Raw genomic sequence first — 115,343 nt, 5'->3', positions numbered from 1 at the left:
GGACGCGCGATGCGGTGCGTGCACGCCGAGCCGCGTCGTGCACCTCGCCACGCAGGTCGCGGTCGGAAGCTCCGGCTCCCTCTGTGGCCGGTGAGTCCTGAGACGTCGAGACAACACTCATGCCTCCAGCCTATCGGCCCTGCACATCACGGGCCTACCGCAGCCCGTACGGGCGCGGGCGAGCGAATCGGGCATAACGGACCAAGCGACCGGTTTCTCCGGTCCGGCGATCCGACGCACCAACCAATGTCTGTTAGCGTCGGTCGCCGCCGGACTTCCGGCATCGGCCGCCACACGGGAAACGAGAAGATGCGTGCATCCGGTACGTGCCCCGGGGTGACGGCACCTGCGCTGAGGGGCGCACTCACATGACTTCACCTCACGACACTCCGCGCGACGAGACGGTCACCGCCGCCGACATCGAGGCGTCGCCCGACGTGACGCTGACCGACTCGTCATCGGTCAAGCGGGCCGTCAAGGCGACGATGCTCGGCAACGCCATGGAGTGGTTCGACTTCGGCGTCTACGCGTATCTTGCGACGACGATCGGCAAGGTCTTCTTCCCCGACGCCAGCGGCACCGCCCAGTTGCTGTCGACGTTCGCGATCTTCGCTGCGGCGTTCATCGTCCGTCCACTCGGCGGGCTGTTCTTCGGCCCCTTGGGCGACCGCATCGGCCGCAAGAAGGTCCTCGCGACCACGATCATCATGATGGCGGGCAGCACGTTCGCAATCGGCCTCGTGCCCAGTTACGGCTCGATCGGCATCGCCGCGCCGATCCTGCTGGTCGTCTTCCGACTGATCCAGGGCTTCTCCACGGGCGGTGAGTACGGCGGCGCGAGCACCTTCGTCGCCGAGTACGCGCCCGACAAGCGTCGCGGATTCTTCGCGAGCTTCCTGGAATTCGGCACGCTCGCAGGCTATGCCGCCGCGGCGGGCATCGTGACGCTGATCCAGGCGGTGGCGAGCGAGGAGACGGTCGTCGACTGGGCGTGGCGCATCCCGTTCCTCATCGCAGGTCCGCTGGGCCTGATCGGCCTGTACCTGCGACTGCGACTCGAGGAGACGCCGGCTTTCCAGCAGCTCGAGAAGGCCGAGGAGCGCTCGCGCACAGCCGAATCGGCCGGCACCAAGCTGCACCGCACGCTGATCCAGAACTGGCGCCCGCTGATCCTGTGCATCCTGCTGGTCGCGACGTACAACATCGCGCACTACGGACTGCTGAGCTACATGCCCACCTATCTCAACGACACGCTCGGCTACGACGAGTCGCACGGACTGATCCTGATGATCGTCGTGATGCTCGTGATGATGGGCGGCATCACCTTCGTGGGCCGACTGTCCGACGGTGTCGGCCGCAAGCCGCTGCTGCTGATCGGCTTCGCCGGCTTCTTCCTCCTGTCGATGCCGGCCTACCTGCTGATCGGCGTCGGCAGCTACATCACCGTCTTCCTGGGGCTGGCGATCCTCGGCGGGCTCCTGCTGCTGTTCGTCGGCGTGTTCCCGTCGGTGCTGCCCGCCCTGTTCGCCACGGGCATCCGCTACGGCGGGCTCGCAATCGGATACAACATCGCCGTGTCGGTCTTCGGTGGCACCACTCCCCTGGTGCTCACCGCGCTCGAGAGCGCGACGGACAGCAAGCTCGTGGCGCCCGCGTACATGATGGTCGCGTCCGTGGTCGGCGGCATCGCGGTGCTCCTGATCAACGAGACCGCACGACGCCCGCTCGAAGGCTCGCCACCTGCCGTCGAGACCGAGGGCGAGGCACGTCGGATCATCCTCGAACACCGTGAGTCTCCCGGCACGCCTGCCCGGAACTCGGCCGACACGGCAACCGGCCACGACGACGCATCCGACGACACGACCCGCACCAGCTGACCGACCCCGTGAGCGTGAACGACCCCGTGAGCGTTCTCGGCGTGCCTGGACTCGCAGAGTACGCACAGTGAGATCGAGCGTTCCGGGGCACTAGGCTCGAGGAGTGGATCCCGCGCGTGTGACGGTCGTCGGCAGCGTCAACATGGACGTGCGCGTGCGCACGCCTCACCTGCCGCAACCCGGAGAAACCGTGCTGGGCACAGACTTCGCGACCGGGCCCGGCGGCAAGGGAGCCAACCAGGCCGTGGCCGCCGCGCGGGCAGGTGCGATCGTGTCGTTCGTCGGTGCGGTGGGCACCGACGCCTTCGGCGACTCGCTGCGCGAGCACCTCGTACACGCCGGAGTCTCGGGAGACACGATCCGCACTGCGCCCGGTCCGAGCGGCGTCGCGGTGATCACCGTGGACACGGACGGCCAGAACAGCATCGTCGTCGCGCCGGGCGCCAATCACTCCCTCGTCGCGCTCACGGATTCCGAACGCGACGCGATCGCACGTGCCGACATCCTGCTGTGCCAGCTGGAGATCCCCATCCCCACCGTGCTCGAGGCGGCGCGCGTGGCACGCGCGCACGGCACCGTCGTCATGCTCAATCCCTCACCGGTCGCCGCCCTGCCCCGGGAACTGCTCGACCTCGTCGACGTCGCGGTGGTGAACGAAACCGAAGCGGCCGCGCTCGCGCACCCGCTCGCCGACACACCGGCGGTGGTGACCACTCGGGGAGGTCGCGGCGCGCACGTACGGCTGCGCGACGGGACCGGCCGCACGGTGAGACCGCCGCAGGTGGACGTGGTCGATACCACCGGCGCCGGGGACGCGTTCGCAGGCGCACTCGCGGCAACCTGGCAACGACGGCCCGACACCCTCGAATTCGCGTGTGCCGCGGGCGCATTGGCCACCACTGCTCTCGGGGCGTCGACGGCGCCCGATGCGGCGGCCGTCGACGCGGCCCTCGCGGCCGCCACACGCGACTGACGAACCCGGTGCCGACACGGCACCGGGCGGTGCCGTGTCGGCACCGCCCGGTGTGTCGAATCGATCAGTCGCGACCCGACGAAGCCAGATCGGCCGCGCAGCGCGTGCGCAGCTGCGCGATGCACGCGAACCGATCACGGCCGAGTGCGCGGGCACCCTCGACATCGCCCGCACCTCGGAGTTCTGATTCGCGTATCGCGAGGCTTCTGATGGTCGCTTCGAGTTCGCCGACGTCCATCGATTCCGCCACCTGCGCCACCGGCGACTCGGGGGCTCTGCGTCGCCACGGCAGGTACCGGGCGAAGGGACGGTCCAGCGGAACGCTCCAGATGTGGATCACCGCCGCCGCGGTCGAGATACCGAGTATCACGAGCGCGACCGTGGTACTCACCGCGCGCTCGCCCCGGTCCGTCCTTCCTCATTCGGTGGAGCCTCGACGCGGGCGCCGACGTAGGTCCGGTTGCTGCAGGCACAGGTCGGGTACACGGTCACAAGATTCCCTTCCGTTCGCGAAGACGCGCGGGCACACCGTGGCCGGCGGGGCCGGACCAGCGGACTCGCTGCGAGTGCGGGGCCCATTAGACCACTCGACCGAACCGGACGCGACTCGCGATCCGCTGCGATTGCCCGCCATCGGGTGCTCGACGGCAGGCCAGAGTGCGCTTTGGTACCTTCTCGCAGAGAGTGCGGTGGCCGTCGCAGACAGCCGGCGCAGAGAGTGCGGAGGCACCCGGCGGGGCGGGTTTCGACCGTGTCTTTCGAGAGCACACGGCTCTCGAGGAAGGACGAAGCGTTGGCGCAGCAGGCTCGCGCGATCGAGACCCGGGCAGAGATCATCCGCAGCGCCGCCGCGGTCTTCGAGCAGACCGGCTACGACGGCGCGAGCCTCGGTGAGATCGTGACCCGCGCCGGAATCACCAAGGGAGCCCTCTACTTCCACTTCCGGTCCAAGGACGAGCTGGCTCAGGTCGTGGTCGCCGAGCAGCACGCGATCTCGATCGCCTCGGTCGACGCGATCGCCGCCACCGACTCGTCCGCGCTCGAGCAGATCGTGATGCTGTGTCACGAGATGGGCCGCCAGATGGTCGAGGACGCGATCGTCCGCGCGGGCATCCGCCTCACCCTCGAGCTCAGCGCCACGGTCGGCCCGGCCGAGCCGTATCTGGACTGGATATCGAGCTGCGAGATCCTCACGCTGCGGGCGATCGACGAGGGCGATCTCCTGCCCACCGTCTCGCCCCCGATGCTCGGTCGGTTCGTCATCGGGGCGTACACCGGTGTGCAACTCGTCTCCAATGTGCTCACCCAGCGCACCGACCTCGAGCAGCGTCTGGACGAGATGTGGCAGATCGTGCTGCCGGGGCTCATGCCGCCCGCCCGACGCCACAAGCTTCCCGCGATCCGCGCGGCTCGCTGGCGCCCCGTCGAGCGCTGACCCGCTCCGGCACGACAGTGTCGGCGGCGTCCGGCAGGATGGATCGATGATCACCGACACCGACCTGCGAACACACGCCGAAGCCCTCCTGCGGCAGCTCGCCGGCGAGCACGCACGGCTGCGCGAGGATCAGTGGACCGCGATCGAAGCACTCGTGGTCCAGCGTCGGCGCGCGCTCGTGGTGCAACGCACCGGTTGGGGCAAATCGGCCGTGTACTTCGTCGCCGCGAAACTCCTGCGCAACGCCGGCTACGGCCCGACCGTCATCGTGTCGCCGCTGCTGGCACTGATGCGCAACCAGGTGGAGTCGGCGGCACGCGCGGGGGTTCGCGCGGCCACGGTCAACTCGGGCAATGTCACCGAGTGGGATGCGATCACGCAGGCGGTCGCGGCGGGAGACGTCGACGTGCTGCTGGTGAGCCCCGAACGACTCAACAATCCCGATTTCCGCGACAACGTCCTGCCGTCGCTCGCGTCGGGGGCAGGCATGGTGGTCGTGGACGAGGCGCACTGCGTGTCGGACTGGGGTCACGACTTCCGTCCCGACTACCGGCGCATCCGCACGCTGCTGGCCGACCTCGGCGACGACGTGCCCGTTCTCGCGACGACGGCCACCGCCAACGACCGTGTCGTCGCCGATGTGTCGGCTCAGCTCGGCGTCGGCTCCGACGACAGTCGCACCGTGGTGTTGCGCGGCGGCCTCGAACGCGAGTCGCTGCACCTGTCGGTTGTCCGCATCCCCGATCCCGCCGCCCGCACCGCGTGGCTCGCGCAGCATCTCGGCGAGCTCCCCGGCTCCGGCATCGTCTACACGCTCACCGTGTCGGCCGCCGAAGACCTCGCCGACCTGCTGTCCGCGTCCGGCCACCGGGTAGCCGCCTACACCGGCCGCACCGACACTGCCGAACGCGAGACGCTCGAACGCGCACTACTCGACAACGAGGTCAAGGCACTCGTCGCGACGTCGGCGCTCGGTATGGGCTTCGACAAGCCCGATCTCGGCTTCGTCGTCCACATCGGGGCGCCGTCGTCGCCGATCTCCTACTACCAGCAGGTCGGCCGTGCGGGCCGCGCCACCGAGCACGCCGAAGTCGTGTTGCTTCCGGGTCCGGAGGACCGCCGCATCTGGGAGTACTTCGCGTCCGTCGCGTTCCCACCGGAGCCCGTCGTGCGCCGCGTGCTGGATGCGCTGCGCACCGACGCACCGCAGTCGACGGCCGCCCTCGAACCGCTCGTCGACCTCAACCGCAATCGCCTGGAGATGGTCCTCAAGGTGCTCGACGTCGACGGCGCGGCGAGGCGTGTGCGCGGCGGCTGGCTCGGCACGGGCGCACCGTGGACATACGACGAGGAACGGTACGGGCGCCTGGACGCCGCCCGCGCGGCCGAACAGCAGGCGATGCTGTCGTATGCGGACCTGACCACCTGCCGCATGCGCTTCCTGCGCGAGCAACTCGACGACCCGGAGCTGCCCGCGGACAGCGCGGTGGGTTGCGGTCGCTGCGACAACTGCACCGGCGACCACCACCCCACCGACGTCGACGCCACCGAACTCGAGCGCACCCGTGCCCGCCTCGAACGCCCAGGAGTGCTCCTCGCGCCCCGCAAGCAGTGGCCGACGGGCCTGGCCAAGCTGGGGGTCGAGCTGTCCGGCAAGATCACCGACGGCCCGCAGCCGGGCCGCGCGCTGGGCCGGCTCACCGACCTCGGGTGGGGTCGACGCCTGCGCGACGTCCTCGATGCACCGGACGCGCCGGTCCCCGACGGCCTCGTGCGCGCGTGCATCGACGTGCTCGCGGCATGGGACTGGCACCGACGTCCCGATTCGGTTCTCGCCCTCGACTCCCCCACTCATCCCGTACTCACCGCGACTCTCGCACAGCGGCTTGCGGAGGTCGGTCGACTACGTGACCTGGGAGTTCTTCGCCGCAATCCGGAGCATCCGCCGGTCACCGCCGCCAACTCGGCCTTCCGTGTCGCGGGTCTGGTCGGCGCGTTCGAGCCCCCTGCGCCCACCGAGGGGACAGTGCTCGTCGTGGATGCCGTCACGGACACCGGGTGGACCTTCACGACCGTTGCGCGCGAGCTCCGCCGCGCGGGCGCGGACGGCGTCCTGCCGTTCGCCCTCGCCGCCGTCCGGTGAGGCGCCCGCGATGCACCGCATCGTCGCCGAAAAGTCGCGTCACGTTACGTGATTGTGACGGGCCTCACAAACACCGTCTCACCTGGGGCGCTCCCGGGGTTCCGGTGTCCGATTTCGGGTGGCCTCATGAAATCGGCCGGGATGCTTGTTACGTTCGAGTTTCCGATGAGGCCAGGAAAAGAAAGCACGATCCCGACCACCGCGCCGGACGCGGTGTTGTTTCGTTGTCCACAGATCGCTGACGGAGTCCGGCTCTGGGAGATCGCCAAGAACACCGACGTACTCGACCTCAACTCGAGCTACGCATACGTGTTGTGGTGTCGCGATTTCGCGACTACCTCGATCGTCGCGACAGTCGACGATCGCCCGGTCGGATTCGTCACCGGGTACCGGCGTCAGGACGCGCCGAACACCGTGATGGTGTGGCAGGTTGCCGTCGACGCCGACCAGCGCGGCAAGCGCATCGCAGGACGCATGCTCCATGCACTGCTCGATCGCCTTGCGCCGGAAGGGGTCGACCGACTCGAAACCACGATCAGCCCCGACAACACGGCGTCCATCGCCCTGTTCACCGGTGTCGCACGCGATCGGAATACGTCGATCACGAAACAAGAGCTGTTCTCGCCCAACGATTTTCCTGACAGCCACGAAGCAGAAGATCTGTACACGATCGGGTGAATCCCACCCACGGAGGAATACAGTCATGCCTGAAGCTGACAAAACCGCAATTTTCGAGCATCTCGAGTCCGAAGTCCGCAGCTACAGCCGCGGATGGCCCGCGACCTTCACCACCGCGTCGGGCTCCTGGATCCGCGACGAGAACGGTCGCGAGTACCTCGACTTCTTCGCGGGCGCAGGCGCTCTGAACTACGGGCACAACAACCCGATTCTCAAGAAGGCTCTCGTCGACTACATCGTCGGCGACGGGATCACGCACGGCCTCGACATGAACACGGTCGCCAAGCGTGAACTGCTCGAGACCATCCAGCACAACATCCTCGAGCCCCGCAACCTCGACTACAAGGTGCAGTTCCCCGGCCCGACGGGCACGAACGCCGTCGAGGCCGCACTCAAGCTGGCCCGCAAGGTGACCGGCCGCGAGTCGATCATCAACTTCACCAATGCATTCCACGGCATGACGCTCGGTGCATTGTCGGTCACCGGCAACTCGATGAAGCGCGCGGGCGCCGGTGTTCCACTCGTCCACGCCACCCCGATGCCGTTCGACAACTACTTCGGCGGCGTCACCGAGGACTTCCAGTGGTTCGAGCGCGTGCTCGACGACTCCGGCAGTGGCCTGAACCGTCCCGCGGCCGTCATCGTCGAGACCGTCCAGGGCGAAGGCGGCGTCAATGTCGCACGCGCCGAATGGCTTCGGGCGCTCGCCGACCTGTGTGCACGTCGCGAGATCCTGCTGATCGTCGACGACGTCCAGATGGGCTGCGGCCGCACCGGTCCGTTCTTCTCCTTCGAGATCGCCGGCATCCAGCCCGACATCGTCACCCTGTCGAAGTCGATCGGCGGATACGGCCTTCCGATGGCGCTGACGATGTTCAAGCGTGAGCTCGACGTGTGGGGCCCGGGCGAGCACAACGGCACCTTCCGTGGCAACAACCCCGCATTCGTCACGGCCACCGCCGCGATCCAGGAGTACTGGGGCGCAGGCAGCACGCTGCCCGAGGAGACCCTCGCGAAGGGCGAGACGATCTCGAACGCCTTCACCAAGCTCGCCGACAAGTTCGACGGCGTCAGCACGCGCGGCCGCGGCCTGGTGCAGGGCCTGGTGTTCGACGACGCCGAGAACGCGGGCAAGGTCTGCAAACTCGCGTTCGACGAGGGCCTGCTCGCCGAGACGTCGGGTCCGTCGGACGAAGTGGTGAAACTGCTTCCGCCGCTGACGGTCACGAACGACGAGCTCGACCAGGGCCTGCGCATTCTCACCAGCGCAACCGAAAAGGTCTGCAGCTGATCACTTTTCGCACACGATCGAGCGCGGCGGCCGGCCGTTGGGCCGGCCGCCGCCGTGTGTGGCAGTGCCGGACACCGGCCTGCGTATGCAGCGATACGCTGCCCCGTTAGTAGAGAAAGGCATCACCGGACATGATCGTTCGTACGACCGACGAAATCACCGATACCGATCGCGACATCACGAGCGAGGACGGCAACTGGCGCAGCAAGCGCATCGTCCTCGGTGGCGACAAGGTCGGCTTCTCCTTCCACGAGACCACCATCAAAGCCGGCTCGGTCAACATCTTCCACTACGCGAACCACGTCGAGGCCGTGTGGCTCGTCGAGGGCACCGGCAAACTGACCGACCTCACCAACGACAAGGTCTACGACCTGGCTCCGGGCACGATGTACCTGCTCAACGGCCACGAGAAGCACAAGGTCGAGCCGGACACCCAGATGCGCATGCTGTGCGTGTTCAACCCGCCGGTCACGGGCCGCGAGGTGCACGACGAGAACGGCGTCTACCCCCTGATCGAGTCGCCGGCGTAGCCTCGCACTCGTGGCAGAACGCGATGCCGCGCTGGTCGCGGTGGGCCCCGTCCCGGATGCACAGCTCGAAGAAGCTGTACTCCGGGGCGGGGCTTCGTTGTCTCCGCTCGATTCTGCACGCGCCCTCGTGTGGCGCGGCGGGCCGGACGGTTTTCCCGACCCGCTCCCCCGGCACGTCGAATGGGTGCAGTTGCCCTCGGCCGGGGTCGAGCGTTGGTTCGCAGCGGGGCTCATCCCCCAGGACACGCATGCGACGTGGACGTCGGCGGCGGGCGTGTATGCACCACAGGTGGCCGAGCACGCACTCACCCTCCTGCTCGCGGGTGTCCGGGCCTTGCCGACCCACTTCGCGGCGACGTCATGGAACTCCGATCCCGCCGTCGTCGACAGCGTGCACACCCTTCGAGGCAGTACGGTCGGCATCGTCGGCGCGGGCGGCATCGGCCGCGCCCTGATTCCGTTGCTGGCGGCCCTCGGCGCCGACGTCGTGGCAGTCAATCGATCCGGTTCGCCGGTTCCCGGCGCACTGGAGACGCTGCCCACGTCCCGCATCGACGAACTCTGGCCGCGCGTCGACCACGTGGTGGTGGCCGCTCCCGCCACCACCGCGACGCACCACATCGTGAACGCGCACGCGCTGGACTCCCTGAAGCCCACCTCGTGGGTCGTCAACATCGCCCGCGGTCCCCTCGTCGACACGAACGCACTGGTCGACGCGCTCGCCGCAGGCACCATCGGCGGCGCCGGTCTCGACGTCACCGACCCCGAGCCGCTGCCCGACGACCACCCGCTGTGGTCGCTGCCCAACGCGATCGTCACCCCGCACGTCGCGAATCCGCCCGCGATGCACAGCCGCGCCTACGCCGACTTCGTCGCGCGCAATGTCGCGCACTTCGTGCACGGCGACGAACTCAGCGCTCGCATCGACCCTGTCGCTGGATACTGACGCCCTGTCGCCCACGTCGGTATCGTGGAGATCGTGTTCGACGAGCTGGTGCGGTTGCTGCGCGGGCGTCGTGTGTGCGTGCTCACCGGAGCAGGCATCTCCACGGCATCCGGCATCCCCGATTACCGCGGCCCGGACTCTCCCCCACGCAACCCCATGACATACCAGCAGTTCGTCGGCGACCCCGCATTCCGGCGCCGGTACTGGGCGCGCAATCATCTCGGCTGGCGGCACATGGACGCAGCGCAGCCCAACGACGGTCATCGCGCGCTGGCCGAACTCGAATCGGCGGGCGTCGTCACCGCCGTCGTCACCCAGAACGTCGACCTGCTGCACACCAAGGCGCGCAGCCGCAGGGTGATCGATCTGCACGGGACGTACGCACAGGTGCGCTGCCTGGAATGCGACGTGCGGATGTCGCGACTCACTCTCGCCGATCTGCTCGAGGACGCGAACCCCGGTTTCGCACAGGAGGTTCGGGGTGAGGGTGCGATCGAGGTGGCACCCGACGCAGATGCCGTCGTGCCCGACTCGGTGCCGTTCCGCATGATCGACTGCCCGGCCTGCGGTGGCATGCTCAAACCCGACATCGTGTACTTCGGCGAGTCGGTACCGAAGCCGCGTGTCGAGGCCGCCTACGCCGCCGTCGACGACGCCGACGCGCTCCTCGTGGTGGGCTCGTCCCTCACGGTGATGTCGGGGCTGCGCTTCGTCCGACGCGCACACCGCGACGGCAAGCCGATCGCGATCGTCAATCGCGGTGCCACGCGCGGCGACGCGCTCGCCACGCTCACCCTGCATGCGGACTGCTCGGACGCACTGCGCGCGCTCGCGGACGGCACTTCAGGCGTGGTCGCCGCCGGCGCCGCCTGACACGTCCACGCGCGTCGCGGCGAGCACGATTGCCACGGTGCGGTCGATCTCCTCGTCGCTCGCCTTACGCCCCATCATCAACGGTGCGAGAAAGAGCGGCGCGACGAGCGCGTTGACGATCGCCTCCGAGGTGTGTTCGGCGTTGGCGTCCCCCCGGGCCACGGCACGCTCGACCATGCCCCGCCACGCCGCCTGCACGGGCCCGTACTGCTCGAGCACGATGCGGCCGAAGTCCGGGTGACGGCGGCTCGCCATGACGGCTGCCGTGGCGACCTCGACGGGGTCGGCGGCATAGGTCGCTATGCGGTGCGCGAACTCGTGGACGTCGCTGTGCCAGCTGCCGGTGTCGGGCACGGCGACGCTCCGCACGTGCCGTGACAGTCCTTCGACGAGCACGTCGTCGTGCGTGGGCCACCATCGGTAGATCGTCTTGCGGCTCACGCCCGCGCGTTCGGCCAGTTCGACCGTCGTGAATGCGATGCGCCCCTCGGCGAGGAATGCCAGACAGGCGTCGCCCACTGCGCGGCGCACCTCCTCGCTGCGCCCGCCTGTGCGGACGCGCTCGCGCGACGTCGCGGCAGGAGCGGTGGGATCGGCTTCGCCGTGCGTGCGCGCGTCGGCCGCTGGGTTGTTCACGTCGATGTTCCCTTCGAAATCCGGACTTAACGACACACACTGTTGACTTTAGTGGTGGCACCGCTTCATGATGTGCGTCACGTCACACAACTCATTCACCGATGAACCCACTGTGCCAGAGCGTCACACGCGCCTACCGCGCGAGAGCAAAGCCGGACGGTGGCGAACGAAGGAGATCCCCGTGCACGATCAGTCCCGTTTCGACGTCGCCGTCCTCGGCGCAGGCCCGCTGGGCGCCGCCACCGCGCGCCACCTCGCGGACCAGGGCGCGTCGGTCGTCGTCGTCGGGCCGGACGAGCCCGCCCGATTCGACGACCACCAGGGCGTGTGGGCCGGCTACTACGACCAGGGCCGCCTGGCACACGTACTCGAGGTTCCGCTGGTCACGACGCTGCTCGCAACTCGCTCGATCCGACGCTTCGACGACCTGTCGGCCCGTTCGGGCGTCGTGTTCACCAAACCCACCGAGTCGCTCACCGTGCTTCCGGACACGTCCGGCCGTCGCGACGAACCCGAATGGTTCGACCGCGGTCGGCTGCTCCGCAATGCCGAGGATCTCGGCGTGCCGGTCGAATCCCTCGACGAGGACGACCTGCGGCGCGAGTACCCGCACCTGCGGTTCGCGCCCGGCCACGTGGGTCTCCTGCAGCGCGACGCCCTCATCCTCAATCCGCGCGAACTCGTCCGCGCCGAGTTGACGGCCGCGGTCGCGGGAGGGGCCACCCTCGTGCGCGACGAGATCACCGACCTCACCGAGACGTCCGACGCCGTCTCGATCACGTCGAAGTCGGGTAGTTCGTGGGTCGCCGACTATGCGGTGCTGGCCACCGGTGCGGCCACCAACGCGGTGGGCCTGCTGGACCGGCCGATTCCGATGACGACCTACGGCGCGACCGTCGTACTCGTCGAGGTGCCCGATCCCGACGAGGTCGACATGCCCGCGATGATGTACATGCGGGTGACGGGCGGCGAGGGCGACTTCGGCGGCATCGTGATGTCTCCCCTGCGTTATCCCGACGGCCGTTGGTACGTCAAGGTTTCCGGCAGCAGCCTGCTCGCCAATCCGCTCGACAACACGAGTGACATCGCGGCGTGGGTGCGTACGGGTGGCCGCGCACGAGATATCGACGAGACCCGCGCGCTGCTGGGTGAACTGATGCCAGGACAGACGTTCGGTGAGGCGCACACACGTCCGTGCATGGTGTGCGAAACTCCCACGGGCCTGCCCTATCTCGACCGCGCGTCCGAGCGCGTCACGGTCGTGATCGAAGGCGAGCGCGGCGCCATGGCCGCCGACGAGATCGGTCGCCTCGCCGCCGAGTACACGCTCACCGGGCGCTGGCGCGACGGCCTTCCGCACGAGGTCTTCCGATTCGCAGACTCGTCCGCGGCCGTCCCCACGAGCCCGGAAATCCAGGAAGCCCTCCTCGGATCCTGACCCGGCACACTGCCCCACCGCTCGATCTCTCCTGCACCGCTCGACAGATCCCTTCCCCCCCACCAGGTTTCTCCGAAAGGCCTGATCATGGATTCTGTTCTTCACGGCGGCAGCACCGCTCCACCCGTCGACACGCGCGAGCGTGACGGCGGATGGAGCCCGCGCCTGCTCGTCTCCTTCGTCTCGATGGTGCTCGTGCTCGAGATGCTCTCGTGCAGCTATCTGATGGTATCGATCGCGCTGCCGGAGTTGTCGGCGCACTTCCATACCAACCAGGGCGTCTGGCTCGTCACCGCATTCCTGCTCGTCGGTTCGGTCGCGTCCCCGTTGCTCGGCAAGCTCGCCGACACCTACGGCAAACGCCTGCTGCTGCTGTGGTGTGTCGGCCTGTCCGCCGTCGGCGCGCTGATCTCGGCGCTGGCACCGAACTTCGCGATCCTGCTGATGGGCTGGTCACTCACCGGTCTGCTCAGCCCGTGCCTGTTCCTCGTGTACTCGCTCATCCGCGACGTGTACCCGCCCCGGACGATCGCGATGGCCGTGAGCCTGTCCACGACCGGTATGGGCTTGATCGCAGTGCCGTCGCCGTTCCTGACCGGCTGGCTCGTCGACAACTTCGGTTTCCGCAGCATCTTCTGGTTCTTCGTGATCACGCTCTCCCTCCTCACCGTACTGATCCGCTTCACCACCGAGGAGTCCCCGGTCAGGCTGCGTTCGCGCATCGACCTCGTCGGCGCGCTCCTGCTCGGCCTCGGCCTCGCCGGCGTCCTGATCGGTGTGAGCCTCGGCCCGAACTGGGGCTGGACGGCGCCTTCGACCCTCGCGTACATCGTCGGCGGCCTCGCGTTCCTCGTCGCATGGTGGTTCCAGGCCAAGCGCACCCGCGATCCCCTGATCGATCTGGCACTGCTGAAGATGAGGCCCGTCGCGATGACCGCGATCAGCTCCGGGATGTGCTGGGCGGTGATCGCCGCGTTCACCGTCCTGCTGCCGATGATGGCGATGACACCCGGCGAGATGGGGCTCGGTTACGGTTTCGGCGTCGATGCCACCGGGTACGCGGCTTTCCAAGCGCCACAGGCGATCACCACATTCGTCGGCGGGATCCTGGTCGGCGCGATCGTCGGCCGCGTGGCAGCGAAGAAGCTCATGGTCGTGGGCCTCGTGGGTATGACGGTCGGCTGCCTCGCACTCGCCGTCTCACACGATTCCCGAATCCCGGTCATCCTGTTCGCTGCCGTCATCGGTTTCGGCGGCGGCATGGGGTACGCGGCGACACCCAACCTGTTGATCGCCGCGGTCAAGCCGGAGCTGCAAGCCACGACGGGCGCCATCGCGTCGACCACGGGCAATCTCTTCCCGGCGATCCTGCCGGTCATCGTGTTCGCGGTACTCAACTCGCACATCGCGGTCACGGTAGAGGGATCAACCCTCTACTCGGAGACGGGAATCATGCTCGGCTTCCTCGTGACCGCGGGCGTCGCCCTCGTCGGACTTGTTGCAGCACTGGCAATTCCGAACCGATTCACTCAGGTCGCCGCGCCCACCCGCTGACCGTCGGGGCGGCACCACCCGCCCGGAGGCCCGTCCGCTACTGCGCGACGCCTCCGGGCGCGGTCGCCGCCACATCCGCCGCAGCGATGCGCCGGGCGACGAGCGGGACGAGGTCGTCGGCATGCACGAGGGGGCGACGCAACTCGGCGGGCAGATCGCGCGTCGAGCGCCCCATCATCTCCGCCACCTCCGCCGCGTCGTAGGCGACGACGCCACGCGCGACCGTCGTGCCGTCCGGGCCGTGCATCGCCACGACGTCGCCGCCGTGGAACTCCCCGGTGACGGCCACGACACCCGCAGGCAGCAACGAGCGACGCCGTGCGACCACCGCGTCGACTGCACCCGCGTCGAGGTGCAGGATGCCCTGCTCGTCCGCCGCGTGCCGCACCCAGAACTTGCGCGACGACAGCCTCGTCGGCCGAGCCGCGAACACGGTGCCCACGTCGCCGACCGACAGCGCCCGCGCCGCGTCCGACGCCGCTGCCAGCAGCACCGGAACCCCGGCGTCCGCCGCGAGCCGCGCCGCCGACAGCTTCGACGCCATACCGCCGGTGCCGAGTGCGCCACCCTCGCCTGCGACGACGCCGTCGAGATCCTCGGGGCTGGCCACCTCGGGGATGAAACGTGCCGCGCCCTTACGCGGGTCACCGTCGTACAGCCCGTCGACGTCCGACAGCAGCATCAGCGCGTCCGCACCCACCAGGTGCGCGACCAGCGCGGCGAGCCGATCATTGTCGCCGAACCGCAGTTCGGTGGTGGCGACGGTGTCGTTCTCGTTGACCACGGCGACCGCATGCAGCGAGCGAAGCCGGTCGAGAGTGCGCTGCGCATTGCGGTGGTTGGTGCGCTTCGCGATGTCGTCGGCAGTGAGAAGCACCTGCCCGACCGTGCGGCCGTAGCGGTGGAAGGACGTACCCCACGCGTGTGCGAGCGCCAACTGCCCGACGCTCGCGGCAGCCTGCTTCGTCGCCAGATCGCGTGGCCTGCTGGACAATCCGAGCGGAGCGAGACCAGCGCCCACAGCGCCGGAAGACACGACGACGACGTCCGAGCCCGCGCGCATCCGAGTCTCGATCGCATCCACCAACAGATCGAGCCGCCCGGTGTCGAGCCCGTCGACGAGGCTCGTGAGAGCGGACGAACCGATCTTGACGACGATGCTGTGCGCGGAGGCGATGGTCTGCCGAGTGTCACTCATCCCGTCCGTCCCGGTCACTCGTCGTCGTCCTCGAGCCCGCGACGCACCCGGCGCGCGTGCTTGCGTTCGGCCGCGCCCACGCGGTCGACCTGATCGAGCCGCATGTCGGTGCCTCGGCCGGTACGCACGACGTCGACACCCGCGGCGGTCTGCGGCTCCCACTCGAAGCTGACGTCGCCGATCGTGACCGGTGCGCCCGGCACGGCACCCTGCTTGACCAGTTCGTCCTCGACGCCGAGTCGCGCGAGCCGATCGGCGAGATATCCGACGGCTTCGTCGTTGTCGAACTGCGTCTGCGCGACCCACCGTTCGGGCCTGCGGCCACGGACGATGAATCCGCCGGGCTCGTCCGGATCGGTGACGACGGTGAACCCGCTCTCGTCCCGAGCGACCGGACGGATGACCTGCCGGGCGGGCTCGGCCTTCGGATGGGCCTCGCGGTACTCCCGGACCAGCCGCGCCAATGCGAACGTCAACGGGCGCAGGCCTGTTCGCGCGACCGCGGAGATCGCGAACACGGGCCAACCACGCGCCTCGAACTCGGGCGTGACCATCTCGGCGAGTTCTTCCGCCTCGGGAACGTCGACCTTGTTGAGGATGACGATGCGCGGCCGCTCGGCGAGATCACCCAGACCCGCATCGCCTGCGAGAGCGGGCGTGTACGCCGCGAGTTCCGCTTCGAGCGCGTCGACGTCCGAGATCGGGTCTCGCCCCGGTTCGAGAGTCGCGCAGTCGACGACATGCGCGAGCACCGCGCACCGTTCGAGATGCCGGAGAAAGTCGAGCCCGAGACCACGCCCCTCGCTCGCGCCCGGGATGAGACCGGGGACGTCGGCGATCGTGAAGGTGGTGTCTCCGCTCGACACGACACCGAGATTCGGCGTGAGCGTGGTGAACGGGTAGTCGGCGATCTTGGGCTTGGCGGCGGACAACACCGACACGAGGGACGACTTGCCCGCCGACGGGAAACCGACCAGCCCGACGTCGGCGACGGACTTGAGCTCGAGGACCAGCTCACGCGTCTGGCCGTCTTCGCCGAGCAGCGCGAAGCCCGGCGCCTTGCGTGCCCGCGACGCGAGCGCAGCATTGCCGAGTCCGCCGCGGCCACCCTCCGCGGCCTCGAATCGACTACCCACCCCGACGAGGTCCGCGAGCACGGTGCCCTCGCGATCGAGGACGACGGTGCCGTCGGGCACACGCAACACGAGATCGTCGCCGTTGGCTCCGTTGCGGTTGCCGCCCATCCCCTGCGTACCGTTGGTGGCCTTCGCGTGCTGATGAAAGTGGAAATCGAGGAGAGTGTGGACGTTCTCGTCCACCTCGAGGACGACGTCGCCGCCGCGGCCGCCGTTGCCGCCGTCCGGCCCGCCCAGCGGCTTGAACTTCTCGCGGTGCACCGACGCGCAGCCGTTGCCGCCCTTACCTGCACTCACGTTGAGTGTCACGCGGTCGATGAAGCGGGCCATCGGAGTCCTTCCTGGGGACGAGGGCGCGGGGCGCGTGCGTGCGCTACCTGCGACGACCTCGTCGAATGTGCGAAACAGCCGCATGTACGAAATCGACTGTACAAAAAACGACAGGGGCGGACCGGGTACTCACCCGGTCCGCCCCTGTCGGAGCTGAACGCGCCCTGACGGGCGGCGACAACTGATTCGAGCGCGCCCTCGCGGGCGGCGACATCGACTGCGGATCGGGCTTACGCCGACGCCGGGACGATGTTGACGGTCTTGCGACCACGCTTGGAGCCGAACTCGACCGCACCGGCAGCGAGAGCGAACAGCGTGTCGTCGCCACCACGGCCGACGTTGACGCCCGGGTGGAAGTGCGTGCCGCGCTGACGGACGAGGATCTCGCCTGCCAGGACCTCCTGGCCACCGAAGCGCTTGACGCCGAGGTACTGGGGATTCGAGTCGCGACCGTTGCGCGAGCTGGATGCACCCTTCTTGTGTGCCATGACCAACCCTCCTCAGGGTGAAAAGCGTGATGAAAGTCGACGGCGTCGGATTCGACGCCGACAGAATTACTTGATGCCGGTGACCTTGAGGACGGTCAGCTTCTGCCGGTGGCCCTGACGCTTGTGGTAGCCGGTCTTGTTCTTGAACTTGTGGATGCGGATCTTCGGACCCTTGGTGTGCTCGACGACCTCGCCGGTGACGGTGATCTTCGCCAGCTTGTCCGCATCGGTGGTCAGCTCGGACCCGTCGACGACGAGAACCGGATCAAGCGAGACAGCCGTTCCGGGCTCACCGTCGATCTTCTCGACCTTGACGAGGTCACCAACAGCGACCTTGTACTGCTTTCCGCCGGTCTTGACGATCGCGTACGTTGCCATCGGAGGGCTACCCCTTGCTTCTTTTCGAACTTGCTCGCGCCGGAAGCGCGACTGGTCTGGTGTGGCGGCTCGTGCGGAGGATTCGCGCGCAGTCTCACCTGCGGGCGGCACAGCGGAACCCGAACGCCGACGAGCGACTGCTCAAGGTTACAGGACGGCGGCCCCACGAACCAAACCGCCGTCCACTGCGCCACTACTCCGCGTCGACCGGCGGACCGGCGGGTCGTGCCGCGGCGCGGCGACGGCGCGGTCGGCTGACGACCTCGACTTCCACCTCGGGCGCCGCAGCCGTGTCCGGGCGCGCGCCGTCGGCGGAGCCCGCGGGGACGACGACGACCGTGCCCGCGGCCTCACCCGTCGGCGCCGCCGCACGCGACACGCGCCGGGCACGCCGTCGTGGCTTGGACTCGGCAGGCTCCGTTGCGGCCGTGTCCGCCGCGGCCCGGGGCGCGACAGGCTCGGATGCCGCTTCGGCCTTCTGCGTCTGCGCGGCCGGCAGTTCCGAATCCGTGTCGACACCGTTCGTGGCAGCACTCGCCACGATCGTGACCTGCTCGGCAGGCGTCGGGGCGTCGTCGTCCGCTGCGGAAGGCGCCACCGTCTCGGTGACCTCGACCGCGGCCGTCTCCGGCACCTCGACGGTGACCTCCGCGTCCGGTGCGACGTCGACCGCGACTGTGGTCTCGGCGCTCTCGTCGTGCTGGTGGTGGTTCGCCATCGCGAGAGCCACCGGATGGGCCCGCTTGACCGACGCGTCCTTCTCCGCCGTGCCCTTGTCCGCCGTGTCCTTCTCCGCCTCGGGAGCGTGCTTGTCGCCCGACCGGTCCTTGCCCTTCTTGCGCCGCGACTCGCGCTGCGGGCGGCCTTCGTCGGCCTGCTTGCCCTGCACGGGTTCCGAGTGGACGACGATGCCACGGCCGTTGCAGTGCTCGCACTGGGTCGAGAATGCCTCGACCAGACCGGTACCCAGCTTCTTGCGCGTCATCTGGACCAGGCCGAGCGACGTGACCTCGGACACCTGGTGCCGGGTGCGGTCGCGGCCGAGCGCCTCGGTGAGACGACGCAACACGAGATCGCGATTCGATTCGAGGACCATGTCGATGAAATCGACGACGATCATGCCGCCGATGTCGCGCAGACGCATCTGCCGCACGATCTCCTCGGCCGCCTCGAGATTGTTGCGCGTGACGGTCTCCTCGAGATTGCCACCCGACCCCGTGAACTTCCCGGTGTTGACGTCGACGACCGTCATCGCCTCGGTGCGGTCGATCACCAGGGTGCCGCCGGACGGAAGCCACACCTTGCGGTCGAGCGCCTTCGCGAGCTGCTCGTCGATGCGGTACGCAGCGAAGACGTCTCCCCTGCCGTCGTCCGTGTACTGCTCCACGCGGGGCAGCAGATCCGACGCGACCGATTCGATGTACGACCGTACGGTGTCCCACGCGGCGGCGCCGTGCACGACGAGCTTCGAGAAGTCCTCGTTGAACAGATCGCGGATGACCTTGACCAGCGGGTCGGGCTCTTCGTACAGCGTCACCGGGTTGCCCGAACGCTTCGCCTCGGCCTCCGCCGACTGCTGCCGGATCGTCTCCCACTGCGCCTGCAGTCGCTCGACGTCGCGCGCGATCTCCTCGGCGCTCACTCCCTCGGCCGCCGTGCGGATGATGACGCCCGCGTCGGCCGGGACGACCTCGCGCAGGATCTCCTTGAGACGCTTGCGCTCGGTGTCCGGCAGTTTGCGGCTGATGCCGGTGGACGTGCCGCCCGGTACGTACACCAGGAAACGGCCCGCGAGGCTCACCTGCGTGGTGAGCCGAGCGCCCTTGTGGCCGACCGGATCCTTGCTGACCTGCACGAGCACCTGATCGCCCGGCTTGAGAGCCTGCTCGATCTTGCGCGAATTGCCGCCGAGACCGGCCGCCTCCCAGTTGACCTCGCCTGCGTACAGCACGCCGTTGCGGCCGCGGCCGATGTCGACGAACGCTGCCTCCATGCTCGGCAGCACGTTCTGGACTCGGCCGAGGTAGACGTTGCCGACCATCGACGCGGTGGTCGAGGTGGTGACGAAGTGCTCGACGAGGATGTCGTCCTCGAGCACGCCCACCTGTGTGGCCGCGTGGGCGCTCGACACGACCGAGCGGTCGCGCACGACCATCACGCGGTCGACCGCCTCGCGACGCGCGAGGAATTCCGACTCGGTGAGGATCGGCGGACGCCTGCGACCGGCGTCGCGTCCGTCGCGGCGTCGCTGACGCTTCGCTTCGAGTCGGGTCGAACCCGAGATGCCCTGCACCTCGTCCTTGGCCTTCGACTTGCTGCGCGGCTCACGCTCGTGAACGACAGTGTTCGGCGGATCGTCGTCGGACGACGCGTCGGCTCCGTCCGATCCGCTCTTGCGGCGGCGACGACGACGGCGACGACGACTGGCCGACCCGTCTCCCGACTCGTCGTCGGTATCGGACTTCGACGCGGTGTCCGCCTTCGTGTCGGACGCCGAGTCGGCGCTCGCCGACTTCCCAGCCTCGTCGGCTGCCTCGCCCTCGGGGCTCTCGTCGCCCGGTGCGCCGCGCTTGTCGCCCGACTTCCCGGCGCCGCCGTCGTTCTTGGTGCCGCCGCCCTTCTTGGTGTCGCCGTCGTTCTTGGTAGCGCTGTCGTGTGTGTCGTCGCTCGACTCGTCCGTCGTGTCGTCGCGCTCCGTCTGCTCGCCACGCCCGCGACCGCGACCGCGACGCCCCCGGCGCCGTCGACGCGGCTGCTCGTCGGCATCCGCCTCGGACTCGGCGTCGGTGCCGCTTGCGGCGTCGGTGCTGTCGGCGGGCTCGGCAGCCGCGTCGCGGGGTTCCTGCTCGGTGCTCTCGGCGCGGCTACGCCTGCGCTCGCGGGCCGCCTCCGGATCGGGCTGCAGGAACAGCGGCGCCTGGCTGACGACGGGGGTGGGTGCCGGCTCGGGCACGACGCCGAGGTCGAGCATGGGTGCCTCGGACTCGGCCACGTCGGGAGCCGCCGCAGCATCCGGTACCTCGGCGGCGTCCGATGCCTCGGTCGCACCCGCGGCTTCGGGCTCGGCGGCGGGCACTGCCTCCTCGGGTTCCGGCTGCGCCTGCTCGGGTTCCGGTTGGGCCTGCTCGGCTTCCGGCTGCTCCGCGACGGGCTCGGCGGGGAACAGAGCACCCCTCACCTGCTCGGCCACCTCGCGCGTGATGCTCGACTGCGCACTGCGCAGTTCGGCGCCGAGCGCAGTGGCCTCGGCGAGGACCTGCTTGCTGGTGACCCCCAACAGCTTCGCGAGAGCGTGCACTCGCATCTTCTCGGGCAGCTGCGGATCTGATTGTGCGGGCGGCGACTGATCGGCCACGTAAGTCTCCTCGGACCCCCGGGCGCGTCCAGTCCGTCGGGACTGTGACGCGGCCACACAGGGGCGCATGTGTGTACTCGCACTCGTCGAATGCGAGATTGTCTGGTCTCGCGCCACGCGGCACATGGTGTCCGTTTCACCACATGCTCGTGCAGTGCCTGGCGGATGGCTCGCGCCCACCCGGGCGCCGCGCTCGCGTGCCTCCGGACGCACCAGCGGGACCTTCCCGATGGAGCGGGGCGACGACGACGGGCTCGGTGGCCGATGCCATCCGGTCGGCCGATCAGCGTGCGACACGCCGAAGGCCCGACCGCCTCCAGTATCCCACACGGTCGCCCGCGCACGTACCAACGGCGCGGCAACACCGCGGGGCCGACGCTCGCATCACGCCGCGGCCGGTGACCGGACTACCCGGCACGTGCTGGTCGACGGCGTGCGTGACACATCGGAACCCACGAGACGCGAACCATCGGGAACAACGAGAACGGCGTCCCCGCTCACCGCGGGGACGCCGAGGGGGTGGGAAATCAGCCTGCGAGTTTCGGGAACCACAACGCGATCTCGCGCTCGGCGGACTCCACCGAGTCGGAGCCGTGCACGAGGTTCTCCTGCGTCTCGAGGCCGAGGTCGCCGCGAATCGTGCCGGGAATCGCCTTCTCGACCGGGTCGGTGCCGCCCGCGAGCTGACGGAATGCCGCCACCGCGCGAGGCCCCTCGACCACCGCGGCGACGAGCGGGCCCGACGTGATGAACTCGAGCAGGCTCGCGTAGAAGGGGCGTCCCTCGTGCTCGGCGTAATGCTGCTCGGCGACCGATTGCTCGGCCACGCGCAGTTCGAGCGCGGAGATCGTGAGACCTTTCCGCTCGATCCGCGCCAGAATCTCTCCCACATTTCCGCGGGCAACGGCGTCGGGCTTGATCAGTACCAGGGTGCGCTCTGTCACGGGGCGTCAGCCTAACGGTCGCTGCTGCTGGCTCGGCAGCTGGCCCCGCGCCATGCGCTGCTGGAGGTCCCGGCGCAGATAGATCAGGTACGCCCAGACGATTCCGAAGATCACCCCGACCGCACCGATCGAGAGGTCGACGAAGAACCCGAGCAGCAAGATCACCTGCAACGCGATGTTGAACTTCATCGACCAGGAACGGCCCTGTACGCCCGCGCCCAGCACCATCAGCACCGCGGACCCGATGATCAGGCCACCGGACAGCCACGTGATGCCACCGCCGAGCTGCGCGACGATCGGCAGCGCGAGCAGGATCACGATCGCTTCCAGCACGAGCGTGCCCGCACACACCCCCCGAAAGCCCTTCCAGGGATCGTTGGCCGGCGGAGTCGGCGGGGGATCATTGGCCGGCGGCGGCGTCGCCGGAGGTGTGTTCTCGTCGCTCACGCGGGGTCCTTTCCGAAAAGCGTGCGGGCCGCACCGGCGGTGACGACCGAGCCGGTGACGACGACGCCCGCGCCCGACACGGATTCGCCGGGATCGGCGACATCCTCGGCGATGGCGATGGCGGTCTCGATCGCGTCCGCCAGCGTCGCCGCGACGACGACACGTTCGTCGCCGAACCGCGCGACGGCATGGCCTGCGAGTTCGTCGACATCCATCGCGCGGGGCGATCCGTTGTTCGTCACGACGATCTCGTCGAGCACCGGTTCGAGTGCCTCGAGGATGCCGTCGACATCCTTGTCCCCCATGATCGACACGACACCGACCAGCTTGCGGAAGTCGAACTCCGCGGTGAGCGCCTCGGCCAGGGCACGGGCACCCTGCGGATTGTGCGCGGCGTCGAGAAACACCGTGGGTGCGGCGCGCACACGCTCGAGCCGCCCGGGGTTGACGACGGTCGCGAAGCCTTCGCGAATCGCGTCCTGTTCGAGTTGGCGGTCGGCACCCGCACCGAAGAACGCCTCGACCGCGGCGAGCGCGAGGGACGCATTCCGGGCCTGGTGTTCGCCGTGCAGCGGAAGGAAGATCTCGCTGTAGACACCACCGAGCCCCTGCAACTCGAGTTGCTGGCCGCCCACCGCGATCTGGCGCGTGAGCACCGAGAACTCGGAACCTTCGCGCGCCACGGCTGCGTCGACCTCGACCGCGCGACGCAACAGCACGTCCATGACCTCGGGCTCCTGCTGCGCGAGGATCGCGACGGCGTCGCGGGGCACGAGACCGTCCTGCGGCGGCTGCTTGACGATGCCCGCCTTCTCGCCTGCGATGCTCGCGAGGTCGGTGCCGAGATACTCGGCGTGGTCGAGCCCGATCGGGGTGACGACGGCGACCTGGCTGTCGATGACATTGGTGGCATCCCACCGGCCACCGAGGCCCACCTCCACGACCGCGACGTCGACCGGAGTCTCGGCGAACGCCGCGAAGGCCATCGCCGTGAGCACCTCGAACTTGCTCATCGCGGGGCCGCCCGCGGCCTCGGACTGCTGATCGATCATCTGCACGTACGGCTCGATCTCGCGGAAGGTGTCGACATATCGGCGCGGTGAGAGGGGGTGCCCGTCGATGCCGATGCGTTCGGTCGCGAGTTGCAGGTGGGGGCTCGTGGTGCGGCCGGTGCGGCGATGCAGCGCGCGCAGCAACGAGTCGATCATGCGGGTGACGGACGTCTTGCCGTTGGTGCCGGCGACATGGATCGACGGATACGCATTCTGCGGTGACCCGAGCAGGTCCATGAGCGCGGAGATGCGCGTGAGGGACGGCTCGATCTTCGTCTCGGGCCACCGCTTGTCGAGATCCGCCTCGACGAGCGCGAGCTCGGCGAGGTCGACCGGATCGATCTCGTGCGCGCCGTCGCCGCCGGAACCGCGCCCCGGCCGTGACGGATTCTGCGCGTCGCTCACGCCTGCCCCAGCTCCTTCAGTCGCGCCGTGATCCGGTCGATCTCCTCGCGTGCGACGGTCTGCCGCGTACGGATCTTCGCGACCACCGCGTCGGGTGCCTTCGCCAGGAAGGCCTCGTTGCCGAGCTTGCCGGTGGTACCTGCAAGCTCTTTCTCGGCGACGGCGAGATCCTTGCGCAGACGCGCGATCTCGGCGCCGAGGTCGACCGTGCCCGAGGTGTCGAGTTCGACCGTGACGGTCGCCTGGCTGAGCCGGACCTCGACCGACACCGACGGCGCGAAGTCCGCCTCGGGTTCGGTGAGCCGCACGAGTGAGCGCACCGCGCCGAGTTGGCCGTCGAGATCGGCGGCGTCCACACCGACGAGCCGGGCGGGCACCTTCTGCGACGGCTTGAGACCCTGATCGCTGCGGAAGCGGCGGACCTCGGTGACGAGCCGCTGCATGTCGTCGATGCGCTGAGCAGCGACCGGGTCGGCGCCGATCCCGCTCGGCTGCGGCCACGACGCGACGACCACCGACTCGCCGCCGGTGAGGGCCTTCCACAGGCTTTCGGTGACGAACGGGACCACCGGATGCAGCAGGCGCAGCAGCGAGTCGAGAACGGTGCCGAGCACGGTGCGAGTCGTGGGAGCGGCATCGCCCGACACCTGGACCTTGGCGATCTCCAGGTACCAGTCGCACACCTCGTCCCACGCGAAGTGGTAGAGCGCCTCGCACGCCTTGGAGAACTCGTACCGGTCGAACGCGGCGTCGACGTCGGCGCGGACCGTCTCGAGCCGGTCGAGGATCCAGCGGTCGGCGTCGGTGAGCTGGTCGCGGGCCGGCAGTTCGCCGGGCGCGGCGCCGTTCATGAGCGCGAACTTGGTGGCATTGAACAGCTTGTTGGCGAAATTGCGCGACGACTGCGCGTGGTCTTCGCCGACCGAGAGGTCGGCACCCGGGTTGGCGCCACGGGCCAGGGTGAAGCGGAGCGCGTCGGCGCCGAACCGGTCGACCCAGTCGAGCGGGTCGATGCCGTTGCCACGCGACTTCGACATCTTCTTGCCGTGTTGATCGCGCACGAGCCCGTGCAGGAACACGTCCCGGAAAGGCACCTGCTTGCCGGTGTCGGGCGTCTTGCCCGCGGTGATCGCGGCATCCTCGGCGACGTACGTGCCGAACATCATCATGCGCGCGACCCAGAAGAACAGGATGTCGTAGCCCGTGACGAGAACGCTTGTGGGGTAGAACTTCTCGAGCTCGGCCGTGGCGTCCGGCCAGCCCATCGTGGAGAAGGGCCACAGTCCCGACGAGAACCACGTGTCGAGGACGTCGGGGTCCTGCTCCCAGCCCTCGGGCGGGGTCTGGTCGGGGCCGAAGCACTCGACCTCGCCGTCCGGTCCGTACCAGATCGGAATGCGATGGCCCCACCACAGCTGGCGCGAGATCGTCCAGTCGTGCATGTCGTCGACCCACGAGAACCAGCGCGGCTCCTGGCTCGTGGGGTGGATGACGGTGTCCCCGGAACGCACGGCATCGCCTGCCTTCTTCGCGAGCTCGTCCACCTTGACCCACCACTGCAGCGACAGCCGCGGCTCGATCGGTTCGCCGCTGCGTTCGGAGTGGCCGACGCTGTGCAGGTAGGGGCGCTTCTCGGCGACGACGCGGCCCAGCGCGGCGAGTTCCTCGCGGACCGCGACCCGAGCCTCGAATCGGTCCATGCCGTCGAAACGCGTACCCGTGCCTTCGATGTGGCCCGTCTTGTCCATGATGTTGGGCATCGGCAGGTTGTGACGCAGCCCCATCTCGAAGTCGTTGGGATCGTGCGCGGGCGTGATCTTGACCGCGCCGGTGCCGAACTCGGGGTCGACGTAGTCGTCGGCGACGATCGGGATCTGCCTGCCGGTGATCGGATGTTCGAGGGTGGTGCCCACGAGGTCGCGGTAACGCTCGTCGTCGGGGTGCACCGCCACCGCGGTGTCACCCAGCATCGTCTCGACACGTGTGGTGGCGACGATCACGTGCGGCTCGGCGTCGTCGAGCGAACCGTAGCGCAGCGACACGAGCTCGCCTTCGACCTCCTCGAACTTGACCTCGATGTCCGAGATCGCGGTCTGCAGCACCGGCGACCAGTTGACGAGGCGCTCGGCACGGTAGATCAGGCCGTCGTCGTACAGGCGCTTGAAGATCGTCTGCACCGCGCGCGAGAGCCCGTCGTCCATCGTGAAGCGGTCGCGACTCCAGTCGACGCCGTCGCCGATGCGCTTCATCTGGCCCTGGATCTTGCCGCCCGACTCGCGCTTCCACTCCCACACCTTCTCGACGAAGGCGTCGCGGCCGAGGTCTTCCTTCGAGATGCCCTGCGCGGCGAGCTGCTTCTCGACGATGGTCTGCGTCGCGATGCCCGCGTGGTCCATGCCGGGCAGCCACAGCACCTCGAAGCCCTGCATCCGCTTGCGCCGCGTGAGCGCGTCCATCAGCGTGTGGTCGAGCGCGTGGCCCATGTGCAGGCTGCCGGTCACATTCGGCGGCGGCAGCACGATCGAGTAGCCCGGCTTGTCGCTCGTCGCGTCGGCCGTGAAGTACCCGGCATCCACCCAGCCCTGGTACAGATCGGCCTCTACGGCGCTGGGATCCCAGCTCTTGGGCAGGTCGACGGGGTTGCGCGGGTTCTCGGGAGCTGCACTGGTCACCCCTCGAGTCTAGGCGTAGCCGGGTACACGGTTCGTACGGGGCAAGCACGGCGAGCGCCCATGACGAGGTCGCCCCGCCACGGGGTCGAAGCGCACGCACGTGCCGGTTTGCCCGCGTCTCGTCCCCCACGCCCGGTTCGGCCCATATGCATAGTGTGGTAACGGACACGCTGGAGCAGCACGAGTGCCGGTCACGCGAACGCACCGGACTGCAGGCGCACCGATCACCGAGGACCCGCGGGAGCGACATGAGCAATCTCGATGCCAGACCCGACGAGACGGACCTCGCGGGCCTCGACCCCGCCGTCGCCGCGCGCGAAGCCTGCGACGCGACGCCCGAACCGCCCGAACTCGTGGAACCGCGCGAGGTGCCGCTCGGCGGGCCACGCGCGATGACGGTTCGTCGCACCCTTCCGCACCGACGGCGTCCGCTCGTGGGTGCCTGGTGCTTCGTCGACCATTACGGGCCCGACGACGTCGCGGGCACCGGCGGGATGCGTGTGGCCGGGCACCCGCACACCGGCTTGCAGACCGCATCGTGGTTGTTCCGCGGCGAAATCGAGCACCGGGACACGACCGGCGTCCACGCGACGGTCCGGCCGGGCGAGCTCAACCTGATGACCGCCGGATCCGGCATCGCGCACTCGGAGTTCTCGACCGCCGACACGAGCGTGCTGCACGGCGTGCAGTTGTGGATCGCGCTGCCCGACCGGTCGCGCTTCACCGCTCCGGGCTTCGAGCACTACGCGCCCGAGGCCGTGGATGTCGACGGGGTCCGTGTGCTGGTGTTCCTCGGGTCGTTTCTGGGACACGGTTCGCCGGTCACGACGCACACCCCCTTGCTCGGCGCCGAGGTGGCGTCCGACGGTGGGCGATTCTCGGCCCCGATCGACCCCGCCTTCGAGCACGGCGTGCTCGTCGACCAGGGCACCGCCTCGATCGAGGGCACCACCGCGCGCCCCGGCGATCTCGTCTACCTGTCGCCGGGCCGCGCGCGGCTCGCCGTGGACTGCGAGGGACCCGTGCGCATGCTGGTGCTCGGCGGCACTCCGCTCGGCGAACGCATCGTGATGTGGTGGAACTTCATCGGACGCACACACGACGAGATCGCCGAGTACCGCGCGCAATGGCAGCATGCACGAGCGGGTCAGGCCTCGCGGTTCGGCGACTTCCCGGACGCGTGGACCGAGACGCTGCCCGCTCCCGCTCTGCCGAATGCGCGTCTCACTCCTCGGGGATGACCGACACACCGGGGTCGTGATCGACACCGAGGACGTCGGGCATCGCGGCAGGCTCGCCCAGGACGTGTTCGGAAAGGAACGCCTCGACCACCTGGTACCAGACGCGGGCGTGTTCCGGACGCAGCACCCAGTGGTTCTCCGACGGGAAGCTGAGAAAGCGGTGCACCGTTTCGCCCTGGTCGTCGGCGGGCAGTCCGGACTCCGACAGCAGCTCGTACCACAGCCGCAGCGCCTCCCCGACGGGAACGCGATAGTCCTTGTCGCCGTGGATCACGAGCATCGGCGTCGCGATGTCGGCAACGAACAGGTGCGGCGAGTTCTCGACGGCCATCTCGGGGGTCATCTCACGGTTCCAGTACCACGCGGCATCGGTCGTGGGTCCGAACTGGTCGAGCGCCCACAGCCCCGCGTGCGTGACGATCGCACGGAATCGGTTGGTGTGACCGGCAACCCAGTTCGCCATGTACCCCCCGAAGGACCCGCCCATCGCGCCGGTGCGCGCCGCGTCGATCTCGGGTCTCGCGACGGCCGCGTCGGTGAGCGCCATCAGGTCGGTGAACGGCTCCCGGCCCCAGCGGCCCCACCCGCGCTGCACGAACTCCTGACCGTAGCCCGTCGACAGCGCGGGATCGGGCAACAGCACCGCGTACCCCTGTGCGACGAGCAGCCACGGGTTCCAGCGCCACGACCACACATTCCACGACGACAGGGGCCCGCCGTGGATCCACAACAGCAGCGGCACGGGGGCATGCGGTTCGGCCCCCGTGGGGACGGCCATCCACGCCCGCAGCGGAACCCCGTCGTCGGACTCGGTCTCGACTTCGACGAGCGTGCCCGGGAGTTCGGGCAATCGCTCGGAGTCGACGGCCGCGGCGGGCGTCGCGAGCACGGTGACCGCCCCGGACGCCAGGTCGATGCGCACGGGATGTGGTGGCGCGGCATACGACGAGCGCAGGGCGAACACCGTGGCACCGTCGGGCGCGACCCGCACATCGGTGTAGGCGAAGTCGTCGTCGGTCACCCGGCGCGGCACCGAGTCACCCTCGCGCAGAACGAAGATCGGCGCCCTGCCGTGATCGTCCGCGGTGAGCACGAGCCCCGAACCGTCGGCGAGCCACGCGACCGACGTCGGCCACCGGTCCCAGGCGGGCACGAGACGCTCGACCGAGCCACTCGCAGCGTCGCAGCGGTGCAGAGTGACACGCGGCGCGCGCTCTGCCGTCGCCACCGACTCGCGGAGGAAGGCGACGGTGCGCCCGTCCGGCGCCACCACGGGAGCCGACAGATCGGCGTCCGGATCGTCGACGAGCGTGGTGCGGTGTCCGGACTCGATGTCGATGCGCGCGAGTGTCGTCCGTCGCGCCGCGAGCGGTGCGGGCACCGTCCACGTCGTGACGGCGTAGCTGCCGTCGGGGGCGATGACGTACTCGGCGTCGCGCAGCGCGTCGCCCGCGTCGGGTGCCAGATCGACGGTGGCGTCCGCGTCCGGCACGAGCTCGGCGCCACCGGTACCCGCGACGAGATGCGGCCGCTCGGGGCCGAGCTCGTGATCCCAGTGCCGCACCGGGTAACCGGTGTGCAGAACCGCGGACATGTCGCGGCGTTCGCGGTCGCCGCGGATACGCGCGTCGTCGTCGACGGTGCGGCCGAACATCGCGACCGACACCGCGAACGTGGGCGCGCTGTGCGCCGTCGCGACACCACGAACTGCACCGCCGCGCGTGACGACGACATGTGCCTCTCCCCCGCGTGCGGGCAACCGCCACAGGCTCGTGGGCGGAGTGGCGTCGGTGGATTCCCTGGCGCCGGTGCCGGACGCCACGGCCCGCGCCGCCGTGAACAGCAGGTCCCCGTCGTGCGTGAACGCGGCTCCGGTCTCCCCCGTCAGCCCCCACGTCAACCGGCGCGGCGGCCGGGCGCCCGTCGCGTCGATCTCCCACAACGCGTCGACGAACGACGTGCCCTTGCCGTCGAGTGTCGCTGCGGTGACGACGAGACGTCTGCCGTCGGGCGACATCGTGAGGCCGGACACACGCACGAGTCGTACGTAGTCGTCGAACTCGTCGAACGGGGTCCCCTCGTGCATCCCTGGAATCGCTGTCACATCTGTTGTCGTATCACGAGGCGCCGGTAGGGCGAGGATCCCACGCTCACATCCCGCTCACCGAGGGTCGCGCCACATCGCGTACGCGACGACGGCCGGCTTGCCGTTCCGTGCGGGTACCACGTCGATCTCGCCGTGTGGCGCGAATCCGAACCGCTCGTAGTAGGGCACGTTCGCGATATTGCTCGATTCGAGATACGCGGGCATTCCCTCCCCGTCGGCGACCGCGAGCCGGGACGTGAGCAGCGCCTTGCCGAATCCGCCGCCGCGCGCCGCGCCTGCCGTACCGATCATCGACAGGTACCAGTGCGGCTCGGCGGGGTGGGCCCGCTCGAACGCCCGGTCGATGCGGGCGCCTGCCACCGCCCGCGCTCCCAGCGCATGGATGTGCTGCGGCAACATACGCCACCCGGCCCACGCCGACTGACGCCATCGGCCCGGCGGATCCCACACCGCGGCACCACCGATCGTCCCGTCCCCGTCGACCGCGATGTCGACGCCGCCGCCCGCGAAATGATGGTGGCGGACCTCGGTCGCGAACAGCCGCCCGAGACGGCGCGTCCGGGTGACCGGGTCCGGCAACATCGCCGCCATCACCGGATCCGACTCGAACGCCTCCGCCAGCACTGCCGCGACCGCGGGGATCTCGTCGTGCGTTGCGGGACGTGTCTCGGGTGCCATGGGCCAGACCCTAACCGAGCAGCACGACCTTCTCGCCGGAAAGGTTCTCTGCGCGAACGCGGAAAATGGTTCTCTGCGCGAACACCACTGCCGCTTCTACGATGAGGACGGCAGCTTCACCACACGCGTCATGCGCGCCCCGTCCGTGGCGCCGCGAGCAGGGAGTGCATCATGGGCCGAGTCACCACCCGCCGGCCGATCGTGCGGGTCACGGGTGACCAGTCGAGCCGACGACCCGATTCGCTCGCGGTCGAGGAACCACTCGAGATCCGCGTCGGCGGTGTCGCGCTCACCGTCACGATGCGCACCCCCGGAGCCGATTTCGATCTGGTGCACGGTTTCCTGCTGGCGGAGGGCGTGATCAGGCACCGCGACGAGATCGCGGCTCTGCGGTACTGCGACGGCAAGGACGACGACGGCGTCAACACCTACAACGTGGTCGACGTCGCGCTCGCGCCGGGCGTCACGCCCCCTTCCGCGACCGACCGCAGTTTCCTGATGTCGTCGGCATGCGGGGTGTGCGGCAAGACGTCACTCGACGACGTCCGCACCCGCAACGTGCATCGGCCGGCAGACGACGCGGTCATCGTCGCCGCGTCGGCGCTCTCGGACATGCCCGACACTTTGCGGGCCCGTCAGCGCGCCTTCGACACGACCGGCGGCCTGCACGCAGCAGGACTGTTCGGACCCGACGGCACCGTGTTCGCAGTGCGCGAGGACGTCGGGCGGCACAACGCCGTCGACAAGGTGCTGGGGTGGGCGGTGCGCGAGAACCTGGTGCCGCTGCGCGAGACGGTGCTCATCGTGTCGGGCCGCGCGTCGTTCGAGCTCGTGCAGAAGTCGGTGACGGCGGGCGTGCCCGTACTGGGCGCGGTGTCCGCGCCGTCGTCACTCGCGGTGGACGTCGCAGCCGACAACGGCACGACGCTCGTGGGCTTCCTGCGCGGCAACGCCATGAACGTCTACACCGGCGCCGACCGGATCAAGATCGACTGACCGACCGTCACCACCAGGTGCCGAGGGTGCCGGAGCTGATCGCCGACAACACGTAGACCACCACGATGACCGGATACATCACGGCATCCATCATCATCCTCCGATCGTCTCGACAGCAGAACGGGAGCGCCCTTCGAAGTCCCGTGTCGCCTCGGCCGGGAGCAGCTCCTCTTCCATGGGTACCGCGTCGGGGTCACGATTACACGCGGCACCAGGTCACGATTACGCGCACTCGCGCGGCGACGAGGTCAGCGCGCGGTGCGGCACAGATAATCGATCGCGAGCGCGTAGCCCGTGACACCCAGGCCGGCGATCACGCCCGTCGCGACCGGTGAGACGTACGAGTGGGCGCGGAACGGCTCGCGCGCGTGCACATTGCTGATGTGGACCTCCACCACCGGCACGTCGAGCATCGCGAGCGCGTCACGCAATGCGACCGACGTGTGCGTGTACGCCGCGGGATTGAGCACCAGGCCCGACGCGTGCTCGCGCGCCTCCTGCACCCAGTCGACGAGGACACCTTCGTGGTTCGACTGCCGCACGTCGACAGAGCGGTCGAACCGGGCCGCGGAGGTGCGGCACAGCGACACGACGTCGTCGAAGGTGTCCCGACCGTAGATGTCGGGTTCGCGGGTGCCGAGCAGGTTCAGATTGGGGCCGTTGAGCACGTAGATCGGGCCCGCTGTGGTCACGCTGCACCTCCGCACGAGTGGGTGTGCCGCCGTTCACGAGGGCGACCGCCCCACGATAGCGGCAGTGTGCGCGGCGGGGACGACGCCCTATGCGGACTTGTCGCGACGCTCGCGTTCGGGCTTGCGCGGCACGATGGTCGGCAGCACGTTGTCGTTGACCGTCTCGGCGGTGACGACGACCTTCTCGACGTCGTCGCGGCTCGGGATGTCGTACATGACCGGTAGCAGCACTTCTTCCATGATCGCGCGCAGACCACGGGCACCGGTGCCCCGCAGGATCGCCTGATCGGCGATCGCGCCGAGCGCGTCGTCGGTGAACTCGAGCTCGACATTGTCCATCTCGAACAGCCGCGTGTACTGCTTGACCAGCGCGTTGCGTGGCTCCGACAGGATCTTCACCAGCGAGTCCTTGTCGAGGTTCGTGACCGACGCGATCATCGGCAGACGGCCGATGAACTCGGGGATGAGCCCGAACTTGATCAGATCCTCGGGCATGACCTCGGCGAAATGATCCTGTGTGTCGATCTCGGCCTTCGACCGCACCTCGGCACCGAAGCCGAGACCACGCTTGCCGACGCGGTCGGACACGATCTTCTCGAGCCCCGCGAACGCACCCGCCACGATGAACAGCACATTGGTGGTGTCGATCTGGATGAACTCCTGGTGGGGGTGCTTGCGACCGCCCTGCGGGGGCACGCTCGCCTGCGTCCCCTCGAGGATCTTCAGCAGCGCCTGCTGCACACCCTCGCCCGACACGTCGCGCGTGATCGACGGGTTCTCGCTCTTGCGGGCGATCTTGTCGACCTCGTCGATGTAGATGATGCCGGTCTCCGCGCGCTTGACGTCGTAGTCGGCCGCCTGGATGAGCTTGAGCAGGATGTTCTCGACGTCCTCGCCCACATAGCCGGCCTCGGTGAGAGCCGTGGCGTCGGCGATCGCGAAGGGCACGTTGAGCATCTTGGCGAGCGTCTGCGCGAGGTACGTCTTGCCGCAGCCGGTGGGTCCGAGCATCAGGATGTTCGACTTCGCGAGCTCGACCGCTTCGCCGCGGGTGTCACGCGCCTTGTCGCCTGCCTGGATGCGCTTGTAGTGGTTGTACACAGCGACCGCGAGCGTGCGCTTCGCGGGGTCCTGGCCGATGACGTAGTTCTCGAGGAACTCGCGGATCTCCTTCGGCTTGGGCAGCTCGTCGAGCTTGACCTCGCTGGTCTCGGCGAGCTCCTCCTCGATGATCTCGTTGCAGAGGTCGATGCACTCGTCGCAGATGTAGACCCCGGGGCCTGCGATGAGCTTTTTGACCTGCTTCTGACTCTTGCCGCAGAAAGAGCACTTCAACAGATCCCCGCCGTCACCGATGCGTGCCATCTCGTCAGGTCCCTACTTCCTTCGTCTGCGTGCAGGGTGTCGTGCCGACCGGAGTGACCGGTCTGGGGGCCGGCCGCCGTGATCCACGATCGGCAGTCAATCGACCGTACCCGGATATCACCGGCGGGGGCGACTGCTTACCGGCCTTTGCCCGGGGTGTGTCGCCGCAATCGCGTCCGACGACGCGCCCGCCCCGGCGCACCCTCCACCATAGGCGGCGTCCGGCCGGGGCGGGATCGAGCTCACTTCTGGGCGCTGAGCTTGCGGTACTCGAGGACGTCGTCGATGATGCCGTACTCGACCGCTTCCGCCGCGGTGAGAATCTTGTCGCGGTCGGTGTCGCGGCGGATCACGTCGGGATCCTTGCCGGTGTGCTTCGCGAGCGTGGTCTCCATGAGACGGCGCATCCGCTCGATCTCCGCCGCCTGGATCTCGAGGTCGGACACCTGCCCCTGGATGCCGCCCGTGGCCGGCTGGTGGATGAGCACACGCGCGTTGGGCAGCGCGAGCCGCTTACCGGGGGTACCCGCAGCGAGCAGCACGGCCGCGGCCGACGCGGCCTGGCCGAGGCACACCGTCGTGATGTCGGCGCGCACGTACTGCATCGTGTCGTAGATCGCCATGAGCGACGTGAACGAGCCGCCGGGCGAGTTGATGTACATCGTGATGTCGCGGTCGGGATCGAGCGACTCGAGCACGAGCAGCTGTGCCATGACGTCGTTCGCCGACGCGTCGTCGACCTGGACGCCGAGGAAGATGATGCGTTCCTCGAACAGCTTGTTGTACGGGTTCGATTCCTTGACGCCGTAGCTCGAGTGCTCGATGAACGACGGAAGGATGTAGCGCGACTGCGCGCCGCCGGGTGCCTGGCCGCCGAGTGCGTCGGGCGTGCGGTCGCCGAACATGTTGGTCATCTGGTCTCCAATGAGTGGAAGTCGATTTCGGGCAGGATCAGCCGGCGTCTCCGCGGCGCGGGGCACGCGAGATGACGTGGTCGACGAACCCGTATTCGAGGGCCTGCTGCGCGGTGAACCAGCGGTCGCGGTCCGAGTCGATGGTGATCTGCTCGACCGTCTGCCCGGTGTGCTCGGCGATCAACTCGGCCATCTCCCGCTTGGTGTGCGCGAACTGCTCCGCCATGATCGCGACGTCGGCCGCCGTGCCGCCGATGCCCGCGGACGGCTGGTGCATCATGATCCGCGCGTGCGGCAGCGCGTAGCGCTTGCCCCGTGCTCCCGCCGACAGCAGGAACTGCCCCATCGACGCCGCGAGGCCCATGCCGTACGTCGCGACGTCGCACTCGGCGAACTGCATCGTGTCGTAGATGGCCATGCCCGCGGTGACCGAGCCGCCCGGCGAGTTGATGTAGAGCGAGATGTCTCGTGTGGGGTCCTCGGCCGACAGCAGCAGGATCTGCGCGCACAGCTTGTTCGCGATGTCGTCGTCGACCTGGGTGCCGAGGAAGATGATCCGCTCGCGCAGGAGGCGTTCGTAGACCGAGTCGCTGAGGTTCAAGCCTGCGGTGGCCGAAGTCATGGCGGGACTCTGCGGAGTCTCCAAGTGAGTCGAAGTCACGGTACCTGCCTTCTGGTGTGGATCGTTGTTTGCTGACACTGACACTAACGAAGTGGGGCGGCACCGGAGTCCCGGTGCCGCCCCACTTCGCTCATAGCGGAAAGCCCATGTCGGAGAAGGGGTATGAAAACACCCCTTGACCTGCCTTATTCCTTCGCTTCGCCCTCAGCGGAATCGGCGCCGGACTCGTCGGCATTCTCCTGCTCGGCCGCACCGAACATCTCCGCGGTGTCGATCGCGTTGCCGTCGGTGTCGGTGACGGTCGTCTCCTCGACGACCTCGGCGAGCGCCTTGCCGCGACGTACGTCGGCGAAGATCGCGCCGAGCTGGCCCGCCTGCTGAATCTGCTGAATGAACTGCTCGGGCGACATCCCGTAGCGCTGCGCCTGGAACAGGATGCGCTCGGTGAGCTCTTCCTGGCCCACCGACACCTCCTTCTGCTCGGCGATCTCGTCGAGGAGGAGCTGGGTCTTGACCGAACGCTCGGCGTTCTCCTTGGCCTCCTTGTCGAACTCCTCGCGGCTCGAGCCCTGCTGCTCGAGCATCTCGGCAAGGGCCTCCTCGCTGTGGTCGAGACCGTGGATCGCATCGTGCAGCGCGCTGTCGACCTCGGCCTTGACGGCGCCCTCGGGCAACGGAACCTCGACCGTGTCGAGAAGCGACTCGAGCACCTTGTCGCGGATCTGACCGGCCTGCTCGACCTTGCGGACACGGCCCACGCGCTCACGCAGGTCGGCGAGCAACTCGTCGAGAGTGTCGAATTCGCTCGCGAGCTGTGCGAACTCGTCGTCGGCCTCGGGAAGCTCACGCTCCTTGACGCTCTGCACGGTGACGGTGACGACGGCGTCCTTGCCTGCGAACTCGCCCGCGACCAGCTTGGTGGTGAACTCCTTCGAGCCCCCCGCCTCGACACCGACGATCGCCTCGTCGAGGCCCTCGATGAGCTGACCCGAACCGACCTCGTGCGAGAGCCCCTCGGTGGTGGCGTCCTCGACAGGCTGGCCGTCGACGGTGGCCGCCAGGTCGATCGACACGAAGTCGCCGTCCTGGACGGGGCGGTCGACGCCGGTGAGGGTGCCGAAACGCTGACGCAGCGACAGCAGCTGCTCGTCGACGGCCTCGTCGGTGATCTCGACGGGATCGACGGTGACCGCGATCGACGAGAAGTCGGGAAGCGTGATCTCGGGGCGGACGTCGACCTCGGCTGCGAACTCGAGGACGTCGCCGTCCTCGATCTTCGTGATCTCGACCTCGGGCTGCCCGATCGGCTGCACGTCGGAGGTGCTGACGGCGTCGCTGTAGCGCGCGGGTATCGCGTCGTTGACGACCTGCTCGAGCACGGCGCCGCGACCGACACGTGCCTCGAGGAGCTTCGCGGGGGCCTTGCCCGGACGGAAGCCGGGGAGACGAATCTGCTGCGCGAGCGCCTTGTAGGCCTTGTCGAAATCAGGCTTGAGCTCCTCGAAGGGCACCTCAACGTTGATACGGACTCGCGTCGGGCTCAGCCGCTCGACGGTGCTCTTCACGGAATGCTCCTTCGTTGGATTTCTTGCTTCTTCACGTCGTGCATCGAAGGGTGGTACCGCATCACGCGAATGCGTGACGCAGCGTCCTTCTGGTCGGGATGACAGGATTCGAACCTGCGACCCTCCGCTCCCAAAGCGGATGCGCTACCAAGCTGCGCCACATCCCGCTGACCGAGAAAAGTTCCCGTCGACCGCACGGGAACCCGAAGGGGAATCCTACGGCCCCCCGATTAGGAAATCCAAAGTCGGGTCCGCTACAGTCTGTGACGCACACGGCGGAGATGGCGATCCCACCAGATGCCGTATGCGCGGGGATGTAGCTCAATGGTAGAGCCCCAGTCTTCCAAACTGGCTACGCGGGTTCGATTCCCGTCATCCCCTCCACCACGTCGGCGCAGCCTCCACGGCGCGTGACGCACCACAAGGCCCGCTCACCTGGCAATTCAGGTCGGCGGGCCGTTCTGCGTCCACCCCGTTCTCACGCCCCACCGACCCGGAGTCGGCTCCGCACAATGCTGCACGACCGTCCCGGACGACGCGCGCGGCACATCGGTACTGTGGACAGTGTCCGTTTTGCCGACCTCTCGGCCGCTGGAGGCATCCTGTGGAACTTTTGCTGATCGTCGTCGTACTCGCGGCCGTCGTCGTGGTGGTGATGCGCAGCCAGGCCACCAAGGCGGGCAACACTCAGCGCAGCCTCGACGACGCGAAGGCCGATGCCCGCCAGGCCATCGAGCGGCTCGGTGGCCAGGTGTTCAACCTCGTCGGCTCGGACACGGCGTCCAAGCAGGCCCTCGCCGATGCGTCCGAGCGGTACACCGCTGCCGGCTCGCAGATCGAGCAGGCCAACTCGCCCGCGCAAGCACGCCTCGCGAAGCAGACCGCGCTCGAAGGCCTCTACTACATTCGCGCGGCGCGCACCGCGATGGGCATGGACCCCGGTCCCGAGGTGCCCAGCATCGACGGCCAGCAGGCCGCGGGCCGCGTCACCGAGGACCGTGAGGTCGAGTTCGAAGGCCGCCAGGTCGCGGCATCGCCGAACCCGTCGTCGCGCACCCCCAACTACTACCCGGGCGGCCGTGTCGCGGGTCGGCCCGTCCCCGCCGGTTGGTACTCGGAGCCGTGGTGGAAGCCCGCACTCGTCGCAGGTGCCTGGGGCCTCGGTTCGATGTTCCTGTTCTCCGCGATGTTCTCGGGCATGGCGGGCGTGCCGTACGACGCACAGGCGTTCGAGAGCGGCGCCGGCGACGGCAGTGACGCGGGTGGCGACGGCGGCGACGCCGGTGGCGACGACATGGGCGGCGACGCAGGCGGCGGCGACGACTTCGGCGGCATGGACGACGGCGGCGGCGGCTTCGACATGGGCGGCATGGACTTCGACTTCTGACGTCTCCACGCCCCGACCGATCGGGGAAACCACACGAACGAGGACGCCCGACAGTCAGCGCTGCTGACAGTTCGGGCACCAGAACAGGTTGCGGCCCTTCATCTCGGCGTGGGCCACGAGCCCGCCGCAGACCCGGCACGGCTCCCCAGCCCGCCGGTACACGTAGGTGCGCGGACGGTCGGCGGCGTAGGACGGCGCACCGTGGTCGTGTTCGGGGCGCACCACGTGCATACGCCCGCGTTCGACACCGACCTTCATGAGCACCACGAGGTCGGCCCAGACGGCGTCCCATTCGTCGCGTGTGAGCGCGCGCCCCGGCAGCTCGGGATGCAGGTTGTGCCGGAACAGCACTTCCGCGCGGTAGACATTGCCGACGCCCGCGAGCACCGCCTGGTCCATGAGCAGCGCACCGAGAGGAGCCGACGAGCGCGAGATGCGTGCCCACGCGCGGTCCGGATCGGCGTCGTCACGCAGTGGATCGGGCCCGAGCCGCGCTTCGAGCGCGTCGACCTCGGGTGGGGTGAGGATCTCGCAGCGTGTCGGCCCGCGCAGGTCCGTGCCGACAGCGTCGCCCACCATCCGCATACGCACCTGCCCGACGGGGTCGGGCATCGGTGTGGGGGACTCGGTGAACGCGCCGTACAAGCCGAGATGCACGTGCACGGTCACGGCGCCGTCGTAGTGGTGCAGCAGGTGCTTCCCCCACGCGTCGGCGTCGACGAGTACGCGCCCGTCGACGACCGCGGCACCGTCCGCGAAGCGGCCCTGCGGGCTCGATACGGCAACAGGCTCGCCCGCGAACCGTTTCCGGTGCAGCCGGGCGAGCCTGTGCAGGGTGTGGCCCTCGGGCACGAGGGTCAGGACTCCGGAAGCGCAGGCGGCACGCCGGTCTTCTCGTACTCACCGAGGATGTCGATGCGACGCTGGTGCCGAGGCTCTTCCGACCAGCGCGCGGACACGAACGCGTCGACGATCTCGAGCGTCTGCTCGAGCGTGTGCATGCGGCCGCCGATGCCGATCATCTGGGCGTTGTTGTGTTCGCGCGCGAGCGTCGCGGTCTCGACGCTCCACGCGAGCGCACAACGGATGCCCGCAACCTTGTTCGCGGCGATCTGTTCGCCGTTGCCGCTGCCACCCAGGACGATCCCGAGGCTGCCTTCGTCGGCGAGCACGCGACGCGCGGTCTCGATGCAGAAGGCCGGGTAGTCGTCGGCCGCGTCGTACGTGAGGGCGCCGCAGTCGACGGTCTCGTGACCGTTCGCCTGCAGGTGCTCGATGATCTGGGTCTTCCGTTCGAAACCGGCGTGGTCGCCGCCGAGGTATACGCGCATGCCTCGATTGTTGCAGGTGTCGGGCACCGGCAGGCCGCAGGGCGGGCCGTAGCGGCCGCGCCCCGCGGCCGGTGCGGCCCGCTCAGTCGAACTCGGGGTCTTCCGTGCGAGTGCGCTTGAGCTCGAAGAAGTGCGGGTAGGACGCGAGTGCGACGGTTCCGTCCCATATCTTCCCCGCGTCCTCGCCGCGCGGAATCCGCGACAGCACCGGGCCGAAGAACGCCACGCCGTTGACGTGGATCGTCGGCGTTCCGACGTCGTCGCCGACCTTGTCCATGCCCTCGTGGTGGCTGCGCCGCAGTTCGGCGTCGAACTCGTCCGAGTCGGCGGCCTCGGCGAGTTCGAGCGGGAGCCCCACCTCGCCGAGTGCCTTGACGACGACGTCGGCGAAATCCTTGTTGCCACGGTCGTGGATTTCGGTGCCCATCGCCGTGTAGAGCGGCGAGAGGATCTCGTCGCCGCGTTCTCCGGCGGCGGCGACCGCCACCCGCACCGGCCCCCACGCCTTGGTCATCATCTCGCGGTACTCGTCGGGCAGGTCCCGGCCTTCGTTGAGCACCGCGAGGCTCATGACGTGGAAGGCGACGTCGATGTCGCGCACCTTCTCCGCTTCGAGAATCCATCGCGACGTGATCCAGCACCACGGGCACAACGGGTCGAACCAGAAGTCCACCCGGTCCCGGGCGCCCGTGCTCGACGTGCTCTCTTGTGAACTCACCTGTCACTCCTCGATTCGAGCGATCACCGGCACGCGGCATGTGCACGCGCGCTCGTCCAGTGTCCATCTGCCGCAACTTCCCGTCTCGCCGACTCCCCCGCAGTACCGTCGAATCAGCGGTGGCCGTTCGCGGCGCATCGACCTCTCAGCGGCACCGACTTCGGGGAGCGAGCGCGATGACATCCGATTCCACGTTCGTGATCGTCGGCGGTGGTCTCGCGGGCGCGAAGCTCGCCGAGGCGCTACGACAGAACGACTTCGACGGCGACATAGTGTTGTGCTGCGGCGAGGAGCATCTGCCGTACGAGCGACCGCCGTTGTCCAAGGAGCACATGACGGGCACGAAGCGGCTCGCCGACTTCACGCCGTTCGACGCGGACTGGTACCGCGACAACCGGATCGACGTGCGCCCGGGCACCGTGATCGGCGGCATCGACCTCGCGGCACACACCGTGGCGCTGCCCGACGACAGCACCCTCCGCTACGACAAACTCGCGCTCGCCACGGGGTCGCGACCGCGGCGGCTGTCGCTCCCGGGCGCACAGGCCGCGGGGGTCCACCATCTCCGGACGATCGACCAGTCCGACGCGCTGATCGGCGTGCTGTCCGCCGGGACTCGGCTGGTCGTCGTGGGGGGCGGCTGGATCGGCCTCGAGGTCGCGTCCTCCGCGCGCCAGCTCGGCGCCGAGGTGGCGGTCCTCGAAGCGGCAGCGCAGCCGCTGCTGGGTGCGCTGGGGGCCGAGATGGGCGCCGTGTTCGCCGACGTCCACCGTGAACACGGGGTCGACCTGCGGCTCGGGACCGAGATCTCGTCGATCACCGTCGAGGACGGTCGCGCGAACGGTGTCGTGCTCGCCGACGGCAGCACCCTGGCCGCGGACTACGTGCTCGTCGCGGTCGGTGCGGTCGCGGACATCGAGATCGCGCAGGCCGCGGGCCTCGACGTCGGCGACGGCGGGGTACTCGTCGACGCGTCGCTGGCCGCCTCCGACCCGGACGTGGTCGCGGTCGGCGACATCGCAGCGCAGGACCACCCGCTGCTGGGCGCCCGCGTGCGCGTCGAGCATTGGGCCAATGCACTCAACCAGCCTGCGGTGGCGGCACGCACGATGCTCGGTCTCGCCGCGGCCTACGACCGCACCCCGTACTTCTTCACCGATCAGTACGACCTCGGCATGGAGTATCGCGGTTTCGTACCGCGCACCGGCTACGACGCGGTGATCGTGCGCGGCGACACCGGCGGCGCCCGGGAGTTCCTCACCTTCTGGCTCGACGCCGACGACGTCGTGCTCGCCGCGATGAACGTCAACGTGTGGGACGCGGGCGCCGACCTCGACTCCCTCGTGCGCGACCCCTCACCCGTGTCGCGTACGCGCCTCGCCGATCCCGCGGTGCCGCTGTCCGACGTCCGAGCGTAGGCCCGGTGGCGCCGGCTGTGGTGACGGCACTCGCGTGCCGGACACTCGCTGGTCGTGATGGGATGGCAACGGCTTCGTCGCGAGAGCTGTGCGTGCGCGACGGGGCGGCCGCTCACCGCGCACCGTAGGTGCCGAGCGGCCCCGATCATCCACCCCGACCATCAGGAGACCTCCGTGGCCCCACCGAACCTCACCCGCGACCAGGCCGCCGAGCGCGCGGCGCTGCTGTCGAATCTCGAGTACGGGATCGAGCTCGACCTCACCGACGGTCGGGGTGCGCCGGGTGAGAGGACCTTCCGGTCGTCGACGACGATCCGATTCGACGCGCAGCCCGGGTCGTCGACGTTCGTCGACATCATGGCCGCAACGATCCACACCGCGAGCCTCAACGGCGCCCCACTCGACGTGAGCGCGTACGACGAGTCGACGGGCATCGCACTCCCCACGCTCGCCGAACACAACGAACTCGTCGTCGACGCGGACTGCGTGTACTCGCACACCGGCGAGGGCCTGCACCGCTTCGTCGACCCCACCGACGACGCCGTCTACCTCTACAGCCAGTTCGAGACCGCCGATGCCAAGCGCATGTTCGCGTGCTTCGACCAGCCCGACCTCAAGGCCAGGTACACGATCACGGTCACCGCACCGACCGACTGGAAGGTCGTCTCGAACTCCGCGGTCGTCGAGACGGTCGCGCCCGAGCCGGGTGTGCACCGCTTCCGCACGACGCCGCTGATGAGCACCTATCTCGTCGCGCTGATCGCCGGCCCGTACGCCGAATGGAACGACGTGTACACCGACGAGCACGGCACGATCCCGCTCGGCATCTTCTGCCGCGCGTCGCTCGCCGAGCACATGGACGCCGAGCGCCTGTTCACGGAGACGAAGCAGGGTTTCGGCTTCTACCACCGCAACTTCGGTGTGCCCTACGCCTTCGGCAAGTACGACCAACTGTTCGTCCCGGAGTTCAACGCGGGCGCGATGGAGAACGCCGGTGCCGTCACCTTCCTCGAGGACTACGTCTTCCGGTCGAAGGTGACGCGCTATCTGTACGAGCGCCGCGCCGAGACGGTCCTGCACGAGATGGCGCACATGTGGTTCGGCGATCTGGTCACGATGCGGTGGTGGGACGACCTGTGGCTCAACGAGTCGTTCGCGACGTTCGCGTCGGTGCTGTGCCAGACGGAGGCCACCGAGTACACGGGCGCATGGACGACGTTCGCGAACGTCGAGAAGTCGTGGGCCTACCGCCAGGACCAGTTGCCGTCGACCCATCCGATCGCGGCGGACATCCCCGATCTCGCGGCCGTCGAGGTGAACTTCGACGGCATCACGTACGCGAAGGGCGCCAGCGTGCTCAAGCAGCTCGTCGCGTACGTCGGTGTCGAGGCGTTCCTCGCGGGCCTGCGCGCCTACTTCGCGCAGCACGCGTTCGGCAACGCCACCTTCGACGACCTCCTGTCCGCGCTCGAGAAGTCTTCGGGCCGTGACCTTTCCGCGTGGGGCGCGCAGTGGCTGAAGACCACGGGACTCAACATCCTGCGCCCCGACTTCGACGTCGACGCCGACGGGAAGTTCACCCGCTTCGCAATCACCCAGGAAGGTGCGGCACCGGGTGCGGGCGAGTTCCGGGTGCACCGTCTCGCCGTCGGCGTGTACGACGATCAGGACGGCAAGCTCGTCCGCACGCACCGTGTCGAACTCGACCTCGACGCGGCCGCGAGCACCGACGTCCCCGAGCTCGTGGGGGCCGCACGCGGCACGCTGATCCTCGTCAACGACGACGACCTCACGTACTGCTCGATCCGGCTCGATCCGGAGTCCCTCGACACCGCGATCTCGCGCATCGGCGACATCGCCGAATCGCTTCCGCGCACGCTCGTGTGGTCGGCCGCGTGGGAGATGACCCGCCAGGCCGAGCTCAAGGCGCGCGACTTCGTGGAGCTCGTCCAGCGCGGCATCGCTGCCGAGACCGAGGTGGGCGTCGTCCAGCGCACGCTGTTGCAGGCACAGACCGCACTCGGCAGCTACGCCGAGCCGGGCTGGGCCGACGAACAGGGCTGGCCCGGGTTCGCGAACCGCCTCCTCGAACTGGCTCGCGAGGCGGAGGCCGGCTCCGACCATCAGCTCGCATTCGTGAACGCCCTCACCTCGTCGCAGCTGTCGGCATGGCATCTCGAGGTGTTGCGCGAACTGCTCGACGCCGATCCCGCGACGGTCGGGCTCGCCGGGCTGACCGTCGACACCGACCTGCGCTGGCGCATCGTCACCGCGCTCGCCGGTGCGGGCGAGATCGACGCCGACGGTCTCGAGACGCCGTTCGTCGACGCCGAGGCCGAGCGGGACAACACCGCGGCGGGTGCCCGGCACGCGGCGGCCGCGCGCGCGTCACGGCCGCAACGCGCGGTCAAGGACCAGGTGTGGGAGACCGTCGTGCACGACGACTCGGTACCCAACATCACGGCGCGGTCGATCATCGGCGGTTTCGTCGCGCCGGGACAGGACGAGCTGCTCGCGCCGTTCGTCGACCGCTACTTCGCCGACATCACGGGCGTGTGGGAACGCAGGTCGAGCGAGGTGGCGCAGACCGTCGTGATCGGCCTGTACCCGTCGTGGGCGATCACCGACGACGCCGTCGCAGCGGCCGACCGATTCCTCGACGGCGACGTGCCACCCGCGCTGCGCCGGCTGGTTCTCGAGGGCCGCGCAGGCATCGTGCGCTCGCTGGCGGCACGCACGTTCGACGCGAGCTGAGCACCCGCGCACGGGCCGTCAGTCGGGCAGGATCGGCACCGACAGCAGCGGCCCGCGGCCGACGAGGGTGCCGCGCGTGACCGCCGCGGCGCCGAACCTCGACCGCACGTCGTCGAGCGTGCGGTCGAGGTGACGCGCAGGCGTCTCGTCGAACGGCAGCTCGAGCTGCTCGACTCGCTGGTCGAGACCTGTGAGCGAGACGCCGATGAGGGTGAGCCCGTCGACGACGGCACGGGGATGGACATCGCGCAACAGTGTGCGCGCCGTCGCGAGCAGCTCGTCGGTGTCGGTGGTCGAGTGGGCGAGGGTGTGCGAGCGCGTAGCCCGTGTGTAGTCGCCGAATCGCACGCGCAACACCACCGTGCGGCATCGCCTGCCGCTGCGGCGCAGCCGTGCGGCGGTCCGTTCGACGAGCTGCGCGAGGTCCGCGTCGAGCTCGTCGAGGGTGCGGCGGTGCCGGCCCAGTGCGTGTTGCGCGCCGATCGAGCGCCGGCTGCGGCCGGTGTCGACACGACGTGGGTCGCGGGCCCACGCGAGGGCGTGCAGGTGACGCGCCGCCGCCCGGCCCAGGGTGAACGCGAGCCGGTCCTCGGGCACGTGTGCGAGTTCGCCGACCGTGCGGACACCGAGGCCGCGAAGCTTGCCCGACGTGACCGCACCGACGCCCCACAGCCTCTCGACCGGCAGCGGATGCAGGAAGTCGAGCTCACGCTCGGGGTCGACGACCAGCAATCCGTCCGGCTTCGCGACCGCGCTCGCCACCTTCGCGAGGAATTTGGTGCGCGCGATGCCGACCGTGATCGGCAGCCCCACCTCGGTCGCGACATCGGCACGCAGGCGTCGCGCGACGGCCTCGGGCGTGCCGGACACGCGTGCGAGGCCGCCGACGTCCAGGAAGGCCTCGTCGATCGAGATTCCCTCGACGAGCGGCGTGGTGCGGCGGAAGATGTCGAACACCGCCCGGCTGGCCTCGGCGTAGGCGGCCATGCGCGGCCGCACCACCACCGCCTGCGGGCACAGCCGCAGTGCGTGTGCCCCGCTCGACGCGGTGCGCACCCCGTACGCCTTCGCCTCGTAGCTGGCCGCGAGCACGACTCCCCCGCCGACCACGACGGGCCGCCCGCGCAAGGACGGGTCGTCGCGCTGCTCGACCGACGCATAGAAGGCGTCGAGATCGGCGTGAAGGATCGAGGCGTGCGAGTCGGACACGAACATATGTTCGCATCCGATGCCGACACACTCCGGAAATGCCGAACGGGCGGTGTCCGGGCATCGGCCGAGTGGCCGACCCGGACACCGCCCGTTCGAGGCAGTCCGAGGCCGAGATCAGCTCTTCGTGATCGCCCCGGTCATCACGCGCAGTGCGCTCACGAGACCGTCGATCAGATCGCCCTCACGGAAGGACGACACCGCCGCGGTGACGCCGAGTTGGGCGACACGGTCGGTGACGCGACCCGCCACGGCGCGACCGCTCCGGATCTCGACGACCCGCTGGTTCGGCAGCACCGCGATCAGCACCGAACGCTCGACGTCCGGTGTGGTGGCGAACAGCTCGTCGACCGCGGCGGCGGGATCGCCCTCGAGGTCGCCGACGAAGATGTTGAACCGCACCATCGTGGCCCGCGTCGCGTCGGTGAGCGCATCGTCGAGACGAACCAGCTGGTCGGTCGTGAACGGAAGGTCGTCGCCGAACGGCTCGCCCGCGCGGTGTACGGCGGAGATCCGCCCGCTCGACGTCACCACGCTGCCGATCGGCAGATCGCGCTGGGCCACCACTGCGTGGCCTCCGTGATCACCACTTGCCACTTGCCGAACCTCCAATCAGGTCAGCCGGGGCCGCGTCGACAGCATGGTGCCCGCCGTGGTGCGCGTGCGTGACGGGTTCGTCGACGGCGCTCCACAGCACCGGTGCATGCGTCCAGGACTGCGTCAGGCGGTACGGCTTGGGAACGGGGCCGGCGGTCTTCCTGCCCGTGAAAGACAATCCGGCGATGACTGCGGTGATCAGCAACGGGATCCCCACGTAAATCAGCACTGTCTCGAGAATGCTCACACCCGAAACGGTAGCCCAGAAGCGTCCGCGCGGAGGCGTCAGGTCGGCAATTCGACACGGACACGCAGGACGGGAGCGTCAGGCTGCGCCCTCGCCGAGGTACTGCATCCACGACGGGTGGAGTTCCTTGGTGGACGACAACAGCCGCCAGTGCGGCCCGGACGGGGGAACGAGTGGGCCGCGCAACGTCCAGCCGAGCTCGCCGAGCATCTTGTCGGCCTTGCGGTGGTTGCACGGCGCGCAGCACGCGACGCAGTTCTCCCACGAGTGGGTGCCGCCCCGGCTGCGCGGGACCACATGGTCGATGGTTTCGGCCTTGGCGCCGCAGTAGGCACAGCGGAAGCCGTCACGATGCATCAGGCCGGCCCGCGTGAGCGGGACCCGCGCCCGGTAGGGCACCCGCACGTAGTCGCGAAGTCGGATCACGGCGGGAACAGCGAGCGAGAACTCGGCGGAGTGGACGACGGGCGCGTCGGCGTCCTCGTGCACGGTGTCGGCCTTGCCGCACGCCATGAGCACGACGGCCCGGCGCGCGGGCAGTGCGGTGAGCGGCTCGTAGGTGGCATTGAGCAGCAGGACGCGCCGAGAGAACCACAACGGCGCGAGTGTGGTGGCCGAGCCCGAGCAGCCACCGGCGGTCTGCGCCACCGCACCCTGCACCGAAGCACCGCGCACCACGTCATCCCGGATCGGAACAGCCCCTGACGCGCGCCCGGCGGGCGGGCCGGCGTCAGCGGGCACGAGTTGTCGATGAGTGCGCGAAGCGTGTCGATTCTTCATACGACCTCCGGTGATCGCCACCAAGTGCACCACGATTCTCGGCGGCACGCACGTGCATTCTCGTGTGTCCTCCCCCCGCTCGGGCGGGCGACACCGTGCGTGCGTTCACCGCGTCGACCACCGCTGGTCGCCGCGCCGACGACGCGCGGTGGGCACTCGGCGCCCCGAGCGGGCAGAATGGGCAGTGCCATGACTGATGTACAGCAGACCTTCTACGAGGCCGTCGGCGGAGCCGAGACGTTCCGCGCACTCGTCGCACGCTTCTACCAGGAGGTGGCCGCCGACGAGATCCTGCGCCCGTTGTATCCGGAAGAGGATCTCGGTCCCGCCGAGCGCCGGATGCGGATGTTCCTCGAGCAGTACTGGGGCGGTCCGCACACGTACTCGGACGAACGCGGCCACCCGCGCCTGCGCATGCGACATCAGCCGTTCAAGATCGGGCCGCTCGAACGCGACGCGTGGCTGCGGTGCATGCACACGGCCATCGCGTCGATCGATTCCGAGACCCTCGACGACGCGCACCGCAGAGCGCTCGTCGACTACATGGAGATGGCCGCGGCGTCGATGGTGAATTCGCCCATCTGACGGGGTGAATCGGCCGCCCGAGTCGTGAGGTGCCGGATCGTTTGGCACGATACCGAACTATGAGTGGGTCGAATCGTGAGTGGTCGAGCAGTGAGCGAGCCGAATCGTGAGTGAGCCACGCCACCCGGACCTCCCCTCCGGGCCCGCTCCCTGGTGGCGCGAGGCGGTGTTCTACCAGATCTATCCACGGTCGTTCGCCGACGCGAACGGCGACGGCGTCGGCGATCTGGACGGCATCCGCGACAAGCTCGGTTATCTCGAACTGCTCGGCGTCGACGCGCTGTGGCTGAGCCCGGTCATGCGCTCGCCGATGGCCGACCACGGCTACGACGTGTCCGATCCACGAGACATCGACCCGCTGTTCGGCGATCTCGCCGCGATGGACGCGCTCGTGTCCGCGGCGCACGAGCGGCACATGAAGGTCACGATGGACCTCGTCCCCAACCACACGAGTGTCGAGCACGCGTGGTTCGCCGAAGCACTCGCCGCGCCGCCCGGCAGCGCGGCACGCGACCGCTACCACTTCCGCGACGGCATCGGCGACGACGGCAGCGAGCCGCCGAACAACTGGCCGAGCGTGTTCGGCGGTCCGGCGTGGACGCGGGTCACCGAACCGGACGGCACGCCCGGCCAGTGGTATCTGCATCTGTTCGCGCCCGAACAGCCGGATCTGAACTGGGAGAACGCCGACGTCGTCGCCGACCTGGAGAAGACCTTACGATTCTGGCTCGACCGCGGGATCGACGGCTTCCGCATCGACGTCGCACACGGGATGGCCAAACCCGAAGGTCTGCCGGACCACGACTGGGGCGAGCAGGGCCTGCTCACGGATACCGATGCCGATCCACGCTTCGACAACCCCGCGGTCCACGGGATCCACCGCGGCATCCGCAAGGTCCTCGACGCGTACCCGGACACGATGGCGGTCGGCGAGATCTGGGTTCGCGACAACGAACGCTTCGGCGAGTACATCCGCCCCGACGAATTGCACCTCGGTTTCAACTTCCGGCTCGCGGAGGCGGCATTCTCCGCCGACGAGGTCCGCGAGGCGATCGAGAACTCCCTCACCGCGGTGGCGCAGGTCGGCGGCACACCTACCTGGACGCTGTCCAATCACGACGTCGTCCGCGAGGTCACCCGCTACGGCGACGGCGAGACGGGACGGGCACGCGCCCGCGCGATGCTGCTGGTCGAGCTCGCCCTTCCGGGCGCCGTGTTCCTCTACAACGGATCCGAACTGGGCCTTCCGGGCGTCGATCTGCCCGACGACGCGCTGCAGGATCCGGTGTGGGAGCGGTCGGGGCACACCGAACGCGGCCGCGACGCATCGCGTGTGCCGATCCCGTGGGAAGGCGCGCAGCCGCCCTTCGGCTTCTCGCCGCCGGGCACCGAGACGTGGCTGCCGATGCCTGCCGAGTGGTCGGCGCTCACCGTCGAGGCCCAACTCGAGGACATGACGTCGATGCTCTCGCTGTACCGCACGGCGCTCGAACTGCGGGCACTGCGCCCGGAGTTCGCAGGCGACGAGATCGACTGGTACGGCAGTCCGCCCGGGTGCTTCGCATTCCGACGACGAGGCGGCGGGCTGATCTGCGTCCTCAACACCACCGACGCAGCCACGTCGCTGCCGCCCGGCGAGGTGCTGTTGTCGAGCGCCCCGCTCGCCGACGGCATGTTGCAGGCGAACGCGGCAGCGTGGCTCATCTGACGACTCAACCGACCGGGGTGAGGCTGAGCCCGGTGTCGCGCCTGCGATACACCGAGCCGTAGCGGGCGTCGACGCGCGTCCACGCACGCGACGCCCGAATGCGGACCACCTCGGTCGGCCTCGAGTCGTCGGCGCGCACGCGCGGCACGAATCCCATCGCCGACAGCGCGAAGACCATGCGCATGTCGACACCCACCGAGTCGGCGGACTCCTCGGCCGGATCCCGTCGCTCGACGGTGAGGACTTCCTGGTCGAGCAACGACGTCGGTGGACCGTGCTCGCCGTGTTCCTCCGCGAGTTCGACACCGCTGCGCGCGAGCTCGTCGAACACGTGCGCCGGCACGTCGTCGAGGTGGTCGAAACCGTCCGCGGGCGGTAGCGAGCCGCGCCACGACGAGTCGAGCGCGAACCCGGGATCGATCGGCCCGGTCCCGGCCTGCGCCGCGTGGAGCAGGTGATCGGCGCCTGCCACGATGTCGTCGGGAACGAGTTCGCCGCCGAAACTGCGCGCCGCGAGGACGTCGAAGCCCGTCGCGAACCACGCAGCGAACGAGCCGGGGCCGCGCGTCTTGAGCCGCACGACGGCGGCCTCGTCGAGACGCAGCGCCCGCGTCAGGAATGCGGCGAAGTCGGCGCGCTCGTCGGGATCGGGGATCGTCAGTCGCCGTTCATCCACGCTGCCAGCTCACAAGGTAGTCGCGCTCGGCGTCGGTGAGCCGGCGCAGTCGCTGCGTGTCGATGTCGAAGGCCGCGATCTGCGTCGACGCGACGATCGCGGGCGCCGACGCGGGCGCGGCCTTGGGCCGCACCTCGTACACGATCGTGAAGTCGACGGCGCGCACCTTCTCGATCCACATGAGCACGTCCAGCGGGGTGTCGCTGTGCCGCAACTGGCCGCGGTAGCGCACGTGCAGGTCGGCGACCACCGCTCCTTCGCGCAGGGACACGGTGGGACGGCCGTCGTCGAACAGCCACGGGATGCGCGCTTCCTCCAGGAGCGTGACCATCCGGGCGTGGTTGATGTGGTGGAAGACGTCCATGTCGGACCATCGCACCTCCACTTCGGCGTGAAAGCCGTCCGTACCCGTTCCTTCGCTCGCCACGTCCTACTCGACCTCCGATCGGGGTGCTACTCACGCACCATGCTGCGTACCTGTCGCGCCGCCACCGAGAGCGTCGCGAGGTCCAGCGTCCCAGACGCGAAGATCTCGGTGAGCGCGGACCTCGCCCGGTCGATCTTGCGCCGGTTGCGCGACTCCCAGTCCTCGATCTTCTGCGCGGCCGTCTCGTGCGACTCGGTGCCCGCCAGCATCTCCCGCGTCAGCTGACGCACCGAACCGTACAGGTCGTCGCGCAGTGCGAGCCGCGCGAGGGAATGCCACCGGTCGCCGCGCGGCAGCTGCGACACGTGCCTGAGCAGCACACCGACACCGAAGTGCGCATCGAGCGCGAAGTACAGGTCGGCGACCTCGTGCAGGTCCCTCTCGGCGATCTCCGCGAGGTCCGCGATGTCGAGGAAGGCGAACCGGTACAGCTGCCGGTACACCTCGTGCGCGAGGTCCTCCGGCGCCCCCGCGTCGACGGCGGGGCGCGCGAACTCGACGACCGCGTCACGGTGCACTTCACGCAGACATTCGTCGAGCAGCGGCGTGAGCACCGCTACCGGACCGGCATAGCGGGTGACCTCGGCGCCGACGGCGACGGGCTGCGGCCGGTGGCCGAGGAACCAGCGGGAGGCACGGTCGAGCAACCGCCCGGTCTCGAGCACGAGTGCACCCTCCGCGGCCGCGGGCATGCGTCGTGCGCGCACGCGCGCCCGTAGGCCGGCGATATCGAACACGCTCGTGACCACTGTGTGCGCGCGTACCGCGTCCGTGCCGCTCGCGCCGACGTCTTCGGCGAGCCGGAACGCATAGGTGATGCCGCCGGTGTCGATCGTGTCGTTCGCGAGCATCGTCGCGACGATCTGCCTGCGCAGCGGGTGCCGCGCGATCTGCGGGGCGAACCGGTCACGCAGCGGCGTCGGGAAGTACCGCGGCACCGTGGCCGCGAAGGTGTCGCTGTCGGGCAACTCGGTGGCCAGCAGGTCCCGTTCGAGGGCGAGCTTGACGTGCGCCATCAGGGTTGCGAGTTCGGGGGACGTGAGCTCGCCGCCGCTCGCCGAGCGACGCGCGAGTTCGTCGTCGTCCGGCAGGACATCCAGTTCCCGGTCGACCTCGCCGGATTCGACGAGTGCATCGATCTGCCTGCGCTGCACGTCGATCCGCTCGGCGGCGTTCGCCCTCGACAGGCCGAGCAGCTCGTTCTGCGACCGGTTGTCGTCGAGCACGAGCACCGCGACCTCGTCGCTCATGCTCGCCAGCAACGGATTCCGCTCGCCGGGTGCGAGAGCGCCTGCGCCGACCGCGGAGTCGAGCAGGATCTTGATGTTGACCTCGTGATCCGAGCTGTCGACGCCCGCCGAGTTGTCGACCGCGTCGGTGTTGATGCGCCCGCCTGCGCGGGCATACTCGACGCGTCCGCGCGGCGTGACGCCCAGGTTGCCCCCCTCGCCGATCACCGAGGCCCGCACCTCGACGGCGTCGACGCGCACCGCGTCGTTGCTCTTGTCCCCCACGTCCGCATGCGTCTCGTCGCTCCCCTTGACGTACGTGCCGATGCCGCCGTTCCACAGCAGTTGGACCGGCGCACGCAGCACCGCGCGCACGAGGTCGGGAGGCGACAACGCGACGACGTCCTCGGCCAGTCCGAGGGCAGCCCGTGCGGCCGGCGCGATCGGGATCGATTTCACGGTGCGCGGCCATACCCCGCCGCCGTCGCTCAGGACGGCGCGGTCGTAGTCGTCCCATGACGACCGCGGCAGCCGGAACAGCCGCTGCCGTTCGGCGAACGACGTGGCGGAGTCGGGATCGGGGTCGAGAAACACGTGGCGGTGGTCGAACGCGGCGACGAGGCGGATGTGTTCGCTGAGCAGCATGCCGTTGCCGAACACGTCGCCGCTCATGTCGCCGATGCCGACGACGGTGAAGTCCTCGCGCGCGGGGTCTACTCCCATCTCCCGGAAATGGCGCTGCACACTGACCCACGCGCCGCGTGCCGTGATCCCGAGCGCCTTGTGGTCGTAGCCGGTCGAGCCACCCGACGCGAATGCGTCCCCGAGCCAGTAACCGTACTGCGCTGCAACCGAGTTCGCGAGGTCCGAGAAGCCGGCAGTGCCCTTGTCCGCGGCCACCACCAGGTAGGTGTCGTCACCGTCCCGGCGGAGCACACGGCCGGGCGGACGGACCGTGTTGGTGGCCAGGTCGATGTCGTCGGTGATGTCGAGCAGGCCGCAGACGAAAGTTCGGTACGCCGCGACACCGGCATCGCGGACGGTCGCACGATCGTGCTCGGCGTCCCCCGTCGCCGGGGGCGAGTGCTTCACGACGAAACCGCCTTTCGCGCCACTCGGCACGATGACCGCGTTCTTGACCGCCTGTGCCTTCGCGAGTCCGAGGATCTCGGTGCGGAAGTCCTCGCGCCGGTCGGACCACCGCAGCCCTCCGCGTGCGACGTCGCCGAACCGTAGGTGCACACCCTCGACCGTGGGCGAGTACACGAAGATTTCGAACTTCGGCCGCGGGAACGGCAGTTCGTCGATCCGGTGTGGGTCGAGCTTGAGCGACAGGTAGTCGAGCGGTCGGCCGTCGGTGTCGCACCGGAAGTAGTTGGTGCGCAAAGTGGCCCGCACCAGTCCCAGCAGAGCACGCAGCACACGGTCCGCGTCGAGGCTCACGACCTCGCCGATCTCGACACTCAGCGCCGTCTCGAGTTCGGCGACGCGCTCGTCGCCCGGGCCGTCGGGATCGAACTGCGCTTCGAACAGAGCCGCAAGCATGCGGGTCGTGTCCGGGTGGGCGACCAGGATCCCCTCGATGTGGTACTGACTGTACGGAAAGGCCGCCTGCCGCAGGTACTTCGCGTACGCGCGCAGCACCGTCGCCTGACGCCACGCGAGACCGGCGCACAGCACGAGCTCGTTGAACCGGTCGGCCTCCGCACGCCCCTCCCACACCGCCGCGAAGGTGGCGGTGAACGCATCGACCCGGGCCGAGTCACCGTCGAGGACGCCGCGTGGCACGTCGAGCCCGAAATCATAGATACGGCAGGGCAATCCATCCGGCCGCACGAGCGAGTACGGTCGTTCGTCGCGCACGTCGACGCCGAGGCTCTGCAGTACCGGTAACACCTGCCCGAGCGAGACCGGCCCGCCACCGACGAACAAGCTGAAATGCCAGTCGTCGGCCCCGGTCTCGCACGCAAGGCGCACGTCGATCGCGCCGTCGGTCAGTGCGGCCACCCGCGAGATGTCCTCGAGTGCACGTTCGGCCTCGAAGTCCTCCTTGTAGGCATCGGGCAGTGCTTGCGCGTACTCCGCGACGAGACTGCCGTCGACACCCGTCCGCGTCGCGACCGCGTCCGCCAGCCGGTCGGCCCAGTTGCGGCTGATGTCGGTGAGCTGCTGTTCGAGTGCGGCGCGCGCGGCGGGCGACAGGTGCGGCGGTTCGGACACCGCACCGTCCGTCTTACGCACCGTGACGTGCAGCATCGCCAGCGCACCCTCGGTGACGCGCACCGTGTAGTCGACCGTGCCGCCGCCGAACGCGTCGGACAACGCGCGCAGCATCGCGAGGCGTACGGGCGTGGTGTACCGGTCACGCGGCAGATACACGAGACACGACACGAAGCGCCCGAACCGGTCCTCGCGTACGAACAGCCGCACCTGGCGGCGCAGCCCGACGCTGCGCACCGCACCGACCGTCTCGAGCAGCGTGTCGGTGTTGCTCGAGAACAACTCCGTGGTGGGCAGGTCCTCGAGCGTCGCGAGGATCGCCTGCCCCGAGTACGAACCCAGATCGTGCCCCGCCCGCGCGATGACCTTCCGCACGCGCCTGCCCACGAGCGGGATGTCGAGGACGTTCTCGTGCAGGGCCGACACCGTGAACACACCGAGGAACCGGTGTTCGCCGACCGCAGTGCCGTGTGCGTCGAAGATCGACACGCCCACGAAGTACGGGTACGTGACGCGGTGCACGGTCGCGGGCGTCGACCCCTGGGTCAGCACCATCAACCGGTGGTCGCGTTCGCGCGACGCGGTGCGCAGTTCGATCGCGCGGTCCTCGAAGCGATCACGGCGCAACAGCCCGAGCCCGCTGCCGGGCACGACCGCCAGACTGCGCCTGCCGTCCGCCGCGCGCTCGCCGAACTCGAGCCGGCTGTACCCGAGCACCGCATAGTTGTCCTCGGCCATCCAGCGCAGCAGCTCGGCACAGTCGGTGCGGTCGTCGTCGGTGATCTCGCTCGGCAGCGTCGCGTGGGACACCTCGTCGGCGACCGTGAGTTCGAGTTCCCGCATCGACGCGGTGTCGTGCACCACGGCGCGCACGTCCTGGACGACGCCCACCACCTCGTGCGCCAGACGCTCGAGCGCGGCGGACGCGGTCTGCGGCTCGAGCTGGAAGTGGGTCCACGACTCGGCGACCGGGGGCGGCTCGTGAGGATCGGGCGACTCGCCCGCGAACACGATGTTCGCGAGAGTGCCGCGCACGTCGCGCTGCACCGACAGGATGGGATGGACGAGCTCGGCAACCGAGATACCCAGACGCTCGAGCAGCGCGATGAGCGATTCGACGAGGAACGGCATGTCCTCGACGACGACCTGCAATGCAGGACCGAGGCCGCTGGGATCGCCGGTGCCCGACACGCGAACGCGGATCTCGTCGGATCGTCGCTCCCGCCCCAGTTCGAGATGCTCGGCGAGGACGGTGTCGGCCGATCCGTTCACGGGATTGTCGCTGTCGCCCTGGTCGATGTGACGAAAGTAGTTGCGGGCCAATATCTCCGCACGCGGCCTGAGCGTCGGGGGCAGTCCCCGGACCCAGCGGTGCGGTCGTGCGGTCTCGGTCATCGGCCCTCCAACGTCGATCGCCGCGGCTACTCCCTGCGAGAGTAGCCGCGGCGATCGGCTGAAGGTGGCGACGACGCGGTGAGTCGCCGTGTGTCAGGCCGCCTCGACCAGATGTCCGCGGAGCACGTGCAGCTCCTCGTCCGACAACGGACGCTTGCCCTGGGTGCGTAGATCGAACGCGACGAGGACACCGTCTCCGCTGCCGCACACGGCGCCGTCACGATCCTTGATCACGTGGTGCAGCGTGTACGACGACGTGCCGACGTGGAGAACGGTGATCTCGATCGCGAGGGGGCCCGACGAGTCGGTGATGGGGCGCAGGAATTCGAGGTCCATCCTGCGGACCACGAAGGGTCCGCCCGCGCCCGCGGTGCCGAGCTGGCCCGCCATGTACTCCAGGAACTGCACGCGCGCTTCCTGCATGTACTCGAGGAACATCGTGTTGTTGACGTGACCGAGACGGTCGGAGTCACCCCAACGAACCTGGACCGTGGCTGTGAACGGAGCCACGAAGGGCTTCTGTGACACGTGAATCAGTCCCTCGTGAGCTTCCGGTGCGTGACGCGGTGCGGCCGCGCGGCGTCGGGGCCGAGGCGCTCGACCTTGTTGGCTTCGTAGCCCTCGAAGTTGCCCTCGTACCAGTACCAGGACGCTTCGTTGTCCCCGTGATCGCCTTCCCACGCGAGGATGTGCGTGCACGTGCGGTCGAGGAACCAGCGGTCGTGGGAAATCACGACGGCGCAGCCCGGGAACTGCTCGAGAGCGTTCTCGAGGGAACCGAGGGTCTCGACGTCGAGGTCGTTGGTGGGCTCGTCGAGCAGGATCAGGTTGCCGCCCTGCTTGAGAGTCATCGCCAGGTTGAGCCGGTTGCGCTCGCCGCCCGACAGCACGCCCGCGGGCTTCTGCTGGTCGCCGCCCTTGAAGCCGAACGAGCTGATGTACGCACGCGACGGCATCTCGGTCTGACCGACCTGGATGAAGTCGAGACCGTCCGACACGACCTCCCACACCGTCTTGTCGGGGTCGATGCCCGCGCGGTTCTGGTCGACATAGCTGAGCTTGACCGTCTGACCGACCTTGACCTCGCCCGCGTCGGGCTCCTCGAGACCGACGATGGTCTTGAACAGCGTGGTCTTGCCGACACCGTTGGGGCCGATGACGCCGACGATGCCGTTGCGCGGCAAGGTGAACGACAGGTCCTTGATGAGCAGGCGGCCGTCGAAGCCCTTGTCGAGGTGCGAGACCTCGACGACGACGTCGCCGAGGCGCGGCGGCGCGGGGATCTGGATCTCTTCGAAGTCGAGCTTGCGCGACTTCGCGGCTTCGGCCGCCATCTCGTCGTAGCGGTCCAGACGCGCCTTGTTCTTGGCCTGGCGGGCCTTCGCGCCCGAACGGACCCACGCGAGCTCGTCCTTGAGCCGCTTCTGCAGCTTCTGGTCCTTCTTGCCCTGAACCTCGAGACGCGCGGCCTTCTGCTCCAGGTAGGTCGAGTAGTTGCCTTCGTAGCCGTGCAGCCGGCCGCGGTCGACCTCACAGATCCACTGCGCGACGTGATCGAGGAAGTACCGGTCGTGTGTCACGGCGAGGACGGCACCCGGGTAGGCCTCGAGATGCTGCTCGAGCCACTGCACGCTCTCGGCGTCGAGGTGGTTGGTGGGCTCGTCGAGCAGCAGCAGGTCGGGCTTGCTCAACAGAAGCTTGCACAGCGCCACGCGGCGCTTCTCGCCACCCGACAGGTGGGTGACCATCTCCTCCGGCGGCGGGCAGCGCAGCGCGTCCATCGCCTGCTCGAGCTGCGAGTCGATCTCCCACGCGTCGGCGTGGTCGAGCTTCTCCTGCAGCTCACCCATCTCCTCCATGAGTTCGTCGGAGTAGTCGGTAGCCATCTGCTCGGCGATCTCGTTGTACCGCTTGAGCTGCACCATGACCTCGCCCATGCCGTCCTCGACGTTTTCGCGGACGGTCTTGGTCTCGTCCAACTGCGGTTCCTGCTCGAGGATGCCGACGGTCGAACCCGGCGCGAGGAACGCCTCGCCGTTGCCGGGCTGGTCGAGGCCGGCCATGATGCGCAGGATGCTGGACTTGCCCGCGCCGTTCGGGCCGACGACGCCGATCTTGGCGCCCGGGTAGAAGCTCATCGTGACGTCGTCGAGGATGACCTTGTCGCCGTGCGCCTTGCGCACCTTCTTCATCGTGTAAATGAACTCGGGCACTCTCGGAGTCTCCTAGTCAGGGCTTGGGGCTGGCGTTGCCGGCGGGATGACGAACTACCAGGTCACGACGGACACCGGCAGTGCACGACAGGAACCGACCCCCGCGTGCGGCGAACACCGCGCGGGGGCCTCCAGCCGTGCTCGACCGATTGTCCAGCGGCAGTCGTCGGTCCGGTCTCGGGACGAGTCTACCCGCGCGGCCCCTGCACGCTCACGCGGCGTCGGCGGGCGCCGACGCCGCCTCGGGCCCCTGCTGGTCGTCCGCACTGTTGCCATCCGCACCGGCCGGCTCGACGCGTGTGCGCGGCCGCCGATCGAGCGTGGCCGCGCACCGGCCCAGGTCGGGGCCGACGGCCACCGCGCGCATCTCCAGGTCCGCACGCGGCGTGCCGTCCTTCGCGGTGTACTCGTTGGTGCGCAGGTCGCCGTGCGCCAGCACCGGATCGCCCTTCATGATCGACGCGCCGACCCCCTTCACGAGACGCCGCCAGCACGTGACCGTCAGGTACAGCGTGCCGCCGTCCACCCATTCCTCCGACGCGAAGTCACGCCGGCGCACAGTGCTCGCCATGCGGAAGCTGAGCACTTCCTCACCGCTCGCGGTGTGCCTCTTGACCGGATTCGTCACGACCGTCCCCACGACGGTGGTGTACGTCTCGTACATGTCGGTTCCCCCAGTTCGTGCCGTCGATGCGCCGGACGCTCTCCGACGTCCCCGACAGCGTCGCGCGTGCGACGACACGTACGGAAGCAGCGACGCGCAACTGGGGATACGCGAGGCGCCCTGGGGAAGACCCCCTCGATCCCGCATGCCCTGTCACACCCTCGTGCTAGCTGCCCGCTTCGCGGTCACGGCATCTCAGCGGCCCGCTTCGCGGTCACGGCATCTCAGCGGCCCGCTTCGCGGTCACGGCGCGCCAACTCGGCGAACATCGCATTGTGCGCCGCGAGTTCGGCGTCGTCGTCGCGCTCGGCCGCGCGGTCGGTGCGTCGAGCAGTGCGCGCGTCGCTGCGCGACCACTGCACGACGAGCGCGAGCATCACGATGACCAGCGGAATCTCGCCGGTAGCCCACGCGATCGAGCCTCCGAGCTTCTGATCGTCGAGCAGATCGCCGTTCCAGCCGAGGCCCAGCGAACGGTAGAACCACTCCCCCATCACCGTCGTCATACTCATGAGCGCGATACCGAAGAACGCGTGGAACGGCAGCGATCCGAACACCATTGCGAGCTTGGTGACCGGCTGGAGCGGCCTCGGCGACGGATCGACACCGATCGCGACCCAGTAGAACAGGTAGCCGCTCGCGAGGAAGTGGAAGTTCATCAGCACGTGGGCAGTGTGCGAATCGAGCGTCGCGCCGAAGACTCCGCCCAGGTACAGCGCGTAGAAACCGCCGACGAAGAGCACCGCCGCGACGATCGGGTGCGTGAGGAACCGCGAGTACCTGCTGTGCAGGGCGATCAGGATCCACTCGCGAAGCCCCGGCGCACCGTCCTTGCCCGCAGGTGAGAGGCTGCGCAGCGCGAGTGTGACCGGTGCGCCCAGCACCAGCAGTACGGGAGCGAGCATCGACAGGGCCATGTGCCCGGCCATGTGCACGCTGAACACCGCCGACGCGTACCGGCCGACTCCCGAGGACGTCGTGACGAGCAACACGAGGCACCCGAGCACCCACGAGACGGTGCGGCCGATCGGCCACGAGTCGCCACGACGGTGGAGCTTCACCACCGAGACGACGTACACGGCGGCCATCACGAGCGCCGCAGTGCCGAACAGCAGGTCGAACCGCCATTCCGTCACCATCCGCGCGAACGTCGGCGGTCCGGACAGGTTGTAGCCGAGTTCGACTTCGGTGAGCGTCGGCGGCGCCGACGGCGCGGGCGGCGGGGTGCGGCCGAGACCGACCGCCAGACCGATGGTCGCGGCGAACAGGATCACCTCGGCGCTCGCGAACCGGACCAACGCCGACCTGCTGGTGGGATCGGCCGCGAGGGCGGGCAGCGCGCTGCGGCGCTGCGCCCAACCGAACACACCGAGCAGGACGAGAGCGACGGCCTTCGCGACCACGAGACGTCCGTAGGTGGTGCCGAACAGGTCGCCGAGAGGCACGCGCACCAGCGCGTTGATCACGCCGCTCGCGCCCATCACGACGAAGCACCAGAGCGCGACCGTCGAGAACCTGCGCGCCGCGAGGTCGGTGAACGCGCCGCGACGACGGGCGTGCGCGAGCAGTGCGAACAGGCCACCCGCCCAGAGCGACGCGGCGACGAGGTGCAGGATCAGGCTGTTCGTTGCGATGTCGTGTGCTCCGCCCGACGACGAATGCCCGGACAGCGCGAGCGGCATGAGCCCCAGGACAGCGACGGCGAGCACGAGCGGGGTCCACCACCACCGCAGCGCGAGCCGCGCAGCAATCGCGACGACGACCGCGATGATCGCCGTCCACCGCCATGCGCTCGCGGTTTCGACCTCGCCGATCGCCGAGAACAGGTTCGACGGCTGCACGGCCGTCGAGAACGGCTGGCCGGACGTGTCCGACAGGGTGAGCGGCACGAGCACGGCCGAGCACGCCGCCCACACGATCGCCGCGTGCGATGCGGTGCGGGTGGCGCGGTAACCGTCGACGTCGAGCACACCCGACTTCTGCGGCGGCACGAAGAACGCGGCGAGCAGCAGTGACCCGATCGCGACGACCGCCGCGATCTCGGCGATCGCCCGCACCGCGGGCAGCCCGTAGGTGGTGACGGGGCCAGGATCGGGGATGCCGAGCAGAACGAGCGCTTCGGATGCCGACAGTGCGACGACGAGCGCCGCGACCAGACCCGCGATCGCCCCCGCGACGACGAAGACGCCGCCGGTACCCGCGCGCGGACCGGACGCCGTGTCGGTGTCCGCGGTCACGTCGGGACGGTCGAGGTCACGTGTAGCCATGACTACCAGGGTAAGGCGTTGCCTGCACTGTCTACGACGCGGCGTCGGAGGCCATGGGCGCTGTGGTGCCCCCGGCAGGATTCGAACCTGCGACCGAGAGATTAGAAGGCTCTTGCTCTATCCCCTGAGCTACGGAGGCGCGGTGCAGATCTTACCCGGTCGACGTCGGCGCCCTCACCGCCCGGGTGTCCGCGTCGTCGCACAGGTTTCCGCCTCGACACACCGCGTGCGGGCTGCCCGAAAACCGCGTGTCGACGCCGAAAGCGCTGTGGCCTGTGCGGCGGAACGTGTGGATCAGTCGCGAGCCGCGTCGCGTAGTGGCGTGTGTTCCTCGCCCGCCGCCTCGTCCGCGTCGGGTCCGAGGCCGTCGCCGGCTGCGGGATCGTCGTCGCGGGCGCGCCGGGCGGCCTCGCGCATCTCGATGCCGTCGGAGATCCAGTCGCCCACCTCGCGGGTGACGTCGCGGACGGCCCCCGTGACGATGGTCGCGATACGGCCGACGTGCGTGGCGGCGGACTCCGTGATCTCCTGCACGGTGTCCTTGCGTCGTTCGAACTTGCCGACCATGGCGAACACCTCTCAGGCTGCGGTTTTCCGTCGTTCGACGATAACATCGGGCGTCGGCTTCGACGGAAACACGAAATCCGGCAGTGCAAGTTCGAAGATCTTGCCCCACACCGAGCTCACCTGTTTCGTCAACCCTCCCGTGTTGTACGGCAGCCCGTGCCGTGCGCACAGCTCGCGCACCTCCGGCGCCATCCGGGGGTAACGGTAGGCGGGCAGATCCGGGAACAGGTGGTGCTCGATCTGGTGCGACAGGTTGCCCGACAGGACGTGGAACAGCGGGCTGCCGCTGATGTTCGCGCTGCCGAGCATCTGCCGCACGTACCACTCACCGCGCGTCTCGTCGGCCGTCTCGTCCTCGGTGAACGTCTGCACACCGGACGGGAAGTGGCCGCAGAAGATGATCGAGTACGCCCACACGTTGCGCACGAGGTTGGCCGTCACATTGCCGAGCAGAGTCGGGACGAACAGCGGACCGGTCAGCGCCGGAAAGACGACGTAGTCCTTGAGGACCTGCCTACCTGCCTTGCGCCACCAACCTTTGACCAGCGGCTTGACGTCGGACCAGCGGCGCTTGCCCTGGACGACGTTCTCGGCCTCGAGGTCGTGCAGCATGACGCCCCACTCGAACAGCATCATGAGCGCGAACGCCCACACCGGGTTGCCGAGGTAGTAGGGATTCCACTTCTGCCCCTGGTCCATCCGCAGGATGCCGTATCCGATGTCGCGATCGCGGCCCAGAATGTTGGTGTACGTGTGGTGCATGTAATTGTGCGAGTGCTTCCACTGGTCGGCGGGGCACACGGTGTCCCACTCGAAGACCCGCGAGTTGAAATCGGGCTCGCGCATCCAGTCGTACTGGCCGTGCATCACGTTGTGCCCGATCTCCATGTTGTCGAGAATCTTCGACAGACTCAGCGCCGCGACACCACCGAGCCATGCGGGCGGGAAGAAGCCGAGGAACAACAAGCCACGGCCGACTACTTCGAGGCCACGCTGTGTCTTGACGATGCGGTAGATGTACTCGCGGTCCTCGGCGCCGAGTTCGGCGACCATGCGGTCGCGCAGCGCGTCGAGTTCACGTCCGATCTCCTCGACCTGCTCGTGCGTCAGCACCACGGGCTCGCCGGACATGTGGCCGTCGGGCCGCAGAGCGGGCAACGGCGCCGGCTGCGGCTCACGACCGGAACGGCCGAGGAAGGGCAGGAACGAGAGGGATAGTCCGAACATGTCGTCCTCCGTGTCGTCGAGAGGTGCAGGGTTGTCGAGAGGGGCAGATGTCGAGATCGGCCGGGCGGGCAGGGGTTGGACGTCGAGTGTCAGACGTCGAGTTCGACGTCTCCCACCGGAACCGAGATGCACAGTTGGACGGGGCGATCCGGTTCCGCGTCGATCTCGCCGGTGCGCACATTCCGCGTGCTGCCGGTCTTCTTGGTCGCAGTGCACGAGAAGCAGATGCCCATGCGGCAGCCGAACTCGGGACTCAGCCCCGCGGCCTCGGCCTGCTCGAGGATCGTGTTCCCGTTGTTGTCGGCCCGTACGCCGCTGCGCGCGAAGCACACCTGACCGTCGGCGTCCGGATCGGCGGCCGGTGCTTGCGCGGCGAATTCCTCGGTGTGCACGCGATGTTCGAGGCCGAGTTCACGGTAGTAGGCCCGCACCGCTTCGGTGAGCGCGTGCGGCCCGCAGATGTAGGTCTCGGCCTCACGATGTCCCGGCGCGACGGCGTCGAGGTGTGCGCCGTCGAACCTGCCGTGGACCCGGGTGCCGCCAGGCGCTGAACCGTCCTGATCCGTGTCGCCCTGGTAGCCGTACACGATGTGCACATTCGCGCGCGCACCGAGCTCGGCGAGCTCCCGGCGGTACGGGATATCGTCGGATCCCGCGCAATAGTGCACGAATGTAACGTTTCCGTCGTAGTTCTCGTCGACGAGTGTGCGCACCATCGACATCATCGGAGTGATGCCGCTGCCGCCGCTGAGCAACACGATCTCACGGGGCCGCGGGCGGGGCAGGACGAACACCCCGTCTGCCGCCGACAGATCGAGCACCTGACCGACCGCGGCGTTGTCGCGAAGATGACGCGACACGAAGCCGTCGACGTGTGCCTTGACGGTCAGCTCGAGCACTCCGGGCTCGGTCGCCGAATTCGCGGGCGAGTAGCACCGCGTATGCCGCACGCCGTCGATCACCACTCCGACCTGGACGAACTGGCCAGCTTCGAAGCCGGACCAGCGGCGCGTCGGCCGCAGCGTGAGCGTCACGGCGGATGCCGTGCGGTGTTCGACGCGCACGATCTCGGCGCGAATGTCGCGCACCCGCAGCAACGGGTCGACGAGCTCGAGATAGCGATCCACGTGGTGCGGCGTCGTCATCGCGGCCAGCAGCGAGGCGCCGGGGATCCGGCGGCTCCGGCGCAACGCGAATGCGGTCTCGTGGGGCGTGACGGTCACGGCGTCCTCCCGAGCTCGAGTAGGCGAGAATTTCAGTGCACATCCGTACACTGGCTTGAGTCTTGCAGATGCACCGACGGAAGTGTCAAGGGTTGTGACGGCGGACACACACGCCTCGGGTGCCGGTCCCGGCCGCCGGAACACCGTTTTGCGGAAAGGAGGATGCGCGTGAATACAATCGCCGGCGTGAGCGAATCCCGCGCCGAACGCAAGGAGCGCACGCGCCGTGCACTTCTCGACGGCACGCTCGACCTGATGGCCGACCGAAGCTTCTCGGGTGTGAGCCTGCGGGAGGTCGCGCGCGCGGCGGACATCGTGCCCACCGCGTTCTACCGGCATTTCGCCTCGCTCGAAGAACTCGGCGTCGTCCTCGTCGAACAGAGCATGCGCGTGCTGCGCCAGATGCTGCGCGACGCACGTCGCACCCCGGGCACCCGCACCGCGTCCGAATCGCTGCAGATCCTCGTGCGCCACGTCCGCACGCACCCCGCGCAGTTCCGCTTCCTCACACGCGAGCGCTACGGCGGCGTCCGCGAGATCCGGCGCGCGATCGAGACCGAGATGCGAGTGTTCGTCAGCGAACTGACCGTCGACCTCGCCCGGGTGCCCGCACTCGCCGAATGGTCGAACGAGGACCTCGAAGCGGCGGCAGACCTCATCGTCGCGACCGGCGCAGCCACCGTGGCGGAGCTCCTCGAGATCGACCGCCCCGGCAGCCCCCGCGAAAGCGACGTCGTCGCCAAGGCCGAGAAGCAGATGCGATTGATCCTGCTGGGGATGTCTGCGTGGGATCCGAACCGTCACGCGTGAAGCCCGTACGGTGGGGCCATGGGTAGCGAACACACAGCCTCCCCCGACGAATCGAGCGCGGCGCCGACCTCGGTTCCGGTCGGAGAGTTCACCTTCCGAGTCCGGTTCGACGGCCCGCAGGACGGCCCGCCCGTCGTGCTGCTGCACGGCTTTCCCACCACCCACCGGTCGTGGGACGCCGTCACCCCACTGCTCACCGCGGAGGGCCTACGGACGATCGCACCCGACCAACGCGGGTACTCACCGGACGCACGGCCCGCCGACGTCGCCGACTACGACGTCGAACACCTCGCGGGCGATGTCGTCGGCCTGCTCGACGCGCTCGGTCTCGAAACGGCTCACGTCGTGGGGCACGACTGGGGCGCCGTCGTCGCGTGGGTGACGGCAGCCCGTCACCCCGAAAGGGTCTCCCGCCTCACAGCGCTGTCCGTGCCGCACCCCGCGGCATACAGTTGGGCGGTACGCGAAGACGCCGACCAACGCGAACGCGCGTCGTACATCTCCCTGCTGCGTCAGCGCGGCAAGGCCGAGCACGTGCTGCTCGACGACGGCGCCCGCCGCCTGCGAGCGATGTACGGAGACTCGATGCCCGACGAGTACGTCGAGGCGTATCTCGACGTACTGGCCGATCCGGACGCACTCACCGCGGCACTCGCGTGGTACCGCTCGATGGGCCGGGAGCTCGAGGCCACCCCTGCGGTGGCGATGCCCACGACGTTCGTGTGGTCGTCCTCGGACGTCGCGATCGGTCGCGCGGGTGCGCAACGTTGCCACGAGTTCGTCGATGCGCCCTACCGATTCGTCGAAGTGACCGGCTCTCACTGGATTCCGGAAGAGCAACCGCGTCGTGTCGCCGACGCGGTGCTCACGCCGTTCGACTGAACCGTCCTATCCCGCTTCGGTGTCGGCGGCGACGTAGGCCGTGTCGCCACGGGGCGCCGGGACGGCCAGCAGCGCGGCGAGTCCCACACCGAGAACGACGAGCAAGCCTGCGATGCCGGCGCGGTCGGCATCGAACAGCCACACGAACAGCCCGAACAGGGCGGGCGCGAGGAAGGACACAGCACGGCCTGTCGTGGCGTACAGCCCGAACAACTGGCCTTCGCGGCCGGGTGGGGTGATGCGCGCGAGGAAGGTGCGCGACGACGACTGTGCGGGACCGACGAACAGGCAGAGCACGAGACCGAACACCCAGAACATCGTCGGGCCGGACACGGCGAGCAGCACGAGGCCCGCGGCCATCATCGCGACGAGGGACACCACGATGACGGCCTTCGGCCCGACCCGGTCGTCGATTCGGCCGGCACACAGGGCGCCCGCCGCGGCGAGCACATTCGCCGCGACACCGAACAGCAGCACGTCTCCCGACGCGATGTCGTACACCGTGACCGCGAGCACCGCACCGAAGGTGAACACGCCTGCGAGCCCGTCGCGGAAGATCGCACTGGCGACGAGGAAGCCCACAGTGCGCCGGTCGGCCGCCCACAGCTCGCGCACGTCGCGCCACAGCACCGCATACGATCCCAGGAATCCGACCTTGTCCGCTCCCGGATCGGCTGCGGTGCGCGGTACCTCGGGCACCGCGAACAGCACCGGAAGCGCGAACACCCCGAACCACACGGCCGCGAGCAACACCACGATGCGGATGTTGAGCCCGCCCTCGGTGGTGACCCCGAGCAGACCGCGCGTGTCGCCGTCGCCCGCGATGAAGCCGACGTACGCCACGAGCAACAGCACGATGCCACCGAAATAACCCATCGCCCAGCCGAAGCCGGAGACGCGGCCGATCGTGGCGGGCGTCGACACCTGACGCAGCATCGAGTTGTAGGGCACTTCAGCCACCTCGAACAGCACCGAACCGACCGCCAGGAGCACGAGTCCGAGCCACAGGTACTCGTGCGTGTCACGCACGAAGAACATCGCGGCCATGCACGCGACGGTCGCGAAGGTGAGCACCCCGAGCGCGCGTTTGCGTCGACCCACGGCGTCGAAGCGCTGCCCGGATACCGGCGCGAGCACCGAGACGAACACCCCCGCGACCGCGAGCGACCAGCCGAGCCAGGTGCTCGCGGAGATCGAGCCCGGCAGATCGTCGCCGACCGCGTCGGTGAGATACACCGAGAAGACGAACGTGACGATCACCGCGTTGAACGCCGCCGAACCCCAGTCCCACGAGCCCCACGCCGCGACCTGCCGCCGGGTCGCCGCGCGCCCGATGCCTGCCCGCACGCCCACATCTGCTGCCATGCGCGTGAGCCTATGGCGTCGGCGCGCGCTGTACGCCCCGGCACGGCACGGGCGTGCCGCCGACCGGATCAGCCCGGTCGCGGGTGATCGACACCCCCGGCCACCCCTATGCAGCTTGTTTCATATGCACCCTGTTGCCTATGCTCGGGCCATGGCACTCGAACATGCGCTGCTCGTCGCGCTCACCGAACGATCCGGTTCGGGATACGAGCTCGCGCGACGGTTCGACAAGTCGATCGGCTTCTTCCACGGCGCCACTCACCAGCAGATCTATCGCACGCTTCGGCGAATGGAGGACGCCGGCTGGGTCGAGGGCCGCCCCGTCCCACAGGACGGCAGGCCGGACAAGAAGCTCTACACGCCCTCCTCCGCCGGACGCGACGAACTCGCGCGGTGGATCGCCGAGCCGACCGAACCCGGCCAGCTCCGCAACGAACTCGCCGTCAAGATCCGCGCCGCGGCACACGGTGACCGGGACGCGCTCGTGGCGGACGTGCGCCGCCATCGCGACGCACACGTCGAGCGACTCGGGATCTACCACGCGATCGAAGCGCGCGACTTTCCCGTCCCGACCGAGCTCGACGGCACCGACCTGCACCAGTACCTCGTCCTGCGCGGCGGCATCCGTGTCGAAGCCGGCTTCGTCGAATGGTGCGACGAAGTCCTCGCCGCTCTCACCGCCGCCCCGACCCGCACCGCTGCGCCGCACACCGAAGGATCCTCGTCATGACCGACTCGCCATATCCCCACCTGCTCGAGCCGCTCGAGATCAGCGGCACGACACTGCGCAACCGCGTGATCATGGGGTCGATGCACACCGGCCTGGAAGACCGCGCGAAGAACACCGACCGTCTCGCCGCGTATTTCGCCGAGCGGGCGCGCGGTGGCGCCGGGTTGATCGTGACCGGTGGCTACGCGCCCGACCGCACCGGCTGGCTGGTCCCGTTCGGCGCCAAACTCACCCACCGTTTCGAGGCACGCCGTCACCGTCGCATCACGAGCGCTGTGCACGCCGAGGGCGGGCGGATCGCGTTGCAGATCCTGCATGCCGGCCGCTACAGCTACCAACCACTGAGCGTGAGTGCGTCGTCGATCAAAGCCCCCATCAATCCCTTTCGGCCGCGTGCACTGACGGGCCGCGGGGTCCGCTCAGTCGTCCGCCACTTCGTGCGATCCGCGAAACTCGCGCAGGAAGCCGGCTACGACGGTGTCGAGATCATGGGCGGCGAAGGCTATCTGATCAACCAGTTCCTCAGCGCACGCACCAACAAGCGCCGCGACGAGTGGGGCGGGTCGCCCGAGAACCGCAGGCGCGTCGCCGTCGAGATCACCCGCCGCACGCGCGACGCCGTCGGCCCCGACTTCCTGATCTCGTTCCGCCTCTCGATGGCCGATCTCGTCGCCGACGGCCAGACGTGGGACGAGATCGTCGCGCTCGCACGGGAGGTCGAGGCCGCGGGCGCGAGCCTGATCAACACCGACATCGGCTGGCACGAGTCGCGGGTGCCCACGATCGTCACCTCGGTGCCCCGCGCGGCCTTCGCCGACGTCACCGGGAAGCTCGCACAGCACGTGTCGATCCCGGTGGCTGCCGCCAACCGCATCAACACCCCCGACGTCGCCGAGGACATCCTCGCGCGCGGCGATGCGCAGCTGATCGCGATGGCACGTCCGCTGCTCGCCGACCCGGAGTGGGTGCGCAAAGCCGAACGTGCGCAACCGGACCGCATCAACACGTGCATCGCGTGCAACCAGGCCTGCCTCGACCACGCCTTCGTGAACAAGCACGTCTCGTGCCTGCTCAATCCCCGTGCCGGGCGCGAAACCGAACTCGTGCTGCTGCCGACACGTCGCAGCCGCACCATCGCGGTCGTCGGTGCGGGGCCTGCCGGGCTCTCCGCGGCGGTGGGCCTCGCTCGCCGTGGCCACGCGGTCACACTCTTCGAGGCGCACGCCGAGATCGGTGGTCAGTTCGGTATCGCACGGCGCATTCCCGGCAAGGAGGAGTTCGCCGAGACGATCCGCTACTACACGCGCGAACTGGAGGAACTCGACGTCGACGTCCGACTCGGGACGCGCGCGTCCGCGACCGACCTCCGGGAGTACGACGACGTCGTCGTCGCGACGGGCGTCGCCCCACGCGTGCCGGGCATTCCGGGCGTCGACCACGCCAAGGTCCTCACCTACGCGCAGGTGGTGCGCGACGGCGCGCCGGTCGGCGCGCGGGTCGCGATCATCGGCGCGGGTGGCATCGGCGTCGACGTCGCCGAGTTCCTCACCACCGACAGGTCGCCGACCCTCGACCTCGCGGAATGGAAACGCGAGTGGGGCGTCAGCGACGACGAATCCGCGCCCGGTGGTCTCACGACACCGGTACCGTCGCCGTCCCCGCGCGAGGTTTTCCTGTTGCAACGCAAGACTTCCCGCATCGGCGTCGGCCTGGGCAAGACCACCGGCTGGGTGCATCGCGCGGCGCTGAAAGCGAAGGGCGTCCACGAGTGGACCGGCGTCGCCTACGACCGCATCGACGACGACGGACTGCACGTCACCCTCGACGAGGGCCGAACCCGCCGTACGCTCGAAGTCGACTCGATCGTGCTGTGTGCCGGGCAGGAGTCGGTGCGCGAGCTCGTCGACGAGCTCGAGGCCTCGGGAACGAACGTGCACGTGATCGGCGGCGCGGACGTCGCGGCGGAGCTGGACGCCAAGCGCGCGATCGAGCAAGGCACCCGCCTGGCCGCCCGGCTCTGACCGCTACCCTGGCTCACCGTGACTCTTCCCGAGCCGAACCCGAACGCCCGCGCAGTCGTCACCGGTGCCTCGTCCGGCATCGGTACCGCCCTCGCCGCAGAGCTCGCGGCACGCGGCCACTCGCTGATCCTCGTCGCACGACGCGGCGACGTCATGGAGGAACTCGCCGCGACGCTGCGACGCACGCACGGCGTCGAGGTGGACGTGCGCCCGTGCGACCTGTCCGACCGCGACGCGCGCACCGCGCTCGTCGACGAGCTCTCCGCGCGCGAGGTGTCGGTGCTGTGCAACAACGCGGGCATCGCGACGTTCGGTCCGGTCGCCGATCTCGATCCCGCGTACGAGCGTGCGCAGGTAGAACTGAACGCCGTCGCAGTGCACGATCTCACCCTCGCGGTGTTGCCGGGCATGCTGGCGCGCGGGTCGGGCGCGATCCTGATGGTCGGGTCGGCGGCGGGGAACATGGCCATCCCGCACAACGCGACCTACGCCGCGAGCAAGGCGTTCGTCAACACGTTCTCGGAGTCGCTGCGCGGCGAGCTCAAGGGCTCCGGGGTCCACGTGACACTGCTCGCGCCCGGGCCGGTGCGCACGCAGACACCCGATCCGGCCGACGCGTCGATCGTCGACAAGCTGGTACCGGACGCGCTGTGGGTGTCGAGCGAGTACACCGCGAAGCTCTCGCTCGATGCACTCGCGGCCAACAAGATGCGTGTGGTGCCGGGCATCGTGGGCAAGGCGATGTCGACCGCAGGCCAGTACACCCCGCGCGCGATCGTCGCGCCGATCGTGGGCGCCTTCTACAAGAAGCTCGGCGGCTGACACCTCCTCCTCGGGTTCAGCGCCTGCGGCGCCGTCCGGTGCCGAAGATGCTGCGGCTGATCTCCCGGCCCGCCGCCGACGAGGCCGAACGCAGGAAACTCTTGAACGCCGAGCTGCCGAGCACCTGCTCGACGACGCCCGGCTGGTCGGCCGGTTCCCCCGGCTCCGTCTCCGTGGTCTGATCGGGCGCAGGTTCCGTCACGCGTTGCGCGAGCTTCTCGTACGCCGACTCGCGGTCGATCGTCTCGGTGTACTTCGCGGCGAGCGTGCTCGCGCGTGCCTCGGCGCGGATCCCGTCGTCGCCGAGCGTGTCCATGAGCGAACAGGGTGGGCGGATCCGTGTCCACGCGACGGGCGTCGGCGCGCCCGCCTCGGACAGCACCGTGACGACCGCTTCGCCCGTGCCCATCGTGCGCAGCACCTCGTCGAGGTCGTAGTCGTCGCTACTCGGGTAGGTGCGCACGGTCTTCGTCAGCGCCTTCTGGTCCTCCGGTGTGAACGCGCGCACCGCGTGCTGGGCGCGACACCCGAGTTGCGACAGCACCGCGCCCGGGACGTCCGTGGGCAGCTGCGTGCAGAAGAACACGCCGACACCCTTGGACCGGATCAGCTTGACCGTCTGCTCGACCTGCGCGAGAAAAGCCTTCGACGCCCCTGCGAACAACAGATGCGCCTCGTCGAACACGAACACGAGCTTGGGTGCGTCGAGGTCGCCCTCCTCGGGTAGGTCCTGGAAGAGGTCTGCGAGCAGCCACATCAGGAACGTCGAGAACAGCGCGGGCCGGGCCGCTTGCGCGCCCAGTTCCACGAGGCTGACCACGCCCCGACCGTCCACGACGCGCATCAGGTCGGCGGTGTCGAGTTCGGGCTCGCCGAAGAAGGTGTCGCCGCCCTCGGCCTCGAGGTTGACGAGCGCACGCAAGATGACACCCGCGGTGGTCGTCGACACGCCGCCGATGCCTTTCAGCTCGGCCTTGCCGTCGTCGCTCGTGAGATACGCGATGACCGACCGCAGGTCCTTCAGATCGAGCAGCGGCAGTCCTTTCGTATCGGCCCAGTGGAAGAGGAGCCCGAGAGTCGACTCCTGAGTCGCGTTGAGCCCGAGGACCTTCGACAGGAGGATCGGACCGAAGGCAGTGATCGTCGCGCGCACCGGCAGGCCGACCCCGGCGGTGCCGAGGGAGAAGAACTCGACCGGGAATCCGTGCGGCGACCAGCCGTCGGCGCCGGTCTCGCGGGCACGCGCGGTGATCTTCTCGTTCGCCCCGCCCGCTGCGGCGAGGCCCGAGAGATCGCCTTTGACGTCGGCCATCACGACCGGCACTCCTGCCGCGCTCAGTTGCTCGGCAATCACCTGCAGGGTCTTGGTCTTGCCGGTGCCCGTCGCCCCGGCGACCAGACCGTGGCGGTTCATGGTGGCGAGCGGAATGCGCACCGGCGCGCTCGGGTGCGCGGCACCGTCGAGCACCACCGATCCCAGCTCGACCGCTGGGCCCGATGTCGCATAGCCCGCAGCGATCCTGCCCGCCCGCCCGTCGGCCGCTTCGCGGCCGTCGCTCTCGACGCCCGAACGCTCCTCCTGCTCGTTCGCCATCTCCCCGCTCCCGTCCCGGTGAAGTGCAACACACCGCTACCGCGAGCCTAACGGGATCGGCGCGAGGCATAGGGTGATCGGCGTGCAGGACAAACTTGTGTGGATCGATTGCGAAATGACCGGGCTGCGCCTCGGCACCGACAAGCTGGTGGAGATCGCGGCGCTCGTCACCGACAGCGACCTCAACGTGCTCGGCGACGGAGTCGACATCGTCATCCATGCGGACGACGACGCCCTCGCGGCGATGCCCGACGTCGTGCAGAAGATGCACGCCACGTCGGGGCTCACCGAGGAGGTTCGCCGGTCCACCGTCAGTGTCGCCGAGGCCGAGCGTCAGGTGCTCGCCTACATCCGCGAGCATGTGTCGGCGCCCGGTACGGTGCCGCTCGCCGGCAACTCGATCGCCACCGACCGCGCGTTCATCGCGCGCGACATGCCCGAACTCGACTCCTTCCTGCACTACCGGATGATCGACGTGAGCTCGATCAAGGAACTCGCGCGCCGCTGGTACCCGCGCATCTACTTCGGCCAGCCGACCAAGGGCCTCGCCCATCGGGCGCTCGCCGACATCAAAGAGTCGATCCGCGAGCTCGAGTACTACCGTCGCACCGCGTTCGTGGCCGAGCCGGGGCCGAGCACCGAACGGATCGCCGAGATCGTCGAAGGCCTCGGCCCCGCATAGCCGGTCCCCGATGTCACGGCAGGAAAAGAACCCGCCGTGACCAGCCGATTGGCACTCCGGCGGTGAAACAGGCTAGTATTTGGCACGCTTCGGTTGCTCCTCAGGGGCCGCCAGAGCGATGGTGAGTGTAGTTCAGTTGGTAGAGCACCAGGTTGTGATCCTGGCTGTCGCGGGTTCGAGTCCCGTCACTCACCCCGAAGAGACACTGCCCCGCCTACGTACACGTAGGCGGGGCAGTGTCGTTCAGGGCGGTCGCCGAGCGGGCACCGCCCGTGACGGCGAGCCGTCAGGCGGCGGAGTTTCCCGCCTTCCAGACGTCCCAGGGGATGTTCCAGTCGCCCAGGCCGTCGGTGCCCGACAGGGTCCCGCCGACGGTGTTCTTGACGATCACGATGTCGCCGCGCTTGGTGTTGTCGTACACCCACTTGGCGTTGGACGGACTCAGGTTGAGACACCCGTGGCTGGTGTTCGAGTAGCCCTGCTGCCCCACCGACCACGGTGCGGAGTGGAAGAAGATACCGCTGTAGGACATGCGGGTGGCCCAGTCGACGGGCGTGCGATAGCCCTGCGGGTCGTTGACCGCGACGCCGTACGTGGACGAGTCCATGATCATGTGGTCGAAGCGATCGCCGATGATGTAGACGCCGTTGTCGGTGGGGGTGTCGTCCTTGCCCATCGACGTGGGCATGGTCATGACCACCTGGCCGTTACGTTCGAATGTGACCTGCTTGGTGGCGTCGTCGGCGGTCGCGATCAGCGCGTCGCCGATCGTGAAGGTCGACTTGCTGTTCTCCTGACCGAACAGGCCGCCACCGAGGTCGAGTCCGTACACGTCGACATCGACGTTCACCGTGGTCCCCGGTGCCCAGTAGTTCTGCGGCCGCCAGCGCACCTCCTGGTTGTTCACCCAGTAGAAGGCGCCCTCGACGGGCGGATTGGTGGTGACGGTGATCGCGTCCTCGGCGGCCTTACGGTTGGGGATCGACTCGTCGAACTGCACCGCGACGGGCTGGCCGATACCGACGACGTCGCCGTCGAACGGCAGGAGATACGGCTTCGTGACATTGTCGGGCGAACTGGTGCGGAAACTCGACGTCTCGACGGTCTGACCACCGAGCCCGTTCGCACGCACTTCGAGCCGGTACTCGCGGTTGTAGCCCAGTGGCTCGGTGGTGTTCCACGCCAGCGAGTCCGGCGACAGAGCGCCGGCGACCTCGCGGCCGTCGGGAGTGAGCATCGTGACCGACGCGAGCGTGCCGTCGGCGACGTCGACTGTGACCGGCTGACCCGGCGAGACTCCCACCGCCCCGTCGGCGGCGCTCGCAGTGATCTTCGGTTTGATCAACTCGGTCAACGGGTTCGAGTCGATGGGGGCCTGCCCTTCGATGTTCGTCGAACCCGTCGAGCACGCCGCGGCGAGCATCGCGGTGACGGCCACCACCGCGATCGGGAGCGCACGCTTCCGCCACGGACGGGGCTTCGCGGACGCGAACCGACCCCGTGCGCGCGCGGTACGTGCGTGCCACACACCCATCACAATCCCACTCCATCCGACGAGAGCCCGACTTCCGCGACAGCGCGCGTCGTGCTCGGATCGAGACCCGAACACGGCCGTGACCGCGTCTTTCCATGATGCCAGCAGGTTGTCACGGCTACCAACGAGCCATGACGCGAGACGGTAACGCTCACATATCGGTTTGGAAGCGCGGGGCCTCACCGGGCCCGTGGCGGTCGGCGCGCACCTCGGCCGCGAACAGGTGACGGAACCATGTTCGGCACTGCCCGGGCCGTACTTTCGTCGTGAAATGCGCCACAGACCCGGGTGATCGCGCTGGCATACTCGGCGTCATGCCCACCGACACCGGAGCGCACGGCCCGTGCGCCGCCGCTCGGAGTGCTCGTGAGTGACGGCGGAACTCCCGACGAGTTCGCCCTGTCGAGCCGGCAATCGCCATGCGCCCTCTGCCGCACGCGCCCCGCCGAGCACCTGTACGACGAGACCTCGATCTTCGTCGGCGTCGTCTGCGAACTGTGCGCGAGTCGCATCGCATACATCGCCGACGACCCCAGCGGCCTCGTCTCGAGGCGCGGCTCCACGCGGCCCGGCGAGATGTGCTCGGACTGCAGGCGCCCCGCCGTCGGCGAGTTCTACCTCCGCGACCACCCCGCCACCACGATCGTGGTGTGCGAGACGTGCATGGAGCGGTGGCGCGACATCCAGACGCGTGCGTGGCTCATGAAGCGCGCCCATTTCACCGTCGAGATGCAGGAATTGTGGCCGGATCATCCGCAGTGGCCCGACATCCCCCCGCGGAGGTCCTAGCCGAGTCGTGCCCGGGCACCGGCTCGACAGCACGCCTGACAGCACGACAGCCCCCGATCCGGAGATCGGGGGCTGTCGTGTTCGGAGTGCGCCATCACGGGCTCGAACCGCGGACCCGCTGATTAAGAGTCAGCTGCTCTACCAACTGAGCTAATGGCGCTTGGGCTACCCACTCGGTTTCCCTGTCCGGGACTCGTTGTCGGCAACGAAGAGAACAGTAGCCGAACGTCGCTCCCACGCGCAAATCGGCCGCTCAGGCGCACATTCGCCGGATGGCGTCAGCGCAGCACGCGGCGCAGGACCAGGAGTCCGGCGACGGCGCCCGCGACGGCGATCGCGCCGTACTTGACAGCGGGCTCGTTGAGCTTCGCGAGGACGGTCTGCTTCGTGGACTCGGCGAGACGCTTCGGATTGGCCCGGACCGCCAACTCGTCGAGCGTGCTCGCGAGCTGGTTACGCGCGTTCTCGATCTCGCGCTCGATGCTCTCGGTGTCCCTTGCCACGTGTCCTCCATAGTCCGTCTGGATCGTCGTCCGTGTGTCTGGATCGGCCGCTCACCGGGACGCTACCGGGTCGTGCCGTCGCCGTAACGTTAGAACAGTCTCGTCCTCGGCCGCGACGGCGCGCTCGGCTAGCGTGGAGCCGTGACCGCCAACCAAGACACGCCAGGCACGCGACTCGCCCCAGGCGACACCGCTCCCGAGTTCACTCTGCCCGACGCCGACGGTAACCCCGTGTCGCTGAGCGACTATCGGGGACGGAAGGTCGTCGTCTACTTCTACCCTGCCGCGAGCACGCCCGGCTGCACGAAGCAGGCGTGCGACTTCCGCGACAACCTCGCCGAACTCGGCGACGCGGGGATCGACGTCGTCGGCATCTCCCCCGACAAGCCGGCGAAGCTCGCCAAGTTCCGCGACGCCGAATCGCTCACCTTCCCACTGCTGTCCGATCCGGAAAAGGCCACGCTCACCGCATGGGGCGCGTTCGGCGAGAAGAAGATGTACGGCAAGACCGTCACGGGCGTCATCCGATCGACATTCCTCGTCGACGAGAACGGCACGATCGAGGTCGCCCAGTACAACGTGCGGGCCACCGGCCACGTCGCGAAGCTGCGCCGCGATCTGTCCGTCTGAGCGACCGGTGCGTGCGGCCCGCTGTGCCGCGCGCACCCGCTCAGCCCTCGTCCGTGCCCGCCCGCTCGCGCGCAGCGGTGTACGAGCTCACGAACACCTCGTAGCCGTCGAGCAGACGGTCGAGCCCGAACAGCAGATCCGCATCGCCCAGAGCTCCGTCCGTGTCGGCGTCGGATCCCGACCACACGCCGGCCTCGACGGCCGCCAGTAGATGCGGAAAGCGCTCCGGGTCGAGGATCCGGGGCAGCACCGCCGCGTACTCATCCGTCGCGGTGCGAACGTCGCGGGCAAGTCGCGCGCGAGCCAGCACGAACAGCGTGAGTCCGACCACCATGTCCGTCTTCGCCTGCTCCGCCAGCCCGGTCGGCGCGAGGACCCGCAACCCTGCCTCGAGCCACGACAGGTTGTTCGGGCCGAGAGGCGCACTCCTGATCGGCAGATCGAGCCACCACTCGTGTCTGGCGATACATTCGAGCTCGAGCCGCGCCCACTCCCTCAGTCCCGCGCGCCAGCCCGGCTGTGCGTCCAGATCGGGCCCCGGGCCGACCACGGCGTCCGAGATCAGTTCGAGCAGGTCGTCCTTGCTGTCGACGTAGCGGTACAGCGACATCGTCGTCATACCGAGCTGCTTGGCCACGCGCGCCATCGACAGCGCGCTCGCCCCCTCGGCGTCGCCCACCTCGATCGCCGCCTCGACGATCCGCTGGAGCGACACACCTCGCCGCGGGCCGCGTGTCCCTGGCTGTTCCAGGCCCCATGCGATCCGCACGAACTTGGGCAACTCGTCGTGCTCACGCTGCTCCTGCGGGGCACTCTTCCGGCTGTTCGGCACGAATCTCCTTCTCGGGTCTTGCCACGAGCATAAAACTGCGTATGGTCTACACGGTAGGTGTACGCCATACACAGTTTCGTTCCGTTGGTTCCCGCTTCACCGACATCACAGGAGGAGAGAGTGTCCGATTCGGCGATTCAGGTCTCGGGCCTGCACAAGCGCTACGGCGAACACGTCGTGCTGGGCGGCGTCGACTTCGACGTGCCCGCCGGCACCGTATTCGCACTGCTCGGCCCCAACGGGGCAGGCAAGACGACCACCGTGTCCATCCTCTCGACGCTCGACACCGCCGATGCCGGCACGCTCCGCGTCGCAGGCGTCGACGTGCGCCGCAACCCGCGCGACGTCCGGCGCCACATCGCGGTCACCGGCCAGTTCGCCGCGGTCGACAACACCCTGACCGGCGCCGAGAACCTGCGTCTCATCGCCGGACTGCACCACCTCTCGCGCCGGGACGCGCGGTCGAAGGTCGACGGGCTTCTCGACCGCTTCGCACTGACCGACGTGGCCGACCGCCGGGCGAGCACGTACTCGGGCGGCATGCGGCGCCGACTCGATCTCGCGACGAGTCTCGTCGGCGACCCCTCGATCGTGTTCCTCGACGAACCCACGACGGGCCTCGATCCACGCAGCCGTCGCGAGATGTGGTCACTGGTACGCGAACTCGTCGATGCCGGCGTCACGATCTTCCTCACGACCCAGTATCTCGACGAGGCCGACCGGCTCGCCGACCACATCGCCATCCTCGACGGCGGCCGCATCGCGGGCTCGGGCACGGCGGACGAGCTCACGCGCGCCGTGCCCGGCGGGCACCTCGAATTGCGGTTCACCGACACCGACGTCGCGACGCGCGCCGCACTCGTGCTCACGTCCGTCGCGCCGTCGCGCACGGACACCACGCTCCGCGTCGACACCGACGGCGCGGTCCGCGACGTGCGCCACGTCCTCGGGCTGCTCGAGGCGGCCGACGTCGACGTCGAGTCGATGGCGCTGCACACGCCCGACCTCGACGACGTGTTCTTCTCCCTCACCGGCGGGCGGCCGGCATCCGATACCCGTGACCTGCAGGAAGCGATCGCGCCATGACCCTCCTCACCGAGAGCCGCTACATGCTGTGGCGGAACCTGCTGCACACCGTGCGCAATCCCGACTCCATGCTCACCGCAGTGCTGCTGCCCGTCATGCTGCTGTTGTTGTTCGTGTACGTGTTCGGTGGCGCGATGAACACCGGCACCGACTATCTGAACTACGTCGTCCCCGGAATCATCCTCTTGTGCGCGGCTTTCGGGGCGTCGACGACGGCGGTGAGCGTGAGCACGGACATGTCCGAGGGCATCGTCGACCGCTTCCGCACGCTGCCGATCACGCAGGTATCGGTCCTCACGGGTCATGTGCTCGGCGGACTCGTACGCAATCTCGTGTCGACCGCGATCGTGTTCGCGATCGCACTGCTGATGGGTTTCCGGCCGACGGCAGGCCCGCTCGACTGGCTCGCGGTGCTCGGCCTCGTCGCCCTGTTCATCCTCGTGATCGGCGTCGTGTCGGCCGCCCTCGGCATGCTCGCCCGCTCGCCCGAGGCGGCAGGCGGGTTCACCTTCTTCATCATGTTCGTGCCGTACGTGTCGAGCGCATTCGTCCCCACCGACACGATGCCGTCGTGGTTGCACGGCTTCGCGGAACACCAGCCGATGACGCCGGTGATCGAGACGATGCGCAGCCTCCTCACAGACGGTTCCGCCGGGCCGTCGCTGGGCGCAACCCTCGCGTGGCTCGTCGGACTCGGCGCCGCCGGAATCGTGGCCGCGGCCGTCGTGTTCCGTCGCCGGGTGAGTCGACGCGGGTGACACGAGCCCGGTCGGCGGGAAGGCGTCCGGGAAGGCACCTCGGAATCCGGACGTCCGCCCGCTAGCCTGGGCTGGTGGAGATCTCAGCGACCGACCCCCGCACGGGAGCCACCGACCCGATCGCGGGTGAGCCGCCGACCGGTGCGACGCGGCGCGCCGATCCGGCGCTCGAGCTGCCGTCGGACCCACAGGAGTTGCTTCCGCGCCGCAGACCCACCCAGGAGCGCAGCAGGCGCAAGTTCGAGGCCCTGCTGGCGGCGTCGCGCGAGTTGCTGGTCGACGTCGGATTCGAGTCGTTCACGTGCGAAGAAGTCGCCTCACGCGCGGACGTGCCGATCGGCACGCTGTACCAGTTCTTCGCGAACAAGTACGTCATCGTGTGCGAGCTCAACCGGCAGGATCTCGCGGGTGTGCAGCACGAGCTCGAACAGTTCAACGGCGAGGTTCCGTCGCTCGACTGGCTGCGCTTCCTCAACAGTTTCGTGGACCACCTGGCGGGCTTGTGGACGTCTGATCCGTCGCGGCGCGAGGTGTGGCTCGCGATGCAGTCGACGCCCTCGACACGCGCGACCGGCGCAATTCACGAGAAGGCCTTCGCGGAGCAGATTGCCCGCATGCTCGCACCGCTCACGCCGCACACGCCACGCGCGCGGCGCAAGATGATGGCGGAAGTTCTCGTGCACGTGGTGTATTCGATGTTGAACTTCTCGGTCCAGGACGAACAGAGCCCCGAGGACGCCGTCGCCGAACTCAAGCGGCTGATGGTCGCATACCTCTTGGTCGCCGAGAAGGAGTCACGCTCGTCGTAGCACCGACGGGCGTCAGGTGCCGGTGGCGGCCTCGAGCACGACGAACGCGCCCGCCATGTCGCCGTCGTGGGTGAGCGACACGTGGGCCGTGGTACCGACGAGGTGCTCGGCCACCACTCCGTGCAGGCGAAGCGACGGCCTGCCCCACGCATCGGTGACCACCTCGATCAGATGGTGGATCCCCTCGGGCGCGACGGGCGGACGTCCGTAGAGCGACGCCGACCACGCTTTCACGAGCGCTTCCTTCGCCGCCCAGCGCGCGGCGAAATGCCGTGCCGGGTTCTTGCTGCGGGTCGCCGCGGCACGCCGCTCCCCCGCGGTGAAACTGCCGAGCACGGTCGTACCGGGGCGGTCGAGGAGTTCCGCGAACTCCCCGACCGCCACCAGGTCGACACCGACCCCGATCACTGCCACCGGGCCGCCGTCTCGGTCGTCACGGCCGCGCGACGCGGTACACGTCGTCGTCGCCGAGGCGCGCCTCGTGCGACAGCAGGACGTCGGCTTCGAGATTGCGCGCCGGCTTCCCGTCGCCGCCGAGGCGACGGTCGGCGGGCCGCTCGTAGAGCGAGTCGCCGCCGCACATCGCCGCGAGCAGGCGCCTGCGACCCTCGATCGCACGCGCACGTGCCCGCTCGACGTAGGCGTCGCGCCGTTCGTCCGGGATCGCCGCGACGAACGCCTGCGGGTGGACGACGGCGACGAGACCCGACACGTGGCCGAAACCGAGGCTGGTGAGCACGCCTGCCCGCAGGGGCAGCGAGTCGCCGAACCGGAGCGGCTCACGCGGCCACACCAGGTGTGGATGCTGCTGCATGACGTCGTCGACGCAGTCGAGACTGCGGTTCGGCGGCACGACACCTCCGGCGAGCACCTGGCACAGCCCGATCAGCTGGAATGCGGCCGCGCCACCCTTCGCGTGCCCGGTGAGACTCTTCTGCGACACCACGAACAGCGGTGCACCGTCGCTGCGGCCGAGGGCCGCGGCGAGCCGCTCGTGCAGTTCGGCCTCGTTCGGGTCGTTCGCCGCGGTCGACGTGTCGTGCTTGGACACGACGGCGATGTCGTCGGCCGTGACGCCGAGTGCGGACAACGACTGTGCGAGCGGCGATTCGAGACCGCCGCGGCCCGCACCCAGCGCACCGAGCCCGGGCGCGGGGATGGACGTGTGCACGCCGTCCGAGAACGAACCCGCCCACGCGACGACGCCGAGCACCGGCAGGCCCATCTCGAGTGCGACGTCGCCACGCGCCAGCAGAATCGTTCCGCCGCCCTGCGACTCGACGAAGCCACCACGACGGCGGTCGTTCGCGCGGGAGAGTCTGCGGTCGTCGATGCCCTTGGCGCGCATGTCGTCGGTCTTCGCCGTCGCCGACATGTCGCCGAAGCCCACGACGCCTTCGATGCCGAGATCGTCGTAGCCGCCGGCCACCACGAACTGTGCCTTGCCGAGCGTGATCTTGTCGACGCCCTCCTCGACGGACACCGCCGCCGTCGCGCACGCCGCGACCGGGTGGACCATCGCACCGTACCCACCGACATAGGACTGCACGACGTGTGCCGCGATGACGTTCGGCAGCGCCTCCTGCAGGATGTCGTTCTGCTTGTTCTCACCCAGCAGGGTGTCGATGTACAGCGAGCGCATCGACGACATACCGCCCATACCGGTGCCCTGCGTGTTGGCGACGAGCGCGGGATGTACCCACCGCAGCAACTCGCTCGGCGTGAAACCGCTCGTGAGGAACGCGTCGACGGTTGCGACGATGTTCCACAGACCGACCCGGTCGACCGAATCCGCCATGTCCGCCGGGATGCCCCACGCCGTGACGTCGAAGCCGGTGGGGATTTGTCCGCCGACGCTGCGGGTGAGGGCCATCTTGCGCGGCACGCGGATCTCGGTGCCCGCCTTGCGGGTCACCGTCCACTCCCCCGACGCCGGATCGACTGCAGCCGTGGTGTTCTCGGGGTCGGCGTCGACGAACGCGCGCGCCTCGGCTTCGCTGCCTGCGGAGAAGGTGAGATCACGGTCGAGGAAGACCGACGACAGCAGCGGGGCCGTGTTGTCGACCATCGCGCCGTCGTCCGCGTACCGACGGATGCCGCACCGCTCGACGACGACGTCGTGGTACCGGTCGGCGATGTCCTCCTCGGGTACCAGTTCGCCGGTCTCGGCGTCGTACCACCCGGGTTCGGGTGCCGTTTCCCACGTGAGCATGCCCGTGCTCCACGCGAGTTCGAGCACACCTGCCGCGGACAACTCGTCCTCGACCTCGACCTCGAATCGCGTCCGCGCCGAGCCGTGCGGCCCGAGCTCGCCCGCACCGACGATCACGACGAGCTGCTGCGGGTCGACGTCGAGGTCGGCCCACTCCGGCGTCGTGGTGTCGGGAGCACGGGGCGGGGCGGGCAGTGCACCGACGGTCTCGTCTGCAGTGGACGCCGACTCCGGCTCGGCCTCGGCAGTCCGACTCTCCTGGGCGAGCGCCGCGAGGTCCAGGTCGGCCGTGGCGAGTCCACCGGTGAGGTCGACGTCGAGCGGGCCCGTGGCCGCGTCGACGCGGCGCACCGCGGTGCACTGTGCCAGCAGCTCGGCAGCCATCTCGTCCGTCGCCCATGTGCGCACTCCCGCGGCTTCGACGGCGTCGACCAGTGGGTCGTTGCCACCCATCAGCCCGGTGCCTCGCACCCAGCCGATGCGAGCGTGCACGAGAGTGACGCGCTCCGCCCACGCACGCTCGGAGCGCCACTTGGCGACGATCGCGTCCAGCGCGGCCTTCGCTTCGCCGTATGCGCCGTCGCCGCCGAAGGTCCCGCGATTGGGCGAACCCGGGAGCACGACGTGCAGACGCGCGTCGACGTCGTGGTCGTAACCGATGCGCGACAGGCCACCGATCATCCGCTCGACGGACCACAGCAGGACCTTCATCTCTGTCTCCGCGCGGCCGCCCGCGTCGGTCAGCGCACCCGCGACCCGGGGAGCGGCGAACGGGAACAGCATCGTCGGCGTCATCGCGTCCTTGACGACCGTGCTGGTGCCGCCTGCGGATTCGGTTTGTACGCCGCCGATCCAGTCGACGAGCGCGTCGACGTCTGCGTAGGACGCCATGTTCGCGGGGAGCACCCACAGTGCCCCGCCCGCACGGGCGTTGCGGCGGTACAGATCCCGGAAGAAGGCGAGTCGGCGCGAGTCGAGCCGGGAGGTCGTGGCGATCACCGTCGCACCACCGGCGAGGAGATCGGCGACCACGGCGGCCGCGATCGAACCGGCACTCGCGCCGGTGACGACGGCGATCTCGTCGGCCCACACGCCCGCGTCGGTGCTGTCGCGCGCGGCGTCGGCGATGTGGCAGTACACCTGGGCGAGTGCGTCCCGCTCGTCGGCGACGGCGCGATCACGCCACCACAGCGCCTGGTCGGCGACGGCATCGCCCGCCCCCGCGAAGCTCTCCGGCCGCGGGTCACCGTGCCCGGCCCAGATCGCCGCGAGATCCTCACGCGCACTTGCCCACCGGTCGTCGATCAGGACGGCCTTGCGGGCGTCGAAGGCGGGCGCGACGACGCGCGCCCAGTCGGAACCGAGCTCGTCCGCGACGAGTTGCACGAGTGCGTCGTCCGACGCGTCCGCGGCTGTCGCGGGAACGTCTGCGTGGCCGAGCTGCTCGAGCACGAGCCGCGCCGCGGACGCGAGCACGCCGTCACGTCCGGTGATGTGCTCGGTGACCTCCCCGAGCGCTTCGGCGTCGACGGTACCCCCCGACGAGCCCCCCGCCGACGGCATCGTGACGGTCACGCCGTGCCGCGTCGCGACCGCCTGGATCGCGCTGTCGATCGCGGTGTCCACCGCGGCCGCGTCCGCGAGACCGCCCGGCGCGAGGCTGCCGAGCTCGCCGCCGCGCAGGCTGGTGCCCTCCCGCGTGCCGAGCGCAACCTCCGCCGTCACGTGGTCGACCCAGCCGTCGCCGAGCTGCCACACCTTGCGCACCCGGTCGCCGACCGCCGCGGGCCGCTTGCCCGACGGCCCGAACACCTTGCGCAGGTGGTCGCCGATCGAGTCGGTGAGGACGGGGCCGAACGGACGGTAGGTGCGCGCGAGCTGGTTCACGGTCGTACCGAGCGCTCCCATGTCGGCGTCCGCCGCACCGTCGATCGCCCCGAGCGACAGCTCGGCGCCCAGGTCGACGAGGAGCTGGTTGCGTCGCGACGACACGCCGTCGCACAGCGCCTCGATCGTGTCGGCAGGCCCGATCTGATCGGGACGCAGCTTGGTCCACAGCGCGATCAGGATGCGCGTCGCGTCGGACGCCGACAACGCCAGGTCGTCGGGCCGCGGACCGGACGCGGCCGCCGCAGCAGCAGCCGGTGCCGCGGGTGCGGACGCCCGCGGTTCTGCGGCGGGCTCGGTCTCGTCCGGGCCGTCCGGCTCCGGCTCCGGCGCCGGGTCGTCGTCGGTGTCGAAGACAGCGGCCGCGTCACGCTCGATGTTGAGCACCTCGACGGGGCCGCCGCGTCGACCGGGCAGCTTCAGAGTCTGCGCGGCGAGGTTCGCCACCGTCGGTACGCTGCCGAGGCCGATCTCGACGAAGCGCTCGACCCCGAGTCCGCCCGCCGAGTCCGACGCGAACAGCAGGTCCTGCGTCTCGATCCACCGGACCGGGCTCGCGAACTGCCATGCGAGCAGTTCGACGAGGATCACGCGCGCGAGCGCCGACGGATCGGCGGCGTAGGCGTCGAACTCGGCGAGCACCGCACGCAGCGGTTCGGACGGCACGAGTTCGGCGATCTCCTGGACGAATTCACGCTCGAGCGAGAACGGCTTCGGCACCAGGTTCGGGATGTAGCGGCCGATCAGGATCTCGGGGTCGATGCGTTCGGGCAGCAGTTCCTCGAGCCGGCCGCGGAAGTCGGCGACACCGTCACGCAGCACGGTCGAGTGGAAGGGCACGTCGATGCCGGGCACCTGGATGTACGCGCGCTTGCCGCCGGTGACGGCGCGGCGCTCGTCGATCTCGACCTCGAGCGCGTCGAGGCCCGCGACCGTGCCCGCGATCGCGTACTGCGCACCGCGCAGGTTGAGGTTGACGATCTCGAGGAATTCGCCCGACTTCGCCGCGACGCCCGCGACGAACTCGTGCACGTCTTCGTCGGCGACGTCGATCTGCGACGGACGGATCGCGGCCATGCGATAGTTCGAGCGCCCGTTCTCGTCGCGCGGTACGAGCGCATGCATCGCCGAGCCGCGCTGGAACACCACCTCCAGAACGGCTTCGAGCGGAAGCACGCCCGCGACGGCGGCGAGCGCGTTGTACTCGCCGACCGAGTGACCCGCGAGGTAGGCGCCCTCGACGAAGGCCCCCGATTCGCGTAGCTCGGCGACCTGCGCGACGCCCAGCGTCGCCATCGCGACCTGAGTGAACTGGGTCAGATGCAGCACACCATCCGGGTGGCGGTGCTCGACTCCCCTGGCGCGCACGATCTTCGGGTTGTCGCGCACGACGGCGAGGATCGAGAAGCCGAGCGCCTTGCGGGTGTGCTCGTCGGCGCGATCCCACACCTCGCGGGCGGCCTTCGACCGCGAGCGCGCATCGAGGCCCATACCCTGCTGCTGGATGCCCTGGCCCGGGAACGCGTAGACGGTGCGTGGCACGGCGAGCCTGCCTGTCGCGACCATCACCAGATCGCCGTCGATACGGCAGGCCACCTCGACGATCTCGGCGCCCGCGTCGGCACCGACCCGGTCGACACGCACGTCGATCGAGGCGCCGGGGCGCACCATCCCGAGGAATCGCGCGGTCCACGCGGTGAGCCGCCGCGCGGGGACCGTCCGCTGCGACGTGTCGGCCGCGGTGACGACGTGCTGCGCCGCCGCGGAGAGCCACATGCCGTGCACGATCGGGCTGCCGAGCCCGGCGAGCAGCGCCGCATTGCGGGAGGTGTGGATCGGGTTGTGGTCGCCCGACACCTGCGCGAACGCGTCCATGAACTGCGGCGCGGCGATCACCGCGTCGCGGCGGCGACGGCGCGGGGTATCGCGGATGTCGTCGACGCGCACACCACCGGCGCGCGGCGGATCGGCGAGCGCGGCACGTCCGGTGCGGCCACGGATCGCGAACCGTTCGGTGAGTCGTGCGACCGGCGGAGCGTCGAGCCCTTCGTCACCGAGCATCGCACCGATCTCGACGCCCACCTGGACGACCCGACCGAGGTCGGTGTCGTCGATCGACTGCACCTCGGCACGCACGACCGCGACTCCCGATTCCGCGGGCAGTTCGCGCAGCAGCTCGATCCGGTGGTCGAGGTGGACGAGGTCGAGCATGCCTTCGATGACCGCGACCGAATCCGTCTGTGCACCACCGAGAGCCGCGAACACCGCGGGCCAGCAGGCGCCGACGACGACATCGGGCACGCCCGCCTCGTTCGCGTGCAGCGGCGAGCGCATGCCCGCGGCCGTGACACCCGCGTGGTCCGCCACGAGGTCGCGCACCCACGCGACGTTGAGCCGCGCGACCCCGTTCTTGACCACCGGCAGCTCACGTCCCGCAGCGACGCCGAGCAGCGCCGACATGGCGCCCTCGGCGTCGGCCTCGGTCACGACCGGGGCACCGCCCCCCTGGACGGAACGCGGAACCGTGATACGGATCGCGAGCGCGTGCTCACGCACGAGTGGCACGGTCAACTGGGCGTGTTCGCCGTCGACCTCCGTGAGCGTGGCGCCTGTCGGACGGTGGTGTGCCGACTCGGCGGACACGAACTCCCACTGGTCGGCGTCGAGGAGGCGCGCCACGGGATTGCGGGTGAGCCGTCCGGCCCAATGCACGTCGGGCGCCGCCAGGATCGACGACACGACCGGCGAGACACCGGAACCCGCATCGGCGCTGCGGCGACGACGCGCGGGAACCGTGACGGAATCGGCGCCGTCGGCCACGAGACGCTCGTAGGTCGCGAGCTCGAAGCGGTCGAGCAGGTCACCGACGGGCTCGTCGACACGGGTGATGCCCGCGACCGCGACCGTGCCCGGAATGACGCACACCTGGTCGGCGTCGTAGCGCGGGTCGTGCGCCTGCCACAGCGAATCCGAGCGCCACCAGCGGCGCACGTCCTTGTCGACGACGGGCACGAAGTTGACCGGCTTGCCGGGTGTGCGGCACAGCGAGACGAAGAACGACACGTCCGCGGGGTGCATTGTGGCGGTGGCGAAGTCCTCGTAGGCGGCCGCGAGGGTGCACATCGCCGCTTCCGGGTGCTCGAGAGTCTCTGCGTCCGCGAAGCGCGTCGGAATCGGGCCGCGCGTGCACGGGTGCAGGCGTGCCTCGGTGCGCTGCAGCATCTTCTGGAAACGGTCGCGCCACGAGACGTCGAGCCACGGGCTCGTCGTGGCATCGCGGACGGCGTCGCCGAACTCGCTGCCGCAGTCGAACTCGCGTGCCGCGTCGATGCCGACGGCGAGCTCGAGGTACCGGCGCAACCATTGCTCGTAGGTCATCGTGGCCAGGTCGCCGAAGTACGGCTTCGCGGTGCGGGCCAGCGCGTCGACGATCTCGCCGCGACGGGCCGCGACGGCGTCCTCGTCTCCCGCGACCTCGTCGAGCAGGCGCCCGGTGCGCGACGCGGCGTTGTCGATCTCGTGGATGTCGGCACCGAGTTGGCTTCGGCCCGAGGCCATTCCGTGCGACGCGGTGCCGGCCCCCACCCACCGTTCGGTGCCGGGTGTGTCGACGAGCAGTTGCTTGACCTGCGGACTCGTCGTCGCCTCGCGGGTCGCCATCGCCGCGGTACCCACGAGGATGCCGTCGACCGGCATCGCCGGGAATCCGTGCTGTTCGGACCAGCGGCCGGTGAGGTAGTCGCTCGCGCGCTCGGGCGTGCCGATCCCGCCGCCGACGCACACCACGAGGTTCGGCTGCTCGCGCAGTTCGCCGTAGGTGTCGAGCAGCAGATCGTCGAGGTCTTCCCACGAGTGGTGGCCGCCTGCGCGGCCGCCTTCGATGTGAACGACGATCGCACGATCGGGCACCGCGTCGGCGATCCGCACGACGGAACGGATCTGCGCGACCGTGCCGGGCTTGAACGCGACGTGCGCGATACCGACCTCGTGCAGTTCCTCGATCAGCGCGACGGCCTCGTCGAGCTCGGGGATGCCTGCCGTGACGACGACACCGTCGAGAGGCGCGCCCGCGGCGCGAGCGCGCTGGACCAGCCGCTTGCCGCCGAGCTGCAGCTTCCACAGGTACGGGTCGAGGAACAGCGAGTTGAACTGCACGGCGCGCCCGGGCTCGAGCAGCGCACCGAGTTCCTCGATGCGCGCCGCGAAGATGTCTTCGGTGACCTGGCCGCCACCGGCGAGCTCGGCCCAGTGGCCCGCATTCGCCGCGGCAGCGACGATCTTGGCGTCGACCGTGGTGGGCGTCATGCCCGCGAGCAGGATGGGCGAGCGGCCGGTGAGCCGCGTGAAGGCGGTCTCGACGGCGCTGCGACCGTCGGGCAGTGTGACCGCGCGCGGTGCGAACTCGCGCCATGCCGTCGGCACACTCGGTTCGCCGCCCGGACGCGTGAGCTGATCGAAGCCGTCCCGCGTGGCGGCAGCGACGATGCCGACGCCGTGCGGCCGCGCGACACCGCGGGTCATCCGAGTGAGTAGATCGCCGGGACCGAGGTCGAGGATCCACCGGGCCCCGGCGCCGATCGCGTGCTCGGTGTCGGCAACCCAGTCGACCGGGTCGACGAGCACGGCGCGGACGAGGTCGGTGGACGCCTCGATGCCGCACCGCTCGGCCCATGCGACGGTGAGCTCGACCGCCTCGTCCATCACCGGATGGTGGAAGCCGACCTCGACGGGCAGGGACTCGACGACGGGCGCGAACACCGCCCCGCCGCGAGCCTTCGTATCCCGCTCGTGCGCTTCGCGGGCGGCGATCCGGTCGAGCCGCTCGACGAACTCCGCGAGCCGTTCGGGGCGGCCGACGACCACGGAACGCCTGCGTCCGTTGCGGATCGACACCGCGACACGATCGGCGGCGATGTCGGTGTCCAGCTCGGCGGCGATCGCGCGCAGCCGCTCGGGGTCGACGCCGGAGACCGCGATCATCGGTGACGCGTCCGCCTGCGACACGAGTCCGCGGCGACGGCCGGTGAGCGTGGCAGCGGCACCGACCAGCTGCGCGAGCGCAAGCAGCTGCGCATCGCGTGCGCCCTGCGCGCGGACCGACTCGACCGCGAGCAGTCCTTGCGAGTGGCCCACGACGGCGGCAGGCGGCGCGGCGCGGTGGTCGAGGCCCGACGACGTCAGCGCGCGCACCGCGGCCAGCTGCGCGAGCAGCACACCGGGGAAGGACACCGCGGCGGACGCGAGGGTCGCGGCACGCTCTGGACCGGCGCCCGCCGCCGACAGGGACTCCCCGTCCTGCTCGTCACCGTCCGACATGCCGTCGTCGCCGGCCAGGTCGCGATCGAGAACCCACCCGATCGGGTCGAATCCGCTCGCACGGGCCATGCGCAGTTCCGCCGCGACCGGCCCGAGCAACCGCTCGGCGTCGCCCACCAGAGCGGTCAGGTCCGGCTCGAGCGAGAAGTCGCGCATCAGCTCACCGAGCGGGGGCAGCCACTCGGCACCCTGGCCCGCGAACGCCAGCGCGTACGACTCACCGTCGCGCATGCGGTCGAGAAGCGGGTGATCGACGCAGTCGTTCGCACTTCCTCGCAGGTCGCCGTGGCTCTGGGCGCGGGTCGATTCGGGGTAGGCGTCGTCGATCGTCACGTAGGGGTCCTCTCGTGGTCGCCGGTAGAAACACGCACGAACACGCACCGCCCGATCGTCGATGCCGGCGGACCGACGAGGGCGTTCGCGCACATCGCGTGCGATGAGCGTCACCAAGAGTTCCACAGAATCATGAGGGAGTCCTCACGTTTGTCGCGCGGCCGCGCCGCAAATGCGCGCATTTCGGTGACCCACCGCACAGCTCAGGGTGTTATGTGACCGTTCGGTAACCCGGAAACGCGCTGGCCTCGGCGTCGCGCGACACGACTCGAACGCGAGGAAAGCCTCACGTTTATCGTTATGATTTCGTTACCTGCTTCGACATGGCCGTCCGATGCAGAAAGCCCGCGCACGCACAGTGCACGGGCTTCCGTGAAGGTTCCGAACGGAGAGGGCGATGCCGGCTAGGCGGGCGCCCCGCGGAGCTTGTCGAGTTGCGCCTCGGCGTCGGTGGCGCGGGAGAGCAGATCGGCGTTCTGTTGCTCGAGCGTCGCGCGTTGCTCCTCGAGAGTCAGGATCTCGCGGATGCCGGTGAGATTGACGCCGAGTTCGATCAACTGGGAGATGCGGGCGAGACGCTCGAGATCGTCCTGGCTGTATCGCCGGGTGCCGCCGCCGGTGCGAGTAGGGGTGAGCAGGCCTCGACGCTCGTAGAGCCGCAGAGTCTGCGGGCCGATGCCCGACAACTCGGCCGTGACCGAGATGCCGTACACCCCTCGCGACGAAGGTGTGGACGACGCTGGCGAGTTCACACCGACCTCCTCGATTCTCGGCTGCGCGTACGCGAGCCCTCTACGACTTTCACACTAGCACCCGACGGTGCATCTAATGTGTTGCGGGAAAGGCAGGTTCTCTGCGGCCGGCCGCCCCGTCCGGTCAACGGTTCCGTCACTGCGCCGATTCTCCCTCCGCCGAGTCGGGCACGACGACGGTGGCCAGCAACGGCTCGCCGGACACGACCTCGGCCGCCGAGCCGGCTATACCCGCATCGCCACCGGTCCACACACCCTGACGCACGAGTTCGGCGACCGTCGCGTCGTACGCGTCGACGAGCCATCGGCCCTTCGCCTGAGCGAGCAGCACCGGGCCGTCGGGTCCGTCCTGATAGATGCCGACCGTCCAGTCGTCGATCAGCGACGGATCGTCCGCGAGCCCCGAGCCGGTGTTGGTCGCGAGCAGGTGGCGGCTGAATTCGAAGTCCACGCGGATCGCGTAGTCGTCGGCGACGTTGACCACCGAAGCCGGGCGATGCGCAGCCGTTTCGAGCGCAGTGAGCGCATCGGCGTAGACGTTGGTGTGTTCCTGCTTACGCGGCATGGCGTCCATCTCTTCCTGGAAGAGTTGCCGGAGTTCGCGGCAACGCCTCGACGGGACAGCGACCGTGCTGGTCACTGCAGTCTTCGGCTGCCACATCGTACGACACTCGCACACCCTCGCCGCGGCCCGGACCTTCTTGTCGGCGGCGCAGATCTGCACCCGGGCCGACATCCTTCCCCGTGTCGTCGCGCGAACCAAATATGCCCGGTGGGTCACAGTTTTTGTGCCCGTCCGACCGAGCGGCCGGCGGTACGCACGTCACGCGGCGGGCTCGACGGCACCGGCCGAACGGTCACGCCTGCGGCGGCGCAGGATCGCGATCCGTTCCGACTCGCCCATACCGCCCCACACACCGAACGGTTCCTGGACCTCGAGCGCATGCCTACGGCATTGCGCGACCACCGGGCACGAGAAACAGATCTGCTTGGCCGCGCGCTCGCGGTCGGCCCGCGCCTTGCCACGCTCACCCGTCGGCGGGAAGAACACCGCCGAATCCATTCCCTGACACTTGCCGTGCTGTTGCCATTCCCAGATGTCGCCGAGGGGAACGAGCTTGGGTCGAGGCATCGTCATCGTGTCTCTCCTTGCTTTCGGGATGTCGTGGCTGTTCGGATTTTCGCGGCGTCGCGACCGATCGGACGCCTTCGGGGGAGCCCCGTCGGGCTCACGCAGCCGAGGCGGCTCCTGCGAGCCCGTCGCCGTTCCGGTCGGCGTACATCTGCGCGATGCGCCGGCGAATTTCGTCCGTGTCGAACTGCGATGTGCCACGCACGGTGGAAACCCCTCCGGCAGAACGGGAGTGACGGTGCTCCACGAGATCCCCTTTCCGATCGCATCGCGTGGCGGACACATCTGCCACGCGACGTTCATGCTCGACACCTCGCCCGGCAAAGAACCGGCTGACGCATCGAGACGAGCAACTTTGACTCCTCGAACCTTACAACAAAATCTATGTCTGTCAACGCAGATAAATTCGAACCACGACCGGACACTTCGACAGTGGGGCATCGCCCCAGGTGAATCCGCTCGCCGAGCTACCACAGGGAGTGGAGGCGGCGGCGCATGCCGGGCGAGCCGCGGCACCGAGATCGGGCGAAGGCGTCGGGAAGATCGAAATTGCCAGTTCACATGGGTTACCAACGGATTGCATCGTGGTGTCCACCGCGCATCGACGTGGCATCACCGACGCCGGGAGCGCACCGCATCTCCCGCACGAGTCTGCCGAATCATTCACCGAACCCAGAAAAGTAGCCACACTCGCAGCATGAACTTATGTGTTCCGCCAGAGTCAGATTTCTGTTGTAGCGTTCCGAACGAAAGGCCGACCTTCGGCTCACGAAAGGAAGGGCACTGTGCTGACTCTCGGGATCATCGGGTGGATCGTCATCGGCGGCCTCGCCGGCTGGATCGGCAGCAAGCTGATGGGCACCGACAAGCAGATGGGCATCCTCGCCAATGTCGTCGTCGGTGTCGTGGGTGGTCTGCTCGGCGGATGGGTCCTGTCGCTGTTCGACGTCGACGTCGAGGGTGGCGGACTGTGGTTCAGCTTCTTCACATGCCTGCTCGGCGCCGTGATTCTGCTGTTCGTCGTCAAGCTCGTCACCGGACGCCGCTGACCACCGCTGCACACCGAGCGGATCGGGACAGGGTACGGCGCGCGCGGTCGCCGCGAAAGCGATGCCGTACTCTGTCCTGCGCGCGCGAGTGGCGTAATTGGCAGCCGCGCCAGGTTTAGGTCCTGGTGTCCTTTGGACGTGGGGGTTCGAGTCCCCCCTCGCGCACCAACAAGTCGGTCGTCCCGCGTGTCAGCACATCAGGAATGGCTGCCCCTCACCCCCATCAGGCGGGCAAGGCCGCTACCAGGGCACGCGTCCGATTCGGGTACCGTCGAGAGCGTGTCCGGGAAGCAGAAGCACAATCGCGTCGCGCTGATCGTGTTCGTCGTCGTCGGCGCGGTCGGCTGCCTCGCGCTCGGCTGGTGGCAATGGTTGCGCTTCGAGAGCGCGGACGGCAACGGCCAGAACCTCGGGTACGCCTTCCAGTGGCCGCTGTTCGCGGCCTTCCTCGTGTACGCGTACCGGCGGTTCGTGCAGCTCGAGTCCGGTGCGGCCGAGCGTCCCGACACCCCCGCGCCGGACGAGCCCCTACGCGAGATCCCGCACGATCTCCTCCCGCCGCGGCCCGTCGCCGTGGACGACGAGGACGACGATTCCGATGCCGGAACCCGCCGTGAGTACAACCACTATCTCGCCGAGCTCGCCGCTCGCGATGCCGACAGGAGAACCGAGTGAGCGCCGAACCCGCCGCGCAGACCCCCGGCGAGCAGACCACCGGGTCGGTCGACCCCACCCAGCGCAAGAAGATCGGCTCGGCGCTGGTGCGCTATCGCGTGCTGGCCTACGCCACGGGTCTGTGGCTGCTCGTGCTCACCGCCGAGATGGTCGCGAAGTACATCTTCGGCGTCGAGGACCTGCCGACCTGGATCGCCGTCGTCCACGGCTGGGTGTACTTCGTGTACCTCTTGATCACGCTCGACCTCGCCGTCAAGGTCCGCTGGCCCGTCGGCCGCACCGTCGGCACGCTACTGGCAGGCACGATCCCGTTCCTGAGCTTCGTGGTCGAGCACTGGCGCACCCAGCAGGTCAAGCGCGACTTCGGCGTGTGAACCCGCGCGAGCGTCAGCGCGCGGCGGCGAGTTCCGCGAGAGCGGGCACGAGCTGCTCGAGCGCGCGGCCACGATGCGACGACGCGTCCTTCTCGTCCGGGGTGAGCTCGGCGGCCGAGCGCTCTTCACCCTCGGGCCGGAACACGGGGTCGTAGCCGAATCCGTGGTCGCCGGTCTTCGCCCGCGCGATCGCCCCGCGCCATTCGCCGCGCACGATCCATTCGCGGCCGTCCGGAAGGGCCAGCGCGCATGCCGACACGAAGCCGGCTCCACGGCGCTCGTCCGGCACGTCGGACAGCTGCGCGAGCAGCAATGCGGTGTTCGCGTCGTCGTCACCGTGCACGCCGGACCAGCGTGCCGACAGCACGCCGGGCATTCCGTTGAGGGCGTCGACCTCGATGCCCGAGTCGTCGGCGACACACGGCAGGCCCGTCTCGCGCGCCCCGTCCCGTGCCTTGACGATCGCGTTCTCTTCGAAGGTTGCACCGGTCTCGGGGGTCTCGGGGAACGGCGGCAGCTCGTCGAGCCCCACGAGGTCGATGCCGTCGACGCCCGCCGACGCGAGCACGCGCCGCAACTCGCGGAGCTTCTTGGGATTGCGGCTCGCGACGAGGACGCGCACCGTGTTACCGCTCACCGAACTTGCGCTTCGGCGCGGGCCCCTCGGGCAGCTCGCCCGGGTACGGCGCGGCGAGCGCTTCGCGCTGGATCTCGAACAGTTGCTCGCACCCGGCGAGCGCGCTGTCGAGAAGCTTGTCGAGCGTGGTGCGCGGGAATGTCGCGCCCTCGCCCGTGCCCTGGATCTCGACCAGCGTGCCCGTGTCGGTCGCCACGACGTTCATGTCGACCTCGGCGCGCGAATCCTCCTCGTACGGGAGGTCGAGACGTACCCGACCGTCGACGACACCGACACTGACCGCGGCGATGGCACACGAGAGCGGCTGCGGATCGGCGAGCCGCCCCGCCGCCCGCAGGTAGGTGACGGCGTCGACCAGCGCGACGTATGCACCCGTGATGGCGGCCGTACGCGTGCCGCCGTCGGCCTGCAGGACGTCGCAGTCCAGCGCGATGGTGTTCTCGCCGATCGCGGCCAGATCGATGCATGCGCGCAGCGAACGGCCGACGAGCCGGCTGATCTCCTGGGTGCGGCCACCGACCTTGCCCTTGACCGACTCGCGGCTGCTGCGGGTGTGCGTGGCCGCGGGCAGCATCGCGTACTCGGCGGTCAGCCAGCCCAGGCCCGAGCCCTTGCGCCACCGCGGTACGCCTTCCTCGACGCTCGCAGTGCACATCACGCGGGTGTTGCCGAACTCGACGAGAACCGACCCCGCGGGGTGAGCCGTGAATCCACGGGTGATCTTGACCGTGCGGAGTTCGTCGTCGGCCCTGCCGTCTTCTCGGGTAGTCACGCCCAGCAGCCTAACCGCACCGGCCGGGCCCGTTCACACCCGTTCACACCGTGAAGGTCTCACCCGCCGTGACGGCATGCACCGGGCCGGCGTACTGCTCCTTGGCTTCCGCGATGACGTCTTCGCGCGAGGTCCACGGTGGAATGTGAGTGAGCAGCAACTGCCCGACGCCCGCCCGGGCCGCGACCTGCCCCGCCTCGGTACCGGACAGGTGGATGCCTTCCGGCCGGTCGGGACTGTGCGTCCACGACGCCTCCGACAGCAGCACGTCGGCGCCACGCGCGAGTTCGACGACGGCATCGCACATTCCGGTGTCACCGGTGTAGACGAGGACGCGGCCGTCGGCGTCGACGATGCGCACGCCGTACGACTCGGGAGGATGGTTCACGCGCACCGGGGTGAGCGTGACCCCGCCGAACACGACGGGCTCATGTTCGGTCCAGGTGCGCACGTCCATCGTGTCGGTGATGTCGTCGAAGTCGTCGGCCGCCTCGGCCGATGCCGTGCCCACACGCGTGGCGGTGTCGGACGGCCCGTACAGGAGGGCTCGGCCGGTGGGCGGCGCCGGGTGGTAGCGGCGCCACACGAGCAGGCCGGGAAGGTCGAGGCAGTGGTCGGCGTGCAGGTGCGTGAGGAACACCGCGACTTCGGCGGGGTCTACGTGACGCTGCAGTGCGCCGAGGACGCCGGGCCCGAAGTCGAGGACCAGCGGAGCCGTGCCGGGGGCCGACACGAGGTAGCCCGACGCCGGGGAGTCGGGTCCGGACACGCTGCCCGAACAGCCCAGGACGGTTATGCGCATGACTCGTATGCTGCCACGGCGCGAGCTTTCGCAATAACCTTCGCCGGTCGGCGCGTCAGCCACGCAGCTCGGGGGGCCGGCCGCGCCGCTCGGTGCGTCGGTCGCGCCGGGCGTCGGAGGCGAGAGCCCATGCGGCCAGGACGCCGCCGAGCGCGCCGAACAGATGGCCTTGCCACGACACGAGGGGGCTCGTCGGGAACACTCCCCACAGCAGCCCGCCGTAGAGCACGAACACCACGACACCGATGAGGATCTGGACGAAGTCGCGGAGGAAGAAGCCGCGTGCGACGACATAGGTGAGCCACCCGAACACGAGCACCGACGCACCGATGTGGTTGGTGTGCGCGCCTGCCGTGAGCCACGTGCCGAGCCCGCCGACGATCCACACGACGGCCGTGGCGGTGAGCCCGCGACCGATACCCGGCAGCAGGACGAGGAATCCGAGGACGAGCACTGGAACGGTGTTCGCGAACAGGTGCCCCCACGTGCTGTGCAGCACGGGCGCGAACAGCACGCCCCACAGCCCGTCGACGGTGCGCGGTGCGACGCCGCTGCGCTGCAACGAGTCCCCGCTGACCGTGTCGACCGCTTCGATCACGTACAGCGCGACCGTGAACGCGAGGGTGATCAGCGCGGCGCGCTGCCAGCGCGGCCTGCCCGTCGCCGGTTCGGCGCGTTCGCGCGGCGTCGGAAGGTCGTTCACGCCCACAGCTGCCCCTCCAGCGCTTCTTCCGCGTCGTCGATCGTGCCGTCGTAGGCGCCGGTCGACAGGTACTTCCACCCGGCGTCCGCGACGACGAAGGCGACGTCCGCGCCCTCACCCGCGCGTAACGCCTTGTTCGCGACACCGAGCGCGGCATGCACCACGGCGCCCGTCGAGATGCCTGCGAAGATCCCTTCGTGCTCGACGAGCTCACGCGTGCGGCGCACCGCGTCGGCGGGACCGACCGAGAAACGCGACGTGAGGACCGACTCGTCGTAGAGCTCCGGCACGAAGCCCTCGTCCAGATTGCGCAGGCCGTACACGAGCTCACCGTAGCGCGGTTCCGCGGCGACGATGCGCACGTCCGGAACATTCTCGCGCAGGTAGCGGCCGACACCCATGAGGGTGCCGGTGGTGCCGAGGCCCGCGACGAAGTGCGTGATCTCGGGCAGATCGCGCAGGATCTCGGGGCCCGTGCCCTCGTAGTGCGCAGCGGTGTTGGCGCGGTTGCCGTACTGGTAGAGCATGACCCAGTCGGGATGCTCGGCGGCGAGCGCCTTCGCAGTGGCGACGGCCTGATTGGATCCGCCCTGCGCGGGCGAATACACGATCTCGGCGCCGTACATCGTGAGCAGCTGGGTGCGCTCGGCGGACGTGTTCTCGGGCATGACGCACACGATGCGGTATCCCTTGAGCCGCGACGCCATCGCAAGCGAGATGCCCGTGTTGCCGCTCGTCGGTTCGAGGATCGTGGCACCCGGAGTGAGCGTGCCGTCGCGTTCGGCCTGCTCGATCATGCGCAGCGCGGGCCGGTCCTTGACCGAACCGGTGGGATTGCGGTCCTCGAGCTTCGCCCACAGCCGCACGGGAACGTCGCCGTGCCACGCGGGCGACAGGTGCGGCAGCCCGACGATCGGGGTGTTCCCGACGGTCGCGAGATACGACTCGAAACGCGCCACGGTCAGCCGCCCGCGACGGCAGGCAGGATCGTGACGGTGCCGCCGTCGGGCACCTCGGTCTCGAGCCCACCGGTGAACCGGACGTCCTCGTCGTCGACGTAGACGTTGACGAAACGGTGCAAGGCTCCGTCCGACACGAGCCGCTCCCCCAGGCCCGGGTACTTCGTGTCGAGATCGGTGATGACGGCACCCAGGCTCGAACCCGTTGCATCGACACGCTTCTCGCCGCCCGTGTACGTGCGCAGGATCGTCGGGACGGACACGGTGACACTCATGATTGCTCCTGATCTGTCGGGGCTGTGGGTGCAGGGGTGACACGCAGGTCGGTGCCGTACAGGCCGTCGCGCACGGGTCCCGTGATCACGACGGGTTCCTCGGTGACGACGCCGTCACGGATGCGGTAGCTGCGGAATTCGGTGCGGTCCGGCTCGCGGGTCGACACGAGCACGTAGTGCGCCTGCGGCTCGGATGCGTACGCGATGTCGGTACGGCTCGGGTAGGCCTCGGTGCCCGTGTGCGAGTGGTAGATCACGACGGGTTCCTCGTCGGCGTCGTCCATCGCACGCCACACCCGCAGCTGTTCGCCCGAGTCGAATCGGTAGAACGTGGGCGAACGTTCGGCGTTGAGCATCGCGATGTGCCGCAGCGGGGTGTCGGACCCCTCGGGCCCGACGACGATGCCGCATGCCTCGTCGGGGTGGTCGGCGCGCGCATGGTCGATCATCGCGTCGACGAGAGCGCCCGTGATCTCCAGCACTTGCTCTCCTCACTCGTCGTCGGTCGAGCCGTCCTCACGGCCGTGCAGTCGAGCCGTCCTCACGGCAGTGCACTCGGAAACACCTCACGATAGGTCGGAATTCCCGCGACGGGTGTCGCGGCGAGCACGGCCTTGGCGACGGCCCGGCGCACTGCCACGGCGGCGGCCTCGCACACGGCGGCACGGACGGCGAGGTCGGCGGGGAACTCCGCGGGCGTCGCGGCGTCGGACGCGTCGCGGCCGAGGCCGGTCGCGAGCGCGAAGAAGGTGTCGCCGTCCATCGGCGAATGTGCGGGGCGCACGGCACGTGCGAGACCGTCGTGGGCCGCGACCGCCATGCGGTTGCACGCGTCCTTGCCGAGCACCGCGTCGGTGGCGACCACACCGATCGTGGTGTTGAGCACGCCACCCTTGGGCCCGAGCGCAGCGAAGGTCGCGAGGTCGGCCGCGTTCGGCGGCCGCAGCCCGTACTCGCTCGGGTCGTCGCCCGTGACGCCCCACGGCACACCGGTGCGTGGATCGACGACGGAGCCCACCGGATTGGCGACGACGAGCGCGCCGACCGTGACACCTGCCGCGGGACCGTCGGCGAGCACGACGCTCGCCGAACCGATTCCACCCTTGAGTGCGCCCGCGCGGGCGCCGGTGCCCGCGCCGACACAGCCGACCTCGAGTGCCGACGACGACGCGTGCTGCGCCGCCAGATAGCCGGACTCCGCGGTAGGCCGGGCGTGCCACGCACCGACCGGCAGGTCGAACACGACCGCTCCGGGCACGATCGGCACGACGGCCCCCGGGGCGAAGGAGATGCCGTGCCCGCGTTCCTCGAGCCACGTCATGACGCCGTCGGCCGCCGCGAGACCGTACGCACTACCGCCGGTCAGCAGAATCGCGTGCGCGCGCTGCACCGAGTGCGCGGGCGCGAGCAGGTCGGTCTCGCGCGTGCCGGGGCCACCGCCGCGGACGTCGACGCTCGCGACGGCGCCGTCCGGTGCGAGCACCACCGTGCACCCGGTCGCCGCACCGGTGCCCGGTGCGTCCGCCGTGCCGACGGTGACGTCGGGGCCGAGGGCGGTGTGATGGCCGACGCGCAGGCCACCGACGTCGAGGAGGTCGTCTCGCGTGCCGCGCGTCGTGGCCGTCACGGCACAAGCGCCTGTACCAGGGAGTCCTGCATCCACGTGAGCCAGTGGTACACGTCGTAGTGCGGTGCGCGCGGGTCGTCCGGGTCGAGTTCGTCGGGAGTGTCGGCATCGATGCCGAGATTGGTGCCCATCGCGAGCCGCACGTCGTTGACCGCCGCGAGCCACGCGTCGGCCTGCTCGGGCGTGAGCGACAGCTTGCCGCCGTCGGGCGGCACGGTGTCGAGCACGACCGAGCCCGCCGCGAGCTTCGCCTCGATGATCTCGGGCTCGTGCAGGCCGCGCAACGCGCCGTTGACGTCCGCCCGCGCGTCGTTGTCCCAGGCTTCGTCCGCATTCGCGTCGGCCCGGTCGGGGTCGGGTCGCTGGAAGTCGGGAAGCAGCCGCGCGAGGACCGGATCGTCCGGCCTGGTGGTGTTGCCGCTGCGGATACCGGTGAGTTCGGCGAGGTCGTCCTGCGGCGCGGACTGCGCGCGCTCGTCCAGCAGACCCACGACCGACGCGACGAGCGAACGCAGCACCGTGGCCTCGTGCGCGTCGATCTCCGAGCGGAGCTTGACCCCGCCGAGTGAGTTCTTCCTGGTCCAGTTGCGCACGTCGTCCCTTCCGCTGCCGGGCATGGTGGTGGGCGGGCCGGCCGGCGCGCGGCCCGGCGACGTCAGGAGTCGTCGCGCTGCATCGTGGCCCACAGGCCTGCCGCGTGCAGCCTACGGACGTCGTTCTCCATCTTGTCGCGCGAACCGCTCGACACGACGGCCTTGCCCTCGGAGTGAACTTTCATCATGAGGTCGGTGGCCTTGGCTTTGCTGTACCCGAACAGCTTCTGGAAGATGTAGGCGACATAGTGCATCAGGTTGACCGGGTCGTCCCACACGATGGTCACCCACGGCCGGTCGATCGCCTCGTCGAGCTCGGTCTCCTCCGCTTCGGCAGGCGTCACCTGCGGCGATGCAGGCATGGCATCCCGGAGAGGCAGAGCTGTCGCGTTCGGAGCCATGGTCCAAGAGTACGACGCCCGATGCGGAGGCAAAACCCGACATCGGCGATCACACGACGTGACGCGACCGCGGAACGCGCATGCTGCCTAGAGTGATCGGTGTGACATCACAGGCCGCCGCCCCCGGCTCCGCCGCGCAGGGGAGCGCCCCGTTCAGCTCCGCGCTGCTGACCGACCATTACGAACTGACGATGCTGTCCGCGGCGCTCGCGGACGGGTCGGCGCACCGCCCGTGCAGCTTCGAGGTGTTCGCCCGCTCGCTGCCGAACGGACGCCGCTACGGAGTCGTCGCGGGCCTGGGCCGGCTGCTGGCGCTGCTGCCCCACTTCCGCTTCGGCGACTCCGAGCTCGAGGTGGTGTCGCGGTTCCTCGACGAGCGCACCGTCGCGTGGCTGCGCGACTACCGGTTCTCGGGCGACGTCGACGGCTATCCGGAAGGCGAGCTGTACTTCCCCGGTTCACCGGTGCTGTCCGTGCGCGGCACGTTCGCGGAGTGCGTCGTGCTCGAGACCCTGGTGCTGTCGGTGCTCAACCACGACACCGCGATCGCCTCGGCCGCCGCACGTATGGTCACCGCCGCGGGCGGACGCACCCTCATCGAGATGGGCTCTCGTCGCACGCACGAGGAAGCGGCCGTCGCCGCGTCGCGTGCCGCATATCTCGCGGGATTCGACACGACGTCCAATCTCGAGGCCGCGCGCCGATGGGGCATCCCGAGCGCGGGCACGAGCGCGCATGCGTTCACCCTCCTGCACACCACGGCCGACGGCACCGACGAGCGGGCCGCCTTCCGCGGCCAGGTCGACGCGCTCGGCACCTCCACGACCCTCCTCGTCGACACCTACGACATCACCCGCGGCGTCGAGAACGCGATCGCCGTGGCGGGCCCCGACCTCGGCGGCGTGCGCATCGACTCGGGCGATCTCGGCGTCCTCGCCGGTCAGGTGCGCCGTCAGCTCGACGGGCTCGGTGCCACCGGCACCCGCATCGTGGTGTCGGGCGACCTCGACGAGTACTCGATCGCAGGGCTGCGCGCGGAACCCGTCGACGTGTACGGCGTGGGCACCTCGCTCGTCGTGGGCTCGGGTGCCCCCACCGCGGGCATGGTCTACAAGCTCGTGGAGGTCGACGGCATCCCCGTGGAGAAGAGGAGCACGCACAAGACCTCCCGCGGCGGCGCGAAACGTGCGGCCCGGGTGGCACGTGCCTCGGGCACCCTCGTCGAAGAGGTCGTGTACCCCGCGCACATGTCGCGCGACGATGCGCTCGCCGACGCCGCGTCGTCGAGCTTCGGCACGGCGAGTGTCGAGTCGCACGGTGTCGAGGTCCGCGACGTGCTCGTGCCGCTCGTGCGCGGCGGCGACGTGGTCGACGACATCCCGACCCTCGCGCAGGGCCGAGACCGTGTCGCGGCGGGCCTGGTGTCCCTACCCTGGGAAGGACTGAAGCTTTCGCACGGTGACGCCGCGGTGCCCGTGCGCTTCGTGTCGCCACGCTGAGCCTCCCGCCCCAGCCCCTCTCGACAGTCCAGCGAAGGACCACGTCATGACTCACCAGCAGGACCGGACCGCGCTCGTCGTCGTCGACGTGCAGAACGACTTCTGCGAAGGCGGCGCGCTCGCGGTCACCGGCGGCGCCGCCGTCGCCGCGGCAGTCGGTCGCCACATCGGCGGGTACGACGCGGTGGTCGCGACCAAGGACCATCACATCGATCCGGGCAGCCACTTCTCCGACACCCCGGATTTCGTGGACTCGTGGCCCGTGCACTGTGTCGCGGGCTCGCTCGGGGCCGAGTTCCATCCCGCGCTCGACGCCACCGGCATCGAAGCGGTCTTCACGAAGGGGGAGTACTCCGCGGCGTATTCGGGCTTCGAGGGCGCCGCCGCGGGCGTCGACCTCGCCGAGTGGCTGCGCACCCGCGGTGTCGGCGCTGTCGACGTCGTGGGCATCGCGACCGATCACTGCGTCCGCGCCACCGCGCTGGACGCGGCCGCGGAAGGTTTCGCCACCCGGGTGCTGCTGCCGCTCACGGCGGGCGTCGCCGAGCCGACGACGACCGCGGCGCTGGATGCCTTGCGCGCCGCGGGCGTCACGCTGGTGGGCCGCGATCCGGCAACGCCGTCCGAGGCGGTCACGATCGAGGACGTCGGGGTCGCCGGCTGACGGCGTGCACGACGAGCGCGGCGTGACGGGGCTGTCGACTACCCTGCTCGGGTGTCCCGCGAACTGCCGAACGTGCCCGATCTGCTGCGTACCGCGGTGCACGCGCTGGGCGGCACCGAGCGCAGCAACCAGCTGACGATGGCGTCGGCGGTCGCCCACGCGATCGACACCGGCGAACATCTCGCGGTGCAGGCGGGCACCGGCACCGGCAAGTCTCTCGCGTACCTCGTGCCGTCGATCCGGCACGCCGTCGAGTCGGGGCGCACGGTCGTCGTCTCGACCGCCACGATCGCGCTGCAACGCCAGCTCGTCGACCGCGACCTCCCGCGCCTCGCGGACGCACTCGAACCGGCGCTCGGCCGGCGCCCCCAGTTCGCGATCCTGAAGGGACGCGGAAACTACCTGTGTCTCAACAAGGTTCACCACGGCATGCAGCCGGAGCCGAGCGACGAGGAACTGTTCGACCCGTTCGCGGTGTCACGCCTCGGCCGCGAGGTCACCCGCCTCGTCGAATGGTCGTCGGACACCGGGACCGGCGACCGGGACGACCTCTCCCCCGGTGTGTCCGACCGCGCGTGGCGGCAGGTCAGCGTGTCGGCCCGCGAGTGCCTCGGCAAGTCCCGCTGCCCGATCGGCGACGACTGTTTCGCCGAGATCGCGCGGTCCGAGGCCGCGCAGGTCGACGTGGTCGTCACCAATCACGCGCTGCTCGCGATCGACGCGATCGCGGGCATCTCGCTGCTGCCCGAACACGATGTGGTGGTCGTGGACGAGGCGCACGAGCTCGTCGACCGTGTCACGGGCGTCGCGACGGCCGAGCTGGCCCCCGGCACCGTCAGCGCGGCCGCGCGCCGCGCGGGCAAGCTCGTCGAGGACGAGGATGCCGACCGGCTCGAAGGCGCCGCGGACAACTGGGCGGCGCTGCTCGAAGCGCTGCCGGCGAGCAGATGGGAGCGGCTGCCCGACGGCGCGGACGCGGCGCTCGCGGCCGTCCGCGACGCCGCGTGGGCATTGCGCACGGCGATCGGCCCGCCGCGGCCCGGCATGAACCAGACCGACCCCGAGGCGGCCGCCGCGCGCAATGCCGCACTCGTCGCCGTCGAGGAGATCCACGACAGCGCGGTACGGGTCCTCACGGCATTCGACGAACCCGATCCGTCGAAGCGCCGTGACGTCGTGTGGCTCGCGGCCGACGAATCGCGCGGCACGGTGCGGCGCTCGGTGCGCATGGCCCCCCTGTCGGTGGGCGGTCTGTTGCGGTCGCGGCTGTTCGCCGAATCCACCGTGATCCTGACCTCGGCCACCCTCACGGTCGGCGGGTCGTTCGACGGGCTCGCCGTCGAATGGGGCCTGCCCTCGCGCACCGTCACCGCCGTCGATCCGGCGAATGCGACCGGCAAGGCCGCACCCGCCGACGATTCGACGGCCGTGTGGAATGCCGTCGACGTCGGGTCGCCGTTCGACCACGCGCGCGCAGGCATCCTCTACATCGCGCAGCATCTGCCCCCGCCCGGTCGCGGCGGGCTCGATCCCGCCTGTCTCGACGAGATCGCCGACCTCGTCGAGGCCACCGGGGGCCGCACGCTCGGTCTGTTCTCGTCGATGCGGGCGGCGCGCGCGGCGGCCGAGGAGATGCGGGAACGGCTCGACACACCCGTCCTGTGCCAGGGCGACGACGCGACGGGGGCACTCGTGCGCGCGTTCGCGGACGACGAGCCGACGTCACTGTTCGGCACGTTGTCGCTGTGGCAGGGAGTCGACGTGCCGGGTCCGTCGCTCAGTCTCGTGATCCTCGACCGCATCCCGTTCCCGCGTCCCGACGATCCGCTGCTCGTCGCGCGCCAGCGTGCCGTCGAGGCCCGCGGCGGCAACGGCTTCCTCGCGGTCGCGGGCAATCATGCGGCGCTGCTGCTCGCGCAGGGCGTCGGCCGTCTGCTCCGCAGCGTCGACGATCGCGGTGTCGTCGCCGTGCTCGACTCGCGCCTCGCGACAGCGCGCTACGGAGGCTATCTGAGGGCGTCGCTGCCGCCCTTCTGGGAGACCGCCGACCCTCAGGTGGTGCGCAAGGCACTCGCCCGCATCCGCGACGCGCGCCCCTGAACCAGGCCCTCACCGCAGCCGCCACACGCTCGCGGCCAGGCGGGATCTGCGACACACCGGGCCGCCGCTTATGCTCGCCGGATGACGTCAGCCAGCACCGACGGACCCTCCGCGCCGCCGCACGACGTGATCGACGTGCGCGGACTCACCAAGCGGTTCGGCTCCTCGACCGCCCTCTCGGGGCTCGACCTGTCGGTCCGCGCGGGCACCGTGCACGGCTTCGCCGGACCGAACGGCTCGGGCAAGTCGACCACGATGCAGATCCTGCTGGGGCTGGTGCGCCGCGACGGGGGCACCGCGACGCTGCTCGGCTGCGACCCGTGGACCGACGCCGCGGCACTGCACCAGCGTGTGGCCGCGGTGCCAGAGGATCCCGCGGTGCGCGCCGACCTCACGGCGGGCGAGACCGTCGACCTGCTCTCCCGCTTGCGGGGCCGGCTCGATCCGGCGCGCCGCCGCGGGCTGCTCGACCGGTTCGAACTCGATCCCACGCGGCGCGGCCGCAATCTCTCGAAGGGTGAGCGGCAGAAGGTGGCGTTGGTCGCCGCGTTCGCGGCGCAGGTCGACGTCCTGTTGCTCGACGAGCCGACGTCGGATCTCGATCCCGTGATGGAGGACGTGTTCCGCTCGTGCGTCGCCGAGTTCGCGGCGCGCGGTGGCACCGTGCTGCTGTCGAGCCACCGGCTCGACGAGGTCGATGCGTTGTGCGACGCGGTCACCGTGATCCGCGACGGGCGCACCGTGCTCTCGGGTGCCGTCGCGGACCTGCGCCGCACGACGCGCACGACGCTCACCGTGACGACCCGGATCCGGCCCAAGCCGATCTCGACCGCGCCGGGCGTGCACGACGTGCGCCCCGGACCGGACGACCACACGATGAGCTTCTCGGTCGAACCCGACCACCTGGACGCCGTCATGACGACGCTGAGCGGGCTGGGCCTGGTCCGGATCGCCGCGCACCCACCCACGCTCGACGATCTGTTCCTACAGCTCTACCGGGCACCCGGCGAGCCCGCGCCCGCGTTGCGCGCGTACGAGGAGTCGCGTTCGTGAGCCGGGCCGACGCGCGGGGTGTCCGGATGCTCGTGACTCTCGGGCTGCGCACCGACGGCACGCCGACCGCGCTGTGGGCGCTCGCCGTCGCGATCGGCGCGGGCGCGATCGGCGCGGCCGCGCCTGCCCAGCGCGACGGGCTCGGTCTCGTTCTCGTTCTCGCGGGTGCGATCGCGGTGCTGTGCTCGTCGGTGGTGGTGCGGCAGAGCGAGACCACCGGGTTCGCGCGTGCCGCGGGCTGCGGGCGCTGCGCGTCCGAGCTCGCGGGTCTGACGCTCGCGGCGGGTGCGGCGGCCGTGTCCGCGGCCCTCGCGTGGCTCTCGCTCGTCGTGGTCGGCACATCGGTCGCGGACGCGACGGCCGCCGCGGGCCCCGCCGCGCTGTGGGGCGGGGCGCTCACCGGCATCACGGCACTCGCCGTGCAGTTCACCGACACGAGCACGGGCGCGCGGGCACTCGCGCTCGTGGTGGTCGCGGCCGCGTGTCTCGCTACCACGGTCGCGGGCGTCGCGCCGGGCGGTGCGCGCGGATCGCTGGTCGCGCTGGCCCTCGGCGTCGCGTCGGGCATCGTCGCGTGCGCCGCGGCCACCCGCCGTGACCTCGCCGCGGGCGTCCCGGGCGCACTACGTGGGCTCGGTTCGGTACCGGACGCGATACGCGCGCGGCTCGTGCAACTGCCGTCGGCGCCGCGCTGGCACGGCGGCCTCCCACTCACGTGGATCGCAGGCACCGTGCTGTGGTCGGTCGCGGTCGCCCGGGTCGGCGACGAGCCGCAGTGGGTCGTGCTGCCCGCCGCGGTGTACGTGGTCGCCGCGATCGGAGCCTTGCGGCGCGACGAGGCGCGCGGCGCGACGCTCGTTCCGCTCGCACCCGTCGTGCGCGTGCGGTGGTTCGCCGAGCAACTCGTGTGGGCTGCCGCCGCGGCCCTCGTGCTCGTCGCCGTCGGCGGCGCGGTCGAGCGCGTGTCGGCGAACGAGACGGCCGGCCTCGCGGGCGACCTCGCCGCGACCGTGCCTGCCCTGTTCGCGGTGCTCGCGCTCGCGGCGGCGCTGTACGGCGCCACCGGCCGTGGGCTCGCCGTGGCGTGGGTGTGGCTCGGGTACACGGCGATTCACGCGCTGTTCGACGACGCACTCCCGCGCTGGACCGGGGCGCTGTCGCCCTTGCAGGCGCCGGTGCCGGTCACGCTCGCCGTGGCAGTGGTGCTGGCCGCGGCAGGCGTCGCCGGCTTCCGTCGCCGCGATCTCGGCAGGCGCTCGGGCGGTGTGCGCGCGTGGTCAGTTGCCCGCGAGAGCGACGAGCCCGAGTTCGGCGTCGTCGGCGAGCAGACGGTGGCGCGGTAGCACCCGCACCGTGTAGCCCACGGCGCCCGACAGGGGCAGTTCGACGTCGACGGCGAAGGACGGTTCGCCGTCACCCGCCCCGCCCGTGTGCGTCATCGAAACGGTGACGACGTCGGTGAGTTCCTCGTCCTCGCCCACCCGGCCCACGACTGCTTCGACGCGGACGTCGTCGACGGACAGGCCGGCGAGGTGCACCGACGCACGCAGCCCGAGACGCGCACCGATCTCGGGTGTGTCGGGTAGGCCGGATCCGTCGACCGACACGACCGCGACGCCCGGCCACGCCGACTGCACGCGCCGCACGTACTCGGTGAGCTCGCGTGCCCCCGCGAAATCGTCGGCGTCGACGCCGCGCGCTGCTCCGGCCGCGGGCGCGTAGTACCCGACCGCGTAGTCGCGCACCATGCGCGACGCGAGCACCTTCGGCCCGAGGTTCTCGAGCGTGTGCCGCACCATCTCGACCCAGTGCAAGGGCACACCGTCGCGGTCGCGGTCGTAGAAACGCGGCAGCACCGCGCGTTCGAGCAGTTCGTACATCGCGGCCGCTTCGAGGTCGTCGCGGCGTGCGTCGTCGTGGACGCCGTCGGCCGTGGGGATCGCCCAGCCGTTCTCGCCGTCGTACATCTCGTCCCACCATCCGTCGCGGATCGACAGATTGAGCCCGCCGTTGAGCGCGGACTTCATCCCGGAGGTGCCGCACGCCTCGAGCGGGCGCAAGGGGTTGTTGAGCCACACGTCGCAGCCCCAGTAGAGGTAGCGCGCCATCGACATGTCGTAGTCGGGCAGGAACACGATGCGATGCCGGACGTCGTGCTCGTCGGCGAAGCGCACGACCTGCTGGATCAGCGCCTTGCCGCCGTCGTCGGCGGGATGCGACTTGCCCGCGACGACGAGCTGAACGGGACGATCCGGGTCGAGCAGCAGCCGACGCAGCCGGTCGGGATCGCGCAGCATGAGGGTGAGCCTCTTGTAGGTGGGCACGCGGCGCGCGAATCCGACGGTGAGCACATTCGGGTCGAACACCTCGTCGGTCCAGCCGAGTTCGGCCTCGGTGGCTCCGCGTTCGAGCCACGACGCGTGCACCCGCCTCCGAACCTCGGTGACGAGCTTGTGTCGCAAAGCATTTCGTGTGTCCCAGAGTTCGGCGACCGTGAGCTCCTGCAGTCGCTCCCACCCGCGCGCTTCCTCGACGAGCTCGGGGCCGACGACGCGACGCGCGAGGTCCAGCCACTCGGGCGCCGCCCACGTGGGTGCGTGCACGCCGTTGGTGACCGACCCGATGGGCACCTCGTCGGCGTCGAAACCGGGCCACAGGCCGCGGAACATGTCGCGGCTGACGATGCCGTGCAGCCGGGACACCCCGTTCGCGCGCTGCGCGAGCCGCAGGCCCATGTGCGCCATGTTGAAGACGTGCGGGTCCGCTTCCTTGCCGAGCGCGAGTACACGGTCGACGCCGACGCCGGGCAGCAGCGCCGAGTCGTTCTGTCCGTTCGCACCGCCGAAGTAGTGGCGGACCAGATCGACCGGGAACCGGTCGATGCCCGCAGGGACGGGCGTGTGCGTGGTGAACACGGTGCCCGCGCGTACCGATGTGAGGGCTTCGTCGAAGTCGAGGCCGGACCCGGTGACGAGTTCGCGGACACGCTCGACACCGAGGAAGCCTGCGTGGCCCTCGTTCATGTGGAACACCTCGGGGTCGGCGAGCCCGAACGCCCTGGTGTACTCGCGCACCGCGCGCACACCGCCCACACCCGCCAGGATCTCCTGCTTGATGCGGTGGTCCTGATCGCCGCCGTACAGCCGGTCGGTGACCGTGCGCATCTCGGTGTCGTTGTCGGGGACGTCGGTGTCGAGGAGCAGCAGGGGGATGCGCCCGACCTGGGCGATCCAGACGCGCGCGTGCAGGGTGCGTCCGCCCGGCATCGCGAGGTCGATCGACACGGAGCGCGCGCCGTCGCGGTGGTGCGGGCCCGCGTCGGTGAGCAGGCGCAACGGCATGCCCTGCGGATCGTGCGGCGGGTAGTGCTCGGTCTGCCACCCGTCGGCCGTGAGGCCCTGCCGGAAGTATCCTGCGCGATAGAGCAGGCCGACGCCCACGAGCGGCAGCCCCAGGTCGGAAGCCGCCTTGAGGTGATCGCCCGCGAGGATGCCGAGGCCGCCCGAATAGTTGGGCAGCACTTCGCTGACGCCGAACTCCATCGAGAAGTACGCGATTCCGCCACCGAGATCGACGCCTCCGTCGCCGTCGCGCGACAGCTGCTTCTGGTACCAGCGCGGTGTGCTCAGGTAGTCGTCGAGGTCGGCGGCCGCACGGTCGAGTTCGCCGCAGAAGGACGGGTCGCCCGCGAGCTCGTCGAGCCGCGCGGGAGCGATGTCGCTGAGCATGCGCACCGGGTCGAAACGCACCGCGTCCCACAACTGCGGATCGATGCTGCGGAACAGTTCCTGCGTGGGCGTGTGCCACGACCAGCGCAGGTTGGTCGAGAGCGCGCCGAGGGCCGCGAGCCGCTCGGGGAGATGAGCACGGACGGTGAACCGACGCAAGGCTTTCACCACCGGAACGATAGTCGAGTACCGCCGGGCACGTGACCCACACGGCTTTCCCGCACGTGGCCGCGCGCTCCACTAGGCTGCTACTGCACGCCCGTTCTCGCCACGCGCCGCGGCGCGTGGTACGGCCGGAAGAAAAGGGGGCCTGGTGACGGGTCGAATCGCGATCGACGACGTCGAGCCCACCCTCTCGGGTGGCGCGTGCCCGTCTCGCGCCGTCGTGGGCGAGGTCTTCCCGGTGCGCGCGGTGGTGTGGCGCGAAGGGCACGACGCGGTGGCCGCGACGCTCGCGGTCCGCGCACCGGGGGCCACCCGGCCGATGCGCGTCCCGATGGTGCCGGGCACCGAACTCGACACCTTCCACGCCGTGTTCACACCCAGCGTGCCCGGGCCGTGGACGTTCCGCATCGAGGGCTGGGGAGATCCGGTGTCGACGTGGAAGCACGCGATCGAGGCGAAGGTCGCCGTCGGCCAGGGGCCGGGCGAGCTCGCGAACGATCTCGAGCTGGGAGCCCGGCTGTTCGAGCGCGCCGCCGAGGGGGTTCCGCGCGGCGACCGACCCACCCTCCTCGCGGTCGCGGCGTCGCTGCGATCCGGCCGCGAGGTTCCCGACGCGATCGCTCCCGCGTTCGCGAGCGATGTCACCGAGCAACTCCGCGCATATCCGTTGCGCGAACTCGTCACGCGCGGCGCGGTGCACCGCGTCGTCGTCGATCGTCCCCGCGCACTCTTCGGCTCGTGGTACGAGTTCTTCCCGCGCTCGACGGGTGGACGCGACGACGTGGGCCGTCCCGTGCACGGCACGTTCGCGACCGCCGCCGCCGATCTGCCACGCATCGCCGCGATGGGCTTCGACGTCGTGTACCTGCCGCCCATCCACCCGATAGGCGAGGTGAACCGCAAGGGGCCCAACAACTCTCTGACGCCGGGTCCCGGCGACGTCGGCTCGCCGTGGGCGATCGGGTCGGCGGCGGGCGGCCACGACGCCGTGCATCCCGAGCTCGGCACGCACCACGACTTCGAGCAGTTCGTCTCGGCGACACACGATCTCGGCATGGAGGTGGCACTCGACCTGGCATTGCAGTGTGCACCGGACCATCCGTGGGCGCGTGAGCACCCGGAATGGTTCACGGTGCTGCCGGACGGCACGATCGCGTACGCCGAGAACCCGCCGAAGAAGTACCAGGACATCTATCCTGTCAACTTCGATCGCGATCCCGACGGCATCTACGCCGAGGTACTGCGGGTAGTGCGGCACTGGATCGCGGCAGGCGTCGAGATCTTCCGCGTCGACAATCCGCACACCAAGCCGCCGGACTTCTGGCAGTGGCTCATCGCGGAGGTCAAGGCCACCGACCCGGACGTGCTGTTCCTCGCCGAGGCGTTCACCCGGCCTGCCCGTCTGTACGGGCTCGCGAGGCGCGGGTTCACCCAGTCCTACACCTATTTCACGTGGCGCACCGCGAAGTGGGAGCTCACCGAGTTCGGCAACGAGATCGCCGCGAAGGCCGACGAATCACGCCCCAACCTGTTCGTCAACACGCCCGACATCCTGCACGAGAGCCTGCAGACCGGCGGGCCGGGCATGTTCGCGCTGCGCGCCGCACTCGCCGCCACCCTGTCACCCACCTGGGGCGTGTATTCGGGATACGAGTTGTACGAACATCTTCCGGCCCACCCGGGCAGTGAAGAGTACCTCGACTCGGAGAAGTACCAGCTGCGGCCGCGCGATTTCGCGGGTGCCGCCGCGCGAGGCGAGTCCCTCGCGCCCTGGCTCAGCACGCTCAACGAGATCCGTCGGCGGCATCCCGCGCTACAGCAGTTGCGGCAGTTGCACTTCCATCATGTCGACAACGATGCGCTGATCGCCTACTCGAAGTTCGATCCGACGACGGGCGACGCCGTCCTCGTCGTCGTCAACCTCGACCCGTTCGCGGCCGAGGACGGCACCCTGTGGATCGACATGCCCGCGATCGGCCGTGACTGGCAGGAGCACATGAGCGTCGTGGACGAGGTGAGCGGCGAACAGTACGAGTGGGGCCAGGCCAATTTCGTCCGGCTCGAACCGTGGCGGGCGGTCGCGCACGTGATCGCGTTGCCACCGGTCCCCTATCCGGCCCGAGTCCGGCTGGCGTATCGCGGAGGTGCGTGACATGAGCAGTAAAGGCGACCGGAGCAGCGAGCGCACCGGACGCGGTGAAGACCGCACTCGCAGCGGATACCGGGGCGCGGCGGCGCCGCTGCGGCCGTCCGAGCACGACCTCGACCTCCTCGCGCGTGGCGTGCACCCGGATCCCCACTCGGTGCTCGGCGCGCACGAGTCCGCCGCCGGCACGGTGCTGCGCACTCTGCGCCCGGACGCCGAGTCCGTCGTCGCGCTGGTCGGCACCGAACAATTCGTGTTCGAGCGGGTCGCGGACGACCTGTGGGCGACCTCGGTGCCCTATCACGATCTCGCCGACTACCGGCTCGAGGTGGTCTATCCGGGCGGATACCGCGTCGTCACCGCGGACGGCTACCGGTTCCTGCCCACGCTCGGCGATCTCGACCTGCACCTGTTCGGCGAGGGCAGGCACGAGCGGCTGTGGGACGTGCTCGGCGCGCACCCGCGTCGATACGACACCCCGGACGGCCCCGTCGAAGGCACGTCGTTCGCGGTGTGGGCGCCCGCCGCCCACGGCGTCACCGTCATCGGCGACTTCGACGGCTGGACGGGGCGCACCGCCCCGATGCGCAGGCTCGGCGCCAGCGGAGTGTGGGAGGTGTACCTCCCCGGTATCGCGCCCGGCGCGCTGTACAAGTTCCGGGTGCACGGCGCCGACGGCACGGTGCGCGACAAGGCGGATCCGATGGCATTCGCCACGGAGATTCCGCCCGCCACCGCGTCGCGTGTCTGGTGGTCCGAGTTCGCCTGGGGCGACGGCGAATGGCTCGACGCGCGCGCGTCCCACGAACCGACTCGCGCCCCGGTGAGCATGTACGAGGTGCATCTCGGGTCGTGGCGACCCGGTCTCGACTACCGCGAACTCGCCGAGCAACTCGCCACCTACGTCGGCGATGCCGGCTTCACGCACGTCGAACTCCTCCCCGTCACCGAGCACCCGTTCGGAGGCTCGTGGGGTTACCAGGTGACGTCGTACTACGCGCCCACGTCCCGCTTCGGGTCACCCGACGACTTCCGGTGGTTCGTCGACTATCTGCACCGCGCGGGCATCGGCGTCGTCGTGGACTGGGTGCCGGCGCACTTCCCGAAGGACGAGTGGGCGCTCGCCCGGTTCGACGGCACACCTCTGTACGAGCACGGCGATCCGCGCCGCGGCGAGCAACTCGACTGGGGCACCTATGTTTTCGACTTCGGCCGATCGCAGGTACGCAACTTCCTCGTCGCCAATGCACTGTTCTGGTTCGAGGAGTTCCACGTCGACGGCCTGCGGGTCGACGCAGTCGCGTCGATGCTGTACCTCGACTACTCGCGGCCCGAGGACGGATGGACACCCAACATCCACGGGGGCCGCGAGAACCTCGAGGCCGTCGCATTCCTCCAGGAGATGAATGCGACGGTGCACAAGCACAATCGCGGCGTCATGACGATCGCGGAGGAGTCGACCGCGTGGCCGGGCGTCACGCGCGACACCACGCTCGGCGGTCTCGGTTTCACACTCAAGTGGAACATGGGCTGGATGCACGACACGCTCGGCTATCTCGCGCACGACCCGGTGCATCGCAGCTACCACCATCACGAGATCACGTTCTCGCTCATGTACGCGTGGAGCGAGCACTACCTGCTGCCCGTCAGCCACGACGAGGTGGTGCACGGCAAGGGCACGCTGTGGACCCGCATGCCCGGCGACGACGGCGCGAAGGCCGCGGGTGTGCGCGCACTGCTCGCATACATGTGGGCGCACCCGGGCAAGCAGCTGCTGTTCATGGGCCAGGAGTTCGGGCAGACGCGCGAATGGTCCGACGAGCGCGGACTCGACTGGCACGAGCTCGGCCCCAGCGACGGTGCGGGCGCCGATCACGTCGTCGAGCTGCATCGCGGCCTGCTGCGGCTCACGTCCGACCTCAACGCGGTCTATCGTGCGCACCCCGCCCTGTACACGCTCGACACCTCGCCCGGCGGCTATTCGTGGATCGATGCCAACGACACCGAGAACAACGTCCTGAGTTTCCTCCGCTACGGCGCGGACGGCTCGGTCGTCGCGTGTCTGTTCAACTTCTCGGGCACCGTGCACGGCAACTACCGGGTCGGGCTGCCCGAGCCCGGCCGCTGGACCGAGATCCTCAACACCGACGCCACCGTGTACGCGGGCTCGGGTGTGGGCAATCTCGGCGCGGTGCACGCCACCGAGGAGTCGTGGCACGGTCGCCCGGCGTCCGCGGAGGTGGCGCTGCCCGCGGCGGGCGCGATCTGGCTCGGTCTCGAGCGGTGAGGGGCCGCGCACTCGCGCGTCGCGCCTGTGCCGCCGCGGTCGGCGCGGCGCTCGTCGCCGCCGCACTCACCGGCTGCGCGCGGACCACGACCGGCCACGCCACGTCGATCTACGACGACCCGTTCCGCGTCGCGGGCCTGGCTGCCACGAATGGACCGAGCGGCGCGCGCGCAGGCGCGCCGGATGCCAGGCGCGAGGTCCAGGGCACCGACGACGGCACGGTCGATCGTCTCGCGGTCAACGCGATCGCCGATCTCGACGAGTACTGGGCGATGCACTTCCCCGGGCTGTTCGACGCGCACGCGGCACCCACGGTCGCGCTCGCGTCCTGGGATCCGCTCGCACCCGACGGCGGCGAGTTCTGCGGCGACACGACCTCGCGCCTCGTGAACGCCGGCTACTGCGTCGCCGACGGCACGATCGGATGGGACCGCACGGTCCTCATGCCCGAGGTGATCGACAAGTTCGGCGTCGTCGCGATGGTCTTCGTGCTGGCCCACGAGTACGGGCACGCAGTGCAGTCGGCGGCCGGTGTCGTCGACCACGGCCCCTCCGCGACACTCGTGCGCGAACAGCAGGCGGACTGCTATGCGGGCGCATTCATGCGGCACGTCGCCGCCGGCGAGTCGCCGCACTTCCAGCTCGACACGTCCGACGGCCTCAATGCGGTACTGGCGTCGACCGTCGCGATCGGGGACACCGATCCGCGCGATCCCGGCAATGTGCACGGCACCGCGTTCGAGCGCGTCACCGCCACCCAGATCGGGTTCACCGACGGCCCGGCGCCGTGCACACGCATCGACGCCGACGACATCGACGCACGCCGGACCGGACTCCCGCAAAGCTTCGCCGACACCCGAGACGACGGCGAACTGGCCGTCACCGAGGACGCGGTGCGCCGGTTCGTCGACTCGTTCGCACGCATCCTGCCGCTCGACCGCGCGCCGACGCTCGACGTGTCGACGGCACGGCTGCACTGCTCGGACGCCGACGACACGTCACCGGTCTCGTACTGCCCCGAGACGCACACCCTCGGCGTCGACCTGGCCGCGCTCGAGCAGCGGGCGAGCACCGTCGGCTCCGGGACGCGCAGCGACCTGTTCCGCACGTCGCTCACGGGCGACTACAACGCGTACGTTCTGCTCGCCTCGCGCTACACCCTCGCGGTACAGCACGCGCGCGGGCAGGACGTCGACACCCCGGTCGCGGCCCTGCGAACCGCGTGCCTGTCGGGGGTCGTCACCGCCGCACTCAGCTCCCGTGGCGCCGACGTCCGCTTGTCCCCCGGCGACCTCGACGAGGCCGTCTCCGGCCTGCTGACCGACGGCCTCGCCGCGAGCGACGTCAGCGGGCGCACGGTGCCGTCGGGTTTCTCGCGTGTGGACGCCTTCCGCACCGGGGTACTCGGCGGCGACGGGGCATGCGCCGGCCGCTACGGTGCCTGACGCGCTGCAGCCGTCGAACGGTCGCCGGCCGAATTCAGCAGAAACTCTGGTGCGGATAATCGAACGCATGTACTATAGAACTCATGTTCGATTCGGGGGTTTCGGGACA

General features: G+C 69.5%; 97 protein-coding genes and 6 tRNA genes (1 of these 103 running past the window's edge). 43 read left to right on the top strand and 60 right to left on the bottom strand.

Translation table 11 applies throughout. The features are described from left to right. A protein-coding gene (locus HCA44_RS14800) for a glutamate-5-semialdehyde dehydrogenase (RefSeq protein WP_169649674.1) crosses the window boundary here: on the bottom strand, positions 1–121 show its 5' end (the start). It extends 1,181 nt beyond the left edge of the window; the window shows 121 of its 1,302 coding nt (coding positions 1–121); its start codon is at positions 119–121; its stop codon lies beyond the left edge, outside the window. A 247-nt stretch (positions 122–368) separates the two neighbouring features. Here HCA44_RS14800 and HCA44_RS14795 point away from each other — a divergent pair, with 247 nt between their 5' ends. Together HCA44_RS14795 and HCA44_RS14790 are read left to right on the top strand one after the other, a co-directional pair. Further along, positions 369–1,877 (top strand): MFS transporter, encoded by a 1,509-nt coding sequence (locus HCA44_RS14795; RefSeq protein WP_169649672.1) that lies wholly within the window; start codon positions 369–371, stop codon positions 1,875–1,877. A 103-nt stretch (positions 1,878–1,980) separates the two neighbouring features. Continuing rightward, the gene (locus HCA44_RS14790) at positions 1,981–2,850 is read left to right on the top strand and encodes a ribokinase (protein WP_169649670.1); all 870 of its coding nucleotides are present in this window, start codon (positions 1,981–1,983) and stop codon (positions 2,848–2,850) included. A 64-nt stretch (positions 2,851–2,914) separates the two neighbouring features. Here the strand turns inward: HCA44_RS14790 and HCA44_RS14785 are convergent, their stop codons facing one another. Next, positions 2,915–3,241, bottom strand: coding sequence for a hypothetical protein (locus tag HCA44_RS14785; RefSeq protein ID WP_169649668.1), 327 nt, complete (start codon positions 3,239–3,241; stop codon positions 2,915–2,917). A gap of 402 nt (positions 3,242–3,643) precedes the next feature. Between HCA44_RS14785 and HCA44_RS14780 the strand changes: the two genes are divergently transcribed. From HCA44_RS14780 to HCA44_RS14750, 7 genes are all read left to right on the top strand, one after another. Beyond that, on the top strand, positions 3,644–4,285 hold the full coding sequence (locus tag HCA44_RS14780; RefSeq protein ID WP_206038152.1) for a ScbR family autoregulator-binding transcription factor: 642 nt from the start codon (positions 3,644–3,646) through the stop codon (positions 4,283–4,285). A gap of 46 nt (positions 4,286–4,331) precedes the next feature. Beyond that, entirely contained in the window at positions 4,332–6,428 is a 2,097-nt protein-coding gene (locus HCA44_RS14775) for a RecQ family ATP-dependent DNA helicase (protein ID WP_169649666.1), read from the top strand. Positions 6,429–6,593: 165 nt separating this feature from the next. Beyond that, positions 6,594–7,106 carry a diaminobutyrate acetyltransferase gene (gene ectA, locus HCA44_RS14770; RefSeq protein ID WP_169649664.1) on the top strand — a complete coding sequence of 171 codons (513 nt, stop codon included), beginning with the start codon at positions 6,594–6,596 and terminating at the stop codon, positions 7,104–7,106. Between the two features lie 25 nt (positions 7,107–7,131). Further along, positions 7,132–8,397, top strand: coding sequence for a diaminobutyrate--2-oxoglutarate transaminase (gene ectB / locus HCA44_RS14765; protein ID WP_169649662.1), 1,266 nt, complete (start codon positions 7,132–7,134; stop codon positions 8,395–8,397). Positions 8,398–8,528: 131 nt separating this feature from the next. Further along, positions 8,529–8,927 (top strand): ectoine synthase, encoded by a 399-nt coding sequence (locus HCA44_RS14760; RefSeq protein WP_169649660.1) that lies wholly within the window; start codon positions 8,529–8,531, stop codon positions 8,925–8,927. A 10-nt stretch (positions 8,928–8,937) separates the two neighbouring features. Next, complete coding sequence (locus tag HCA44_RS14755; RefSeq protein WP_169649658.1) at positions 8,938–9,873, top strand: D-isomer specific 2-hydroxyacid dehydrogenase family protein; 936 nt, start codon at positions 8,938–8,940, stop codon at positions 9,871–9,873. A gap of 33 nt (positions 9,874–9,906) precedes the next feature. Continuing rightward, the gene (locus HCA44_RS14750; RefSeq protein WP_169649656.1) at positions 9,907–10,746 is read left to right on the top strand and encodes an NAD-dependent protein deacetylase; all 840 of its coding nucleotides are present in this window, start codon (positions 9,907–9,909) and stop codon (positions 10,744–10,746) included. Here the strand turns inward: HCA44_RS14750 and HCA44_RS14745 are convergent. Further along, on the bottom strand, positions 10,717–11,382 hold the full coding sequence (locus tag HCA44_RS14745) for a TetR/AcrR family transcriptional regulator C-terminal ligand-binding domain-containing protein (protein ID WP_346764737.1): 666 nt from the start codon (positions 11,380–11,382) through the stop codon (positions 10,717–10,719). The genes HCA44_RS14750 and HCA44_RS14745 overlap by 30 nt on opposite strands. Positions 11,383–11,563: 181 nt before the next feature. On the opposite strand from HCA44_RS14745, the gene HCA44_RS14740 reads away from it, so the two are divergent. Continuing rightward, positions 11,564–12,820 carry an FAD-binding oxidoreductase gene (locus tag HCA44_RS14740; protein WP_169649654.1) on the top strand — a complete coding sequence of 419 codons (1,257 nt, stop codon included), beginning with the start codon at positions 11,564–11,566 and terminating at the stop codon, positions 12,818–12,820. Positions 12,821–12,907: 87 nt separating this feature from the next. Continuing rightward, positions 12,908–14,374: an MFS transporter gene (locus HCA44_RS14735; RefSeq protein ID WP_169649652.1), complete on the top strand. Its 1,467-nt coding sequence runs from the start codon at positions 12,908–12,910 to the stop codon at positions 14,372–14,374. A 37-nt stretch (positions 14,375–14,411) separates the two neighbouring features. Here the strand turns inward: HCA44_RS14735 and proB are convergent, their stop codons facing one another. The 9 genes from proB to HCA44_RS14690 form a co-directional block, all read right to left on the bottom strand. Continuing rightward, positions 14,412–15,572: a glutamate 5-kinase gene (gene proB, locus HCA44_RS14730; protein ID WP_169649650.1), complete on the bottom strand. Its 1,161-nt coding sequence runs from the start codon at positions 15,570–15,572 to the stop codon at positions 14,412–14,414. A 14-nt stretch (positions 15,573–15,586) separates the two neighbouring features. Further along, positions 15,587–17,038 carry a GTPase ObgE gene (gene obgE, locus HCA44_RS14725; RefSeq protein ID WP_169649648.1) on the bottom strand — a complete coding sequence of 484 codons (1,452 nt, stop codon included), beginning with the start codon at positions 17,036–17,038 and terminating at the stop codon, positions 15,587–15,589. A gap of 230 nt (positions 17,039–17,268) precedes the next feature. After that, a complete protein-coding gene (gene rpmA / locus HCA44_RS14720; protein WP_169649646.1) occupies positions 17,269–17,526 on the bottom strand; it encodes a 50S ribosomal protein L27 in 258 nt (85 codons plus the stop codon). Positions 17,527–17,592: 66 nt separating this feature from the next. Beyond that, on the bottom strand, positions 17,593–17,904 hold the full coding sequence (gene rplU, locus HCA44_RS14715; protein ID WP_169649644.1) for a 50S ribosomal protein L21: 312 nt from the start codon (positions 17,902–17,904) through the stop codon (positions 17,593–17,595). Between the two features lie 193 nt (positions 17,905–18,097). Further along, positions 18,098–21,259 (bottom strand): translation initiation factor IF-2 N-terminal domain-containing protein, encoded by a 3,162-nt coding sequence (locus HCA44_RS14710; RefSeq protein ID WP_346764735.1) that lies wholly within the window; start codon positions 21,257–21,259, stop codon positions 18,098–18,100. Between the two features lie 527 nt (positions 21,260–21,786). Further along, the gene (gene ndk, locus HCA44_RS14705; protein ID WP_169649641.1) at positions 21,787–22,203 is read right to left on the bottom strand and encodes a nucleoside-diphosphate kinase; all 417 of its coding nucleotides are present in this window, start codon (positions 22,201–22,203) and stop codon (positions 21,787–21,789) included. A 6-nt stretch (positions 22,204–22,209) separates the two neighbouring features. Next, a complete protein-coding gene (locus HCA44_RS14700) occupies positions 22,210–22,650 on the bottom strand; it encodes a DUF4233 domain-containing protein (RefSeq protein ID WP_169649639.1) in 441 nt (146 codons plus the stop codon). After that, positions 22,647–24,044 (bottom strand): folylpolyglutamate synthase/dihydrofolate synthase family protein, encoded by a 1,398-nt coding sequence (locus HCA44_RS14695; protein WP_169649767.1) that lies wholly within the window; start codon positions 24,042–24,044, stop codon positions 22,647–22,649. Before HCA44_RS14695 ends, HCA44_RS14700 begins: the two co-directional genes overlap by 4 nt. Positions 24,045–24,103: 59 nt before the next feature. After that, the gene (locus tag HCA44_RS14690) at positions 24,104–26,779 is read right to left on the bottom strand and encodes a valine--tRNA ligase (protein ID WP_169649637.1); all 2,676 of its coding nucleotides are present in this window, start codon (positions 26,777–26,779) and stop codon (positions 24,104–24,106) included. A 248-nt stretch (positions 26,780–27,027) separates the two neighbouring features. On the opposite strand from HCA44_RS14690, the gene HCA44_RS14685 reads away from it, so the two are divergent. Continuing rightward, a complete protein-coding gene (locus tag HCA44_RS14685) occupies positions 27,028–28,020 on the top strand; it encodes a pirin family protein (RefSeq protein ID WP_169649627.1) in 993 nt (330 codons plus the stop codon). Here HCA44_RS14685 and HCA44_RS14680 read toward each other — a convergent pair. Together HCA44_RS14680 and HCA44_RS14675 are read right to left on the bottom strand one after the other, a co-directional pair. Next, complete coding sequence (locus HCA44_RS14680) at positions 28,004–30,106, bottom strand: prolyl oligopeptidase family serine peptidase (protein WP_169649765.1); 2,103 nt, start codon at positions 30,104–30,106, stop codon at positions 28,004–28,006. The genes HCA44_RS14685 and HCA44_RS14680 overlap by 17 nt on opposite strands. A 75-nt stretch (positions 30,107–30,181) precedes the next feature. Further along, entirely contained in the window at positions 30,182–30,805 is a 624-nt protein-coding gene (locus HCA44_RS14675; protein ID WP_169649625.1) for a GNAT family N-acetyltransferase, read from the bottom strand. 171 nt (positions 30,806–30,976) lie between these two features. On the opposite strand from HCA44_RS14675, the gene fdhD reads away from it, so the two are divergent. After that, positions 30,977–31,801: a formate dehydrogenase accessory sulfurtransferase FdhD gene (gene fdhD / locus HCA44_RS14670; protein WP_169649623.1), complete on the top strand. Its 825-nt coding sequence runs from the start codon at positions 30,977–30,979 to the stop codon at positions 31,799–31,801. 248 nt (positions 31,802–32,049) lie between these two features. Here fdhD and aroQ read toward each other — a convergent pair whose 3' ends face one another. The 6 genes from aroQ to HCA44_RS14640 all read right to left on the bottom strand — a co-directional run bounded on the left by aroQ (position 32,050) and on the right by HCA44_RS14640 (position 37,126). Beyond that, positions 32,050–32,493, bottom strand: a complete 444-nt coding sequence (gene aroQ, locus HCA44_RS14665) for a type II 3-dehydroquinate dehydratase (RefSeq protein WP_169649621.1) — start codon at positions 32,491–32,493, stop codon at positions 32,050–32,052. Positions 32,494–32,580: 87 nt separating this feature from the next. Next, positions 32,581–33,858 carry an ATP-dependent Clp protease ATP-binding subunit ClpX gene (gene clpX, locus HCA44_RS14660; protein WP_169649619.1) on the bottom strand — a complete coding sequence of 426 codons (1,278 nt, stop codon included), beginning with the start codon at positions 33,856–33,858 and terminating at the stop codon, positions 32,581–32,583. Positions 33,859–34,100: 242 nt separating this feature from the next. Beyond that, complete coding sequence (locus HCA44_RS14655) at positions 34,101–34,763, bottom strand: ATP-dependent Clp protease proteolytic subunit (RefSeq protein ID WP_206038180.1); 663 nt, start codon at positions 34,761–34,763, stop codon at positions 34,101–34,103. 46 nt (positions 34,764–34,809) lie between these two features. Then, on the bottom strand, positions 34,810–35,394 hold the full coding sequence (locus HCA44_RS14650) for an ATP-dependent Clp protease proteolytic subunit (RefSeq protein WP_169649615.1): 585 nt from the start codon (positions 35,392–35,394) through the stop codon (positions 34,810–34,812). Between the two features lie 185 nt (positions 35,395–35,579). Next, positions 35,580–36,959, bottom strand: a complete 1,380-nt coding sequence (tig, locus tag HCA44_RS14645; protein ID WP_169649613.1) for a trigger factor — start codon at positions 36,957–36,959, stop codon at positions 35,580–35,582. 90 nt (positions 36,960–37,049) lie between these two features. After that, positions 37,050–37,126 (bottom strand) — tRNA-Pro (locus tag HCA44_RS14640). A 143-nt stretch (positions 37,127–37,269) separates the two neighbouring features. Here HCA44_RS14640 and HCA44_RS14635 point away from each other — a divergent pair. After that, positions 37,270–37,343 (top strand) — tRNA-Gly (locus HCA44_RS14635). 220 nt (positions 37,344–37,563) lie between these two features. Continuing rightward, the gene (locus tag HCA44_RS14630) at positions 37,564–38,346 is read left to right on the top strand and encodes a DUF1542 domain-containing protein (protein WP_169649612.1); all 783 of its coding nucleotides are present in this window, start codon (positions 37,564–37,566) and stop codon (positions 38,344–38,346) included. A 54-nt stretch (positions 38,347–38,400) separates the two neighbouring features. Here the strand turns inward: HCA44_RS14630 and HCA44_RS14625 are convergent, their stop codons facing one another. The 3 genes from HCA44_RS14625 to HCA44_RS14615 form a co-directional block, all read right to left on the bottom strand. Continuing rightward, entirely contained in the window at positions 38,401–39,198 is a 798-nt protein-coding gene (locus tag HCA44_RS14625; protein WP_169649610.1) for an Fpg/Nei family DNA glycosylase, read from the bottom strand. A gap of 5 nt (positions 39,199–39,203) precedes the next feature. Beyond that, the gene (locus tag HCA44_RS14620; RefSeq protein ID WP_169649608.1) at positions 39,204–39,677 is read right to left on the bottom strand and encodes a ribose-5-phosphate isomerase; all 474 of its coding nucleotides are present in this window, start codon (positions 39,675–39,677) and stop codon (positions 39,204–39,206) included. 82 nt (positions 39,678–39,759) lie between these two features. After that, the gene (locus HCA44_RS14615; protein WP_169649606.1) at positions 39,760–40,395 is read right to left on the bottom strand and encodes a DsbA family protein; all 636 of its coding nucleotides are present in this window, start codon (positions 40,393–40,395) and stop codon (positions 39,760–39,762) included. Positions 40,396–40,571: 176 nt separating this feature from the next. Between HCA44_RS14615 and HCA44_RS14610 the strand changes: the two genes are divergently transcribed. Together HCA44_RS14610 and pepN are read left to right on the top strand one after the other, a co-directional pair. Further along, complete coding sequence (locus tag HCA44_RS14610; protein WP_169649604.1) at positions 40,572–41,813, top strand: FAD-dependent oxidoreductase; 1,242 nt, start codon at positions 40,572–40,574, stop codon at positions 41,811–41,813. 174 nt (positions 41,814–41,987) lie between these two features. Beyond that, positions 41,988–44,567 carry an aminopeptidase N gene (gene pepN, locus HCA44_RS14605; RefSeq protein WP_169649602.1) on the top strand — a complete coding sequence of 860 codons (2,580 nt, stop codon included), beginning with the start codon at positions 41,988–41,990 and terminating at the stop codon, positions 44,565–44,567. Between the two features lie 18 nt (positions 44,568–44,585). Here pepN and dinB read toward each other — a convergent pair whose 3' ends face one another. From dinB to HCA44_RS14585, 4 genes are all read right to left on the bottom strand, one after another. Beyond that, the gene (gene dinB, locus HCA44_RS14600; RefSeq protein WP_169649600.1) at positions 44,586–45,782 is read right to left on the bottom strand and encodes a DNA polymerase IV; all 1,197 of its coding nucleotides are present in this window, start codon (positions 45,780–45,782) and stop codon (positions 44,586–44,588) included. A gap of 111 nt (positions 45,783–45,893) precedes the next feature. Then, a complete protein-coding gene (locus HCA44_RS14595) occupies positions 45,894–46,373 on the bottom strand; it encodes a DUF5130 domain-containing protein (protein WP_169649591.1) in 480 nt (159 codons plus the stop codon). Continuing rightward, positions 46,360–46,620 carry a hypothetical protein gene (locus HCA44_RS14590; RefSeq protein WP_169649589.1) on the bottom strand — a complete coding sequence of 87 codons (261 nt, stop codon included), beginning with the start codon at positions 46,618–46,620 and terminating at the stop codon, positions 46,360–46,362. The genes HCA44_RS14595 and HCA44_RS14590 overlap by 14 nt, the downstream gene beginning before the upstream one ends. Before the next feature lie 78 nt (positions 46,621–46,698). Next, the gene (locus tag HCA44_RS14585; protein WP_169649588.1) at positions 46,699–47,400 is read right to left on the bottom strand and encodes an HNH endonuclease; all 702 of its coding nucleotides are present in this window, start codon (positions 47,398–47,400) and stop codon (positions 46,699–46,701) included. Positions 47,401–47,589: 189 nt separating this feature from the next. Here HCA44_RS14585 and HCA44_RS14580 point away from each other — a divergent pair, with 189 nt between their 5' ends. Both HCA44_RS14580 and HCA44_RS14575 read left to right on the top strand, forming a co-directional pair. Then, positions 47,590–47,985 (top strand): globin, encoded by a 396-nt coding sequence (locus HCA44_RS14580; protein WP_169649586.1) that lies wholly within the window; start codon positions 47,590–47,592, stop codon positions 47,983–47,985. A 106-nt stretch (positions 47,986–48,091) separates the two neighbouring features. Next, on the top strand, positions 48,092–49,693 hold the full coding sequence (locus HCA44_RS14575; protein WP_346764734.1) for an alpha-amylase family glycosyl hydrolase: 1,602 nt from the start codon (positions 48,092–48,094) through the stop codon (positions 49,691–49,693). 4 nt (positions 49,694–49,697) lie between these two features. Here HCA44_RS14575 and HCA44_RS14570 read toward each other — a convergent pair whose 3' ends face one another. From HCA44_RS14570 to HCA44_RS14520, 11 genes are all read right to left on the bottom strand, one after another. After that, positions 49,698–50,369, bottom strand: coding sequence for a hypothetical protein (locus HCA44_RS14570; RefSeq protein ID WP_169649584.1), 672 nt, complete (start codon positions 50,367–50,369; stop codon positions 49,698–49,700). Continuing rightward, positions 50,362–50,796, bottom strand: a complete 435-nt coding sequence (locus tag HCA44_RS14565) for a thioesterase family protein (RefSeq protein ID WP_346764733.1) — start codon at positions 50,794–50,796, stop codon at positions 50,362–50,364. Before HCA44_RS14565 ends, HCA44_RS14570 begins: the two co-directional genes overlap by 8 nt. A gap of 26 nt (positions 50,797–50,822) precedes the next feature. After that, positions 50,823–55,640 carry an NAD-glutamate dehydrogenase gene (locus tag HCA44_RS14560; protein ID WP_169649582.1) on the bottom strand — a complete coding sequence of 1,606 codons (4,818 nt, stop codon included), beginning with the start codon at positions 55,638–55,640 and terminating at the stop codon, positions 50,823–50,825. Between the two features lie 93 nt (positions 55,641–55,733). After that, positions 55,734–56,150: an acyl-CoA thioesterase gene (locus tag HCA44_RS14555; RefSeq protein WP_346764732.1), complete on the bottom strand. Its 417-nt coding sequence runs from the start codon at positions 56,148–56,150 to the stop codon at positions 55,734–55,736. Between the two features lie 23 nt (positions 56,151–56,173). Continuing rightward, on the bottom strand, positions 56,174–57,853 hold the full coding sequence (gene ettA / locus HCA44_RS14550; RefSeq protein WP_169649580.1) for an energy-dependent translational throttle protein EttA: 1,680 nt from the start codon (positions 57,851–57,853) through the stop codon (positions 56,174–56,176). A 211-nt stretch (positions 57,854–58,064) separates the two neighbouring features. Then, entirely contained in the window at positions 58,065–58,517 is a 453-nt protein-coding gene (locus HCA44_RS14545; protein ID WP_169649578.1) for a single-stranded DNA-binding protein, read from the bottom strand. A 224-nt stretch (positions 58,518–58,741) separates the two neighbouring features. After that, complete coding sequence (locus HCA44_RS14540) at positions 58,742–60,784, bottom strand: cytochrome c oxidase assembly protein (RefSeq protein WP_169649576.1); 2,043 nt, start codon at positions 60,782–60,784, stop codon at positions 58,742–58,744. A 63-nt stretch (positions 60,785–60,847) separates the two neighbouring features. Next, a tRNA-Arg gene (locus tag HCA44_RS14535) sits at positions 60,848–60,923 on the bottom strand. Positions 60,924–61,078: 155 nt separating this feature from the next. Further along, positions 61,079–61,351 (bottom strand): hypothetical protein, encoded by a 273-nt coding sequence (locus HCA44_RS14530; protein WP_169649575.1) that lies wholly within the window; start codon positions 61,349–61,351, stop codon positions 61,079–61,081. A gap of 12 nt (positions 61,352–61,363) precedes the next feature. Further along, positions 61,364–62,578 carry an acyl-CoA desaturase gene (locus HCA44_RS14525; RefSeq protein ID WP_169649573.1) on the bottom strand — a complete coding sequence of 405 codons (1,215 nt, stop codon included), beginning with the start codon at positions 62,576–62,578 and terminating at the stop codon, positions 61,364–61,366. An 89-nt stretch (positions 62,579–62,667) separates the two neighbouring features. Further along, positions 62,668–63,723 (bottom strand): ferredoxin reductase, encoded by a 1,056-nt coding sequence (locus HCA44_RS14520; RefSeq protein ID WP_169649757.1) that lies wholly within the window; start codon positions 63,721–63,723, stop codon positions 62,668–62,670. A gap of 240 nt (positions 63,724–63,963) precedes the next feature. On the opposite strand from HCA44_RS14520, the gene HCA44_RS14515 reads away from it, so the two are divergent. Continuing rightward, positions 63,964–64,611 (top strand): TetR family transcriptional regulator, encoded by a 648-nt coding sequence (locus HCA44_RS14515; protein WP_169649571.1) that lies wholly within the window; start codon positions 63,964–63,966, stop codon positions 64,609–64,611. Positions 64,612–64,629: 18 nt separating this feature from the next. Next, positions 64,630–65,493: an alpha/beta hydrolase gene (locus HCA44_RS14510; RefSeq protein ID WP_169649569.1), complete on the top strand. Its 864-nt coding sequence runs from the start codon at positions 64,630–64,632 to the stop codon at positions 65,491–65,493. 6 nt (positions 65,494–65,499) lie between these two features. Here the strand turns inward: HCA44_RS14510 and HCA44_RS14505 are convergent, their stop codons facing one another. Then, positions 65,500–66,858, bottom strand: a complete 1,359-nt coding sequence (locus HCA44_RS14505) for an MFS transporter (protein WP_169649567.1) — start codon at positions 66,856–66,858, stop codon at positions 65,500–65,502. Positions 66,859–67,009: 151 nt separating this feature from the next. Between HCA44_RS14505 and HCA44_RS14500 the strand changes: the two genes are divergently transcribed. From HCA44_RS14500 to cmrA, 3 genes are read left to right on the top strand one after another with little or no spacing between them, the layout of a single operon-like run. Beyond that, on the top strand, positions 67,010–67,588 hold the full coding sequence (locus tag HCA44_RS14500; protein WP_169649565.1) for a PadR family transcriptional regulator: 579 nt from the start codon (positions 67,010–67,012) through the stop codon (positions 67,586–67,588). After that, positions 67,585–69,609 (top strand): NADPH-dependent 2,4-dienoyl-CoA reductase, encoded by a 2,025-nt coding sequence (locus HCA44_RS14495; protein ID WP_169649563.1) that lies wholly within the window; start codon positions 67,585–67,587, stop codon positions 69,607–69,609. Before HCA44_RS14500 ends, HCA44_RS14495 begins: the two co-directional genes overlap by 4 nt. 18 nt (positions 69,610–69,627) lie before the next feature. Further along, positions 69,628–70,431 carry a mycolate reductase gene (cmrA, locus tag HCA44_RS14490; protein ID WP_169649562.1) on the top strand — a complete coding sequence of 268 codons (804 nt, stop codon included), beginning with the start codon at positions 69,628–69,630 and terminating at the stop codon, positions 70,429–70,431. 16 nt (positions 70,432–70,447) lie between these two features. On the opposite strand, the gene HCA44_RS14485 is transcribed toward cmrA, so the two are convergent. Continuing rightward, on the bottom strand, positions 70,448–72,025 hold the full coding sequence (locus tag HCA44_RS14485; RefSeq protein ID WP_169649560.1) for a helicase HerA-like domain-containing protein: 1,578 nt from the start codon (positions 72,023–72,025) through the stop codon (positions 70,448–70,450). Between the two features lie 82 nt (positions 72,026–72,107). Here HCA44_RS14485 and orn point away from each other — a divergent pair, with 82 nt between their 5' ends. Then, positions 72,108–72,707, top strand: a complete 600-nt coding sequence (orn, locus tag HCA44_RS14480) for an oligoribonuclease (protein ID WP_169649558.1) — start codon at positions 72,108–72,110, stop codon at positions 72,705–72,707. Positions 72,708–72,828: 121 nt separating this feature from the next. Beyond that, positions 72,829–72,901, top strand: a tRNA-His gene (locus HCA44_RS14475). A 92-nt stretch (positions 72,902–72,993) separates the two neighbouring features. Here HCA44_RS14475 and HCA44_RS14470 read toward each other — a convergent pair. Then, on the bottom strand, positions 72,994–74,130 hold the full coding sequence (locus HCA44_RS14470; protein ID WP_169649755.1) for an Ig-like domain-containing protein: 1,137 nt from the start codon (positions 74,128–74,130) through the stop codon (positions 72,994–72,996). 477 nt (positions 74,131–74,607) lie between these two features. On the opposite strand from HCA44_RS14470, the gene HCA44_RS14465 reads away from it, so the two are divergent. After that, entirely contained in the window at positions 74,608–75,030 is a 423-nt protein-coding gene (locus HCA44_RS14465) for a hypothetical protein (protein WP_169649556.1), read from the top strand. A gap of 87 nt (positions 75,031–75,117) precedes the next feature. Here the strand turns inward: HCA44_RS14465 and HCA44_RS14460 are convergent. Together HCA44_RS14460 and HCA44_RS14455 are read right to left on the bottom strand one after the other, a co-directional pair. Further along, positions 75,118–75,190, bottom strand: a tRNA-Lys gene (locus HCA44_RS14460). Between the two features lie 118 nt (positions 75,191–75,308). Next, entirely contained in the window at positions 75,309–75,533 is a 225-nt protein-coding gene (locus tag HCA44_RS14455; protein WP_169649554.1) for a DUF3618 domain-containing protein, read from the bottom strand. Positions 75,534–75,674: 141 nt separating this feature from the next. On the opposite strand from HCA44_RS14455, the gene bcp reads away from it, so the two are divergent. Next, positions 75,675–76,163, top strand: a complete 489-nt coding sequence (bcp, locus tag HCA44_RS14450) for a thioredoxin-dependent thiol peroxidase (RefSeq protein ID WP_169649552.1) — start codon at positions 75,675–75,677, stop codon at positions 76,161–76,163. Between the two features lie 40 nt (positions 76,164–76,203). Here the strand turns inward: bcp and HCA44_RS14445 are convergent, their stop codons facing one another. Beyond that, positions 76,204–76,995, bottom strand: coding sequence for a TetR/AcrR family transcriptional regulator (locus HCA44_RS14445; protein WP_346764731.1), 792 nt, complete (start codon positions 76,993–76,995; stop codon positions 76,204–76,206). 120 nt (positions 76,996–77,115) lie between these two features. On the opposite strand from HCA44_RS14445, the gene HCA44_RS14440 reads away from it, so the two are divergent. From HCA44_RS14440 to HCA44_RS14430, 3 genes are all read left to right on the top strand, one after another. Continuing rightward, complete coding sequence (locus tag HCA44_RS14440; protein ID WP_169649550.1) at positions 77,116–78,081, top strand: ATP-binding cassette domain-containing protein; 966 nt, start codon at positions 77,116–77,118, stop codon at positions 78,079–78,081. Then, a complete protein-coding gene (locus HCA44_RS14435; protein ID WP_240945543.1) occupies positions 78,078–78,839 on the top strand; it encodes an ABC transporter permease in 762 nt (253 codons plus the stop codon). Before HCA44_RS14440 ends, HCA44_RS14435 begins: the two co-directional genes overlap by 4 nt. Before the next feature lie 119 nt (positions 78,840–78,958). Further along, positions 78,959–79,648 carry a TetR family transcriptional regulator gene (locus tag HCA44_RS14430; protein ID WP_169649749.1) on the top strand — a complete coding sequence of 230 codons (690 nt, stop codon included), beginning with the start codon at positions 78,959–78,961 and terminating at the stop codon, positions 79,646–79,648. A 12-nt stretch (positions 79,649–79,660) separates the two neighbouring features. Here the strand turns inward: HCA44_RS14430 and HCA44_RS14425 are convergent, their stop codons facing one another. The 5 genes from HCA44_RS14425 to HCA44_RS14405 all read right to left on the bottom strand — a co-directional run bounded on the left by HCA44_RS14425 (position 79,661) and on the right by HCA44_RS14405 (position 91,280). Beyond that, positions 79,661–80,062: a holo-ACP synthase gene (locus HCA44_RS14425; RefSeq protein WP_169649548.1), complete on the bottom strand. Its 402-nt coding sequence runs from the start codon at positions 80,060–80,062 to the stop codon at positions 79,661–79,663. Positions 80,063–80,081: 19 nt separating this feature from the next. Further along, entirely contained in the window at positions 80,082–89,342 is a 9,261-nt protein-coding gene (locus HCA44_RS14420; protein WP_240945547.1) for a type I polyketide synthase, read from the bottom strand. A 458-nt stretch (positions 89,343–89,800) separates the two neighbouring features. Then, the gene (locus HCA44_RS14415; protein ID WP_169649546.1) at positions 89,801–90,148 is read right to left on the bottom strand and encodes a helix-turn-helix transcriptional regulator; all 348 of its coding nucleotides are present in this window, start codon (positions 90,146–90,148) and stop codon (positions 89,801–89,803) included. A 136-nt stretch (positions 90,149–90,284) separates the two neighbouring features. Further along, complete coding sequence (locus HCA44_RS21055; protein ID WP_240945542.1) at positions 90,285–90,788, bottom strand: hypothetical protein; 504 nt, start codon at positions 90,786–90,788, stop codon at positions 90,285–90,287. A 183-nt stretch (positions 90,789–90,971) separates the two neighbouring features. Next, positions 90,972–91,280, bottom strand: a complete 309-nt coding sequence (locus tag HCA44_RS14405; RefSeq protein ID WP_169649745.1) for a WhiB family transcriptional regulator — start codon at positions 91,278–91,280, stop codon at positions 90,972–90,974. A 785-nt stretch (positions 91,281–92,065) separates the two neighbouring features. Here HCA44_RS14405 and HCA44_RS14400 point away from each other — a divergent pair. The 4 genes from HCA44_RS14400 to HCA44_RS14385 all read left to right on the top strand — a co-directional run bounded on the left by HCA44_RS14400 (position 92,066) and on the right by HCA44_RS14385 (position 93,378). Beyond that, positions 92,066–92,329 carry a GlsB/YeaQ/YmgE family stress response membrane protein gene (locus tag HCA44_RS14400; RefSeq protein ID WP_169649545.1) on the top strand — a complete coding sequence of 88 codons (264 nt, stop codon included), beginning with the start codon at positions 92,066–92,068 and terminating at the stop codon, positions 92,327–92,329. 82 nt (positions 92,330–92,411) lie between these two features. Then, positions 92,412–92,497: transfer RNA gene (locus HCA44_RS14395), tRNA-Leu, on the top strand. A 111-nt stretch (positions 92,498–92,608) separates the two neighbouring features. Continuing rightward, a complete protein-coding gene (locus tag HCA44_RS14390) occupies positions 92,609–93,004 on the top strand; it encodes a transcriptional regulator (RefSeq protein WP_169649543.1) in 396 nt (131 codons plus the stop codon). 71 nt (positions 93,005–93,075) lie between these two features. Further along, positions 93,076–93,378, top strand: coding sequence for a DUF3817 domain-containing protein (locus HCA44_RS14385; RefSeq protein WP_346764740.1), 303 nt, complete (start codon positions 93,076–93,078; stop codon positions 93,376–93,378). A gap of 13 nt (positions 93,379–93,391) precedes the next feature. On the opposite strand, the gene rdgB is transcribed toward HCA44_RS14385, so the two are convergent. The 10 genes from rdgB to clpS all read right to left on the bottom strand — a co-directional run bounded on the left by rdgB (position 93,392) and on the right by clpS (position 100,108). Continuing rightward, entirely contained in the window at positions 93,392–94,015 is a 624-nt protein-coding gene (gene rdgB / locus HCA44_RS14380) for an RdgB/HAM1 family non-canonical purine NTP pyrophosphatase (protein ID WP_169649539.1), read from the bottom strand. Continuing rightward, positions 94,005–94,787, bottom strand: coding sequence for a ribonuclease PH (gene rph, locus HCA44_RS14375; RefSeq protein ID WP_169649537.1), 783 nt, complete (start codon positions 94,785–94,787; stop codon positions 94,005–94,007). The genes rdgB and rph overlap by 11 nt, the downstream gene beginning before the upstream one ends. Before the next feature lie 43 nt (positions 94,788–94,830). After that, positions 94,831–95,589, bottom strand: coding sequence for a cyclic nucleotide-degrading phosphodiesterase (locus tag HCA44_RS14370; protein ID WP_169649535.1), 759 nt, complete (start codon positions 95,587–95,589; stop codon positions 94,831–94,833). 55 nt (positions 95,590–95,644) lie between these two features. Then, the gene (locus HCA44_RS14365) at positions 95,645–96,292 is read right to left on the bottom strand and encodes a rhomboid family intramembrane serine protease (RefSeq protein ID WP_346764730.1); all 648 of its coding nucleotides are present in this window, start codon (positions 96,290–96,292) and stop codon (positions 95,645–95,647) included. Next, positions 96,289–97,251 carry a cysteine synthase gene (locus HCA44_RS14360; RefSeq protein WP_169649524.1) on the bottom strand — a complete coding sequence of 321 codons (963 nt, stop codon included), beginning with the start codon at positions 97,249–97,251 and terminating at the stop codon, positions 96,289–96,291. The genes HCA44_RS14365 and HCA44_RS14360 overlap by 4 nt, the downstream gene beginning before the upstream one ends. A gap of 2 nt (positions 97,252–97,253) precedes the next feature. Then, positions 97,254–97,526 carry a MoaD/ThiS family protein gene (locus HCA44_RS14355; protein WP_169649522.1) on the bottom strand — a complete coding sequence of 91 codons (273 nt, stop codon included), beginning with the start codon at positions 97,524–97,526 and terminating at the stop codon, positions 97,254–97,256. Beyond that, complete coding sequence (locus HCA44_RS14350) at positions 97,523–98,008, bottom strand: M67 family metallopeptidase (RefSeq protein WP_346764729.1); 486 nt, start codon at positions 98,006–98,008, stop codon at positions 97,523–97,525. Before HCA44_RS14350 ends, HCA44_RS14355 begins: the two co-directional genes overlap by 4 nt. A 59-nt stretch (positions 98,009–98,067) precedes the next feature. Beyond that, positions 98,068–99,153 (bottom strand): P1 family peptidase, encoded by a 1,086-nt coding sequence (locus HCA44_RS14345; RefSeq protein ID WP_169649520.1) that lies wholly within the window; start codon positions 99,151–99,153, stop codon positions 98,068–98,070. After that, positions 99,150–99,746: a DUF2017 domain-containing protein gene (locus HCA44_RS14340; protein WP_169649518.1), complete on the bottom strand. Its 597-nt coding sequence runs from the start codon at positions 99,744–99,746 to the stop codon at positions 99,150–99,152. The genes HCA44_RS14345 and HCA44_RS14340 overlap by 4 nt, the downstream gene beginning before the upstream one ends. A 62-nt stretch (positions 99,747–99,808) precedes the next feature. Continuing rightward, positions 99,809–100,108, bottom strand: coding sequence for an ATP-dependent Clp protease adapter ClpS (gene clpS, locus HCA44_RS14335; RefSeq protein WP_169649517.1), 300 nt, complete (start codon positions 100,106–100,108; stop codon positions 99,809–99,811). A gap of 140 nt (positions 100,109–100,248) precedes the next feature. Between clpS and HCA44_RS14330 the strand changes: the two genes are divergently transcribed. The 5 genes from HCA44_RS14330 (at position 100,249) to HCA44_RS14310 (ending at position 106,806) form a co-directional block, all read left to right on the top strand. Next, positions 100,249–101,646, top strand: coding sequence for a nicotinate phosphoribosyltransferase (locus HCA44_RS14330; protein ID WP_346764728.1), 1,398 nt, complete (start codon positions 100,249–100,251; stop codon positions 101,644–101,646). A gap of 46 nt (positions 101,647–101,692) precedes the next feature. Then, positions 101,693–102,310 carry an isochorismatase family protein gene (locus HCA44_RS14325; RefSeq protein WP_169649513.1) on the top strand — a complete coding sequence of 206 codons (618 nt, stop codon included), beginning with the start codon at positions 101,693–101,695 and terminating at the stop codon, positions 102,308–102,310. A gap of 51 nt (positions 102,311–102,361) precedes the next feature. After that, a complete protein-coding gene (locus HCA44_RS14320; protein WP_169649511.1) occupies positions 102,362–104,410 on the top strand; it encodes an ATP-dependent DNA helicase in 2,049 nt (682 codons plus the stop codon). An 81-nt stretch (positions 104,411–104,491) separates the two neighbouring features. Then, complete coding sequence (locus tag HCA44_RS14315) at positions 104,492–105,463, top strand: ABC transporter ATP-binding protein (RefSeq protein WP_169649509.1); 972 nt, start codon at positions 104,492–104,494, stop codon at positions 105,461–105,463. Beyond that, positions 105,460–106,806, top strand: coding sequence for a hypothetical protein (locus HCA44_RS14310; RefSeq protein WP_169649507.1), 1,347 nt, complete (start codon positions 105,460–105,462; stop codon positions 106,804–106,806). Before HCA44_RS14315 ends, HCA44_RS14310 begins: the two co-directional genes overlap by 4 nt. Here HCA44_RS14310 and glgP read toward each other — a convergent pair. After that, the gene (glgP, locus tag HCA44_RS14305) at positions 106,741–109,359 is read right to left on the bottom strand and encodes an alpha-glucan family phosphorylase (protein ID WP_169649505.1); all 2,619 of its coding nucleotides are present in this window, start codon (positions 109,357–109,359) and stop codon (positions 106,741–106,743) included. The two genes, HCA44_RS14310 and glgP, sit on opposite strands and share 66 nt — an antisense overlap. A gap of 145 nt (positions 109,360–109,504) precedes the next feature. Here glgP and HCA44_RS14300 point away from each other — a divergent pair, with 145 nt between their 5' ends. From HCA44_RS14300 to HCA44_RS14290, 3 genes are read left to right on the top strand one after another with little or no spacing between them, the layout of a single operon-like run. Beyond that, the gene (locus tag HCA44_RS14300; protein ID WP_169649503.1) at positions 109,505–111,508 is read left to right on the top strand and encodes a maltotransferase domain-containing protein; all 2,004 of its coding nucleotides are present in this window, start codon (positions 109,505–109,507) and stop codon (positions 111,506–111,508) included. Position 111,509: 1 nt separating this feature from the next. Continuing rightward, positions 111,510–113,789 (top strand): 1,4-alpha-glucan branching protein GlgB, encoded by a 2,280-nt coding sequence (gene glgB, locus HCA44_RS14295; RefSeq protein ID WP_169649501.1) that lies wholly within the window; start codon positions 111,510–111,512, stop codon positions 113,787–113,789. Next, positions 113,786–115,234 carry a neutral zinc metallopeptidase gene (locus HCA44_RS14290; protein ID WP_169649499.1) on the top strand — a complete coding sequence of 483 codons (1,449 nt, stop codon included), beginning with the start codon at positions 113,786–113,788 and terminating at the stop codon, positions 115,232–115,234. The genes glgB and HCA44_RS14290 overlap by 4 nt, the downstream gene beginning before the upstream one ends. The last annotated feature ends 109 nt before the right edge of the window (positions 115,235–115,343 follow it).

Origin of the sequence: Rhodococcus sp. HNM0569, assembly GCF_012726205.1 — a bacterium.
GTDB lineage: Bacteria > Actinomycetota > Actinomycetes > Mycobacteriales > Mycobacteriaceae > Rhodococcus_F.
The sequence above is the reverse complement of the archived record's forward strand: the minus strand, read 5'-3'. Positions and strand labels throughout refer to the sequence as shown.

What these genes read in the sequence shown, in the direction of transcription:
- HCA44_RS14795 (WP_169649672.1), top strand. Translation starts at nt 369, where the DNA reads ATGACTTCACCTCACGACACTCCGCGCGACGAGACGGTCACCGCCGCC.
- HCA44_RS14775 (WP_169649666.1), top strand. Translation starts at nt 4,332, where the DNA reads ATGATCACCGACACCGACCTGCGAACACACGCCGAAGCCCTCCTGCGG.
- ectA (WP_169649664.1), top strand. Translation starts at nt 6,594, where the DNA reads ATGAGGCCAGGAAAAGAAAGCACGATCCCGACCACCGCGCCGGACGCG.
- ectB (WP_169649662.1), top strand. Translation starts at nt 7,132, where the DNA reads ATGCCTGAAGCTGACAAAACCGCAATTTTCGAGCATCTCGAGTCCGAA.
- HCA44_RS14760 (WP_169649660.1), top strand. Translation starts at nt 8,529, where the DNA reads ATGATCGTTCGTACGACCGACGAAATCACCGATACCGATCGCGACATC.
- HCA44_RS14735 (WP_169649652.1), top strand. Translation starts at nt 12,908, where the DNA reads ATGGATTCTGTTCTTCACGGCGGCAGCACCGCTCCACCCGTCGACACG.
- proB (WP_169649650.1), bottom strand. Translation starts at nt 15,572, where the DNA reads ATGAGTGACACTCGGCAGACCATCGCCTCCGCGCACAGCATCGTCGTC.
- obgE (WP_169649648.1), bottom strand. Translation starts at nt 17,038, where the DNA reads ATGGCCCGCTTCATCGACCGCGTGACACTCAACGTGAGTGCAGGTAAG.
- rpmA (WP_169649646.1), bottom strand. Translation starts at nt 17,526, where the DNA reads ATGGCACACAAGAAGGGTGCATCCAGCTCGCGCAACGGTCGCGACTCG.
- rplU (WP_169649644.1), bottom strand. Translation starts at nt 17,904, where the DNA reads ATGGCAACGTACGCGATCGTCAAGACCGGCGGAAAGCAGTACAAGGTC.
- HCA44_RS14685 (WP_169649627.1), top strand. Translation starts at nt 27,028, where the DNA reads ATGAGCAATCTCGATGCCAGACCCGACGAGACGGACCTCGCGGGCCTC.
- HCA44_RS14680 (WP_169649765.1), bottom strand. Translation starts at nt 30,106, where the DNA reads ATGCACGAGGGGACCCCGTTCGACGAGTTCGACGACTACGTACGACTC.
- HCA44_RS14675 (WP_169649625.1), bottom strand. Translation starts at nt 30,805, where the DNA reads ATGGCACCCGAGACACGTCCCGCAACGCACGACGAGATCCCCGCGGTC.
- fdhD (WP_169649623.1), top strand. Translation starts at nt 30,977, where the DNA reads ATGGGCCGAGTCACCACCCGCCGGCCGATCGTGCGGGTCACGGGTGAC.
- clpX (WP_169649619.1), bottom strand. Translation starts at nt 33,858, where the DNA reads ATGGCACGCATCGGTGACGGCGGGGATCTGTTGAAGTGCTCTTTCTGC.
- HCA44_RS14655 (WP_206038180.1), bottom strand. Translation starts at nt 34,763, where the DNA reads ATGTTCGGCGACCGCACGCCCGACGCACTCGGCGGCCAGGCACCCGGC.
- HCA44_RS14650 (WP_169649615.1), bottom strand. Translation starts at nt 35,394, where the DNA reads ATGACTTCGGCCACCGCAGGCTTGAACCTCAGCGACTCGGTCTACGAA.
- HCA44_RS14620 (WP_169649608.1), bottom strand. Translation starts at nt 39,677, where the DNA reads ATGCGCGTATACCTCGGCGGCGACCACGCCGGTTTCGAACGGAAGACC.
- HCA44_RS14610 (WP_169649604.1), top strand. Translation starts at nt 40,572, where the DNA reads ATGACATCCGATTCCACGTTCGTGATCGTCGGCGGTGGTCTCGCGGGC.
- dinB (WP_169649600.1), bottom strand. Translation starts at nt 45,782, where the DNA reads ATGTTCGTGTCCGACTCGCACGCCTCGATCCTTCACGCCGATCTCGAC.
- HCA44_RS14585 (WP_169649588.1), bottom strand. Translation starts at nt 47,400, where the DNA reads ATGAAGAATCGACACGCTTCGCGCACTCATCGACAACTCGTGCCCGCT.
- HCA44_RS14580 (WP_169649586.1), top strand. Translation starts at nt 47,590, where the DNA reads ATGACTGATGTACAGCAGACCTTCTACGAGGCCGTCGGCGGAGCCGAG.
- HCA44_RS14560 (WP_169649582.1), bottom strand. Translation starts at nt 55,640, where the DNA reads ATGACCGAGACCGCACGACCGCACCGCTGGGTCCGGGGACTGCCCCCG.
- HCA44_RS14545 (WP_169649578.1), bottom strand. Translation starts at nt 58,517, where the DNA reads ATGTACGAGACGTACACCACCGTCGTGGGGACGGTCGTGACGAATCCG.
- HCA44_RS14540 (WP_169649576.1), bottom strand. Translation starts at nt 60,784, where the DNA reads ATGGCTACACGTGACCTCGACCGTCCCGACGTGACCGCGGACACCGAC.
- HCA44_RS14530 (WP_169649575.1), bottom strand. Translation starts at nt 61,351, where the DNA reads ATGGTCGGCAAGTTCGAACGACGCAAGGACACCGTGCAGGAGATCACG.
- HCA44_RS14525 (WP_169649573.1), bottom strand. Translation starts at nt 62,578, where the DNA reads ATGTTCGGACTATCCCTCTCGTTCCTGCCCTTCCTCGGCCGTTCCGGT.
- HCA44_RS14520 (WP_169649757.1), bottom strand. Translation starts at nt 63,723, where the DNA reads ATGACGACGCCGCACCACGTGGATCGCTATCTCGAGCTCGTCGACCCG.
- HCA44_RS14515 (WP_169649571.1), top strand. Translation starts at nt 63,964, where the DNA reads ATGCGCGTGAATACAATCGCCGGCGTGAGCGAATCCCGCGCCGAACGC.
- HCA44_RS14510 (WP_169649569.1), top strand. Translation starts at nt 64,630, where the DNA reads ATGGGTAGCGAACACACAGCCTCCCCCGACGAATCGAGCGCGGCGCCG.
- HCA44_RS14505 (WP_169649567.1), bottom strand. Translation starts at nt 66,858, where the DNA reads ATGGCAGCAGATGTGGGCGTGCGGGCAGGCATCGGGCGCGCGGCGACC.
- HCA44_RS14500 (WP_169649565.1), top strand. Translation starts at nt 67,010, where the DNA reads ATGGCACTCGAACATGCGCTGCTCGTCGCGCTCACCGAACGATCCGGT.
- HCA44_RS14495 (WP_169649563.1), top strand. Translation starts at nt 67,585, where the DNA reads ATGACCGACTCGCCATATCCCCACCTGCTCGAGCCGCTCGAGATCAGC.
- HCA44_RS14485 (WP_169649560.1), bottom strand. Translation starts at nt 72,025, where the DNA reads ATGGCGAACGAGCAGGAGGAGCGTTCGGGCGTCGAGAGCGACGGCCGC.
- HCA44_RS14470 (WP_169649755.1), bottom strand. Translation starts at nt 74,130, where the DNA reads ATGCTCGCCGCGGCGTGCTCGACGGGTTCGACGAACATCGAAGGGCAG.
- HCA44_RS14435 (WP_240945543.1), top strand. Translation starts at nt 78,078, where the DNA reads ATGACCCTCCTCACCGAGAGCCGCTACATGCTGTGGCGGAACCTGCTG.
- HCA44_RS14405 (WP_169649745.1), bottom strand. Translation starts at nt 91,280, where the DNA reads ATGCCTCGACCCAAGCTCGTTCCCCTCGGCGACATCTGGGAATGGCAA.
- HCA44_RS14370 (WP_169649535.1), bottom strand. Translation starts at nt 95,589, where the DNA reads ATGCGCATAACCGTCCTGGGCTGTTCGGGCAGCGTGTCCGGACCCGAC.
- HCA44_RS14355 (WP_169649522.1), bottom strand. Translation starts at nt 97,526, where the DNA reads ATGAGTGTCACCGTGTCCGTCCCGACGATCCTGCGCACGTACACGGGC.
- clpS (WP_169649517.1), bottom strand. Translation starts at nt 100,108, where the DNA reads ATGCCTGCATCGCCGCAGGTGACGCCTGCCGAAGCGGAGGAGACCGAG.
- HCA44_RS14325 (WP_169649513.1), top strand. Translation starts at nt 101,693, where the DNA reads ATGACTCACCAGCAGGACCGGACCGCGCTCGTCGTCGTCGACGTGCAG.
- HCA44_RS14315 (WP_169649509.1), top strand. Translation starts at nt 104,492, where the DNA reads ATGACGTCAGCCAGCACCGACGGACCCTCCGCGCCGCCGCACGACGTG.
- glgB (WP_169649501.1), top strand. Translation starts at nt 111,510, where the DNA reads ATGAGCAGTAAAGGCGACCGGAGCAGCGAGCGCACCGGACGCGGTGAA.